Origin of the sequence: Nocardioides sp. PD653-B2 (assembly GCF_002117935.1) — a bacterium.
Taxonomy (GTDB): Bacteria; Actinomycetota; Actinomycetes; order Propionibacteriales; family Nocardioidaceae; genus Nocardioides.
On the sequence record NZ_BDJE01000017.1, the window covers coordinates 113,186 to 222,784 of the forward strand.

The 109,599-nt window shown below is 71.7% G+C and carries 110 protein-coding genes and 1 riboswitch (1 of these 111 running past the window's edge); of the genes, 99 read left to right on the forward strand and 11 right to left on the reverse strand.

The genetic code is table 11. From position 1 onward, the window contains the following. Positions 1-578, reverse strand: the start of a protein-coding gene (gene xylA, locus PD653B2_RS08580) for a xylose isomerase (RefSeq protein ID WP_085871918.1). Its footprint begins 604 nt before the window's first position; only the first 578 of its 1,182 coding nucleotides appear in the window; the start codon lies at positions 576-578; its stop codon lies off the left edge, out of view. A gap of 168 nt (positions 579-746) precedes the next feature. Here xylA and PD653B2_RS08585 point away from each other — a divergent pair, with 168 nt between their 5' ends. The 7 genes from PD653B2_RS08585 (at position 747) to PD653B2_RS08615 (ending at position 8,257) form a co-directional block, all read left to right on the forward strand. Next, positions 747-1,880 carry a sugar ABC transporter substrate-binding protein gene (locus PD653B2_RS08585; RefSeq protein WP_242665203.1) on the forward strand — a complete coding sequence of 378 codons (1,134 nt, stop codon included), beginning with the start codon at positions 747-749 and terminating at the stop codon, positions 1,878-1,880. 92 nt (positions 1,881-1,972) lie between these two features. Further along, complete coding sequence (locus tag PD653B2_RS08590; RefSeq protein WP_085871920.1) at positions 1,973-2,731, forward strand: ATP-binding cassette domain-containing protein; 759 nt, start codon at positions 1,973-1,975, stop codon at positions 2,729-2,731. After that, positions 2,728-3,978 (forward strand): sugar ABC transporter permease, encoded by a 1,251-nt coding sequence (locus PD653B2_RS08595; RefSeq protein WP_085871921.1) that lies wholly within the window; start codon positions 2,728-2,730, stop codon positions 3,976-3,978. The genes PD653B2_RS08590 and PD653B2_RS08595 overlap by 4 nt, the downstream gene beginning before the upstream one ends. Positions 3,979-3,989: 11 nt before the next feature. Next, positions 3,990-5,177 carry an ROK family transcriptional regulator gene (locus PD653B2_RS08600; RefSeq protein WP_085871922.1) on the forward strand — a complete coding sequence of 396 codons (1,188 nt, stop codon included), beginning with the start codon at positions 3,990-3,992 and terminating at the stop codon, positions 5,175-5,177. A gap of 29 nt (positions 5,178-5,206) precedes the next feature. Next, the gene (gene pgsA, locus PD653B2_RS08605) at positions 5,207-5,836 is read left to right on the forward strand and encodes a phosphatidylinositol phosphate synthase (RefSeq protein WP_085871923.1); all 630 of its coding nucleotides are present in this window, start codon (positions 5,207-5,209) and stop codon (positions 5,834-5,836) included. After that, positions 5,829-6,734, forward strand: a complete 906-nt coding sequence (gene pdxS / locus PD653B2_RS08610) for a pyridoxal 5'-phosphate synthase lyase subunit PdxS (RefSeq protein ID WP_085871924.1) — start codon at positions 5,829-5,831, stop codon at positions 6,732-6,734. Before pgsA ends, pdxS begins: the two co-directional genes overlap by 8 nt. Next, the gene (locus tag PD653B2_RS08615; RefSeq protein ID WP_165763393.1) at positions 6,731-8,257 is read left to right on the forward strand and encodes a carboxylesterase/lipase family protein; all 1,527 of its coding nucleotides are present in this window, start codon (positions 6,731-6,733) and stop codon (positions 8,255-8,257) included. The genes pdxS and PD653B2_RS08615 overlap by 4 nt, the downstream gene beginning before the upstream one ends. 28 nt (positions 8,258-8,285) lie before the next feature. Here PD653B2_RS08615 and PD653B2_RS08620 read toward each other — a convergent pair whose 3' ends face one another. After that, entirely contained in the window at positions 8,286-8,753 is a 468-nt protein-coding gene (locus tag PD653B2_RS08620) for a hypothetical protein (RefSeq protein WP_085871926.1), read from the reverse strand. 57 nt (positions 8,754-8,810) lie between these two features. Here PD653B2_RS08620 and pdxT point away from each other — a divergent pair, with 57 nt between their 5' ends. The 11 genes from pdxT to PD653B2_RS08675 all read left to right on the forward strand — a co-directional run bounded on the left by pdxT (position 8,811) and on the right by PD653B2_RS08675 (position 19,920). Then, the gene (pdxT, locus tag PD653B2_RS08625) at positions 8,811-9,407 is read left to right on the forward strand and encodes a pyridoxal 5'-phosphate synthase glutaminase subunit PdxT (RefSeq protein WP_085871927.1); all 597 of its coding nucleotides are present in this window, start codon (positions 8,811-8,813) and stop codon (positions 9,405-9,407) included. 19 nt (positions 9,408-9,426) lie between these two features. Continuing rightward, positions 9,427-10,191: a YebC/PmpR family DNA-binding transcriptional regulator gene (locus PD653B2_RS08630; RefSeq protein ID WP_085871928.1), complete on the forward strand. Its 765-nt coding sequence runs from the start codon at positions 9,427-9,429 to the stop codon at positions 10,189-10,191. Between the two features lie 193 nt (positions 10,192-10,384). Next, positions 10,385-10,900, forward strand: coding sequence for a crossover junction endodeoxyribonuclease RuvC (ruvC, locus tag PD653B2_RS08635; RefSeq protein ID WP_085871929.1), 516 nt, complete (start codon positions 10,385-10,387; stop codon positions 10,898-10,900). Beyond that, entirely contained in the window at positions 10,897-11,493 is a 597-nt protein-coding gene (gene ruvA / locus PD653B2_RS08640; protein WP_085871930.1) for a Holliday junction branch migration protein RuvA, read from the forward strand. Before ruvC ends, ruvA begins: the two co-directional genes overlap by 4 nt. Positions 11,494-11,497: 4 nt before the next feature. Continuing rightward, positions 11,498-12,568, forward strand: coding sequence for a Holliday junction branch migration DNA helicase RuvB (gene ruvB, locus PD653B2_RS08645; protein ID WP_085871931.1), 1,071 nt, complete (start codon positions 11,498-11,500; stop codon positions 12,566-12,568). 123 nt (positions 12,569-12,691) lie between these two features. Continuing rightward, positions 12,692-13,015: a preprotein translocase subunit YajC gene (yajC, locus tag PD653B2_RS08650; protein ID WP_085871932.1), complete on the forward strand. Its 324-nt coding sequence runs from the start codon at positions 12,692-12,694 to the stop codon at positions 13,013-13,015. Position 13,016: 1 nt separating this feature from the next. Next, the gene (gene secD / locus PD653B2_RS08655) at positions 13,017-14,852 is read left to right on the forward strand and encodes a protein translocase subunit SecD (protein WP_085871933.1); all 1,836 of its coding nucleotides are present in this window, start codon (positions 13,017-13,019) and stop codon (positions 14,850-14,852) included. Continuing rightward, positions 14,852-16,087 carry a protein translocase subunit SecF gene (gene secF, locus PD653B2_RS08660; RefSeq protein ID WP_085871934.1) on the forward strand — a complete coding sequence of 412 codons (1,236 nt, stop codon included), beginning with the start codon at positions 14,852-14,854 and terminating at the stop codon, positions 16,085-16,087. The genes secD and secF overlap by 1 nt, the downstream gene beginning before the upstream one ends. After that, on the forward strand, positions 16,084-16,632 hold the full coding sequence (locus tag PD653B2_RS08665; protein ID WP_085871935.1) for an adenine phosphoribosyltransferase: 549 nt from the start codon (positions 16,084-16,086) through the stop codon (positions 16,630-16,632). Before secF ends, PD653B2_RS08665 begins: the two co-directional genes overlap by 4 nt. A 113-nt stretch (positions 16,633-16,745) precedes the next feature. After that, positions 16,746-18,974 carry a RelA/SpoT family protein gene (locus PD653B2_RS08670; protein WP_085872065.1) on the forward strand — a complete coding sequence of 743 codons (2,229 nt, stop codon included), beginning with the start codon at positions 16,746-16,748 and terminating at the stop codon, positions 18,972-18,974. A gap of 70 nt (positions 18,975-19,044) precedes the next feature. After that, a complete protein-coding gene (locus PD653B2_RS08675; protein ID WP_085871936.1) occupies positions 19,045-19,920 on the forward strand; it encodes a collagen-like protein in 876 nt (291 codons plus the stop codon). Positions 19,921-19,945: 25 nt separating this feature from the next. Here PD653B2_RS08675 and PD653B2_RS08680 read toward each other — a convergent pair whose 3' ends face one another. Further along, positions 19,946-21,196, reverse strand: a complete 1,251-nt coding sequence (locus PD653B2_RS08680) for a DUF349 domain-containing protein (RefSeq protein ID WP_207559377.1) — start codon at positions 21,194-21,196, stop codon at positions 19,946-19,948. Between the two features lie 127 nt (positions 21,197-21,323). On the opposite strand from PD653B2_RS08680, the gene PD653B2_RS08685 reads away from it, so the two are divergent. The 20 genes from PD653B2_RS08685 (at position 21,324) to PD653B2_RS08780 (ending at position 43,503) form a co-directional block, all read left to right on the forward strand. Beyond that, positions 21,324-21,995 (forward strand): MBL fold metallo-hydrolase, encoded by a 672-nt coding sequence (locus tag PD653B2_RS08685; RefSeq protein WP_085871938.1) that lies wholly within the window; start codon positions 21,324-21,326, stop codon positions 21,993-21,995. Position 21,996: 1 nt separating this feature from the next. Continuing rightward, positions 21,997-23,346 carry a histidine--tRNA ligase gene (gene hisS / locus PD653B2_RS08690; protein WP_085871939.1) on the forward strand — a complete coding sequence of 450 codons (1,350 nt, stop codon included), beginning with the start codon at positions 21,997-21,999 and terminating at the stop codon, positions 23,344-23,346. After that, positions 23,343-25,115 carry an aspartate--tRNA ligase gene (gene aspS, locus PD653B2_RS08695; RefSeq protein WP_085871940.1) on the forward strand — a complete coding sequence of 591 codons (1,773 nt, stop codon included), beginning with the start codon at positions 23,343-23,345 and terminating at the stop codon, positions 25,113-25,115. Before hisS ends, aspS begins: the two co-directional genes overlap by 4 nt. A 161-nt stretch (positions 25,116-25,276) precedes the next feature. Further along, a complete protein-coding gene (locus tag PD653B2_RS08700; RefSeq protein ID WP_085871941.1) occupies positions 25,277-26,275 on the forward strand; it encodes an ABC transporter permease in 999 nt (332 codons plus the stop codon). Positions 26,276-26,354: 79 nt separating this feature from the next. Further along, positions 26,355-28,124, forward strand: a complete 1,770-nt coding sequence (locus PD653B2_RS08705) for an ABC transporter substrate-binding protein (protein ID WP_085871942.1) — start codon at positions 26,355-26,357, stop codon at positions 28,122-28,124. A gap of 115 nt (positions 28,125-28,239) precedes the next feature. Beyond that, entirely contained in the window at positions 28,240-29,256 is a 1,017-nt protein-coding gene (locus tag PD653B2_RS08710) for an ABC transporter permease (RefSeq protein WP_085871943.1), read from the forward strand. Positions 29,257-29,275: 19 nt separating this feature from the next. Continuing rightward, positions 29,276-30,325 (forward strand): ABC transporter ATP-binding protein, encoded by a 1,050-nt coding sequence (locus PD653B2_RS08715; RefSeq protein WP_085871944.1) that lies wholly within the window; start codon positions 29,276-29,278, stop codon positions 30,323-30,325. Between the two features lie 92 nt (positions 30,326-30,417). Next, positions 30,418-31,590: an ABC transporter ATP-binding protein gene (locus PD653B2_RS08720; RefSeq protein ID WP_165763395.1), complete on the forward strand. Its 1,173-nt coding sequence runs from the start codon at positions 30,418-30,420 to the stop codon at positions 31,588-31,590. Positions 31,591-31,776: 186 nt separating this feature from the next. After that, positions 31,777-33,138 carry a replication-associated recombination protein A gene (locus PD653B2_RS08725; RefSeq protein WP_085871946.1) on the forward strand — a complete coding sequence of 454 codons (1,362 nt, stop codon included), beginning with the start codon at positions 31,777-31,779 and terminating at the stop codon, positions 33,136-33,138. 377 nt (positions 33,139-33,515) lie between these two features. Beyond that, entirely contained in the window at positions 33,516-34,031 is a 516-nt protein-coding gene (locus tag PD653B2_RS08730; protein WP_085894301.1) for a hypothetical protein, read from the forward strand. Beyond that, positions 34,028-34,324: a DUF6167 family protein gene (locus PD653B2_RS08735; protein WP_085871948.1), complete on the forward strand. Its 297-nt coding sequence runs from the start codon at positions 34,028-34,030 to the stop codon at positions 34,322-34,324. Before PD653B2_RS08730 ends, PD653B2_RS08735 begins: the two co-directional genes overlap by 4 nt. Then, positions 34,324-37,023, forward strand: coding sequence for an alanine--tRNA ligase (gene alaS, locus PD653B2_RS08740; protein ID WP_085871949.1), 2,700 nt, complete (start codon positions 34,324-34,326; stop codon positions 37,021-37,023). Before PD653B2_RS08735 ends, alaS begins: the two co-directional genes overlap by 1 nt. 5 nt (positions 37,024-37,028) lie before the next feature. Further along, the gene (gene ruvX, locus PD653B2_RS08745) at positions 37,029-37,496 is read left to right on the forward strand and encodes a Holliday junction resolvase RuvX (RefSeq protein ID WP_085871950.1); all 468 of its coding nucleotides are present in this window, start codon (positions 37,029-37,031) and stop codon (positions 37,494-37,496) included. Next, positions 37,497-38,687: an endolytic transglycosylase MltG gene (mltG, locus tag PD653B2_RS08750; RefSeq protein WP_085871951.1), complete on the forward strand. Its 1,191-nt coding sequence runs from the start codon at positions 37,497-37,499 to the stop codon at positions 38,685-38,687. 5 nt (positions 38,688-38,692) lie between these two features. Beyond that, a complete protein-coding gene (locus tag PD653B2_RS08755; protein ID WP_085871952.1) occupies positions 38,693-39,508 on the forward strand; it encodes a shikimate dehydrogenase in 816 nt (271 codons plus the stop codon). Then, positions 39,505-40,218 carry a prepilin peptidase gene (locus tag PD653B2_RS08760; protein WP_085871953.1) on the forward strand — a complete coding sequence of 238 codons (714 nt, stop codon included), beginning with the start codon at positions 39,505-39,507 and terminating at the stop codon, positions 40,216-40,218. Before PD653B2_RS08755 ends, PD653B2_RS08760 begins: the two co-directional genes overlap by 4 nt. 40 nt (positions 40,219-40,258) lie before the next feature. Then, complete coding sequence (gene aroC, locus PD653B2_RS08765) at positions 40,259-41,437, forward strand: chorismate synthase (RefSeq protein ID WP_085871954.1); 1,179 nt, start codon at positions 40,259-40,261, stop codon at positions 41,435-41,437. Positions 41,438-41,442: 5 nt separating this feature from the next. Further along, positions 41,443-41,949 (forward strand): shikimate kinase, encoded by a 507-nt coding sequence (locus tag PD653B2_RS08770; RefSeq protein WP_123061222.1) that lies wholly within the window; start codon positions 41,443-41,445, stop codon positions 41,947-41,949. A 13-nt stretch (positions 41,950-41,962) separates the two neighbouring features. After that, positions 41,963-43,060: a 3-dehydroquinate synthase gene (gene aroB, locus PD653B2_RS08775; RefSeq protein ID WP_085871955.1), complete on the forward strand. Its 1,098-nt coding sequence runs from the start codon at positions 41,963-41,965 to the stop codon at positions 43,058-43,060. Continuing rightward, complete coding sequence (locus tag PD653B2_RS08780; RefSeq protein WP_085871956.1) at positions 43,057-43,503, forward strand: type II 3-dehydroquinate dehydratase; 447 nt, start codon at positions 43,057-43,059, stop codon at positions 43,501-43,503. The genes aroB and PD653B2_RS08780 overlap by 4 nt, the downstream gene beginning before the upstream one ends. 105 nt (positions 43,504-43,608) lie before the next feature. Here PD653B2_RS08780 and PD653B2_RS25315 read toward each other — a convergent pair whose 3' ends face one another. Beyond that, entirely contained in the window at positions 43,609-44,421 is an 813-nt protein-coding gene (locus tag PD653B2_RS25315) for a hypothetical protein (RefSeq protein ID WP_085871957.1), read from the reverse strand. A gap of 113 nt (positions 44,422-44,534) precedes the next feature. On the opposite strand from PD653B2_RS25315, the gene PD653B2_RS08790 reads away from it, so the two are divergent. From PD653B2_RS08790 to PD653B2_RS08820, 7 genes are all read left to right on the forward strand, one after another. Continuing rightward, the gene (locus PD653B2_RS08790; protein ID WP_133058980.1) at positions 44,535-45,338 is read left to right on the forward strand and encodes an SIMPL domain-containing protein; all 804 of its coding nucleotides are present in this window, start codon (positions 44,535-44,537) and stop codon (positions 45,336-45,338) included. Positions 45,339-45,444: 106 nt separating this feature from the next. Further along, on the forward strand, positions 45,445-46,008 hold the full coding sequence (efp, locus tag PD653B2_RS08795; RefSeq protein ID WP_085871959.1) for an elongation factor P: 564 nt from the start codon (positions 45,445-45,447) through the stop codon (positions 46,006-46,008). 161 nt (positions 46,009-46,169) lie between these two features. Next, a complete protein-coding gene (gene nusB, locus PD653B2_RS08800) occupies positions 46,170-46,577 on the forward strand; it encodes a transcription antitermination factor NusB (protein WP_085871960.1) in 408 nt (135 codons plus the stop codon). Positions 46,578-46,614: 37 nt separating this feature from the next. Continuing rightward, on the forward strand, positions 46,615-47,994 hold the full coding sequence (locus tag PD653B2_RS08805) for a dihydrolipoyl dehydrogenase family protein (protein ID WP_085872067.1): 1,380 nt from the start codon (positions 46,615-46,617) through the stop codon (positions 47,992-47,994). Next, complete coding sequence (locus PD653B2_RS08810) at positions 47,991-48,800, forward strand: DUF1206 domain-containing protein (protein ID WP_085871961.1); 810 nt, start codon at positions 47,991-47,993, stop codon at positions 48,798-48,800. Before PD653B2_RS08805 ends, PD653B2_RS08810 begins: the two co-directional genes overlap by 4 nt. Beyond that, the gene (locus PD653B2_RS08815) at positions 48,797-50,143 is read left to right on the forward strand and encodes a dihydrolipoyl dehydrogenase family protein (RefSeq protein WP_085871962.1); all 1,347 of its coding nucleotides are present in this window, start codon (positions 48,797-48,799) and stop codon (positions 50,141-50,143) included. Before PD653B2_RS08810 ends, PD653B2_RS08815 begins: the two co-directional genes overlap by 4 nt. Positions 50,144-50,245: 102 nt before the next feature. Further along, entirely contained in the window at positions 50,246-51,649 is a 1,404-nt protein-coding gene (locus tag PD653B2_RS08820; protein ID WP_085871963.1) for a MinD/ParA family ATP-binding protein, read from the forward strand. 63 nt (positions 51,650-51,712) lie between these two features. On the opposite strand, the gene PD653B2_RS08825 is transcribed toward PD653B2_RS08820, so the two are convergent. After that, positions 51,713-52,117 carry a PPOX class F420-dependent oxidoreductase gene (locus tag PD653B2_RS08825; protein WP_085871965.1) on the reverse strand — a complete coding sequence of 135 codons (405 nt, stop codon included), beginning with the start codon at positions 52,115-52,117 and terminating at the stop codon, positions 51,713-51,715. 57 nt (positions 52,118-52,174) lie between these two features. Between PD653B2_RS08825 and PD653B2_RS08830 the strand changes: the two genes are divergently transcribed. The 36 genes from PD653B2_RS08830 (at position 52,175) to PD653B2_RS09005 (ending at position 87,205) form a co-directional block, all read left to right on the forward strand. After that, positions 52,175-53,197: an NADPH:quinone reductase gene (locus PD653B2_RS08830; RefSeq protein ID WP_085871966.1), complete on the forward strand. Its 1,023-nt coding sequence runs from the start codon at positions 52,175-52,177 to the stop codon at positions 53,195-53,197. A 24-nt stretch (positions 53,198-53,221) separates the two neighbouring features. Further along, on the forward strand, positions 53,222-53,413 hold the full coding sequence (locus PD653B2_RS08835; RefSeq protein WP_085871967.1) for a hypothetical protein: 192 nt from the start codon (positions 53,222-53,224) through the stop codon (positions 53,411-53,413). Between the two features lie 4 nt (positions 53,414-53,417). Next, positions 53,418-54,116, forward strand: a complete 699-nt coding sequence (locus PD653B2_RS08840) for a molybdopterin-dependent oxidoreductase (protein WP_085871968.1) — start codon at positions 53,418-53,420, stop codon at positions 54,114-54,116. Continuing rightward, positions 54,113-54,751: a cytochrome b/b6 domain-containing protein gene (locus PD653B2_RS08845; protein WP_085871970.1), complete on the forward strand. Its 639-nt coding sequence runs from the start codon at positions 54,113-54,115 to the stop codon at positions 54,749-54,751. The genes PD653B2_RS08840 and PD653B2_RS08845 overlap by 4 nt, the downstream gene beginning before the upstream one ends. Before the next feature lie 103 nt (positions 54,752-54,854). Further along, the gene (gene pyrR, locus PD653B2_RS08850; RefSeq protein ID WP_085871972.1) at positions 54,855-55,445 is read left to right on the forward strand and encodes a bifunctional pyr operon transcriptional regulator/uracil phosphoribosyltransferase PyrR; all 591 of its coding nucleotides are present in this window, start codon (positions 54,855-54,857) and stop codon (positions 55,443-55,445) included. Continuing rightward, on the forward strand, positions 55,442-56,407 hold the full coding sequence (locus tag PD653B2_RS08855) for an aspartate carbamoyltransferase catalytic subunit (RefSeq protein ID WP_085871974.1): 966 nt from the start codon (positions 55,442-55,444) through the stop codon (positions 56,405-56,407). The genes pyrR and PD653B2_RS08855 overlap by 4 nt, the downstream gene beginning before the upstream one ends. After that, positions 56,404-57,708 carry a dihydroorotase gene (locus PD653B2_RS08860; protein WP_085871976.1) on the forward strand — a complete coding sequence of 435 codons (1,305 nt, stop codon included), beginning with the start codon at positions 56,404-56,406 and terminating at the stop codon, positions 57,706-57,708. The genes PD653B2_RS08855 and PD653B2_RS08860 overlap by 4 nt, the downstream gene beginning before the upstream one ends. Continuing rightward, complete coding sequence (carA, locus tag PD653B2_RS08865) at positions 57,708-58,823, forward strand: glutamine-hydrolyzing carbamoyl-phosphate synthase small subunit (protein ID WP_085871978.1); 1,116 nt, start codon at positions 57,708-57,710, stop codon at positions 58,821-58,823. The genes PD653B2_RS08860 and carA overlap by 1 nt, the downstream gene beginning before the upstream one ends. Next, entirely contained in the window at positions 58,823-62,128 is a 3,306-nt protein-coding gene (gene carB / locus PD653B2_RS08870) for a carbamoyl-phosphate synthase large subunit (protein WP_085871980.1), read from the forward strand. Before carA ends, carB begins: the two co-directional genes overlap by 1 nt. Continuing rightward, the gene (locus tag PD653B2_RS08875) at positions 62,128-63,174 is read left to right on the forward strand and encodes a quinone-dependent dihydroorotate dehydrogenase (RefSeq protein WP_085871981.1); all 1,047 of its coding nucleotides are present in this window, start codon (positions 62,128-62,130) and stop codon (positions 63,172-63,174) included. Before carB ends, PD653B2_RS08875 begins: the two co-directional genes overlap by 1 nt. Next, positions 63,171-64,001, forward strand: coding sequence for a hypothetical protein (locus tag PD653B2_RS08880; protein WP_085871982.1), 831 nt, complete (start codon positions 63,171-63,173; stop codon positions 63,999-64,001). Before PD653B2_RS08875 ends, PD653B2_RS08880 begins: the two co-directional genes overlap by 4 nt. Then, positions 63,998-64,825 (forward strand): tRNA-dihydrouridine synthase, encoded by an 828-nt coding sequence (locus tag PD653B2_RS08885; RefSeq protein ID WP_085871984.1) that lies wholly within the window; start codon positions 63,998-64,000, stop codon positions 64,823-64,825. Before PD653B2_RS08880 ends, PD653B2_RS08885 begins: the two co-directional genes overlap by 4 nt. Continuing rightward, entirely contained in the window at positions 64,822-65,631 is an 810-nt protein-coding gene (gene pyrF / locus PD653B2_RS08890; RefSeq protein ID WP_085871985.1) for an orotidine-5'-phosphate decarboxylase, read from the forward strand. The genes PD653B2_RS08885 and pyrF overlap by 4 nt, the downstream gene beginning before the upstream one ends. After that, on the forward strand, positions 65,628-66,062 hold the full coding sequence (locus PD653B2_RS08895; RefSeq protein WP_085871987.1) for a hypothetical protein: 435 nt from the start codon (positions 65,628-65,630) through the stop codon (positions 66,060-66,062). Before pyrF ends, PD653B2_RS08895 begins: the two co-directional genes overlap by 4 nt. A gap of 93 nt (positions 66,063-66,155) precedes the next feature. Further along, positions 66,156-66,476: an integration host factor, actinobacterial type gene (gene mihF, locus PD653B2_RS08900; protein ID WP_085871989.1), complete on the forward strand. Its 321-nt coding sequence runs from the start codon at positions 66,156-66,158 to the stop codon at positions 66,474-66,476. Further along, positions 66,469-67,056 carry a guanylate kinase gene (gmk, locus tag PD653B2_RS08905; protein ID WP_085871992.1) on the forward strand — a complete coding sequence of 196 codons (588 nt, stop codon included), beginning with the start codon at positions 66,469-66,471 and terminating at the stop codon, positions 67,054-67,056. The genes mihF and gmk overlap by 8 nt, the downstream gene beginning before the upstream one ends. A 44-nt stretch (positions 67,057-67,100) precedes the next feature. Beyond that, positions 67,101-67,430, forward strand: a complete 330-nt coding sequence (gene rpoZ, locus PD653B2_RS08910; protein WP_085871993.1) for a DNA-directed RNA polymerase subunit omega — start codon at positions 67,101-67,103, stop codon at positions 67,428-67,430. 4 nt (positions 67,431-67,434) lie between these two features. Further along, positions 67,435-68,691, forward strand: a complete 1,257-nt coding sequence (coaBC, locus tag PD653B2_RS08915) for a bifunctional phosphopantothenoylcysteine decarboxylase/phosphopantothenate--cysteine ligase CoaBC (protein WP_085871994.1) — start codon at positions 67,435-67,437, stop codon at positions 68,689-68,691. 72 nt (positions 68,692-68,763) lie between these two features. After that, positions 68,764-69,954, forward strand: a complete 1,191-nt coding sequence (metK, locus tag PD653B2_RS08920; RefSeq protein WP_085871996.1) for a methionine adenosyltransferase — start codon at positions 68,764-68,766, stop codon at positions 69,952-69,954. An 80-nt stretch (positions 69,955-70,034) separates the two neighbouring features. Next, positions 70,035-72,077: a primosomal protein N' gene (locus PD653B2_RS08925; RefSeq protein ID WP_207559376.1), complete on the forward strand. Its 2,043-nt coding sequence runs from the start codon at positions 70,035-70,037 to the stop codon at positions 72,075-72,077. 158 nt (positions 72,078-72,235) lie between these two features. Next, complete coding sequence (def, locus tag PD653B2_RS08930; protein ID WP_085871997.1) at positions 72,236-72,781, forward strand: peptide deformylase; 546 nt, start codon at positions 72,236-72,238, stop codon at positions 72,779-72,781. 4 nt (positions 72,782-72,785) lie between these two features. Then, positions 72,786-73,724, forward strand: coding sequence for a methionyl-tRNA formyltransferase (gene fmt / locus PD653B2_RS08935; RefSeq protein ID WP_085871998.1), 939 nt, complete (start codon positions 72,786-72,788; stop codon positions 73,722-73,724). A gap of 25 nt (positions 73,725-73,749) precedes the next feature. Further along, positions 73,750-74,154, forward strand: a complete 405-nt coding sequence (locus tag PD653B2_RS08940) for an MmcQ/YjbR family DNA-binding protein (RefSeq protein WP_085872069.1) — start codon at positions 73,750-73,752, stop codon at positions 74,152-74,154. Continuing rightward, positions 74,147-75,541, forward strand: a complete 1,395-nt coding sequence (locus PD653B2_RS08945; protein ID WP_085871999.1) for an RsmB/NOP family class I SAM-dependent RNA methyltransferase — start codon at positions 74,147-74,149, stop codon at positions 75,539-75,541. Before PD653B2_RS08940 ends, PD653B2_RS08945 begins: the two co-directional genes overlap by 8 nt. Before the next feature lie 26 nt (positions 75,542-75,567). Next, positions 75,568-76,545: a non-homologous end-joining DNA ligase gene (gene ligD / locus PD653B2_RS08950; protein ID WP_085872002.1), complete on the forward strand. Its 978-nt coding sequence runs from the start codon at positions 75,568-75,570 to the stop codon at positions 76,543-76,545. 9 nt (positions 76,546-76,554) lie between these two features. Continuing rightward, positions 76,555-77,220 (forward strand): ribulose-phosphate 3-epimerase, encoded by a 666-nt coding sequence (rpe, locus tag PD653B2_RS08955; RefSeq protein WP_085872003.1) that lies wholly within the window; start codon positions 76,555-76,557, stop codon positions 77,218-77,220. Positions 77,221-77,269: 49 nt separating this feature from the next. Beyond that, a complete protein-coding gene (locus tag PD653B2_RS08960; RefSeq protein ID WP_085872004.1) occupies positions 77,270-78,637 on the forward strand; it encodes a 3' terminal RNA ribose 2'-O-methyltransferase Hen1 in 1,368 nt (455 codons plus the stop codon). After that, on the forward strand, positions 78,630-81,161 hold the full coding sequence (locus tag PD653B2_RS08965; protein ID WP_085872006.1) for a polynucleotide kinase-phosphatase: 2,532 nt from the start codon (positions 78,630-78,632) through the stop codon (positions 81,159-81,161). The genes PD653B2_RS08960 and PD653B2_RS08965 overlap by 8 nt, the downstream gene beginning before the upstream one ends. A gap of 149 nt (positions 81,162-81,310) precedes the next feature. Next, a riboswitch (FMN riboswitch) is annotated at positions 81,311-81,463 on the forward strand. A 79-nt stretch (positions 81,464-81,542) separates the two neighbouring features. After that, positions 81,543-82,589 (forward strand): bifunctional diaminohydroxyphosphoribosylaminopyrimidine deaminase/5-amino-6-(5-phosphoribosylamino)uracil reductase RibD, encoded by a 1,047-nt coding sequence (gene ribD / locus PD653B2_RS08970; protein WP_242665204.1) that lies wholly within the window; start codon positions 81,543-81,545, stop codon positions 82,587-82,589. After that, a complete protein-coding gene (locus tag PD653B2_RS08975; protein WP_085872008.1) occupies positions 82,590-83,192 on the forward strand; it encodes a riboflavin synthase in 603 nt (200 codons plus the stop codon). It abuts the gene before it with no gap. Further along, complete coding sequence (locus PD653B2_RS08980) at positions 83,189-83,890, forward strand: nicotinamide mononucleotide transporter family protein (RefSeq protein ID WP_085872009.1); 702 nt, start codon at positions 83,189-83,191, stop codon at positions 83,888-83,890. Before PD653B2_RS08975 ends, PD653B2_RS08980 begins: the two co-directional genes overlap by 4 nt. After that, a complete protein-coding gene (locus tag PD653B2_RS08985) occupies positions 83,887-85,155 on the forward strand; it encodes a bifunctional 3,4-dihydroxy-2-butanone-4-phosphate synthase/GTP cyclohydrolase II (RefSeq protein WP_085872011.1) in 1,269 nt (422 codons plus the stop codon). The genes PD653B2_RS08980 and PD653B2_RS08985 overlap by 4 nt, the downstream gene beginning before the upstream one ends. Before the next feature lies 1 nt (position 85,156). Then, the gene (gene ribH / locus PD653B2_RS08990) at positions 85,157-85,642 is read left to right on the forward strand and encodes a 6,7-dimethyl-8-ribityllumazine synthase (protein WP_085872013.1); all 486 of its coding nucleotides are present in this window, start codon (positions 85,157-85,159) and stop codon (positions 85,640-85,642) included. A gap of 11 nt (positions 85,643-85,653) precedes the next feature. Beyond that, positions 85,654-85,917: a phosphoribosyl-ATP diphosphatase gene (locus PD653B2_RS08995; protein WP_085872014.1), complete on the forward strand. Its 264-nt coding sequence runs from the start codon at positions 85,654-85,656 to the stop codon at positions 85,915-85,917. A 12-nt stretch (positions 85,918-85,929) separates the two neighbouring features. Continuing rightward, on the forward strand, positions 85,930-86,778 hold the full coding sequence (hisG, locus tag PD653B2_RS09000; protein ID WP_085872015.1) for an ATP phosphoribosyltransferase: 849 nt from the start codon (positions 85,930-85,932) through the stop codon (positions 86,776-86,778). Beyond that, positions 86,762-87,205, forward strand: coding sequence for a PH domain-containing protein (locus tag PD653B2_RS09005; protein WP_089503917.1), 444 nt, complete (start codon positions 86,762-86,764; stop codon positions 87,203-87,205). The genes hisG and PD653B2_RS09005 overlap by 17 nt, the downstream gene beginning before the upstream one ends. 21 nt (positions 87,206-87,226) lie before the next feature. Here PD653B2_RS09005 and PD653B2_RS09010 read toward each other — a convergent pair whose 3' ends face one another. From PD653B2_RS09010 to PD653B2_RS09025, 4 genes are read right to left on the reverse strand one after another with little or no spacing between them, the layout of a single operon-like run. Continuing rightward, on the reverse strand, positions 87,227-88,150 hold the full coding sequence (locus PD653B2_RS09010; RefSeq protein WP_085872018.1) for an aldose 1-epimerase family protein: 924 nt from the start codon (positions 88,148-88,150) through the stop codon (positions 87,227-87,229). A gap of 10 nt (positions 88,151-88,160) precedes the next feature. Beyond that, positions 88,161-88,706 carry a uridine kinase family protein gene (locus PD653B2_RS09015; protein WP_242665205.1) on the reverse strand — a complete coding sequence of 182 codons (546 nt, stop codon included), beginning with the start codon at positions 88,704-88,706 and terminating at the stop codon, positions 88,161-88,163. Between the two features lies 1 nt (position 88,707). Continuing rightward, on the reverse strand, positions 88,708-89,937 hold the full coding sequence (locus PD653B2_RS09020; RefSeq protein ID WP_085872019.1) for an amino acid deaminase/aldolase: 1,230 nt from the start codon (positions 89,935-89,937) through the stop codon (positions 88,708-88,710). Then, the gene (locus tag PD653B2_RS09025; RefSeq protein ID WP_085872020.1) at positions 89,937-90,389 is read right to left on the reverse strand and encodes a hypothetical protein; all 453 of its coding nucleotides are present in this window, start codon (positions 90,387-90,389) and stop codon (positions 89,937-89,939) included. The genes PD653B2_RS09020 and PD653B2_RS09025 overlap by 1 nt, the downstream gene beginning before the upstream one ends. 160 nt (positions 90,390-90,549) lie before the next feature. On the opposite strand from PD653B2_RS09025, the gene PD653B2_RS09030 reads away from it, so the two are divergent. The 6 genes from PD653B2_RS09030 (at position 90,550) to PD653B2_RS09055 (ending at position 94,619) form a co-directional block, all read left to right on the forward strand. Then, the gene (locus tag PD653B2_RS09030) at positions 90,550-91,086 is read left to right on the forward strand and encodes an SseB family protein (RefSeq protein ID WP_242665206.1); all 537 of its coding nucleotides are present in this window, start codon (positions 90,550-90,552) and stop codon (positions 91,084-91,086) included. Positions 91,087-91,374: 288 nt separating this feature from the next. Further along, positions 91,375-92,076, forward strand: coding sequence for a translation initiation factor IF-3 (infC, locus tag PD653B2_RS09035; RefSeq protein ID WP_085872022.1), 702 nt, complete (start codon positions 91,375-91,377; stop codon positions 92,074-92,076). A gap of 89 nt (positions 92,077-92,165) precedes the next feature. Further along, positions 92,166-92,360: a 50S ribosomal protein L35 gene (rpmI, locus tag PD653B2_RS09040; RefSeq protein ID WP_085872023.1), complete on the forward strand. Its 195-nt coding sequence runs from the start codon at positions 92,166-92,168 to the stop codon at positions 92,358-92,360. 43 nt (positions 92,361-92,403) lie between these two features. Then, positions 92,404-92,790 (forward strand): 50S ribosomal protein L20, encoded by a 387-nt coding sequence (gene rplT / locus PD653B2_RS09045; RefSeq protein ID WP_085872025.1) that lies wholly within the window; start codon positions 92,404-92,406, stop codon positions 92,788-92,790. Between the two features lie 17 nt (positions 92,791-92,807). After that, complete coding sequence (locus tag PD653B2_RS09050) at positions 92,808-93,581, forward strand: TrmH family RNA methyltransferase (RefSeq protein WP_414689159.1); 774 nt, start codon at positions 92,808-92,810, stop codon at positions 93,579-93,581. A 9-nt stretch (positions 93,582-93,590) separates the two neighbouring features. Next, entirely contained in the window at positions 93,591-94,619 is a 1,029-nt protein-coding gene (locus tag PD653B2_RS09055) for an ATP-binding protein (protein ID WP_123061224.1), read from the forward strand. Between the two features lie 10 nt (positions 94,620-94,629). Here the strand turns inward: PD653B2_RS09055 and PD653B2_RS09060 are convergent, their stop codons facing one another. Beyond that, a complete protein-coding gene (locus tag PD653B2_RS09060) occupies positions 94,630-95,022 on the reverse strand; it encodes an ion channel (RefSeq protein ID WP_085872028.1) in 393 nt (130 codons plus the stop codon). 102 nt (positions 95,023-95,124) lie between these two features. Between PD653B2_RS09060 and pheS the strand changes: the two genes are divergently transcribed. Both pheS and pheT read left to right on the forward strand, forming a co-directional pair. Beyond that, the gene (gene pheS / locus PD653B2_RS09065; protein WP_085872029.1) at positions 95,125-96,231 is read left to right on the forward strand and encodes a phenylalanine--tRNA ligase subunit alpha; all 1,107 of its coding nucleotides are present in this window, start codon (positions 95,125-95,127) and stop codon (positions 96,229-96,231) included. A gap of 4 nt (positions 96,232-96,235) precedes the next feature. After that, positions 96,236-98,719, forward strand: a complete 2,484-nt coding sequence (pheT, locus tag PD653B2_RS09070) for a phenylalanine--tRNA ligase subunit beta (protein ID WP_085872030.1) — start codon at positions 96,236-96,238, stop codon at positions 98,717-98,719. A gap of 63 nt (positions 98,720-98,782) precedes the next feature. On the opposite strand, the gene PD653B2_RS09075 is transcribed toward pheT, so the two are convergent. Then, positions 98,783-99,580: a maleylpyruvate isomerase N-terminal domain-containing protein gene (locus PD653B2_RS09075; protein ID WP_085872032.1), complete on the reverse strand. Its 798-nt coding sequence runs from the start codon at positions 99,578-99,580 to the stop codon at positions 98,783-98,785. A 112-nt stretch (positions 99,581-99,692) separates the two neighbouring features. Between PD653B2_RS09075 and argC the strand changes: the two genes are divergently transcribed. From argC to PD653B2_RS09125, 10 genes are read left to right on the forward strand one after another with little or no spacing between them, the layout of a single operon-like run. Then, positions 99,693-100,736: an N-acetyl-gamma-glutamyl-phosphate reductase gene (argC, locus tag PD653B2_RS09080; protein ID WP_242665207.1), complete on the forward strand. Its 1,044-nt coding sequence runs from the start codon at positions 99,693-99,695 to the stop codon at positions 100,734-100,736. Beyond that, positions 100,733-101,212 carry an ACT domain-containing protein gene (locus PD653B2_RS09085; RefSeq protein WP_085872036.1) on the forward strand — a complete coding sequence of 160 codons (480 nt, stop codon included), beginning with the start codon at positions 100,733-100,735 and terminating at the stop codon, positions 101,210-101,212. Before argC ends, PD653B2_RS09085 begins: the two co-directional genes overlap by 4 nt. Then, positions 101,209-102,360: a bifunctional glutamate N-acetyltransferase/amino-acid acetyltransferase ArgJ gene (argJ, locus tag PD653B2_RS09090; protein ID WP_085872037.1), complete on the forward strand. Its 1,152-nt coding sequence runs from the start codon at positions 101,209-101,211 to the stop codon at positions 102,358-102,360. The genes PD653B2_RS09085 and argJ overlap by 4 nt, the downstream gene beginning before the upstream one ends. After that, positions 102,357-103,295, forward strand: coding sequence for an acetylglutamate kinase (gene argB / locus PD653B2_RS09095; RefSeq protein ID WP_085872039.1), 939 nt, complete (start codon positions 102,357-102,359; stop codon positions 103,293-103,295). The genes argJ and argB overlap by 4 nt, the downstream gene beginning before the upstream one ends. Further along, entirely contained in the window at positions 103,292-104,464 is a 1,173-nt protein-coding gene (locus PD653B2_RS09100) for an acetylornithine transaminase (protein ID WP_278247462.1), read from the forward strand. The genes argB and PD653B2_RS09100 overlap by 4 nt, the downstream gene beginning before the upstream one ends. Beyond that, positions 104,461-105,402 carry an ornithine carbamoyltransferase gene (argF, locus tag PD653B2_RS09105; protein ID WP_085872043.1) on the forward strand — a complete coding sequence of 314 codons (942 nt, stop codon included), beginning with the start codon at positions 104,461-104,463 and terminating at the stop codon, positions 105,400-105,402. The genes PD653B2_RS09100 and argF overlap by 4 nt, the downstream gene beginning before the upstream one ends. Next, positions 105,399-105,938, forward strand: a complete 540-nt coding sequence (locus tag PD653B2_RS09110) for an arginine repressor (RefSeq protein WP_085872045.1) — start codon at positions 105,399-105,401, stop codon at positions 105,936-105,938. Before argF ends, PD653B2_RS09110 begins: the two co-directional genes overlap by 4 nt. Continuing rightward, entirely contained in the window at positions 105,935-107,368 is a 1,434-nt protein-coding gene (gene argG, locus PD653B2_RS09115) for an argininosuccinate synthase (protein WP_085872047.1), read from the forward strand. Before PD653B2_RS09110 ends, argG begins: the two co-directional genes overlap by 4 nt. Beyond that, positions 107,368-108,798 (forward strand): argininosuccinate lyase, encoded by a 1,431-nt coding sequence (argH, locus tag PD653B2_RS09120; protein ID WP_085872049.1) that lies wholly within the window; start codon positions 107,368-107,370, stop codon positions 108,796-108,798. The genes argG and argH overlap by 1 nt, the downstream gene beginning before the upstream one ends. Continuing rightward, positions 108,791-109,375, forward strand: a complete 585-nt coding sequence (locus PD653B2_RS09125; protein ID WP_414689160.1) for a DNA-3-methyladenine glycosylase — start codon at positions 108,791-108,793, stop codon at positions 109,373-109,375. The genes argH and PD653B2_RS09125 overlap by 8 nt, the downstream gene beginning before the upstream one ends. Positions 109,376-109,599 lie beyond the last annotated feature (224 nt).

Sequence of the window (109,599 nt, forward strand, 5' to 3'; positions counted from 1 at the left end):
TTGGGCTTGGGCTCGATCGCGAAGCGGATGTCGTAGCCCTGCTCGAGCACGTAGGCGCCCAGGGTGTTGAAGGCCTCGGCATAGCGGTCGAGGGCGCTCTTGACGTCCTTGGCGGCACCGGACTCGGCGCCCTCACGGCCACCCCAGGCCACGAAGAGCTTGGCGCCCAGCTCGGCAGCCAGGTCGATCTGGTCGGCCGCCTTGCGGATCGCGAACCGGCGTACGTCGCGGTCGTTGTTGGTGAAACCGCCGTCCCGGAAGACCGGGTGGGAGAAGAGGTTGGTCGTCACCATCGGCACCACCAGGCCCGTCTCCTCGAGTGCCTTGCGGAACGGTGCGAGGTGCCTCTCCTTGCTCGCCGCATCGGCGTCGAACGGGAACACGTCGTTGTCGTGGAACGTGATCCCGTAGGCGCCCAGGTCGCTCAGTCGGTGGATCGCCTCTGCCGGGTCGAGTACGGGGCGCACTGCGCCACCGAAGACGTCGACGCCCTGCCAGCCCACGGTCCACAGGCCGAACGAGAACTGGTCCTCGCGGGTCGGGGTGAAGGCTGCCGGATCGGTGTTGCTCTGGCTCATCAGGTCCTCGTCTCCATCACAATTCGGTCACGCTCACGCGTGAACACACTTGGTTTGAACGTGCAACAAAACGCGCTCTCAGATGCTCTTGCCGGGCTCGGGCAACCGTGAGTATGTTGTGCCGCACAACATACCCCGTGATGGTCGTCACATCACGGTGTCCAAGCCATGGAGGTCGAGGAAATGGTCAGGAACAAGGGTGCGCGTCTCGCGTCCCTCGCCGCAGTGGGAGTGCTCGCGTTCGGAGCACTCGCCGCGTGCGGGAGCAGTGACAGCGACGGGGGCAGTGCCACCGGTGGGACAGACAGCAGCAGTGGGGGGGCCTCGGGCAAGGTCGGGGTGATCCTCCCCGACTCGAAGTCGTCGGTGCGTTGGGAGACGCAGGACCGCCCGAACCTGGAGGCCGCGTTCAAGGCCGCGGGCCTGGAGTCGATCATCCAGAACGCCGAGGGTTCGCCCGACGCGTTCGGTCAGCTCTGCGACCAGATGATCACCGAGGGCGTCGACGTCCTCATCGAGACCGACCTCGACCCGGACTCGGGCAAGGCGTGCATCGACAAGGCGAAGAACGCCGGCATCGCCGTCATCGACTACGACCGGCTCACCCTGGGCGGCGGCGCGGACTACTACGTGTCCTTCGACAACGTGAAGGTCGGCGAGCTCCAGGGCCAGGGCCTCATCGACGGCCTCCAGGCCGCCGGCACCAAGTCGGGGAACATCGCCTTCATCAACGGCGCCGCGACCGACAACAACGCGACGCTCTTCAAGCAGGGCTACGAGCAGGTCATCAAGGACGACGGCAGCTACACCGTCGTCGGCGACCAGACCGGCGACTGGGACCCGGACACCGCAGGCAAGGTCTTCGACCAGTTCTACGCTGCCCACCCGGACCTCGTCGGTCTCATCACCGCGAACGACGGCATGGCGGGCGGCGTGATCGCCCGTGAGAAGGCCGCCGGCGTCGAGGGCACGATCCCGGTGACCGGCCAGGACGCGACCGCGGAGGGCCTCGCCAACGTCCTGCAGGGCTACCAGTTCGGCACCGTGTTCAAGGACACCTCGCTCGAGGCGAAGGCTGCCTCGGACCTGGCGATCGCGATCATCAACGGCGACGACCCCTCGTCGATCGCGACCGGCTCGGTCAGCGACACGGAGCTCGGCGTCGACGTCCCGTCGGTGCTCGCCACCCCGGTCTGGATCACCGCCGACACCGTCAAGGACGTCGTCGCTGCCGGCCAGGCGGACGCTGCGGACATCTGCAAGGGCATCGAGGACCTGTGCTCGAAGTACGGAGTCAGCTGACCGCAGAGGTCGCGTGACAGCTTGAAATGCGGGGGCCCGCCCATCTGGGCGGGCCCCCGTTTCACCATCAGCTCCCCCGGAAGGGCAAAGCAATGTCGAGTGAAGAGCCGCTGCTGCAGCTACGCGGTGTTCAGAAGTCCTTCGGCGCCGTCGAGGTCCTGCGCGGCGTCGACCTGACGGTCCGACCGGGCCGCGTGACGGCGCTGGTCGGCGACAACGGCGCCGGCAAGAGCACGTTGATCAAGGGAGTCGCCGGCATCTACCCGTTCGACGAGGGCGACTACACGTTCGAGGGCAACGCCGTCCACGTGAAGAGCCCGCGGGACTCGAACGCGCTGGGCATCGAGGTCGTCTACCAGGACCTCGCGCTGTGCGACAACCTCGACGTCGTCCACAACATGTTCCTCGGCCGTGAGGTCACCAAGCGCGGCATGGTGGACGAGGACTCCATGGAGGCCCGTGCCCGCGAGACGCTCGACGGCCTCTCGGTCCGCACGCTGAAGTCGGTGCGCACCCACGTCGCCGCCCTGTCGGGTGGCCAGCGCCAGACGGTCGCCATCGCGCGCGCCGTGCTGTGGAACTCCAAGGTCGTCATCCTCGACGAGCCGACGGCGGCCCTGGGGGTCGCGCAGACCGAGCAGGTCCTTCTGCTGGTGCGCCGGCTCGCCGAGCGCGGCCTCGGGGTCGTGCTGATCAGCCACAACCTGAACGACGTCTTCGAGGTCGCCGACGACATCGCGGTCCTCTACCTCGGTCAGATGGTCGCCCAGGTCGACGCCGTCGACACCAGCCGGGAGCAGATCATCACGGCGATCACGACCGGCAAGCTGAACGAGGGAGATGCGGCATGAGCGCCGTCACCGAAGAGACCCAGGACGCGCACGGCAGGGACACGCTCGGCAGCCTCGCGCGCGACTACGTCGCCAAGCTCCGCGGGGGCGATGTCGGCTCGATGCCGGCCGTCCTCGGACTGGTCGTGCTCGTCATCGCCTTCTCGGTCCTGCGGCCGGAGACGTTCACCAAGGCGTTCAACTTCGGCAACCTGATCCAGCAGTCGGCCGGCGTCACGATCATCGCGATGGGACTCGTCTTCGTCCTGCTCCTCGGCGAGATCGACCTGTCGGCGGGCTACACCGCCGGCACGGCCGCGGCCGTGACCTCGGTCCTCCTCACCTCCCACGACTGGCCGGTCGCTGCGGCGATCCTGGTCGGGCTGCTGACCGGCACGGTGATCGGCTTCTTCATCGGAAACATGGTCGCCAGGCTCGGCATCCCGTCGTTCGTCGTCACGCTCGCGCTGTTCCTCGCCCTGCAGGGCGTGATGCTGACGATCATCGGCGAGAAGGGGTCGATCGACTCCGGTGAGTTCATCGCGAAGCTCAACAGCGACAACCTCCCGGTCTGGCTGGGATGGGTCGTCGCGGTGGCGCTCGTGGCGACGTACGCCGCGCTCACGTTCGTGAGCAACAGGCGCCGCCGCCGCCACGGCCTGACGAGCGAGCCGAACCTCCTGTGGGCACTCAAGTCGGGCGGTCTCGCCGTGCTGACCTTCTTGGTCGTCTACTACCTGTCGATCGAGCGCAGCCCGAAGCCGAACATCAAGTCGATCACGGGCGTCCCGATCTCCCTCGTCATCATCATCGGCCTCGCGATCGTGCTCACCGTGGTGTTGAGCCGGACCCGGTGGGGCAGTCACGTCTACGCCGTCGGTGGCAACGCCGAGGCGGCGCGCCGTGCGGGCATCAACGTCAAGCTGGTCCGGCTGAGCTGCTTCATGGTCTGCTCCACGGTCGCGGCGGTCGGCGGCCTGATGCTGGCGAGCTACAGCGGTGGCGTGAACAACGTCACCGGCGGCAACCAGACGCTGCTCTACGCCGTCGGTGCGGCGGTCATCGGTGGCACCAGCCTCTTCGGAGGCAAGGGCCGTATCGTCGACGCCATCATCGGTGGCACCGTCGTCGCGACGATCGCCAACGGCATGGGCCTGATGAACCAGCCCGACAGCCGGAAGTACATCGTCACCGGTCTGGTGCTGCTGGTGGCGGCCAGCGTCGACGCGATCAGCCGTCGCCGAGCCGCAGCCACCGGACGAGTCTGACGGAGGAGCACGTGCCCACCCCCACCGGCGTCGGCACCGAGGAGCTTCGGCGCGCGAACCTGCGCGCGATCCTCCAGACGGTGCACACCCGAGGTCCCACGACCCGGGCCGTCCTGACCCGCGAGCTGGGGCTCAACCGGAGCACCATCGGTGCGCTGACGTTCGAGCTGCAGAGCCTGGGCCTGGTGACGGAGCAGACATCGGCGGTGGGTGGGCGCTCCGGGCGCCCGTCCCACCTGGTGGTGCCGTGCCCCGACAACGTCGTGGTGGCCGTCGACGTGGGGGTCGACCGGGTCGCCGTGGCGCTGGTCGGCCTCGGGGGCGACGTCCTGGACCGTCGCGACCGGGGCCACCAGCGCGGCGAGCACGACGTCGCGCACGTGGTCGAGTCCGTGGCCCAGATGATCGAGGACTGCCTCGCTGCCGTGCCGTCCAAGCGGTGCCTCGGCATCGGCGTGGCGGTGCCCGGCGCGGTGCGCACCGGCGACGGCCTGGTGCGCTTCGCGCCCAACCTGGGCTGGGTCGAGGAGCCGTTCACCGAGCTGCTGGCGAACCGCCTCGGGCGTCCGGTCTCGACCGGCAACGACGCCAACCTCGGCGTGCTCGCCGAGCACATCCGCGGCGTCGCGGTCGGTTACTCCGACGTGGCGTACCTGAGTGCCAGCGTCGGCATCGGTGGCGGCTTCCTGGTCGGCGGGGTCCCGTTGACCGGCGCGCGCGGGTACGCCGGCGAGGTCGGTCACATGCAGGTCGACAGCCTCGGCCCGGAGTGCCGCTGCGGGTCGGTCGGCTGCTGGGAGATGAAGGTGGGCGAGAACGTCCTGCTGCGCCGCGCCGGGCGGCTCCCGGGCGGCGGCCCGCCGGCGATCGCCGAGGTGATCGCCTCGGCCCGGGACGGCGAGGCCCGCGCGGCCGCCGCCGTCGACGAGGTGGCGGAGTGGTGTGGCGTCGGCATCCGCGCCATCGTCAACCTCTTCAACCCCGAGATCGTCGTGCTCGGGGGAGTGCTGTCGCAGGTGTGGAGCGCCGCGTCGGACCGCGTCGACGAGGCGCTGAGCCGCAGCACGCTGATCTCGCCGCGCAACGACGTCGAGATCCGCTCGGCCCGCCTCGAGGACGACTCGCCGCTCATCGGGGCGGCCGAGCTCGCGTTCGCGCCCGTCCTCGAGCACCCGCAGATGGTGCCGCAGGCGGTCTGAGGCGGGATCACCGGTAGCCTGCTGCCGCCATGATGGAACGTTTCCGAGCCTTCTGGACGAAGGTCATCTCGCCCGTAGCCCACCTCCTCATCCGGATGGGTGTCAGCGCCGACGTCGTGACCCTCGTCGGCACGGTCGGGGTGAGCGCGGGCGCCCTCGTGTTCTTCCCGCAGGGCAAGCTGCTCACCGGGGTGCTGGTGATCACCGCCTTCGTCTTCAGCGACCTGCTCGACGGCTACATGGCCCGGACCACGGGCAAGACGAGCAAGTTCGGCGCCTTCCTCGACTCCACGCTCGACCGGATCGGCGACGCCGCGATCTTCAGCGGGCTCGCGCTCTACTTCGCCTGGTCGGGCGACAGCCGCCTCTACCTGGTGCTCTGCCTGATCTGCCTCGTGATGGGCGCGGTGACGTCGTACGCCCGGGCCAAGGCCGAGGGGATGGGCTACCAGGCCAAGGTCGGCATCGCCGAGCGCGCCGACCGGCTGGTGGCGATCTTGGTGATGACCGGCCTCGGGGCGATCTTCGACCTCCCGATCCTCATGTACATCGCGCTCTGGGCGCTTGCGATCGCCTCGACGGTCACGGTGGTGCAGCGGGTGTGGGTGGTCCGGAAGCAGGCGTTGGCCGAGGCCGCACTACTCTTTCCCCATGACTGACAGCACCCCCAGCGACACCAGCACCGGCACCACCCGAGTCAAGCGCGGCATGGCCGAGATGCTCAAGGGCGGGGTGATCATGGACGTGGTCACCGCCGAGCAGGCGAAGATCGCGGAGGACGCCGGCGCGGTGGCCGTGATGGCCCTCGAGCGCGTGCCCGCCGACATCCGCGCCCAGGGCGGGGTCTCCCGGATGAGCGACCCCGACATGATCGACTCGATCATCGAGCAGGTGTCGATCCCGGTGATGGCCAAGGCCCGCATCGGCCACTTCGCCGAGGCGCAGGTCCTGCAGTCGCTGGGTGTCGACTACATCGACGAGTCCGAGGTGCTGACCCCGGCCGACTACGAGAACCACATCGACAAGTGGGCGTTCACGGTGCCGTTCGTGTGCGGTGCCACCAACCTGGGCGAGGCGCTGCGCCGGATCACCGAGGGCGCGGCGATGATCCGCTCCAAGGGCGAGGCCGGCACCGGTGACGTGTCCAACGCGGTCACCCACATGCGCACCATCCGCAGGCAGATCCGCCGGCTCGCGTCGCTGGAGGGTGACGAGCTGTTCGTGGCGGCGAAGAAGCTGCAGGCGCCCTACGAGCTGGTCAAGGAGGTCGCCGAGAAGGGCAAGCTCCCCGTGGTGCTCTTCACCGCGGGTGGCATCGCGACCCCGGCCGACGCGGCGATGATGATGCAGCTCGGCGCCGAGGGCGTGTTCGTGGGCTCGGGCATCTTCAAGTCCGGCAACCCGGTCCAGCGGGCCGAGGCGATCGTCAAGGCCACGACGTTCCACGACGACCCCGACGTGGTCGCGAAGGTCTCGCGCGGTCTCGGCGAGGCGATGGTCGGCATCAACGTCGAGGACATCCCGCAGCCGCACCGGCTGGCCGAACGCGGCTGGTGACGCGCGTCCTGGCGCGGTGGGCACCACCGGTCCTCGGATTGGTGCTGGTGCTCTCCTCCTGCCAGGACGACGCTCGACCGGTCGCGAACCCGTTCGTCGTCGAGACGGAGTACGGCGCCCTCCACGGGCTGACCGACGACGGCGCCATGGTCTGGCGGGGCATCCCGTACGCCGTGCCGCCCGTCGGTGGGCTGCGGTGGCGGCCGCCCGAGGCGCCCGCACCGTGGGACGGCGTCCGTGACGCCTCGGCGTACGGCCACTCCTGCCTGCAGGGTCGGTCGTCGGGATTCGTCCGGGCGCTGATCGGACCGATCGACGACGTCTCCGAGGACTGCCTCTACCTCAACGTCTCGCGACCCACCGGTGACGCCACGGGGTTGCCGGTGATGGTCTGGATCCACGGCGGTGGCTTCACCGGCGGGACGAGCAGCCTGTCGGTGTACAACTCGCCCGGCCTGGTGCGACACGGCGTCGTGCTGGTGACCTTGAACTACCGGCTCGGGCGGCTCGGGTTCTTCGCCCACCCGGCGCTCGATGACGGGTCGGGGGAGCGGCTCGCCAACTTCGGCCTGCTCGACCAGGTGCAGGCGCTGCGGTGGGTCCAGGAACATCGCGGCCTTCGGCGGCGACCCGGGGACGTGACGATCTTCGGGGAGTCCGCCGGCGGCATGTCGGTGAACGCGCTGATGGCCTCTCCGCGCGCTGACGGGCTCTTCCAGCGGGCGGTGTCGGAGTCCGGCCTCGGCCGTGAGCCGTCCCAGACGTTCGAGCAGGCGCAGGCCGAGGGTCAGCGCCAGGTCGCGTCGCTGGGGCTCGTCGACCCGGATGCCGCCGCGCTCCGTGCGCTGCCCGCCGACCAGGTCGCCGCCCTGCCGGTCGACCTCCTCGGCGGCGGGGCACCGGTCCTGGACGACGTCCTCCCGTCGTCCGTGTCCGACACGTTCGAGGCAGGGGAAGAGGCGGACGTGCCGTACCTCGTCGGCAGCAACGACCTGGAGTTCCCGGACGCGTTCCTGGCCGGGGGCGCGGACCGTGCCGACGGCGTCCGCGACCGGATCCTCGGCGCCGACAGGGAGGCGGCCGTCGAGGCGTACGGCACCGAGGACGAGCTCGACCGCCACCTGGTGTCCGACGTCGTCTTCACCGAACCGGCGCGCCACCTGGCCGTCCTGCACGCGACCCGGGCGCCGACCTACCTCTACCGGTTCTCCGCCGTGGCTCCCGAGCTGGCGGCGACGGTCGGTGGTGCGCCGCACGCCATGGAGATCCCCTACGTCTTCGACGCGACCTCCGGTCAGCGGTTCATGGTCGACGACGCCGCCGGCCTGGCGGCCACGATCAGCGGGTACTGGGTCGCCTTCGCCGCCACCGGGGACCCCAACCACGACGGCGCGCCGACCTGGACCTCGACCGGGCCTGGGCGGTTGATGGAGCTCACCGGTGACGGTCCGCGGATGGTCGAGGTCGATCCGTGGAGCCCTCGGCTGGACCTCGTCGAGGCCGGCTACGACCGACGCTCCTAGCCCGCGGCCGTGGCGCCTGGCCGGCGGGTCAGGGCTTGCTCGCGGCCACGTTCTGCGACCAGAGCATGATGCACTGCGTGCGTCCGTTGCCGATGCAGTGGTAGAGCGCGTAGGTGCCGTCCTGGTGGACCGAGAACGGCCCGCCGGAGTCCGCCCCACCGGTGCCCCCGGAGGTGTCGGCGCTGCCCTGGTTGAGGTCGACATTGATCGGCTTTCCGGTCGTGCCGCGGCACTGCTTGAAGATCTTGCGCTCGCCGTGGTCGCCGCTCGGACCGGAGATGTAGCGGATCTTGAACACCGTGCACTTGTGGTCGGCCAACCGGTCGGCGAGCTGGAAGTTCACGCCGCCGATGCGGCCTGCGGCCGATCCGAGCGGGAAGTCCCACCAGACCGAGCTGCCGTCGACCACGCTGCCGCCGATCCTGCTGCTTCCGAACTCGCAGTTGCGGTAGGCGCGGTGGTCGTGGTGCCCGGTGGCGGATACCAGCCAAACCACCGCGGCCGGTCCGGTCGTTGACGGCCCCGTCGCGAGGGAGCCATAGGATTCCGGACCGTGACCTCCACCATCGGCGTCTTCGCCCTCCAGGGCGACGTCCGCGAGCACCTGCGGGTGCTCGGTGACCTGGGCGTCGACACGCTCGCCGTACGCCGGGTCTCCGAGCTCGACGCCTGCGACGGGCTGGTGGTCCCGGGCGGCGAGTCGACGACGATGGCCAAGCTGGCCCGCACGTTCGACCTGTTCGAGCCGATCCGGCAGCGGATCAAGGACGGGATGCCGGCGTTCGGCACCTGCGCCGGGATGATCATGCTCGCCGACCACATCGAGGACGGCACGCGTGACCAGGAGACCCTCGGGGGGCTCGACATCACCGTCCGGCGCAACGCCTTCGGCCGCCAGGTCGACTCCTTCGAGGGCGACATCGACTTCGCCGGCCTGGACGCCCCGGTGCACGCGGTCTTCATCCGCGCGCCCTGGGTCGAGTCCGTCGGCCCGGGCGTCGACGTGCTCGCCCGCGTGGAGCAGGGGGAGGCCGCAGGTAGGATCGTCGCGGTCCGACAGGGTCCGCTGATGGCGACGTCGTTCCACCCCGAGGTGGGTGGCGACGCCCGGATCCACGGCCTGTTCGTGGACCTGGTGAAGCAGAGCTGAGCGAGTAGAAGAGGGACTGATGTCTGGCCACTCCAAGTGGGCGACCACGAAGCACAAGAAGGCGATCGTCGACGCCAAGCGCGGCAAGATGTTCGCCAAGCTGATCAAGAACATCGAGGTCGCGGCCCGGATGGGCGGCGGTGACCCGACCGGCAACCCCACCCTCTACGACGCCATCCAGAAGGCCAAGAAGTCGTCGGTCCCCAACGACAACATCGACCGTGCGGTCAAGCGCGGCTCCGGCGCGGAGACGGGTGGCGCCGACTACCAGACGATCATGTACGAGGGCTACGGCCCGGCCGGTGTCGCGATGCTCATCGAGTGCCTCACCGACAACAAGAACCGCGCCGCGATGGAGGTCCGCACCGCCATGAGCCGCAACGGCGGCTCGCTGGCCGACCCCGGCTCGGTGTCGTTCCTCTTCAACCGCAAGGGCGTGGTGCTCGTCCCCGCCGAGCAGGAGGGCAAGACCGTCACCGAGGACGACGTCCTCGAGGCGACGCTCGAGGCCGGCGCCGACGCGGTCAACGACCTGGGCGACTCGTTCGAGGTCATCTCCGAGGCGAGCGACCTGGTCGCCGTGCGCACCGCGCTCCAGGCCGCCGGCATCGACTACGACTCCGCCGACGCGTCGTTCGTCCCCGACATGCAGGTCGAGCTCGACAAGGAGGCGGCGGGCAAGATGTTCCGCCTGGTCGACGTGCTCGAGGACCTCGACGACGTGCAGAACATCTTCGCGAACTTCGACGTCTCCGACGAGATCATGGCCGAGATCGACGCGTAACGCAGCGAAGCTGCGGGCCGCGTCAGGCCGGGGTCGAGCAAGGCGCGCGACCGAGGGACGAGGTCGCGACCGCCGTGTCGAGACCCGGTGCGACGACAGACCGCCTCCATCCGGGCGTGTCGTCCGACCGGCGCAGAAGACATGCGGTTAGCGTTGCCTCCGAACACCTGTTCGGACGAAAGGCACTGACCACATGCGCGTGCTCGGCATCGACCCCGGCCTGACCCGCTGTGGCATGGGCGTGGTCGAGGGCACGGTCGGCCGTCCGCTCACGCTCCTCGACGTCAACGTGCTGCGCACGTCGTCCGACCTCCCGGTGCCGGAGCGGCTGGTGACCATCGAGAAGGGCGTCGACGCCTGGCTCGACGAGTACCGGCCCGACGCCGTGGCGATCGAGCGGGTCTTCGCCCGCTCCGACGTCAGCACCGTGATGGGCACCGCCCAGGCCAGCGGCATCGCCATGGTCTGCGCCGCACGGCGCGGACTGCCGGTCGCTCTGCACACCCCGAGCGAGGTCAAGGCCGCGGTGTCCGGCAACGGGCGCGCCGACAAGGCCCAGGTCGGCGCGATGGTGACCCGGATCCTGCGGCTCGACGCGCCGCCCAAGCCCGCCGACGCCGCCGATGCGCTCGCGCTGGCCATCACCCACATCTGGCGCGGTGGCGCCCAGGCCCGCATCGAGGCGGCCGTGGCAAGGAGCAGACGATGATCGCGTTCGTACGCGGCCGGGTGGCCGCAGTGACCCTGTCCAGCGCCGTCCTCGAGGTCGGCGGCGTGGGCCTCGAGCTCATGTGCACGCCCGGCACCCTCGCCACGCTGCGCACCGGCGAGTCCGCCGTGCTGCCCACCAGCATGGTGGTGCGCGAGGACTCGCTGACGCTCTTCGGCTTCCTCGACGACGACGAGAAGCAGACCTTCGAGCTCGTGCAGACGGCCTCCGGGGTCGGGCCGAAGGTCGCCCAGGCGATGGTCGCCGTGCTCTCGCCCGACGACCTGCGCCGCGCGATCGCCTCCGACGACGTGAAGACGCTGACCCGCGTGCCCGGCATCGGCCAGAAGGGTGCCCAGCGGATCATCCTCGAGCTCAAGGACCGGATCGGCGCCCCCACCGGGGTCCGCAGCCCCGGCGCTCCCGTCGGCGAGGCGCCGTGGCGCGACCAGGTGCACCAGGGCCTGGTCGGCCTGGGCTGGCCGGTCCGTGACGCCGAGAAGGCCGTCGACGCCGTGGTGCCGCAGGCCGGCGACGTCCCCGACGTGGCGGCGCTGCTGCGCGCGGCCCTGCGCACCTTGAGCAGGACCTGAGGCGATGCCGTTCCACGAGGACGACCTCGACGAGGCCGAGACCACCCACTTCCGATCGCTGACCGCGGCCGAGGCCGAGGGCGACGAGCGCGCCGTCGAGGCCGCACTGCGACCGCGCACCCTCGACGAGGTCGTCGGGCAGGTGCGGGTGCGCGACCAGCTCGGGCTGGTGCTCGAGGCAGCCCGTCGGCGCGGTCGCGCCCCCGACCACGTGCTGCTCTCCGGCCCTCCGGGGCTCGGCAAGACCACCCTGGCCATGATCATCGCCAGCGAGATGACGGCGCCGCTGCGGCTCACCAGCGGACCCGCCATCACCCACGCCGGCGACCTCGCGGCGATCCTGTCGGGGATGAACGAGGGGGACGTGCTCTTCGTCGACGAGATCCACCGGATGTCGCGCCCCGCCGAGGAGATGCTCTACATGGCGATGGAGGACTTCCGAGTCGACGTCATCATCGGGAAGGGCCCGGGCGCGACGGCGATCCCGCTGGAGATCCCGCCGTTCACGCTCGTCGGCGCGACCACCCGGGCCGGTCTCCTGCCGGGCCCGCTCCGCGACCGCTTCGGCTTCACCGCCCACCTCGAGTTCTACGAGGCACACGAGCTCGACCTGATCATCCAGCGCTCCGCGCGGCTGCTCGACGTCGAGGTGCACGACCACGGCACCGCCGAGATCGCGTCCCGGTCCCGCGGCACCCCCCGGATCGCCAACCGGTTGCTGCGCCGGGTCCGTGACTTCGCGCAGGTGCGCGCCGAGGGCGTCGTCACCCTCCCGGTGGCGCAGTCGGCGCTCGACCTCTACGAGGTCGACCAGCTCGGCCTCGACCGCCTGGACCGCGCCGTGCTCGACGCGCTCTGCCGGCGCTTCGGTGGCGGACCGGTCGGCATCTCGACCCTCGCGGTGGCCGTGGGGGAGGAGCGGGAGACCGTCGAGGAGGTGGCCGAGCCCTTCCTGGTCCGCAACGGCTTCCTGGCACGCACCCCGCGCGGCCGGGTGGCGACCCCCGCCGCCTGGCGGCACCTCGGGCTGACCCCGCCACCCGCCGAGCGCGAGGCGACCCTCTTCGAGGACTGACAGCCGTCGGGGCGCCTCGCGCACCCGGATTCGTGGCCTACGACACCCCCACGGTTAGACTTGCCCGTCGGTCGGGCCCGGTGAGGCCCCGACGTTCCCTGACCACGCTCGAGAGGTTGTTTCGTGCTGGAGTTGCTGCCGCTTGTCGGCATCGCCCTGCTCTTCTGGCTGTTCATCATTCGGCCGGCCTCGCGGCGGCAGAAGGAACTCGGCCGCATGCAGTCGTCGTTGTCCGTAGGAGACGAGATCGTGCTGACCTCCGGTGTCTTCGGGACCGTGGGTCGGATCGCGGACGACCACGTGCTCGTCGAGGTCGCTCCCGGCGTCAGCATCAAGGTCGCCCGCGGCGCGGTCGGGAGCGTTTCGAGCAAGGTCGACCGGACGGTCGACGAGAACCCTCAGGACGACGAGCCCGGCAGCATCGCCGGCGGCTCGCAGGAGAACTGACATGGCACGTCGGCCCAACCGCCCGGGACGCACCCTTTCGGTGTTCCTCGTCGGCGTCGCGATCCTCTACGGCCTCGTCGCCATCGCCGGCGTCTGGAAGCCGGCTCTGGGGCTCGACCTCCAGGGCGGCACCCGGATCACGCTGATCGCCCAGGGCGACCCGTCCTCCGAGAGTCTCGAAGAGGCCCGCGGCATCATCGACCAGCGCGTCAACGCGCGCGGTGTCACCGAGGCCGAGGTCACCACCCAGGGCAGCCGGTTCATCGTCGTCGAGATCCCCGGTGAGAACCGGCGCGACCTCGTCGAGGTCGTCGAGCGCCAGGCACAGCTGCGGTTCCGCACCGTCGCCTGTGTCGACAGCGGAAGCGGAGCCAGCGGCCCCTGCGCGACGGCTGCCACCCCGACCGTGCCGACGGATCCGAACCCCTCGCTCGCGCCCTCCGCCAGCGCGTCGACCGAGCCGTCGGCGAACCCGTCGGACAAGGCATCGGGCAAGCCGGACGACAAGGCCAGCGCCAGCCCGAAGAACCGGGCACCGTTCGTGCTCGGCGAGAAGGACAAGAAGAACGCCACGGCGAAGCCGTCGAAGTCCCCGAGCGCCACGGACTCTGCGACTCCGTCGGACACCGCCTCGCCGTCCGAGACCGCGTCGCCCACGGACACCGCCTCCCCGACCGAGGCGCCCGTCGACGAGCCTGCGGACTCCGACGACCCGGCCCAGCAGGCACTCGACTTCATCACCAACCCCGGCCAGGCCGCGATCGACGAGTTCAACGCCTTCACCTGCCCCTCGACCAAGCCGATCGTGGACAACCCGGACAAGCCGCTGGTGACCTGTGGCACCGAGGAGGAGGGCACGGCCGGGACCAAGTTCCTGCTCTCGCCGGCCGCCATCGAGGGCACCGACCTGAAGTCGGCCGACGCCGTCGTGCCGGCCCAGCAGGTCCAGTGGATCGTCCAGCTGTCCCTCGGCGGCGAGGGCAAGAAGGTCTTCGCCGACCTCTCGCGCGCCATGATCGACGGCAGCGGCACCCCGACCGCAGGCGCGCAGTTCGCCGTCGTCCTGGACGGCCAGGTGATCTCCAGCCCGGGGTTCGACGGAGTCATCTCCGACGGCAACGCGCAGATCAGCGGCACGTTCACGGAGACGACGGCGAAGTCGCTGGCCACCAGCCTCAAGTTCGGCGCGCTGCCGATCTCGTTCGAGAAGGACGTCAGCTCCGAGGACATCGGTCCCTCGCTCGCCGGCAACCAGCTCCAGGCCGGCATCACCGCCGGCATCCTGGGTCTGCTCCTCGTGATGATCTACTGCCTCATCTACTACCGCGGCCTGGGCCTGGTCGTGCTCGCGTCCCTCGTGGTGGCTGCGGCGATCACCTACGCGATGGTCCTTCTGCTCGGCAAGACAGCCGGCTTCACGCTGACCCTGCCCGGCATCGCCGGACTGATCATCGGCGTCGGTGTCACCGCCGACTCCTTCATCATCTTCTTCGAACGCATCCGAGACGAGATGCGCGAGGGCAGGTCCATGCGGGCTGCCGTCGAGAGCGGCTGGAAGCGGGCCCGCAAGACCCGACTGGCCGCCAACGTGGTCTCGCTCCTGTCGGCCTCGGTCCTCTACCTGTTCGCCACCGGCGTCGTGAAGGGCTTCGGTTTCGCGCTCGGGCTCTCGACGCTCATCGACCTGGCGATCCTGTTCTGGTTCACCAAGCCCCTGGTCTCGTGCCTGGCCAGGCTGAAGTTCTTCAACGGCGGCGGCGAGCTCTCCGGGCTCAGCCGCGGGACGCTGGGCATCGAGCCCGTGGCCCAGCCGGTCTCCCAGGGAGGTAAGGCCTGATGGGCAAGTTCTCGAGGCTCGGCAACGAGCTCTACCAAGGCCGGAAGTCCTTCGACTTCGTCGGCCACCGAGCGCTCTGGTACGCCATCTCGGGCTCCCTGGTCGCCGTCGCGATCGCGATCATCCTGATCAAGGGCCTGAACTTCGGCATCGAGTTCACGGGCGGCACGCAGTACCGCGTCGACAACCTCTCGTCGTCCGAAGCCAGCCAGTCGACCGCCGACGAGCTCCGCGACGCGATCGGCGACTCGAGCGTGGGCAGCGAGGCAGCGCCGAACGTGACGACCTCCGGCGAGAGCTCGATCATCGTGCAGACCGAGGACCTCGACACCGCCGGCGACAAGGAGATCCGGTCGATCATCATCGACGTCACCGGCGCCTCCAACGAGGACATCTCCCAGGACAAGATCGGCGCCAGCTGGGGCCAGGAGGTGGCCAAGCGCGCCATCATCGGCGTCGGTGTCTTCCTGATCCTGGTCATGCTCTTCATCTGGGCCTACTTCCGTGAGTGGAAGATGTCGGTGGCCGCGCTGGTCGCGCTGATCCACGACATCGCGTTGACGATCGGTGTCTACGCCCTGTCCGGCTTCCCGGTCACCCCGGCGGCCGTGACCGGCCTGCTCGCCATCCTCGGCTTCTCCATGTACGACACCGTCGTGGTGTTCGACAAGATCCGGGAGAACACGCACGAGCTCAAGAGCGGCCGGCAGACCTACGCCCAGGCCGCGAACCTGGCCGTCAACCAGACCCTGGTCCGCTCGATCAACACCTCGATCGTGGCGCTCATCCCGATCGGCGCGATCCTCTACGTCAGCGCCGTCCAGCTGGGCGCGAGCTCGCTCAAGGACCTGGCGCTCGCGCAGTTCGTCGGCATGGCGGCCGGCGTGTTCTCGTCGGTCTACATCGCCCCGCGCGTGCTGGTCCACCTCAAGTCGACCGAGACGGAGGTCAAGAACGCCGACAAGCGGGCGCGGACCCGGGTCCGTCACGAGGCCGACCGCTACGCGATGGTCCCGGCGTTCACCGACGACCTGCCGGTCCAGAACGACCCGGACGACCCGGACGACGAGTTCGACGACGGCCCGGTGTCGAGCCCGCCCCGCGAGCCCCGACCGCCCGCGGCGTCCAACCGCGGCCGGATCGCCCCGGCGGCCCGGGGGCCGGTGAAGCAGAGCAACGCCGCCGGCCGGGTCCAGCCGACCCGCCAGCCGAAGTCGAAGCGGGACAAGAAGTGACGGACCCCGGGCCGGGGGTGGCGGACGCGATCGCCCTGATCGCGGACGTGCCCGACTTCCCCGAACCCGGGATCCTCTTCAAGGACATCACCCCGCTCCTCGCCGACCACACGGCGTTCACGGCGGTCATCGCCGCGCTCGCCGCGCCGGGTCGCGACGAGGCCGGACGCCCGGTCATCGACAAGGTGCTCGGGATGGAGTCGCGCGGCTTCATCCTCGGTGCGCCGGTGGCGCTGGCCCTCGACGTGGGGTTCGTGCCCGTCCGCAAGGCCGGCAAGCTGCCGCGCGCGACGTACGCCATCTCCTACGCCCTCGAGTACGGTGAGGCGACGCTCGAGATCCACCAGGACGCGATCGCCCCCGGCGACCGGGTGCTGCTGATCGACGACGTGCTGGCCACCGGCGGCACCGCCAAGGCCACGATCGACCTCGTGGAGAAGTCCGGGGGCGTGGTGCACGGCGTCGCGGTGCTGATGGAGCTCGCCGTCCTGCCCGGCCGCGAGACCATCGGCGACGTGCCGCTCACCACTCTGATGACGGTCTGACCTCACCGGTTCCCCTGCGCGCCTAGACTGACGAAGTGACCGAGGAACGCACCGCACCGGCTGAGCCGGAGCAGCGAGCCTCCGAACCCGTCACGACCTCCTCGACGCGCAGCATGCGGGCCCGGCTGGCCCGGATGGGCACCCGCAACCAGACGGCGAACCCGGTCCTCGAGCCGCTCTTCCGCTCCGTCCGGGCCAACCACCCGAAGGCGGACCTGGCGCTCCTCGAGCGTGCCTACCTGACCGCCGAGAAGATGCACGGCAGCCAGATGCGCAAGAGCGGTGACCCCTACATCACCCACCCGCTCGCCGTCACCACGATCCTCGCCGACATCGGCATGACCGAGTCGACGCTGGCGGCGTCGCTGCTCCACGACACGGTCGAGGACACGCCGTACACGCTCGAGCAGGTGCGCCAGGACTTCGGCGACGAGGTCGCCCAGCTCGTCGACGGCGTGACGAAGCTCGACAAGGTCAAGTACGGCGACTCGGCGCAGGCCGAGACCATCCGCAAGATGATCGTCGCGATGTCGCGCGACATCCGGGTGCTCGTCATCAAGCTCGCCGACCGGCTGCACAACATGCGGACCCTGCGCTACGTCCGCCAGGAGACCCAGGAGCGGGTCGCCCGCGAGACGCTCGACATCTACGCCCCGCTGGCCCACCGGCTCGGCATGAACACGATCAAGTGGGAGCTGGAGGACCTCGCCTTCGCGACCCTGCACCCCAAGATCTACGACGAGATCGTGCGGATGGTCGCCGAGCGCGCGCCGTCGCGCGACCAGTTCCTCGCCGAGGTGATCACCCAGGTCGAGGCCGACCTGCGCGAGGCGAAGGTCAAGGCGACGGTCACCGGGCGGCCGAAGCACTACTACTCGATCTACCAGAAGATGATCGTCGGCGGCCGCGAGTTCTCCGACATCTACGACCTGGTCGGCATCCGGATCCTCGTCGAGGACGACCGCGACTGCTACAGCGTCCTCGGTGTCCTGCACTCGCGGTGGAACCCGGTGCTCGGGCGGTTCAAGGACTACGTCGCGATGCCGAAGTTCAACATGTACCAGTCGCTGCACACCACGGTCATGGGCCCGCAGGGCAAGCCGGTCGAGCTCCAGATCCGCACCTTCGCCATGCACCGCCGCGCCGAGTACGGCGTCGCCGCGCACTGGAAGTACAAGGAGAACAGCCGCACCGGCGTCGACACCGAGCGCGCGGGCGACCTCGACGACATGACATGGGTGCGCCAGCTCCTCGACTGGCAGAACGAGGTCGAGGACCCGGGTGAGTTCCTGGAGTCGCTGCGCTTCGAGATCAACCGGGCCGAGGTCTACGTCTTCACCCCGCGGGGCGACGTGATCGCGCTGCCGACCGGCGCGACGCCGGTCGACTTCGCCTACGCCGTGCACACGGAGGTCGGCCACCACACGATCGGCGCCCGCGTGAACGGCCGCCTGGTGCCGCTCGAGTCGGAGCTCGAGAACGGCGACGTCGTCGAGGTGTTCACCTCGAAGGCCCCGAACGCCGGACCCTCGCGCGACTGGCTCGGGTTCGTGAAGTCGCCCCGGGCCCGCTCTAAGATCCGCCAGTGGTTCACCAAGGAGCGGCGCGAGGAGGCGATCGACCGCGGCAAGGAGCAGATCGCCAAGCTGATGCGCAAGGAGGGGCTGCCGCTCAAGCGGCTGATGTCCCACGAGTCACTGATGCTCGCCGCGGTCTACTTCAAGCTGCCCGACGTCTCCGCCCTCTATGCCGCGGTGGGCGAGAACAACCTCAGCGCCCAGGCCGTCGTCCGGCACGTCATCGACCTGCACGGTGGCGACGACGGCGCGGCCGAGGACCTCGCCGAAGGCGTCACGATCACCGGGCGCCGGGGCCGGAACGTCCAGCCGGGCGGCGACTCCGGCGTCATCGTCAAGGGGGCGCCGGACGTCTGGGTGAAGCTGGCGAAGTGCTGCACGCCCGTCCCTCCCGACCCGATCCTCGGGTTCGTCACCAAGGGTGGGGGCGTGTCGGTGCACCGGCAGACCTGCACCAACGCCGCCAGCCTGCAGGCCCAGCCCGAACGGGTGCTCGAGGTCGAGTGGGCGCCGACCGGCCAGTCCAGCTTCCTGGTCAACATCCAGGTCGAGGCCCTCGACCGGGCGCGACTGCTCTCCGACATCACGATGGCGCTCTCGGACGCGCACGTCGACATCCTCAGCGCCAACCTCTCGACGTCGCGGGACCGCGTCGCCAAGAGCCGGTTCACCTTCGAGATGGCCGAGGCCAAGCACCTCGACACGGTCCTCAAGGCGGTCCGCTCGGTGCCCGGCGTGTTCGACGCCTACCGGGTCACGCAGTAGCGGTCTGGACCGCAGCGGCGGTTGGCCCGAACCGACCGATGGCCCTCCGCATCGGGCCTACGTTGCGAGAATGCATCCTTTCTCGCGGCCCTCGGCCAAGGCCGTCCTCGTCGCCGGCGCCCTCGCCCTGACCCTCGTGGTCGGCGCGACCTCCGGCGCCGTGGCCGGCAAGCTGATCACGTCGCACGACATCAAGGACGGCACCATCAGGGCCAAGGACCTGCGTGACGACAGCGTCACCCACGCCAAGATCGCGCCCGGCGCGGTCGACTGGGACAAGTCCCTGAGCGCTGCGACCAAGGCGCAGATCGAGGACCTCGTCACCCCGGGCCCCGCGGGACCGGCAGGTCCGGCCGGCGAGCAGGGTGCCACCGGTCCGGCGGGACCGGCGGGCGAGCGGGGCTCGCGAGGCCCCGCCGGCCCGGCCGGCGAAGGCAGCCTGATCGCCCGCGAGTACTACGGCGCCGACGGCTACTCGGCGGCCAACGGCGAGGGCCTCAGCGAGCTGTCGAGCGCCAGCGGGGACACGCTGACGCTGAGCGGTCCGGGCAACTACCTCATCAGCACCCAGGCGCTCTTCCTCGACACGAGCGGCCCGTTCCCGATCCTGTTCGTCGGCGACCCCGGCGACCCCGGCGACTCCGACGCCTTCAACCCGGACGCAGTCCTGAAGGCGTGCGTCGCGACGTACGCGCCGCTCTGCTCGACCACGCTGTCGGTCTCCGTGGAGGCGGGCGACGACCTCGAGCTGCCGGTGTTCTACGCGAGTGACGTCGCCACCCCCTGCGACACGGACTGCGAGCCGCTCGCCCTCGCCCGGGTCGAGGTCTACCGGATGGGCGGCGCGGTGATCGCCGACCCCGGCTTCCCGACGATCCCACCCTGCCGGGGCGCGAACACGTCGTTCAGCCGCACGATGCAGAAGCTGGCGGCCCACCGCTGCTGAGCTGCTGAACCCGGAGCGGTGCGGGTCAGCCGGAGAAGTCCGCGCTGGCCCGCTTCGCCATCTCGAGGAACGACTGGCGGGAGGCGAGGTTCTCCTCGAGCTCCTTCACCTTCTTCTCGTTCCCCGCGGCCCGGGCCTTCTCCAGGTCGGCCTGGACGTCGGCGATGGCCGCCTCGAGCTTGGAGACCATGTCGTCGGCGCGGGCGGACTTCTCGGGGTCGGACCGCTTCCACTGGTCCTCCTCGACGCCGCGGATCTCCTGCTCGACCTTGCGGATCCGGCCCTCGAGCTCCTTCATCCGGTCGCGGGGGACCTTGCCGGCGGCGTCCCAGCGGTCGGCGATGTCGCGGAAGGCCCTCTTCGCGGCCTCGAGGTCGGTGACGGGCAGCAGCGCCTCGGCCTCGGCCAGGATCCCCTCCTTGACCTGGGCGTTGGCGGCGAACTCCTGGTCCTGCTCGGCCGCCGCCGCGTCCCGGGCGCCGAAGAACGCGTCCTGGGCCCCGCGGAAGCGCTTCCAGAGCGCCTCGTCGACCTCGCGCGGCGCCGGGCCGGCGGCCTTCCAGTCGCGCATCAGGTCGCGGTAGCGGCCCGCGGTCGGGCCCCAGTCGGTGGACCCGGCGAGCTCCTCGGCCTCGGTGGCCAGCCGCTCCTTGACGGCGCGGGCGGCGTCCCGCTTCTCGTGCTGCTCGGAGAAGTGCGACTTGCGGCGCCGGGTGTAGGCCGTGCGCGCCGTCGAGAACCGGCGCCAGAGGGCGTCGTCCGAGGCGCGGTCGATGCGGGGGAGCGCCTTCCACTCGTCGAGCAGTTCGCGCATCCGGTTGGCGCCGTTGCGCCAGTCGGAGCCCTCGGCGAGCTTCTCGGCCTCGCCGACGATCTTCTCCTTGCTGGCCTTGGACTCCGCCGTGCGCAGCGCCCGCTCGGCCTTGCGCGCCTCGCGCTGGGTCTCGACGACCGGACCGAGCGCCTCCAGCCGGGCGGTGAGCGAGGCCAGGTCGCCGACGGCGTTGGCCTCGGCCACCTGCGTCAGGACGGTGCGGACGGAGGCGGTCGCCTCCTCCGGGGACAGCACGCCGGACTTGATCCGCTGCTCCAGCAGCTCGACCTCGAACGCGAGCGCGGCGTACCGCTCGGTGAAGAACGTCAGCGCCTCCTCGGGCGTGCCCTCCGGGTACTGGCCCACGGGACGTTCGCCGTCGGCGGTCTTCACGTAGACGGTCCCGTCGTCGTCGACTCGACCCCACTGATGACTCGTCACTGGTGCACTCCGCTCGATCATCGGCCTCGACCTCACCCGGTCCCCGTCGGGACGCAGGCCACCATGCTAGTCAAGTCGAGGGACTCCGCTGCGCGCGCGGGCCAGCACCGATGAGACCGCCGCCCGGTCGGCTCGATAGTCTGCCGGGGTGTTGATAGCCGGTTTCCCCGCGGGCCCGTGGGGCACGAACTGCTACGTGGCCGCAACGGGCCCCGGCAGCGAGTGTGTCGTCATCGACCCCGGCAAGGACGCCGCCGACGGCGTCGCCGAGGTCGTCCGCGAGCACCGGCTGAAGCCGGTCGCCGTGCTCGTGACCCACGGCCACATCGACCACATGTGGTGCGTGGCCCCGGTCGCCGGGACCTACGACGCCACCGCGTGGATCCACCCGAGCGACCGGCACCTGCTGGCCGACCCGATGGCCGGCATGTCGCGGGAGACGAGCCAGATGCTGCTCGGCGGCGACTACCAGTTCGCCGAGCCGGACGACGTCCAGGAGCTCGCGGACCTCCAGGAGCTCGAGCTCGCCGGCCTGCGGTTCGTGGTCGACCACACGCCCGGCCACACCCAGGGCTCGGTGACCTTCCGCTCGCCGTACGCTCGCGACGACATCTCCGAGGTGATGTTCTCGGGCGACCTGCTCTTCGCGGGCTCGATCGGGCGCACCGACCTCCCCGGTGGCGACCATCCGACGATGCTGCGCAGCCTCGCCGACAAGGTGCTGCCGCTGCCCGACGACATCGTCGTGCTCCCCGGACACGGGGAGCAGACGTCCATCGGCCGCGAGCGCGCCACCAATCCCTACCTCCAGGATCTGTGACATGGCCAAGCCGACCCCGCTGAGCGGGTTCCCCGAGCTGCTGCCCGAGCAACGCTTCGTCGAGCAGCAGGTGATCGACACGCTGCGTCACACCTTCGAGCTGCACGGCTTCGCCGGGGTCGAGACCCGCGCCGTCGAACCGCTCGACCAGCTGCTCCGCAAGGGCGACACGTCCAAGGAGGTCTACCTCCTGCGCCGCCTGCACGAGGAGTCGGCCGAGGGCCACGCCGGCATCGGGCTGCACTTCGACCTCACCGTGCCCTTCGCGCGCTACGTGCTGGAGAACGCCGGCAAGCTGGAGTTCCCGTTCCGGCGCTACCAGATCCAGAAGGCCTGGCGGGGTGAGCGGCCGCAGGAGGGCCGTTTCCGCGAGTTCACCCAGGCCGACATCGACATCATCGGGCGCGACGAGCTGCCGTTCCACCACGACGTCGAGGTCACCCGCGTCATGGTCGACGCGCTGACCCGCCTCGACTTCCTGCCGGGCTTCCGGGTCCAGGTCAACAACCGCAAGCTGATCCAGGGCTTCTACGCCGGCCTGGGGGTCGACGACACCGACGAGGTGATGCGGGTCGTGGACAAGCTCGACAAGCTCCCCGTCGACAAGGTTCGCGACCTGCTCGTCGCGGAGGCGGGCCTCGAGGAGAAGACCGCCGACCAGGTGCTGTCCCTCGCCACGATCCGCGCGGCCGACGACTCCTTCGTCGAGGAGGTGCGAGCCCTCGGCGTCGAGCACGAGCTGCTCGACGAGGGCCTGACCGAGCTGGCCGAGCTGGTCAGCGCCTGCGCCGACCTGGTCACCGAGCGGGTGCGGGTCGAGGCCGACCTCTCCATCGCGCGCGGTCTCGACTACTACACCGGCACCGTCTTCGAGACCCGGCTCGACGGCTACGAGTCGATGGGGTCGATCTGCTCGGGCGGTCGCTACGACGCCCTGGCGACCGACGGCAGGACGACGTACCCGGGCGTCGGGATCTCGCTCGGCGTGAGCAGGGTCGTCGTACCGCTGCTCGCCCGCACCGGCCTGACCGCGTCGCGCAAAGTCCCGAGCGTCGTGCTCGTGGCCGTCGTCGACGAGGAGTCGCGCGCCGAGAGCAACACGATCGCCAGCGCGCTGCGTGCGCGCGACATCCCCTGCGAGGTCGTGGCCAACGCGCAGAAGTTCGGCAAGCAGATCCGCTACGCCGAGCGGCGGGGCATCCCCTACGTGTGGTTCACCAACGCCGACGGGGGGCACGAGATCAAGGACATCCGATCGGGGGACCAGGTGGCTGCAGACCCGGCCGCGTGGACCCCGCCCGAGCACGACCTGCGACCGCAGGTGATCAGCAACCAGGAGACAACACCGTGATCCGCACCCAGGACGCCGGCGCACTGCGCGCCGAGCACGTCGGCCAGACCGTCACCCTCGCCGGTTGGGTTGCCAACCGGCGCGACCACGGCGGCGTGGCGTTCATCGACCTCCGGGAGGCCAGTGGAGTCGTCCAGGTCGTGATCCGCGACGAGGAGGTGGCGCACGCACTGCGCGCCGAGTACTGCCTCAAGGTCACCGGAGTGGTGACCGCGCGCAAGGAGGGCAACGAGAACCCGAACCTCGAGACCGGTGCGATCGAGGTCGTCGCCAGCGACGTCGAGGTGCTCAGCGCGTCCGCGCCGCTGCCGTTCCCGATCAGTGACCACATCGACGTGGGGGAGGAGGCGCGGCTCAAGCACCGCTACCTCGACCTGCGCCGGACCGGTCCCAACCACGCCCTGCGCCTGCGCAGCAAGGTCAACAAGGCCGCGCGCGACGTCCTCGACAGCCACGACTTCGTCGAGATCGAGACGCCGACGCTGACGCGCTCCACCCCTGAGGGCGCCCGCGACTTCCTGGTGCCCGCGCGGCTCCGGCCGGGCAGCTGGTACGCCCTGCCGCAGAGCCCGCAGCTCTTCAAGCAGCTGCTGATGGTCGCCGGCATGGAGCGCTACTTCCAGATCGCGCGCTGCTACCGCGACGAGGACTTCCGCGCCGACCGCCAGCCCGAGTTCACCCAGCTCGACATCGAGATGAGCTTCGTCGAGCAGGAGGACGTCCTGGCGGTGGCCGAGGAGATCCTGGTCGCGCTGTGGAAGCTCGTCGGGTACGACGTGCCCACGCCGCTCCCGCGGATGACCTACGCCGAGTCGATGGCCCGCTACGGCTCCGACAAGCCGGACCTGCGGATGGGCCTCGAGCTCGTCGAGTGCACCGACTACTTCAAGGACACCCCCTTCCGGGTATTCCAGGCGCCGTACGTCGGTGCCGTGGTCATGCCCGGGGGAGCGAGCCAGCCCCGCAAGCAGCTGGACGCCTGGCAGGAGTGGGCCAAGCAGCGCGGCGCCAAGGGCCTGGCCTACGTGCTGGTCCAGGAGGACGGCGAGCTCGGCGGACCGGTCGCCAAGAACCTCACCGAGGAGGAGAAGGCCGGCCTGGCCGCCCACGTCGGTGCCCAGCCGGGTGACTGCATCTTCTTCGCGGCAGGCCCGGTGAAGTCCAGCCGCGCCCTGCTCGGCGCCGCCCGCCTCGAGATCGGCCGCCGTGGTGGCCTGATCGACGAGAGCGCGTGGAGCTTCCTGTGGATCGTGGACGCTCCCTTGTTCGAGCCGGCGGCCGAGGCCACCGCCTCGGGCGACGTCGCCCTCGGCTCCAGCGCCTGGACGGCCGTGCACCACGCGTTCACGAGCCCGAAGGACCTCGACACCTTCGACCAGGACCCGGGCAACGCCCTGGCCTGGGCCTACGACATCGTCTGCAACGGCAACGAGATCGGCGGTGGGTCGATCCGTATCCACCGCGAGGACATCCAGAAGCGGGTGTTCGCCGTCATGGGCATCGCCGAGGACGAGGCACAGGAGAAGTTCGGCTTCCTCCTGGACGCGTTCAAGTACGGCGCACCACCCCACGGCGGCATCGCCTTCGGCTGGGACCGGATCGTCGCGCTGCTGGCCGGCACCGACTCGATCCGGGAGGTCATCGCGTTCCCGAAGTCGGGAGGTGGTTTCGATCCGCTCACCGCAGCTCCTGCGCCGATCACCCCCGAGCAGCGCAAGGAAGCCGGTGTGGATGCACCGGCGCCGAAGACCGTCCCGCCGGATGCCTGATCCGACGGATGTAACGCTTCGGCGTCGAGATCAGATCGTTACAAGTCGAAGACCCGTTGTTGTGCCGGCGTCACATAGAGTCACTGCGGTTGCCGACCACCGCATTCCGGCGACCCGTGTGAGGTAGCGATGCGGCACAGATCCGACCAGACAGAGGTGCCATGACCGTCACTCCGGCGAACCAGCTCGAGGAACGGACTCCCGACCCGAAGGGTGCGGGACCCACCGCGATCACGAGCAACTCCCCGACGGCCCTGGCGTTCGCGCGGTTCCGCAAGGACAAGAAGTCGTGGGTGGCACTCGTCGTCGTGGTCGTCTACATCTCGGCCGGCATCGCGGCCCCGTTCCTGGTGATGTTCGGCGTCCTCGATCCGCAGACCGCCAACCAGGACCTGCTCAACGCCAACACGCTCCCTGCCGGAGACTTCTGGGGGATCAGCTGGACGCACCCCCTGGGTGTCGAGCCCGGCGTCGGCCGCGACGTGCTGAGCCGGATCTGGCTCGGCATCACCTACTCGCTGGCCGTCTCGCTCGCTGCCGCGTTCATCGCGGTCTTCGTCGGTGTCGCGCTCGGCATCATCGCCGGCTTCGCCGGTGGCTGGACCGACGCGATCATCGGCCGCGTCATCGACCTGGTCCTCGCCTTCCCGCAGACGCTGCTCCTGCTCGCCGCCGCGCCGGTGGGCCTGGCGATTCTCACCGAGCAGCTCCACGTGCCCGACGGAGCGCTCGCCCAGGGCATGTTCGTCGTCCTCGTCCTCGGCCTGTTCGGCTGGACCGGCACCGCTCGCCTGATCCGCGGTCAGGTCCTGTCCCTGCGCGAGCGGGAGTTCGTCGACGCGGCGCGGCTCTTCGGCGCCAGCCGACGCCGGATCTGGTTCAAGGAGCTGCTCCCCAACCTGTGGGCCCCGGTGCTCGTCACCTTCACGCTCTACATGCCGGCCTTCATCTCGGCGGAGGCCGCGCTGGCCTACCTGGGCGTCAGCGTCCGGCCGCCGACACCGACCCTCGGCAATGTCCTGAAGGACTCGATCCAGTACGCCAGCGGAGACTTCCTGTACTTCTTCGCGCCGGCGTTCATGATCGCCCTCATCGTCGTCTCGTTCAACCTGCTCGGTGACGGCCTGCGTGACGCCCTCGACCCCAAGGGTGATCGCTAACCAACCAGTCTTCGGCGGCAACCTCGTCGCCGAAAGTGCCGCCGATTCGGCGCGACACACATTCAAGGAGAAGTAACGAATGGCCAAGATGCGAAAGCGGATGGTCGCCCTCAGTGCGGTCGCAGCCATGACGGCTGCTGTCCTCGCGGCGTGCGGCGGCGGATCTGACAACCCCCCCAGTGGCGGTAGCACCGGCGATGGCGAGGCCAGCGCCAAGGGCGGCACTCTCCAGTACCTGCAGCACTTCCCGTTCGAGAGCACCGACCCCCAGCGGATCTACTACGGCGTCGAGCTGGCGAACTTCCGCCGGACGCTGTACCGCTCGCTCGTGGCGTTCCCCTTCGACAACGACCCCGACGTGGCGAACACCCCGGTCCCCGACCTCGCCACCGACACCGGCACCTCGACCGAGGGCGGCAAGGTCTGGTCCTTCACGCTGAAGGACGGGATCAAGTGGGAGGACGGCTCCGACATCACGTGTGAGGACTTCAAGTACGGCGCTTCGCGTGCGTTCGCCGACGACGTCCTGACCGGCGGCGCCGGCTTCTACATCAAGGGCTACCTCGACATCCCGGCCGACCCCAAGGGCGGCTCGATGTACAAGGGCCCGTACCGCGGCGACGGCCAGGAGCTGTTCGACAAGGCGGTCACGTGTGATGGCAAGACCATCACCTACAACTTCAACAAGCCGTGGCCGGACTTCCCGCTCTCGGTGGCGTCGCTGATGGCGACCGACCCCTACAAGGAGTCGATCGACAAGGGTGACCGCTCCAAGTGGGTCGTCATGTCCAACGGCCCGTACAAGGTCGACGGCGGCACCTGGGACGTCAACAAGGGCGCGACGTTCGTTCGCAACGAGAACTACGACCCCGCGACCGACAGCCCGGACCTGCTCCGCCAGGCCAACCCGGACCAGATCAACTACGAGCTCTACACGGCGCCGGAGCCGATCCTGGACCGCCTCGTGGCCGACGCCGGCGACGACAAGAACGCCGTGACCGCCGCTCGGATCCCCCCGGCGTACTTCAGCCAGATCGAGGGCCCGGTCGCGGACCGCACCGCGACCGTCGAGTCGCCGTACACCAACTACCTGGTGCCGAACCAGAAGACGCTGACGGACCCGAAGGTCCGCCAGGCTCTGGCCATCGCGACCAACGTGGACGGCTACATCAAGGCCGAGGGTGGCGAGAAGGCCGGCGTCCCTGCCGAGTCGATCATCAACCCGGGCCTGCCGGGCTACACCGAGCAGGAGATGTTCTCCGGCTCGAACGAGGGTGACCCCGACGCCGCGAAGGCGCTCCTCGAGGAGGCCGGCGTCGACCTGCCGTACCCGATCAAGTACACCTACGGTCAGTCCGAGACCCAGGACAAGACCGCGGCCATCCTCAAGGAAGGCTGGGAGAAGGCCGGTTTCCAGGTCACCCTGGACCCGCTGGCCGACACGTACTACGACGTCATCAACCAGCCCGACAAGGACAGCGATGTCGTCTGGGCCGGCTGGGGTGCTGACTGGCCGTCGGCGATGACGGTCCTGCCGCCGCTGTTCGACAGCCGCCAGAACTTCGCCACCGACGCCAACGGCAACGTGACGAACCTGGGCCAGGACTACGGCTACTACCAGAGCGATGAATTCGAGAGCCTCGTCGACCAGGCCGCCACGGCGCCCGACATCGACACCCAGAACGACCTGCTCACCCAGGCCGACACGGTGCTCGCGAACGACGTCGCGTACATCCCGCTGGACACCAGCACGTTCTACTGGCTCTACGGCTCGGGCATCACCAACTTCATGACCGATGCCGCCTCGTCGTCGTACCCGGACCTCGGTCCGATCGGCGTCACTCAGTGATCAACTGCTAGACCTGGTTCACCAGACCTAGCAGGGGTGGGAGTCCGGTTCGCCGGGCTCCCACCCCTCCACCGGGCCTCGCGCCCAAACCCCCGACCAGAAGGCAGAACCGGCCTTGCTTGCCTATCTCGTGCGCCGAGCGATCATCGGCATCATCCTGCTGCTCGCTCTGAGTCTCCTGACGTTCGTCCTCTTCTTCTCCTCCGGCGTCGACGTCACCCGGTTCGCGTGCGGCAAGAACTGCACGCCCGAGAAGCGCGCCACCACCGAGAAGGCGCTCGGTTACGACAAGCCGACCGTCGTCCAGTGGACCGACTTCCTCCAGGGTGTCGTGGTCGGCCGCGACTACCCGGACGACCCGGAGCTGCAGCGGGAGTCGCCCGAGATCGTCACGCACTGCCCGGCGCCCTGCTTCGGCTTCTCGCAGGTCAACGCCAAGACCGTCAACTCCCTGATCGCCGAGGCGGCGCCCGTCTCGATCTCGCTGGCGATGGTGGCGGTGTTCCTCTGGGTCCTCTTCGGAGTCTTGTTCGGGCTGATAGCCGCGGTGAGGAAGGGGACCTGGATCGACCGCGGCATCGTCGGTGCCACCCTGGTCGTCTATGCGTTCCCCACGTTCTTCATCGGGATCTTCCTGCTCAAGTACGTCGCCATCAAGTGGCAGCTGCTGCCGTTCCCGCAGTACGTCACGATCGCCGACGGCGGCGTGGGGGAGTGGTTCGTCAACCTGCTCCTCCCCGCGACGACGCTCGCCCTCTTCTACCTGGCCGGCTACGTCCGGATCACGCGAGCCTTCGTGCTCGAGTCACTCTCGGAGGACTACATCCGGACCGCTACGGCCAAGGGCCTGGCGCCACGCAAGGTGCTCTTCAAGCATGCGCTGCGCGCCGCCCTCACCCCGCTGGTCACGATGATCGGTCTCGACCTCGCGAGCCTGCTCGGTGGAGCGATCATCACCGAGACGGTCTTCAGCTACCACGGCCTGGGTGCGTTGGCGCTGCGCGCTAACGTCTCGTACGACCTGCCCGTGCTGATCGGCCTGCTGCTCCTGGCCGGCGCGTTCGTGATCCTGGCCAACATCGTCGTGGATGTGCTCTACGCCTACATCGACCCACGCGTCCGGCTGGACTGAGCGGACTAGGAAGCCCCTGATGACCACACCGTTCCTCTCTGTCCGGGACCTGAAGGTCCACTTCCCGACACCCGACGGCATCGTGAAGGCGACCGACGGGTTGTCCTTCACGCTCGAGAAGGGCAAGACGATCGGGATCGTCGGCGAGTCCGGCTCCGGCAAGTCCGTGTCGAGCTCGGCCATCCTCGGCCTGCACCGGCACACCAACGCAATCGTGAGCGGCGAGATCCTGCTCGACGGCGTCGACCTGCTGAAGATCAGCGACGAGGACATGCGCCGCAAGCGCGGCGCCGACGTCGCGATGATCTTCCAGGACCCGCTCTCGGCGATGCACCCCTACTACACCGTCGGCAGCCAGATCGCTGAGGCCTACCGGGTGCACCACGACGTCTCGAGGAAGAAGGCGAAGGCGCGCGCGGTCGAGATGCTCGACCGGGTCGGCATCCCTCAGCCCGACCACCGGGTCGACGACTACCCGCACCAGTTCTCGGGCGGTATGCGGCAGCGCGCCATGATCGCCATGGCACTGATCAACAACCCGAGCCTGCTCATCGCGGACGAGCCGACGACGGCGCTCGACGTCACCGTCCAGGCACAGATCCTCGACCTGCTCCAGGACCTGCAGCGCGACTTCGACGCCGCCGTCATCATGATCACCCACGACCTCGGCGTCATCGCCGAGATGGCCGACGACGTCCTGGTGATGTACGCCGGCCGCGCCGTCGAGTACGGCGCCGGCAAGGAGATCCTGACGCATCCGGAGATGCCCTACACCTGGGGCCTGCTCTCGAGCGTGCCCGACGTGGCCGGTGACACGAGCGCCAAGCTCATCCCGATCCCGGGCAACCCGCCCAGCCTCCTCACCCCGCCTCCCGGCTGCGCCTTCAACCCGCGCTGCACGCACAAGGACAAGGTGCCGGGCGACCTGTGCACGACCGTGCTGCCCGACCTCGTCCCGGGGGTCCGCTCGGAGACGCACCTCAAGCGGTGCCACCTGGCCAACCCCGACGCCATCTACGAACAAGAAATCCTGCCGGAGATCCTGCCGGAGCTGGTGGAGGAACGATGAGCAACTTCTGGCCGGGCGACGCCGGCATGCCGAGCGAGGAGCCCGTGGGCGAGGACGCCACGGACGAGGTCACCGAGTTCCAGGAGCCGGAGATGGGGCACGCGGCGTCGGTCGCCGACTGGGGCGCGAAGCCGATCCTCGACGTCCGTGACCTCAAGATGTACTTCCCGGTGAAGTCGTCCGGAGTGATCCGCAGGACCATCGGTCACGTCCAGGCCGTCGACGGGGTGTCGTTCCAGGTGCCGGCCGGTGGCTCCCTCGGCCTGGTCGGCGAGTCGGGCTGCGGCAAGTCCACGACCGGTCGCCTGGTCACCCGGCTCTACGAGCCGACCGGCGGGTCGATCGAGTTCGACGGCCGCGACATCACGACGATCTCGGCGCGCTCGCTCAAGCCGCTGCGCCGCGAGATCCAGATGATCTTCCAGGACCCGTACACCTCGCTGAACCCGCGCCACTCCGTCGGCTCGATCATCGGGGCGCCGTTGGCGATCCACCAGGTGGTCCCGAAGGACAAGATCCTGCCCCGGGTCCAGGAGCTGCTGGAGATCGTCGGCCTCAACCCGGAGCACTACAACCGCTACCCGCACGAGTTCTCCGGCGGCCAGCGCCAGCGCATCGGCATTGCCCGGGCGCTGACCCTCCAGCCGAAGCTCCTGGTCGCCGACGAGCCGGTCTCGGCGCTCGACGTGTCGATCCAGGCCCAGGTCATCAACCTGCTCCAGGACCTCCAGCGCGAGTTCGGGATCGCGTTCCTCTTCATCGCCCACGACCTCGCGGTCGTGCGCCACTTCTGCCCCGAGGTCGCGGTGATGTACCTCGGCAAGATCGTGGAGATCGCCGACCGCGAGACTCTCTACAACCGGCCCAACCACCCGTACACGCAGGCCCTGCTGTCGGCGGTGCCCAACGTGAAGCAGGCCGCGATCGGTGGCCGCCGGGAGCGGATCCAGCTGGAGGGCGACGTCCCCAGCCCGATCAACCCGCCGTCCGGCTGCCGGTTCCGCACGCGGTGCTCGCTGGCCCAGGAGATCTGCGCCCGTGTGGAGCCGCCGCTGCTGCAGATCGGCAAGCGGCACAAGGTCGCCTGCCACTTCGCGGGCGAGCTCGGCCACCACCCGGACAGGCCGATCACGGCGTCGCTGCTGGGCGTCGACGACACCGGGACGCCGGACCCCGGCGCCAGCCCGGCGACCGACCTCGGCAACGAGCCCGGCTACTCCGACACGTGGTTCGACCTCGAGCGCAAGACCATGGCCAAGGCCTGAGCTGCCCCGGTCCGAGCGTGCGAGGACCGGGATCCAGCAGCCAGGTCGAGTAGCCGCGCGAGCGACGGGTCTCGATACGCTCGCTAGCGCTCGCTACTCGACCACCGATCACGTGGTAGTCGTTGGTCGAGTAGCCGCCGAGGAACGAGGCGGCGTATCGAGACCTCTCGAGCGACGAAGGTTGGCATGGAAGACGGACTGTTCGAGACCCCCGGCGCCCGCGCCCGGACCGGTGGTGGGGCGCTGACGGGCAACACGCACGCGTCGGCGCCGCTCGCGGTCCGGATGCGCCCGCGGACGCTCGAGGAGCTGGTCGGCCAGGAGCAGCTGCGCGCGCCCGGCTCGCCGCTGCGTCGGCTGGTCGAGGGCGACCAGCCGATGTCGCTGCTCCTGTGGGGCCCGCCCGGCACCGGGAAGACCACGATCGCCGCGATCGTGAGCCAGCAGACCGATCGCCGGTTCGTCGAGGTGTCGGCCGTGTCGGCCGGCGTCAAGGAGGTGCGGGCGGCGATCGACGCGGCCCGCGCCGAGCTGGTCGGCAGCGGCAAGGAGACCGTCCTCTTCGTCGACGAGGTGCACCGCTTCTCCAAGGCGCAGCAGGACGCGCTGCTGCCCGGGGTCGAGAACCGGTGGGTGACCCTGATCGCGGCGACCACCGAGAACCCGTTCTTCAGCGTGATCTCGCCGCTGCTGTCGCGCAGCCTGCTGCTCCGGCTGCAGTCGCTCACCGACGACGACATCCGCGGCGTGCTGGCGCATGCGCTCGCCGACGAGCGTGGGCTCGGCGGCCGGGTCTCGGTCGACGACGACGCGCTCGACCACCTGGTCCGGCTGGCCGGCGGCGACGCGCGCCGTTCGCTGACCTACCTGGAGGCGGCGGCCGCCGCGGCGACGTCGCAGGGCAGCGACACGGTCGACCTCGTCACCGCCGAGACCGCGGTGGACCAGGCCGCGGTCCGCTACGACCGTCAGGGCGACCAGCACTACGACGTCACCAGCGCCTTCATCAAGTCGATCCGCGGCTCCGACGCCGACGCGGCCATGCACTACCTCGCCCGGATGATCGAGGCCGGGGAGGACCCGCGCTTCATCGCCCGGCGGCTGGTGATCCTCGCCAGCGAGGACATCGGCCTCGCCGACCCCACGGCGCTGACGACGGCCGTCGCCGTCGCGCAGGCGGTCCAGCTGATCGGGATGCCCGAGGCGGGTCTCAACCTGGCGCACGCCACGATCGCCCTCGCCGTCGCGCCGAAGTCCAACGCGGTCACCACCGCGCTCGCGGCCGCGTCGGCAGACGTGAAGGCGGGCAAGATCGGCCCGGTGCCGCCCCATCTGCGCGACGCCCACTACGCCGGCGCCAAGAAGCTCGGCCACGGGCAGCGCTACAAGTACAGCCACGACGAGCCCTTCGGCATCGCTGAGCAGCAGTACGCCCCCGACGTCGTCGTGGACGCCGAGTACTACCAGCCGACCGCGCTCGGGGCCGAGGCCGCGATCAAGGAGCGGTGGGAGCGGGTACGCCGGCTGATCCGCGGCGGGGGCGGGTAGCGGACCCGCCACGGGTGGTCGAACCACCGACACGCCGCGGTGTCGGTGGTGGTTTCGAGGCTCGGGCCTGGCGGCCCTCACACCTCAACCACCGACACGCCGCGGTGTCGGTGGTGGTTTCGAGGCTCGGGCCTGGCGGCCCTCGCACCTCAACCACCGACACGCCGCGGTGTCGGTGGTGGTTTCGAGGCTCGGGCCTGGCGGCCCTCGCACCTCAACCACCGACACGCCGCGGTGCGGGTGGTTTCGAGGCGCGGGCCCGGCGGCCCTCGCACCTCAACCACCGACACGCCCTGGTGTCGGTGGTGGTTTCGAGGCCCGGGCCTGGCGGCCCTCGCACCTCAACCACCAAAGCCCCCGCGATAGGGTCGGTCACTGTGCAGGACTGGATCGTGCCCGTGGCTGCGGGGGTGCTGGCGCTCGTGGCGCTCGCCCTCGGCATCGCCCTGCTCGGGGCCCGGTCCCGCACCGACCGCGCGGTGCGCGAGGCCCGGGCCGAGACGGCCGACCTGCGCGCCCAGCTCGACGCGCTGGAGCTGCGGCTGAGCCGCCCGGCGGCTCCGCGGACCCCGGTCGACGCCGAGTTCGTGATCACCCACCTCGGCACCGACGAGGCCGAGGAGCTGGAGCGACCGGCGCCCGAGGTCGGCTCGGCGCTGTTCGCCGACCTCCTGCTCCGCGAGACGGTGGTCAAGGCCGCCGCGCTCGCCCACGGCGTACGTCGCGCCCTCGACCCCGAGACGCGCAACCGGATCCGCTTCGAGATGAAGCGTGAGGTCAAGCGCGCCCGCAAGCAGCGGCGCGCCGAGACCCGGCGGGCGCGGCGCGAGTGGGAGGCCCGCCGGCGCTCCGCCCTCGACCCCACCCTGGGCGAGGAAGGCACCGCCGCATGAGGCGGGGCCTCTGGTTCGTGGCCGGGGCGGGGGCCGGAATCTACGCGATGGTCCGCGGGCGCCGCGCCGCCGAGGCGCTCACCGTCGACGGCCTCAGGGACCGTGCCGGTGCGCTCGGCGTCGGCGCGCGGATGTTCCGTGACGAGGTCGCGCAGGGCCGGAGCGAGAAGGAATCGCAGTTGCGCGAGAGGCTCGGACTCGTGCCTCATGGCAGACCAGAGCTCGAGGGCGGACGGCACAAGGCCGTCGACCCGCCCACACCCCAGGAACACGACGAGGAAGGCAGCACCTGATGGACACCGCGGAGATTCGCCGGCGGTTCCTCGCGCACTTCGAGCGCGACGGCCACACCCCGGTGCCCTCGGCATCACTGCTGCTCGACGATCCGAACCTGCTGTTCGTCAACGCCGGCATGGTGCCGTTCAAGCCGTACTTCCTCGGCCAGGAGACCCCGCCGTACGACCGCGCCACCAGCGTGCAGAAGTGCGTGCGCACGGCCGACATCGAGGACGTCGGCAAGACCACGCGGCACAACACGTTCTTCGAGATGTGCGGCAACTTCTCCTTCGGCGACTACTTCAAGGAGCACGCGATCGAGCTCGCCTGGGAGCTCGTCACCAGGCCCCAGGCCGACGGCGGCTGGGGCCTCGAGGAGAGCAGGCTCTACCCGAGTGTGTACGACGAGGACGCCGAGGCGGTGGAGCTCTGGAAGAAGGTCACCGGCCTGCCCGACGAGCGCATCCTGCGGCTGGGCAAGAAGGAGAACTACTGGTCGATGGGCGTGCCCGGCCCGGGTGGTCCGTGCTCGGAGATCCTCTACGACCGGGGCCCGGCGTACGGCCCGGACTTCGACCCGACGAAGCTCGGCCCGGACATGCCCGTCGAGCTCGAGGACCGGCTCCTGGAGATCTGGAACCTCGTCTTCATGCAGGACGAGCTGAGCGCGGTCCGGTCCAAGGCCGACTTCGACATCTCCGGCTCGCTGCCGAAGAAGAACATCGACACCGGCATGGGCCTCGAGCGGGTGGCGTTCCTCCTGCAGGGCAAGGAGAACAACTACGAGATCGACGTCCTCTACCCTGTCATCACCCGGGCCGAGGAGCTCACCGGTCGCCGCTACGGTGCCGACCACCAGGACGACGTGCGGTTCCGGGTGGTCACCGACCACGTCCGCAGCTCGATGATGCTGATCGCGGACGGCGTGACCCCCGGCAACGAGGCGCGCGGCTACGTGCTGCGCCGGCTGCTGCGGCGGGCGGTCCGCTCGATGCGGCTGCTCGGCTACGACAACCCGGCGCTGCCCGAGCTGCTCCCGATCAGCCGCGACAAGATGGGCGAGACCTACACCGACCTGCACACCGACTGGGACCGGATCTCGCGGGTCGCGTACGCCGAGGAGGAGGCGTTCCGCAAGACGCTCCAGGCGGGCACCCAGATCTTCGACCTCGCGGCGCAGGACGTGAAGAAGTCCGGCAGCACCACGCTGTCGGGCGACCAGGCGTTCTCCCTCCACGACACCTACGGCTTCCCGTTCGACCTGACGCTGGAGATGGCGTCCGAGGCGGGCCTGGCGGTCGACGAGGCGGGCTTCCGGGCGTTGATGTCCGAGCAGCGCGAGCGGGCCAAGGCGGACGCGCGAAGCAAGCGCGGCCAGCACGCCGACACCGGTGTCTACCGGGCCGTCCTCGACGAGCACGGCCCGACCGACTGGCGCGCCTACGAGACTCTCGAGACCGAGTCGAACGCGCTCGCGCTGCTCGTCGGGGGAGCGCCGGTGGCATCGCTCGCCGACGGCGAGGTCGGCGAGCTGATCCTCGACCGGACCCCGTTCTACGCCGAGTCCGGCGGCCAGGCGGCCGACGCGGGCACCATCGAGTTCGACGGCGGCCGGCTCGAGGTGCTCGACGTCCAGCGCCCGGTGCGCGGCCTCGTCGTCCACCAGGTCCGGGTCGTCGACGGCGAGTTCACCCCCGGTCGCGTGCTGCACGCGCGGGTCGACCCCGACTGGCGCACCGGCGCCCGCCAGGCCCACTCCGGCACCCACGTCGTGCACGCCGCGCTGCGCGAGGTGCTCGGCCCCTCCGCCCTGCAGTCCGGCTCCTACAACCGCCCGGGCTACCTGCGTCTCGACTTCGGCTGGACCACCGGCCTGTCGCCGGAGCAGGTGCGCGACATCGAGCAGGTCTCCAACCAGGCGCTGCGGGCCGACCTGCCCGTCGGCTGGCAGTACATGACGCTCCCCGAGGCGCGGGACTGGGGCGCGATCGCGCTGTTCGGCGAGACGTACGACGACCAGAAGGTGCGCGTCGTCGAGATCGGCGGCCCCTGGTCGCGCGAGCTCTGCGGCGGCACCCACGTCGACCACTCCTCCCAGATCGGCACGATCGTGGTGACCGGCGAGGCGTCGGTCGGCTCCGGCAACCGGCGGATCGAGGCCTTCACGGGCGTGGAGGGCTTCGCCTACCTGGCCCACGAGCGGGACGTCGTCGCGCAGCTGACCGGCCTCCTGAAGACCCAGCCCGACGACCTCGTCGGGCGGGTGGGTGACCTGGTCGAGCGGCTTCGTGCGGCGGAGAAGGAGATCGAGAAGGCCCGGGTCGGCCAGGTCCTGGCCGCGGCCGGCCAGCTCGCGTCCGGTGCGACGAAGGTCGGCCCGGTCAACGTGGTCGCGCACCGCGCCGACGGCGCGGGAGGCGGCGACGTCCGCACGCTCGCGCTCGACGTCCGTGGCCGGCTGCCGCAGGGCGAGCCGGGCGTGGTGGTCGTGCTCGGCGCCGCGGACGGCAAGGTCGCGGTCGTCGCGGCCGTCAACGACGAGGCGCGGGCCCGCGGTCTCAGCGCCAACGACCTGGTCCGGGCCGTGGGTCCGCTGGTCGGCGGCAAGGGTGGCGGCAAGGACGACGTCGCCCAGGGTGGCGGCACCGACACCTCGCGGATCGACGAGGCGGTGGCCCTGGTCATCGCCGAGGTCGGCCGGGTGGCGGGGGCCTGAGGCCGTTGAGGCCCGGCGTACGTCTCGGCATCGACCCCGGGGACGCCCGCATCGGCGTCGCGCGCAGCGACCCGTCGGGCTTCCTGGCGACGCCCGTCGAGACGGTACGCCGCGGCAAGGGCGACCTGGCTCGGATCGCCGCGATCCTGGCGGCGGAGGCGGCCGAGGCGACGGTCGTGGAGGTGGTCGTCGGGCTGCCCCGGTCGCTCTCCGGAGGGGAGGGCCCCGCGGCGGTGAAGGTGCGTGACTTCGCCGCCGGCCTGGCCCGTCGGGTGGCCCCGGTGCCGGTGCGGCTGGTCGATGAGCGGATGACCACGGTTTCGGCCGAGGCTATGCTTCGCGACCGAGGCCGCAAGGGGGGCAAGCGGCGTGCCGTGGTCGACCAGGCAGCAGCCGTCCTCATCCTGCAGCACGCACTGGACACCGAACGCGCGACGGGTGCCGCGCCGGGTGAGATCGTCGAGGAGACGTAGATGAGCGACGAGTACGACGACGCCGACCACCCGGTGCTGGGCTCCGACGATCCTGCGGCCGAGCCGAGCTACGAGCCCGGCGGCCGCCGTCGGGCCCGGCGACGCAGCAGCGTGCCCGGCTGCCTGGCCGTCCTCGTCGCGCTCGCCGTCGTCGTCGGCGGCCTCTACTTCGGGGTCACGAAGGGCATCGACGCCATCAAGGACCAGTTCGACTCGGCCGAGGACTACCCGGGCCCCGGGTCCGGCAAGGTGACGTTCGAGGTCCACCGCGGCGACACCGCCGCGATCATGGGCCGCAACCTGAAGGCGGCCGGCGTCGTCGCGTCGGTCGACGCGTTCATCTCGGCCGCGAGCGCCAACCCGGACTCATCGAAGATCCAGGCCGGCTTCTTCGCGCTGAAGAAGGAGATGGCCGCCGCCGACGTTGTCGACATCCTCGTCGACCCCGACAACATCGTGAAGGACACGGTGACCATCCCCGAGGGCCTGCGGGTGGTCGAGATCGTGGCGATCCTCGCCGCCGAGACGGACTTCTCGAAGAGGGCCTTCGAGAAGGTCCTCGACGACCCCGACCAGCTCGGGCTTCCCGACTTCGCGGACGGCAACCCCGAGGGCTACCTCTTCCCCGCGACCTACGACTTCCCTCCGGGCGCCACCCCGAAGGACATGCTCACGGCGATGGTCACCCGGTGGCAGCAGGCCGCCGACGACGCGGACCTCGAGAACGCCGCGGCCGACCTCGGCTACACCCCGGCCGAGCTGATGACGGTCGCGAGCCTGGTCCAGTCGGAGGGTCGCGGCGCAGACATGCCCAAGATCGCCCGGGTCATCTACAACCGCCTCGAGAACCCCGACAACGGGGTCACCAACGGGCTGCTGCAGATCGACGCGACGGTCAACTACGCGCTCAACCGCTCGACGATCGCGCGGCTCACGCAGGACGAGATCGACTCGGTCGCGGACTCGCCGTACAACACCTACACGCAGCCGGGCCTGCCGCCGACGCCGATCGAGGCACCCGGCGACGACGCGATCGCCGCGGCGTCGCACCCCGCCGACGGCGACTGGCTGTTCTACGTGACGGTCAACCTCAAGACCGGCCTCACGAAGTTCACCGCGTCGTACGACGAGTTCCTGGGCTTCAGGCGCGAGCTCGACGAGTACTGCGCGACCCAGTCCGACCGCTGCTGACCGCGATGCGCTGCGCCGTCCTGGGGGACCCGATAGCCCACTCCCTGTCACCGGTCCTGCACCGGGCGGGCTACGCCGCGACCGGTCTGGACTGGGCGTACGACGCCGTGCGCGTCCCCGAGGCGGAGTTCATCGGGTTCGTCCAGGGACTCGACGCGGGCTGGCGGGGCCTGTCGCTGACGATGCCGCTGAAGCGGAAGGCCCTGGAGCTGGGCGGGTCCGTGACGGCCCGCGCCGCCCTGACGGGCGCCGCCAACACCCTCGTGCTCGAGGACGGGGTGGTGGTGGTGGCGGACAACACCGACCTGCCGGGTGCCGCGGCGGCGGTCCGGGAGCGGTACGACGGTCCGGTGCGCGCCGCGACGGTGCTGGGCGGGGGAGCGACCGCCGCCTCGACCGGGTTGGCGATGGTCGAGCTGGGCGCGACGTCGGTCCGGCTGCTGGTGCGCACCCCCGACCGGGCGGCCGAGGCGGCGGCCGCGATCGCCGCACACCCCTCGGGTCCCGCGGTGGAGGTCGGCTCGCTGGTGGACGGCGCGGTGAGCGGGGACGTGGTCGTGTCGACCGTGCCGGCCGAGGCCCAGGACGCCGACCTCGTCGCCCGGTGCGCGGCGGTGCCGGTGGTGTTCGAGGTGATCTACGACCCCTGGCCCACGCCGTTGGCGTCGGGGGCCGCCGGGCGGGTGCTCGTGAGCGGCCTCGACCTGCTCGTGCACCAGGCGGTGCTCCAGTTCGAGCTCTTCACCGGGCTCCCCGGTCCGCTCGACGCCATGCGCGCGGCGGGCGAGGAGGCCCTGGCCGCACGCCGGGCGACTGGATGATCGGGACCCCGATCTGGCTGATCGTGGCCGTGGTCCTCTGCGGCCTCGCCGGCCGGCAGGTGCCGACCCTGGTCGCCCGGATCCCGCAGCCCGAGCTCGACCCCGACCTGCCACCGCGGCCGACGTACGCCGAGGTGGCCGCTCGCCCCGGACTCGCCCGGCGCTGCGGGCTCGCCTCCGCGCTGGCGGGCTGCCTGGTCAGCGCGACCGTCGGGCTCGACTGGCCGCTGCTCTACCTGCTCCCGCTGGTGCCGATCGGCGTGGCGCTCGCCGTCGTCGACTGGCACACCCACCTGCTGCCGACCGTGGTGGTCTGGCCGACGCTCGCGGGCGTGGTCGGGCTCGCGGCGGTGGCGGCGCTGGCCGGCGGCGACCCGGAGGCGTTCGTCCGGGCGCTGCTCGGGATGGTCGCGGTCTTCGTCTTCTTCTACGCGCTGTGGTGGGTGCACCCGGCCGGCATGGGTTTCGGCGACGTCCGGCTCTCGGCGGTGCTGGGCTTCGCGCTGGGCTACCTCGGCTGGCCCGAGCTCGTGCTCGGCATCTACGGCGGCTTCCTGGTGTTCTCGGTGCCCGGGCTGGCGGTGGCCGTCGTCCGCCGGGACCGGGAGCTGCTCCGGGTCGCGTTCCCCTTCGGGCCGTTCCTGCTGGTCGGTGCCCTCGCCGGCCTCGTGCTCGGCGGCCCGCTGTGGAGCGGTCTCGTCGCAGGGTGACCCCATCTGGCCGCCCCGACCCTCGTGAAAGACTGGACCCATGCTGCGTTGGCTCACTGCGGGCGAGTCCCACGGCCCGTCCCTGGTCGCGATCCTCGAGGGGCTGCCGGCCCATGTCCGGGTGACCTCGACCGACATCGCCGAGGCGCTGGCCCGCCGGCGGCTCGGCTACGGCCGGGGCGCCCGGATGAAGTTCGAGCAGGACGAGGTCACGCTGGTCGGCGGCATCCGCCACGGCGAGACCATGGGCGGTCCGGTCGCGATCCAGATCGGCAACTCGGAGTGGCCGAAGTGGGAGAAGGTCATGTCGGCCGACCCGGTCGACCCGGTCGAGCTCGACGCCCTGGCGCGCAACGCCGCCCTGACCCGTCCGCGCCCCGGCCACGCCGACCTCGCGGGCATGCAGAAGTACGACTTCGACGAGGCCCGCCCGATCCTCGAGCGGGCGTCCGCCCGGGAGACCGCCGCCCGGGTCGCACTCGGCCGGGTCGCCACCAACTTCCTCGAGCAGACGATCGGTGCCCGGGTCGTGTCCCACGTGATCGAGCTCGGCGGCGTCCGCGCCCCGGCCGGTCTGTGGCCCGTGCCCGACGACGTCGCCCGGCTCGACGAGAGCCCGGTCCGGTGCCTCGACGCCGATGCCGAGAAGCTGATGGTCGAGGCGATCGACCAGGCCCACAAGGACGGCGACACGCTCGGTGGCGTGGTCGAGGTCGTGGTGCATGGTCTGCCCCCGGGCCTGGGCTCGCACGTCCACTGGGACCGGCGCCTCGACTCGCGGCTCGCCGGCGCGCTGATGGGCATCCAGGCGATCAAGGGTGTCGAGGTCGGCGACGGCTTCGAGCTCGCCGCCACGCCGGGCTCGCTGGCCCACGACGAGATCGTGCCGACGGCCGAGGGCATCCGCCGGCTCAGCGGCCGCTCGGGCGGCACCGAGGGCGGCATGACGACCGGCGAGATCCTGCGGGTGCGCGCCGCGATGAAGCCGATCGCCACCGTGCCCCGCGCCCTGCGCACCGTCGATGTGAGCACCGGTGAGGCAACCGTCGCCCACCACCAGCGCTCCGACGTGTGCGCCGTCCCCGCCGCCGGCATCGTGGCGGAGGCGATGGTCGCGCTCGTGCTCGCCGAGGCGGTGCTCGAGAAGTTCGGCGGCGACTCGGTGCAGGAGACGCGGCGCAACGCCGAGAGCTACCTGGACACGCTGAGGTTCACGTGAGCCCGATGGTCGTGCTGGTCGGCCCCATGGGCGCCGGCAAGACGACCGTCGCGCGCCTGCTGGCCGACGCCTGGGGCACGACCATGCGCGACACCGACCAGGACGTCGTGGCCGCCGAGGGTCGCGAGATCGCCGACATCTTCGTCGACTCCGGCGAGGAGGCCTTCCGCGCGCTGGAGCGGGCCGCGGTCGCCGAGGCGCTCGCCACCCACGACGGCGTGCTCGCCCTGGGCGGCGGCGCGGTCCTGGACCCGTCGACGCGCGAGGAGCTCGCCGGACATGCGGTCGTCTTCCTGCGGGTCGGCCTCGCCGACGCGGTGAAGCGGGTCGGCCTCGGCAGCGGCCGGCCGCTCCTGCTCGGCAACGTGCGCGGCCGGATCAAGACGCTGCTCGACGAGCGCACGCCGGTCTACGAGTCGGTCGCGACCCTCGTCGTGGACACCGACGGCCGCACCCCCGAGGATGTCGCCCAGGAGATCATCGCAAGCCTGGCCAGCCGGGCTGGGTCGTGAGGGGGCGGTCAGCATGCGGGACACCGTGATGCGCGTCGCCGGCGCGTCGCCGTACGACGTCGTGGTCGGCCACGACCTCGCCGAGCGGCTGCCGCAGATGCTGGGAGTCGCCGTCCAACGGGTCGCGGTCGTCTTCTCCGACGAGCTCGCCGAGCTGGTCCGGCCCGTGCTCGACTCGCTGGCCGCGGCGTACGACGTCATGGTGCTGCCCATCCCCGACGGGGAGCGGGCCAAGAAGGCCGCAGTCGCCGTCTCGTGCTGGGAGGCGCTGGGCGAGGCCGGGTTCACCCGCTCCGACGCGGTCGTGACCTTCGGCGGCGGCGCGACGACCGACGTCGGCGGCTTCGTCGCGGCGACGTGGCTGCGCGGCGTCAAGGTCGTGCACGTCCCGACGACGCTGCTCGGCATGGTCGACGCCGCGGTCGGCGGCAAGACCGGCATCAACACCCGGCGGGGCAAGAACCTCGTCGGCGCGTTCCACGAGCCCGCCGGGGTGCTGTGCGACCTGTCCACCCTGCGGAGCCTGCCCCGCAACGAGCTCGTCTCCGGGCTCGGTGAGGTCGTCAAGTGCGGCTTCATCGCCGACCCGGCGATCCTCTCGCTCGTCGAGGCCAACGACCCGTCCCAGCTCAACGCCGACTCGTCGGTGCTGCGCGAGCTGGTCGAGCGTGCCGTCCGGGTCAAGGTCGACGTCGTCACCGCCGACCTCAAGGAGACCGGCGGCGCCGACGGCCACCCGGGCCGCGAGGTCCTCAACTACGGGCACACCATGGCGCACGCCATCGAGCGCACCGAGAACTACCGGATCCGGCACGGCGAGGCCGTGGCGATCGGCTGCGTCTACGTCGCCGAGCTCGCCGCCCGCGCCGGCACCCTCTCGGCCGACATCGTCCGGCGCCACCACGACACGTTCGCCCGGGCGGGCCTGCCGACGTCGTACGCCAAGGCGTCCTTCGACGACCTGCACCGCCTGATGAAGGTCGACAAGAAGTCCCGCGGCTCGCAGCTGCGCTTCGTCGTGCTCTCCGACCTCGCCGTCCCGACCGTGCTCGCCGGGCCGTCCGAGGTCGACCTGCGCGACGCCTACGCCGCGATCGGCGGGCGCGGGTGAGCGCGACGGTCCTGGTCCTCAACGGGCCGAACCTGGGTCGCCTCGGTCGGCGCCAGCCCGAGATCTACGGGAGCACCACCCACGCCGAGCTCGCCGACCGGTGCGTCGCCTGGGGTCGCGACCTCGGTCTGGACGTCGAGGTCCGCCAGACCAACCACGAGGGCCAGCTGCTCGACTGGCTCAACGCCGCCGCGGACGACGGCAACCCGGTCGTCCTCAACGCCGCGGCCTGGACCCACTACTCCTACGCGATCTTCGACGCCTGCGCACAGCTGGTCGCCCCGTTGGTGGAGGTGCACATCTCGGACCCGCACCAGCGCCCCGAGGAGTTCCGGCACACGTCGGTCGTCACGCCGCACGCCACCGAGGTGATCGCCGGGCACGGGATCGACGGGTACCGGATGGCGCTCGAGGTCGTGGCTCGCGGTTCTGCCGGTGGTTGAGGAAGGGCGAAGTCCTGTCTCGAAACCCCGGTACCCGACGTCGGCGGGTGGGCTGCGGGGGTTTCGAGCCGGTTGCTGCGCAACCTCCTCGACCACCGACATGTCCTAGACCAGGCTGCCCAACCAGGTCAGCGACGCCGACTCGAACCCGTTGAAGCCGAGAGCGGCGCCGGAGGTCTGGGTGACCGTGGCGGTGACGAACTCGCCGGCGTTGAGCCGGACCACGCAGGTGGCGTTCACGAACGTCGCGAGGGTCGAGCTCGCCGAGGCTCGCCGGTCGAAGCAGGCCGGGTTGCTGTTGCTGCCGTTGGTCGCGATCGCCACGGTGCGCACCCCGGTGGCGCTGGGGTCGAAGCCGAGGGAGGCGTGCGCGAGGTAGAGACCGCTGACCGGGGCGACCAGCTTGGTGCCCTCGGCGGGGTCGAACATCGACGCGACGGTCTCGTACTGCTGACCGCTGCCCCAGTTGACCGTCGTGACGGTGGAGTCCGGGATGTCCGCCGCCGACCCCGTGATCCGCACGGCCGGGATCACCGCGAGCTCCGGGATGCCGACCGTGGCCGGTCCGATCTGGGGGTTCGGGTAGGTGCCGGCGAGGTCACCGCCCGCCACGGAGCCGTCGACGGTGCCCGCGGGGCCCGGCGGTCCCTCGGGGCCGGCCGGACCGGTGTCGCCCTGCGCACCCGCCTCGCCCCGCGGGCCGGCCGGGCCGGCCGGGCCGGTCTGTCCCTGAAGGCTGGTGCGGGCCGCCTTGCTCAGGTCCTTGGCCTGGACCGTGCCGTCCTTGATCTGCTTGCCGGTGATCTGCTTGACCGCGGCCCTGGCCGACTCCTGGGCGACGGCGGGGCCGCCGAGAGCCACGAAGAGGGCGAGCAGGCCGATCGAGATCCCGATCCACTGACGCTTGAGCGTGTCCATCTGGCGACGCTAGGAGCGGGGTCGGCCCGGCGGTATGGCCCGAAGTGGCCGGTCTGGACCAGTGCCGCCGGGTCACGCGGAACCGGTGCGGTCCCGCGTCCGTCCGAGCCTGCATGCACGGGACCGGGAACGTCACAGTCAGCCTCCGCAGCCTCCTCGTCGCCGCCCTGGTGCTCCTCGCCCTGCTCGTGGCCTACCTCCTCGGCGGCTCCGGTGGCGGCGGGACGCCCGCCCAGGCCGCCGACGGCGCCACCGCCACGCCACCGGCGGAGCGTCGGGTGCTCACGATGACCGGCACCGGCGAGGCGACGGCCGTCCCCGACCAGCTCTCGTTCGCCGTCGGGGTGAACCTGACCCGCCCCGACCTCGACGCCGCGCTCGGCGCGGCGAACGCGTCGATGGCGCGGGTGCTCGACGCGCTCGAGGACCACGGCGTCGCGAAGGCCGACGTCCAGACGACCGGGCTGTCGATGAGCCCGGTGTACGAGTACCACCAGTACAGCCCGCCGACGATCACCGGCTACCGCGTCTCGGAGCGGGCGCGGGTGCTGGTCGAGGAGCTGAAGGAGGGCGGCGCCGCGGTGAGCGCAGCGGTGGCGGCCGGGGGCAACGACGTCCGGGTCAGCGACATCTGGCTGCTGGTGGGCGACCCGGACGCGATGATGGACGAGGCGCGGGACGCCGCCGTGGCCGAGGCGACCGCCAAGGCCACGCAGTACGCCGAGTCCTCGGGTCAGGAGCTCGGCGAGGTGATGACCCTCCGGGAGGTGCGCGCGAAGCCGCTGCCCACCGCGCCGACGGCGTACCTGCACCGGACGAACGCACTCGTCGGTGCCATGGACCTGGCGAAGCTGCCGGTCCGGGCGGGCAAGCAGGAGACGTCGGTGACCGTGCAGATCGTCTGGAGCTTCGCGTAGCGGCAGTTCGGCGGAGCGCGACACTGCCGATAGACTCGGTCGCTGTTGCCCGGGCTCGCTCCGGGTGCCACTCCGAACTCTCGACGCAGAAGGCTGACACGCGCGCATGGCATCGACCAATGACCTGAAGAACGGCATGGTTCTCAACATCGACGGCCAGCTCTGGGCCGTGATCGAGTTCCAGCACGTCAAGCCGGGCAAGGGCCCCGCCTTCGTGCGCACCAAGCTCAAGAACGTCGAGTCGAACAAGACCGTCGACAAGACGTTCAACGCCGGCACGAAGGTCGAGACCGCCACGGTCGACCGCCGCTCGATGTCGTACCTCTACAACGACGGCACGTCCTACGTCTTCATGGACACCTCCAGCTACGAGCAGCTCGAGATCAGCCCCGAGATCGTCGGCAACGCCGCGAACTTCCTGCTGGAGAACCAGGAGGCCGTGGTCGCCACCAACGAGGGCCGCGTGCTGTTCATCGAGCTCCCCGCCTCGGTCGAGCTCCTGGTCTCCTTCACCGAGCCCGGCCTGGCCGGCGACTCCGCCACCGGCCGCACCAAGCCGGCGACCCTGGAGACCGGCCACGAGATCCAGGTGCCGCTCTTCATCAACCAGGGCGAGAAGATCAAGGTCGACACCCGCGACTCGTCCTACATGGGGCGTGTGAAGTCTTAGACCATGACTCCTCTCGCCATGGCCTGCTGCGCGCCGCCCATCACGCACGCTGGCTGCGTTGTCGTCAGTCGCCGGGACTCCGTCCCGTCTCCCTCCTCCGCCTTGCCAGCGCACGCGCTGGACGACGCTCGCGACGGCCGAGCGAGAGGAGGCATGGTCTGATGGCCGCCCGTTCCAAGGCCCGCAAGCGCGCGCTCGACATCCTGTTCGCCGCCGACGTGCGCGGCGAGTCGGCGACCGAGGCCCTGGACGCGGCGATCGCCGACGGCGAGGGCCCCACGAACGACTACACCGCGGTGTTGGTGCGGGGCGTCGTCGAGCACCGCGAGCGCCTCGACGAGCTGCTCTCGTCGTACTCCGAGGGCTGGACCCTCGACCGGATGCCCGCCGTCGACCGCAACGTGCTGCGGCTCGGACTCTGGGAGCTGTTGTACGCCGACGACATCCCGGACGCCGTCGCGGTCACCGAGGCGATGGCCCTGGTGAGCGACCTGTCGACCGACGAGTCGCCGCAGTTCGTCAACGGCATCCTCGGCAACCTCGCCCGCAACAAGGCATCGCTGGCCTGAGCCGTCGGTCCTTGACTGCCCCGCGATGCTGGGGGGCATGAGCGAGGAGCGTGAGGTCGACCTGGTCGTCATCGGCACCGGTCCGGGGGGTGAAGCCCTGGCCACCGGAGCCGCCGAGGCGGGGCTCGAGGTGGTCGCCGTCGACAAGCACCTGGTCGGCGGCGAGTGCCCCTACTACGGCTGCATCCCCACCAAGATGATGGTGCGGGCGGGCGACGCGCTGGCCGAGAGCCGCCGCGCGGCCACGTTGGCCGGCGACGTCTCGGTGACCGCCTCCTGGGCGCCGGTGGCCCGGCGCATCGACGAGGAGGCCACCACCGGCTGGGACGACACCATCGCCGTCGACCGGCTCCGCGACGCCGGAGCGACGGTCCACCACGGGGTCGGCCGCCTGGACGGGACCGGCCGCGTGCGGGTCGAGGAGGCCGGCGGCGAGGCCATCACGTACGTCGCCCGGCGCGGCGTGGTCCTCAACCCGGGCACCCGGCCCGCAGCGCCGCCGATCGACGGCCTCGCGGGCACGCCGTACTGGACCAACCGCGACGCGGTGCGGCTCACGGAGCTCCCCGGGTCGCTGGTCATCGTCGGGGGCGGGCCGATCGGCTGCGAGATGGCCCAGGTGTTCGCCCGCTTCGGCGTGCGCGTCACCGTGGTCCAGCACGGGCCGCGGCTGCTCCCCGCCGACGAGCCGGAGGCCTCCGCGCTGCTGGAGCAGGTGTTCGTCGAGGAGGGCATCCGAGTGTTGACCGGGATCGAGGTCACCCAGGCGGCGTACGCGGACGGCGCGTTCACGCTGCGCCTCGACACGGGGGAGAACCTGACCGCCGACAAGCTCCTGGTCGCCGCCGGGCGCACCCCGAACCTCGACGACCTCGGCCTCGAGACCGTCGGGCTCGATCCCACCGCCCGGACCATCGAGGTCGACGAGTGGCTGCGGGCGGGCGAGAAGCTCTGGGCGATCGGCGACGTCACCGGCAAGGGCGCGTTCACCCACGTGTCGATGTACCAGAACGCCGTCGCGCTCCGCGACATCACCGGCGAGGGTGGCGCCCCCGCTCGCTACCACGCGGTCCCGCACGCCACGTTCACCGACCCCGAGGTCGGCGGCGTCGGGATGACCGAGCAGCGTGCCCGCGACGCGGGGCTGACCGTGCGCACCGGCTCGACCGACCTCGCCTCGTCGTCCCGGGGTTTCACCCACGGCCCGGGCGGGCACGGGCTGGTCAAGGTCGTCGAGGATGCCGACCGCGGCGTCCTGGTCGGTGCGACAGCGATGGGGCCCGCGGGTGGCGAGATCCTCGGCTTCCTGGCCGTCGCGGTCCACGCGGAGGTCCCCGTCGACACCCTCAGGACCATGATCTACGCCTACCCCACCTTCCACCGGGCCATCGAGTCCGCGATCGCCGACCTGTCGTGACCGCGACGGATCAGGCCCGCCAGGCGCAGGACAGCACCTGGATCGAGTGGGTCGCCCGTGCGGGGCTCGTCGCGTACGGCGTCGTCTACGTCCTCATCGGCTGGCTCGCCGTGCAGCTCGCCCTCGGCGACCGCTCGGGCAGCCCGTCCAGCTCGGGCGCTCTGAAGGAGCTCGCCCAGCAGCCGTTCGGCGGCGTGCTGATCTGGGTCGTCTCGCTCGGCATGTTCCTGCTCGCGCTCTGGCAGCTCCTCGAAGCCGGCTTCGGCCACCGCGACGAGGAGGGCAAGAAGCAGGTCCTCAAGCGGCTCGGATCTGCCGGAAAGGCGATCGTCTACATCGTGATCGGCGTCAGCGGCGTCAAGGTCGCGGTCGGCAGCGGCTCGTCGGGCAAGGGCGGCGAGGAGACCTTCACCGCGAAGCTGATGAACCTCCCGGCCGGCCAGGTCCTGGTCGCGATCGTCGGGCTGGCGATCATCGGGTTCGGGGTGTTCCAGCTCTACCGCGCCTGGACCGAGGGCTTCGCCGACAAGCTCGACGGCCAGGGCCGCAGCGGCAAGACGGGCACCGCGTACATCGCGTTCGGCAAAGCGGGCTACACGGCGCGCGGCATCGCGTTCGCCGTCGTCGGCGGCCTGTTCTGCTACGCCGCGGTCACCCACGAGTCGAGCAAGTCCGGTGGCCTCGACCAGGCGCTCTTCGAGATCCTGGACCAGCCCTTCGGCCCGTTCCTGCTCTGCGTCGTCGGCGTCGGTCTGGCCTGCTTCGGGCTCTTCACGTTCGCGCAGGCTCGGCACCTCTCCCGGTGACACCCGTCGACGTCGTCGTCCTGGGCCTCGGGGCGGGTGGGGAGTACGCCGCGCGCAAGCTGGCCGAGGCCGGGCTCGTCGTCGTCGGCGTCGAGCGCGAGCTGGTCGGCGGGGAGTGCCCGTTCTGGGGCTGCACGCCGTCGAAGCTGCTGATCCGCTCCGCCGACGTGCTCGCCGAGGCCCGCCGCGTCGACGGGCTGGCCGGGCACGCCGAGGTGCACCCCGACTGGGGCCGGCCCGCCGCGCGGATCCGCGAGGCCAACCACGACTGGACCGACGGCCAGCACGCGGGACCGCTGGAGCAGGCGGGCGTGCGGATCGTGCGCGGCCACGGCCGCCTCACGGGACCCGGCGTCGTCGAGGTCGACGGCACGACGTACGACGCCCGCCTCGGGGTCGTGCTCAACACCGGCACCGACCCCGCGGTGCCACCCATCCCGGGCCTCGCGGGCACGCCGTACTGGACCAACCGCGAGGTCATGCAGCAGACCGTGCAGCCGGAGTCGTTGCTGGTCGTCGGGGCCGGCGCGATCGGGACGGAGCTGGCGCAGGCGTTCGCCCGCTTCGGGACCCGGGTGACGGTGCTCGAGGCGCAGGACCGGCTCTGCCCGGAGGAGGTCGAGGCGTGCGAGGTGATCTCGGCCGTGCTGCGCGCCGAGGGCGTGGAGCTGCGGGTCGGGGTGCAGATCGACGCGGTGCGGCACGGCGTCGGTGGCTTCGAGGTCGACGTCGACGGCGAGACGCTCAGCGCCGACCGGCTGCTCGTCGCCGCGGGGCGCCGTCCCAACCTGACCGACATCGGCCTGGAGACCGTCGGTCTCGACCCCGACGCGGACCGGGTCGACACCGATGAGCGGATGCGCGCCGCCGACCGGCTGTGGGCCGTCGGCGACATCACCGGCCGCGGCGCCTTCACCCACATCGCGATCTACCAGGCCCAGGTCGCCGTGCGCGACCTGCTCGGTGCGGACGGGCCGTGGGCCGACTACCGCGCGGTCAGCCGGGTCACTTTCACGGACCCCGAGATCGGGGCGGTCGGGATGAGCGAGGAGCAGGCCCGCGCGGCCGGCCTGCGGGTCGCGGTCGGGAACGCCCAGATCGCGCGATCGAGCCGCGGCTGGATCCACGGGGCCGACGGGATCGTGAAGGTGGTCGCCGACGCCGACCGCGGGATCCTGGTGGGGGCGACCGTCGTGGCGCCGTACGGCGGGGAGGTGCTCGGACTGCTGACCGCCGCGGTGCACGCCGAGATCCCGATCGCCACCCTGCGCGGCATGCACTTCGCCTACCCGACCTTCCACCGCGCGGTCGCGGCGGCGCTGGGCGACCTGGACGTCTCCTAGCCACCCCACCCGAGACTTCTGTCGCGGGACGCGTGTGACCCCCGTGAAATCGGGGAAGGACCCAGCACAGCAGGACGCACCTGTCTTTGAGGGAGGACACCGATGTCGCAGGACGCATGGAGCTCGGCCGGCTCGCGAGACGACCACGACGACACCAGCGACCGGATGTACACGCCTGAGGACCTGGCCGAGTACGCCGCCCGGCGCGACGCCCGCGCCGCCGGCGGCGCCGGCTCGCGGGGCCCGGCCGGCTACGGCGACCCGCTGACCGACCCGCTCACCGACCCGATCGCCGACCCGAACGCCGACCCGATCGCCGGGCAGCCCGCCGACCCGGCGCCGTACGTCGCACCCGTGGGGATGCCGACCAGCCCGCCGCCGAGCTCGCCGCCCCCGTCGTACCAGCCGCCGGTCGAGGTCGTGCCGGTCGTGCCGGTCGTCCCGGCCGTCCCGGCCGTCCCGGCCGAGCCGCCGGTCCAGGTGGCACCGCCGACGCTGCCGCCCACGTCGCCGCCGCCCAGCGCGCCGCCGGTCGCCGAGGACCCCGAGGCGGAGGGCGACGTCCGGCGCTTCATGTCGGCCACCGACTTCCTCGACCGCCGCGACGCCGACCAGGAGCACGGCCCCGCGACCTGGGGCTGGCGCGGCAAGGTGCGCAGGTGGAGCGGCGGCATGATCACCCCACGCATGGGTCCCGACGAGCTGGCCCACGAGCTGGACCGGCAGACCATCCAGAAGGACTTCGACGGCCCGCGCACCATCGCTTTCATCAACCCCAAGGGAGGGGCCGCCAAGACGACCGGCGTCCTCGCGGCGGGCTACACGTTCGGCACCGTGCGCGGCGGCGGCGTGGTCGCATGGGACAACAACGAGACCCGCGGCACGCTCGGCATCCGGGGCACCCGCAGCACCCACCGCAACACGACCCGCGAGCTGCTCGAGGACCTCGAGCGCTTCACCGACGTCTACCAGTCGCGCATCGGCGACCTCGGCGCGTTCGTGCGCTCCCAGGGCGACGCCCACTTCGACGTGCTCGCCTCCGACGAGCGGCCCGACGTCACCGGCACCATCCGGGCCCAGGACTTCGACGCGGTCCACAAGCTGCTCGAGCGGTTCTACCGCATCATCCTGATCGACACCGGCAACAACATGCGCGCCGAGAACTGGCTCGCCGCCGCCGGTGCCGCCGACCTGCTGGTCGTCACCAGCACGGTCCGCGAGGACACCGGCTACAGCGGGCTCTGGATGCTCGACGCCCTGCAGGACGCCGGCTACCAGAACCTCAAGTACAAGACCGTGACGATCCTCTCGGACCCGTCGCCCACCGTCGACGCGAAGCTGGCCGCCGACCTGGTCGACGTCTACCAGCAGCGCACCCGCGGGGTCTACCGGGTGCCGTACGACCCGGCGCTGGTCGCCGGCTCGGTGGTGCCGTACTCCCAGCTCTCCGAGAACACCCGGAGGCAGTGGCTCAAGGCGTGCGCCGGCATGGCCGAGGGTCTCTGAACCATCGCCGGCCTGACGCCCCGGTCGCTCGACCCGACCGGTGGCGCCAGGCCGGCCCTGGACTCAGCTCTTGGCGGCGCCCCAGCCGTGCCAGGTCTCGATCGTCATCCACCCGGTCGTGCGCGGGCTCTCGCGATCGGGGTAGGGGCGGCCGTTGTAGTGCCGGCTGAGCCGGTCGATGTCGGCGAGGTCGGTGTCCGCCACTAGCTCCTCGACCCGCCCGATGAGCGACACGTGGGTGTACCAGCTCTGCTCGTCCAGGACCGTGAGGGTGACCCGGGGGTCGCGGCGCAGGTGCTTCACCCGCACCCGGGTGTCGTCCATGTTGAGCATGACGCGGTCGCCGTCGAGCAGGTACCAGGTCGCCACCGACACCGGCTGTCCGTCGGAGCGCAGGGTCGCGACCACAGCCGGGTTCGGCTTGGCCAGCAGGTCACGGACGTCGTCGGGGAACGGCAGCTCGGGCATGGATCCTCCTGATGGCGGGTTTACTGAAGGCTAGGTCCTTCGAGGAGAGGTTCAACCGTGCGAGCAGTCATCTATCGCGAGACCGGTCCGTCGTCGGTGCTGGAGGTTGTCGAGCGCGACCTCCCCGAGCCCGGGCCGGGTGAGGTGCGGGTGCGGGTGGTCCGGTCGGGGGTGAACCCGACCGACTGGAAGTTCCGGACGGGCAACATGGCCGGCCACGACGAGGTGGTGCCCGGCCAGGACGGCGCCGGCGTGATCGACGCGGTCGGGCCGGGCGTCGACCGGTACGCCGTCGGCGACCGGGTCTGGACCGTGCTCGCCCAGCACGGACGGCCCTACGGCACCGCCGCCGACTACACCGTCCAGCCGGTCGAGCGTGTCGCCCCGCTGCCCGAGGGGGCGTCGTACGACCTCGGCGCCAGCCTGGGTGTCCCGGCGGTCACCGCGCACCGGGCGCTGACCGCGGCCCAGGACGGACCCGACCGACTGGCGCCCGGCGCGCTCGACGGCAAGGTCGTGCTGGTGGCCGGGGGAGCAGGCGCGGTCGGCAACGCCGCGATCCAGCTGGCCCGCTGGGCCGGCGCCACCGTCATCACGACGGTGAGCAGCGACGACAAGGCCGCGCTCGCGACGGCCGCCGGCGCCCACCACACGGTGAACTACCGCGACGGCGACACCGCCCGGCAGATCCTCGCCATCGCCCCCGACGGCGTCGACATCGCGGTGGAGGTCGCACCGGCCCAGAACATCGGGATCGACCTCGAGGTCGTGCGCGTGCACGGACTGGTCTCGATCTACGCCAACAACGGCGGCGACGAGATGACCATGCCGCTGCGCGCGGCGTTCGGGAAGAACCTGCGCTTCCAGTTCCTCATCCTCTACACCCTGCACGAGCACCTGGTGCAGGCGGCGGTCGAGGATGTCAACGCCGCGGTCGCCGCCGGGGCGTTGCGGGTCGGCGAGGACGCCGGCATCGCCCTGCACCACTTCCCGCTGGAGTCGACCGCCGCGGCCCAGGACGCCGTCGAGGGCGGCGCGGTCGGCAAGGTGCTGATCGACGTCGATCGAGACGTGCGATGACCGCCCGCGTGGTTCAGTAGAGGCATGGCCAAACCGCTGTGGGTCGTCGCCGGTGTCGTGCTCGCGCTGCTCGGACTGCTCTTCACGCTGCAGGGCGTGGGCGTGATCGAGGACAGCTCGATGAGCAACACCACGACCTGGTCGATCCTCGGGCCGGTGATCCTCCTGGTCGGCGTCGGCCTCCTCTCGGTCGGCATCCGCGGACGACGGCCCTGAGTCGATGGGCGGGGGGCCGAGGGGCGAGCTGGACGGTGCGCCCGTCGGCCGTCGTGTCGTGCTCGGCCTGCTGGGGCTCGGTGCGGTCGGCGTGGTCGCCGGCAGGTCCGTCCAGGAGGAGCTGAGCCACCTGCTTGCCCCGGCCCAGCTCCGCGACCCGACCGGGCTGACGTCGCTGGTGCCGCTCGGCAACACGTGGCGCTACTACTCGGTCACGGGTGCGGTCGCGCCCCGGGCCCCCTCGGCGTACCGGCTGACGGTGTCCGGCGACGTCGCGACGTCGGCGACGTACTCGTACGCCGACCTGGCGGCGCTGCCACAGACGTCGTTCACCGACACGTTCCAGTGCGTGACCGGCTGGCACGTGCCCGACGTCCCCTGGTCCGGGGTGCGGATGGCCGACCTGCTCGACCTCGCCGGGCCGACCGCCGACGCCGTCGGCGTGCGCTTCCGGTCCTTCGACGGCACCTACGCGGTCAACATGACGCTCGAGCAGGCGCGCGCGGACGACGTGATCGTCGCGCTCTCGATGTACGGCGAGCCGGTCACCCACGACCACGGGGGACCGGTGCGGATCTACTCGGGCTCGATGTACGGCTACAAGAGCACGAAGTGGCTCGACGAGATCGAGGTGACCACGAACAACCTGCCGGGCTACTGGGAGGACCGCGGCTACCCGCTGGACGGGATCATCGGCGAGTGAGTGACCTCGTGAGCGTCGCCCGCTTCACCCCGGCCGAGCGGTTCGTGCACCGCTCGGTGGCGGTGCTGATGGGCGTGTGCCTGGTCACCGCCGCCATCCTCTACAACGGCTCGATCATGCTCGCGATCGGCCACCGACACCTCGTGGAGCTGATCCACGTCTGGTGCGGCCTCGCGCTGCCGGTGCCGATGCTGGCCGGCGCGCTGACGGCGGCGTACCGGACCGACGTGCGCCGGCTCAACCGGTTCACGCCGTCGGACTGGCGCTGGCTGCGCAGTCTCCATCGGCGCGACGGCACCCTCCCGGTCGGCAAGTTCAACGCCGGCCAGAAGCTGAACGCGCAGCTCGTCGCCGGGTCGACCCTGGTCCTGCTCGGCACCGGTGTCGTCATGTACTGGACCGGCCTGGTGCGGCTCTCGTGGCGGTCGGGCGCGACCTTCGTGCACGACTGGTTCGCGGTGGGCCTCGGCCTGCTCGTGATCGGCCACATCGTCTACGCCCTCAAGGACCCCGAAGCCCGCCGGGGCATGCGCGAGGGCCGGGTCTCGACCCGGTGGGCGCGGGCCGAGCACGGGGCCTGGGTGGACGAGCTGCACGACGACACCACGACGACCGGTCCAGCCGCTGAGAAGTAGGTGTGCCGGTTGGCCGACCGGGACGCAGCGGAGGTAGGGTCGGACTCGATCGACATCCTTTAACGAGCCGTCCCGTGAGGCGGAGAAGGAGGTCTGCGGTCTGATGCCATCGCGCGACACCGCAACCACAGACGTTGGGCGCGTCGTTCTGGACGACCTCGACATCACCCGGGCTCTGACCCGGATCTCCCACGAGATCCTCGAACGCAACAAGGGCGCGGGCGACCTCGTCCTCCTCGGGATCCCCAGCCGGGGCGTCCCCCTCGCGCAGCGGATCGCCGCGCGGATGGCCGCGGTGGAGGGGTACGACGTCCCCGTCGGCTCGATCGACGTGACCATGTACCGCGACGACCTGCGGATGAAGCCGGCCCGGGCGCTGCTGCACACGCAGATCCCCGCGGGGGGCATCGACGGCAAGGTCGTCGTCCTGGTCGACGACGTGCTCTTCTCCGGTCGCACCATCCGGGCCGCGCTCGACGCGCTCAACGACATCGGCCGCCCCAAGGCGGTGCGCCTCGCGGTCCTGGTCGACCGCGGGCACCGCGAGCTGCCGATCCGCGCCGACTTCGTGGGCAAGAACCTCCCGACCTCGCTGGTCGAGCGGGTCAAGGTCACCCTCGCCGGGGTCGACGACGTCGACGCGGTGACCATCCAGGGCACGCTGGCGAACACCGACGGGGAGGGGGAGGCGTGAAGCGGCACCTGCTGAGCGCGGCCGACCTGACCCGCGACGACGCCGAGCTGGTCCTCGCGACCGCCGACGAGATGCGCTCGCTCGCGGACCGGCCGATCAAGAAGCTGCCCGCGCTGCGCGGCCGCACCGTGGTCAACCTCTTCTTCGAGGACTCCACCCGCACCCGAATCTCCTTCGAGGCCGCCGCCAAGCGGCTCAGCGCGGACGTCATCAACTTCGCGGCCAAAGGGTCGAGCCTCTCCAAGGGCGAGAGCCTCAAGGACACCGCGCTGACCCTCGAGGCGATGGGCGCGGACGCGGTCGTCGTGCGCCACGGCTCCAGCGGCGCCCCGCACCGGCTCGCCCACTCGGGCTGGGTCCGGTCCAGCGTCGTCAACGCCGGCGACGGCACCCACGAGCACCCGACCCAGGCGCTGCTCGACGCGTTCACGATGTGGAAGCACCTCGGCGGCTCCAGGCCCGGCGGCCTCGAGGGTCGCAAGATCGCGATCGTCGGCGACGTCCTGCACAGCCGGGTCGCCCGCTCCAACGCGCTCCTGCTGCGCACGCTCGGCGCGGAGGTCACGCTGGTCGCGCCGCCGACGCTGCTCCCGGTGGGGATCGAGGGCTGGCCGGTCGAGACGTCGTACGACCTCGACAGCGTGCTGCCCAAGGCCGACGCCGTGATGATGCTGCGGGTCCAGCGGGAGCGGATGCACGGCGGATTCTTCCCGACCGCGCGCGAGTACTCCCGCCGCTACGGCCTGGACGGCAAGCGGATGGCGACGCTCCAGGACCACACGATCGTGATGCACCCCGGCCCGATGGTCCGCGGCATGGAGATCACGGCCGACGTGGCCGACTCCGACCGGTCCGTGATCGTCGAGCAGGTCACCAACGGCGTCGCCGTGCGGATGGCCGTTCTGTACCTGCTGCTGAGTGGCAACGAGCCGGCCGGCTCGATGGTTGAGGGAGAAGAGTGAGCACCACCTACCTGATCAAGAACGTCGCGGTCCTCGGCGGTGCGCCGACGGACCTGCTGCTGCAGGACGGCGTCATCGCCGACATCGGCCCCGAGGCCGGTGATCGAGGAGCGAGCGCCGGCGAGCGCGTCGAGATCGACGCGAGCGGCCTGGTCGCGCTGCCCGGCCTGGTCGACCTGCACACCCACCTGCGCGAGCCGGGGCGTGAGGACGCCGAGACCGTCGAGTCCGGCACCCGGGCGGCCGCGCTGGGCGGCTTCACGGCCGTGCACGCGATGGCCAACACGGAGCCGGTGGCCGACACGGCCGGCGTCGTCGAGCAGGTCTGGCGGCTCGGCCGCGAGGCGGGCCACTGCGACGTCTACCCGGTCGGCGCGGTGACCGTCGGCCTGGCCGGCGAGCGGCTCGCGGAGCTCGGCGCGATGGCCGACTCGGCCGCCCGGGTCCGGGTCTTCTCCGACGACGGCCAGTGCGTCAGCGACGCGGTGCTGATGCGCCGGGCGCTGGAGTACGTCAAGGCGTTCGACGGCGTGATCGCCCAGCACGCCCAGGAGCCGCGGCTCACCGAGGGCGCCCAGATGAACGAGGGCGAGCTCTCCGGGCGGCTCGGCCTGACCGGCTGGCCCGCGGTCGCGGAGGAGGCGATCATCGCCCGCGACTGCCTGCTCACGGCCCACGTGGGCTCGCGCCTGCACGTCTGCCACGTCTCCACCGCCGGCTCCGTCGACATCGTCCGCGACGCGAAGCGCAAGGGCTGGAACGTCACCGCCGAGGCCTGCCCCCACCACCTGCTGCTGACCGACGAGCTGGCCGCGACCTACGACCCGATCTACAAGGTCAACCCGCCGCTGCGCTCGCAGACCGACGTCGACGCGCTCCGCGCGGGGCTCGCCGACGGCACCATCGACATCGTCGCCACCGACCACGCGCCGCACCCGCACGAGGACAAGGACTGCGAGTGGGCGGCTGCCGCCAACGGCATGCTGGGCCTCGAGACCGCGCTGTCGATCGTCCAGCAGACGATGGTCGACACCGGCCTGCTCGACTGGGCCGGCGTCGCCGAGCGGATGTCCTACGCCCCGGCACGGATCGGCCGGGTCGCCGAGCACGGCCGCCCGATCGAGCAGGGCGAGCCCGCCAACGTCGTGCTCTACGACCCCGCCGCCCGGCGCACCATCGAGGCGTCCGAGTCGGCGTCGCTGAGCCGCAACACGCCGTACGCCGGCCGGGAGCTGCCCGGGCGGGTCGTGGCGACGTTCCTGCGCGGCAAGGCCACCGTCCTCGACGGGAAGCTCGCCTGATGGGCGCCGCGATCCTGGTGCTCGAGGACGGGCGCACCTTCACCGGAGAGACGTACGGCGCCGAGGGCGAGACGTTCGGCGAGGCCGTCTTCAACACCGGTATGACCGGCTACCAGGAGACGCTCACCGACCCGTCCTACCACCGTCAGGTGGTGGTGATGACCGCTCCCCACATCGGCAACACCGGCGTCAACGACGAGGACCTCGAGTCCTCGAGGATCTGGGTCGCCGGCTACGTCGTGCGCGACCCCGCCCGCCGGGCGTCCAACTGGCGCTCGCGGCGCAGCCTCGACGACGAGCTCCGCGCCCAGGGGGTCGTCGGCATCTCCGGCATCGACACCCGCGCGCTCACCCGGCACCTGCGCGAGCGGGGCGCGATGCGGGTCGGCATCTCCTCGACCGAGACCGACCCGGGCGCGCTGCTCGAGCGGGTCCGGTCGTCGGCGGAGATGTCGGGCGCCGAGCTGTCCAGCGAGGTGTCGACGGGGGAGACCTACGTGGTCCCCGCCATCGGCGAGAAGCGGTTCACGGTGGCTGCCCTCGACCTGGGCATCAAGACGATGACGCCCCACCAGATGGCCCAGCGCGGCATCGAGGTGCACGTGCTCCCGGCGACCGCGACGCTCGACGAGGTCAAGGCGATTCGCCCCGACGGGCTCTTCTACTCGAACGGCCCGGGCGACCCGGCCGCCACCACGCACCAGATCGAGCTGCTCCAGGGGGCGCTGGCCGAGGAGATCCCGTACTTCGGCATCTGCTTCGGCAATCAGCTCTTCGGTCGCGCCCTCGGCTTCGGCACCTACAAGCTGAAGTACGGCCACCGCGGCATCAACCAGCCCGTCATGGACCGCACCACCGGCAAGACCGAGGTCACCGCGCACAACCACGGCTTCGCGGTCGACGCCCCGCTGGACGGCACCACCGCGACGCCGTACGGCGAGGCGAGCGTCAGCCACGTCTGCCTCAACGACGACGTGGTCGAGGGCCTCGAGCTCCGCGAGAGCGGCAGGCTCAAGGGCTTCTCGGTCCAGTACCACCCCGAGGCCGCCGCCGGCCCGCACGACGCGGCGTACCTCTTCGACCGCTTCACCCAGCTCATGGAAGGCAAGGCCTGATGCCCAAGCGCGAGGACATCAAGTCGGTCATGGTGATCGGCTCCGGGCCGATCATCATCGGCCAGGCCTGCGAGTTCGACTACTCCGGCACCCAGGCCTGCCGCGTGCTCAAGGCCGAGGGGATCCGGGTCATCCTGGTCAACTCCAACCCGGCCACGATCATGACGGACCCCGAGTTCGCCGACGCGACGTACGTCGAGCCGATCACGCCCGACTTCGTCGAGAAGGTGATCGCCCAGGAGCGCCCCGACGCGCTGCTCCCGACGCTCGGCGGCCAGACCGCCCTCAACGCGGCCATCGCCCTGCACGAGAACGGCGTGCTGGAGAAGTACGGCGTCGAGATGATCGGCGCCAGCTTCGACGCGATCCACCGGGGCGAGAACCGCGAGCTCTTCAACGCGATCGTCGAGAAGGTCGGCGGCGAGACCGCCCGCAGCTTCGTGTGCCACACGCTCGACGACTGCGAGAAGGCCGTTGCCGAGCTCGGCTACCCGGTCGTGGTGCGGCCGTCGTTCACCATGGGCGGCACCGGCTCCGGCATCGCCTACAGCGTCGACGACCTGGCCCGGATCGCGGGTGCCGGCCTGGCCGCCAGCCCGACCACCGAGGTCCTCATCGAGGAGTCGATCATCGGCTGGAAGGAGTACGAGCTGGAGGTGATGCGCGACAAGGCCGACAACGTCGTCATCATCTGCTCGATCGAGAACCTCGACCCGATGGGCGTCCACACCGGCGACTCCATCACCGTCGCGCCGGCCATGACGCTCACCGACCGGGAGTACCAGCACCTGCGCGACCTCGCCATCGGCATCATCCGCGAGGTCGGGGTCGACACGGGCGGCTGCAACATCCAGTACGCCGTGAACCCCGCCGACGGCCGGGTGATCGTCATCGAGATGAACCCACGCGTGTCCCGCTCGAGCGCCCTGGCCTCCAAGGCGACCGGCTTCCCGATCGCGAAGATCGCGGCCAAGGTCGCGATCGGCTACACGCTCGACGAGATCCCCAACGACATCACGGTCCGCGCCGACGGCTCCAGCACCCCGGCCGCTTTCGAGCCGACGCTCGACTACGTCGTGGTCAAGGTCCCGCGCTTCGCGTTCGAGAAGTTCCCCGGCGCCGACCCGCGGCTGACGACCCACATGAAGTCGGTCGGCGAGGCGATGGCGATCGGCCGCAACTTCACCGAGGCACTGCAGAAGGCGCTGCGCTCCCTGGAGTCCAAGGACGCCGTCTTCGACTGGCACCAGGAGTGGGTCGAGCTCGACAAGGACGCGCTGCTCGCCGAGATCGAGGTGCCGCACGACGGCCGGCTGAAGAAGGTCATGGACGCGCTCCGGGCCGGCGCCACCGCCGAGGAGGTCTTCGAGCACACCAAGATCGACCCGTGGTTCGTCGACCAGCTGCTGCTGATCAACGAGATCGCCGAGGAGGTCACCGCGGCCCCCGAGCTGACGCCGGAGCTGCTGCGCAAGGCCAAGCGGCACGGCTTCTCCGACGTGCAGATCGGCAAGATCCGCGGCATGACCGCCGACGTCGTCCGCGGGGTGCGGCACGCGCTGGGCATCCGCCCGGTCTACAAGACCGTCGACACCTGCGCGGCCGAGTTCGCCGCGGCCACCCCCTACCACTACTCGTCGTACGACGAGGAGACCGAGGTCCGCCCGCGCGAGAAGGAGGCGGTGATCATCCTCGGCTCCGGCCCGAACCGGATCGGTCAGGGGATCGAGTTCGACTACTCGTGCGTGCACGCGTCGCTGACCCTCAGCGAGGCCGGCTACGAGACCGTGATGGTCAACTGCAACCCGGAGACCGTGTCGACCGACTACGACACCTCCGACCGGCTCTACTTCGAGCCGCTCACCCTCGAGGACGTCCTCGAGATCGTGCACGCCGAGGAGCAGGCCGGGCCGGTCGCGGGCGTGATCTGCCAGCTCGGCGGCCAGACGCCGCTGGGCCTCGCGCAGGGCCTCAAGGACAACGGCGTCACCATCCTCGGCACCTCGCCCGAGGCGATCCACCTGGCCGAGGAGCGCGGCGCCTTCGGGCGGGTGCTCGCCGACGCCGGGCTGCCCGCGCCGAAGTACGGCATGGCCACCAGCTTCGCCGACGCCGACCGGATCGCCGCCGAGATCGGCTACCCGGTGATGGTCCGCCCGTCGTACGTCCTCGGCGGGCGCGGCATGGAGATCGTGTACGACGAGGCGGCGCTCGAGGGCTACATCGCGCGCTCGACCGAGATCGGCCCGGCCCACCCGGTGCTGGTCGACCGGTTCATCGACGACGCGGTCGAGATCGACGTGGACGCGCTCTTCGACGGCGAGGAGCTCTTCCTCGGCGGCGTGATGGAGCACATCGAGGAGGCCGGCATCCACTCCGGCGACTCGTCGTGCGCGCTGCCGCCGATCACCCTCGGCGAGGCCGAGATCGGGCGGATCCGGACGGCGACCGAGTCGATCGCCCGCGGGGTCGGCGTCCGCGGCCTGCTCAACATCCAGTTCGCGCTCGGCTCCGACGTGCTCTACGTGCTCGAGGCCAACCCGCGGGCCAGCCGGACGGTCCCCTTCGTCTCCAAGGCCACCGCCACCCCGCTCGCCAAGGCGGCGGCCCGGGTGATGCTCGGCGAGTCCATCGCCTCGTTGCGCGGGTCCGGGATGCTGCCGGCCACCGGCGACGGCGGCACGCTCCCGGCCGACCAGCCGATCGCGGTCAAGGAGGCGGTGATGCCGTTCAACCGGTTCCGCACCCCCGACGGCCGCCAGGTCGACACCGTGCTCGGTCCGGAGATGAAGTCCACCGGCGAGGTGATGGGTCTCGACGCCGACTTCGGCACCGCCTTCGCGAAGGCGCAGGCCGGCGCGTTCGGCCCGCTGCCGACGAGCGGCAAGGTGTTCGTGAGCATGGCCAACCGCGACAAGCGGCACATGATCTTCCCGATCAAGGTGCTGGCCGACCACGGCTTCGAGATCATGGCGACCCAGGGCACCGCCGAGGTGCTGCGCCGCAACGGCGTGGGCGCCACGGTCGTGCGCAAGCACTTCGAGGGCGAGGGCCCGAACGGCGAGAAGACCACGGTCCAGCTGATCCTCGACGGCGAGATCCAGCTGGTCATCAACACGCCCAACGGCGCGACCAGCGGCGGCTCGGCACGGCTCGACGGCTACGAGATCCGCACCGCCGCGATCATGGCCAACATCCCGTGCATCACGACCGTCCAGGGCCTCGGCGCCGCCGTGCAGGGCATCGAGGCGCTCGAGCGGGGCGAGATCGGGGTCCGGTCGCTGCAGGACTGGGCACGCCGCTGATGTACCGCACCTTCTTCGACCGCGTCCTGGCCCGCACCGATCCGGAGAAGGCGCACCACACGGCGTTCCGGGCGATCCGGGCGGCTCGGCCGGTCACCGGTGTCCGCCGTACGCCCGGCACCCCGGTCTCGGCGCTGGGGCTGACCTTCCCCAACGTGCTCGGGCTCGCTGCCGGCTTCGACAAGAACGCCGTCGGCATCGACGCGCTGGCCGCGCTCGGCTTCGGGCACGTCGAGATCGGCACCGTCACCGGCGAGGGCCAGCCCGGCAACCCGAAGCCCCGGCTCTTCCGGCTCCCCGACGACCGGGCGGTCGTCAACCGGATGGGCTTCAACAACGACGGCGCCGAGGCGGTCGCCGCCCGTCTCGCGGCCCGCACGGAGTCTCTCGGTGGTCGAGTGGGCCGTCGTGAGGGACGAGCGACGGACGTATCGAGACCCGGGCCGGTCCTGGGCGTCAACATCGGCAAGAGCAAGGTCGTCCCCGAGGACGAGGCCGTGCGCGACTACGAGAAGTCCGCGCGCCTGCTCGTGCCCCACGCCGACTACCTCGTGGTCAACGTCAGCTCGCCGAACACGCCGGGCCTGCGCAACCTGCAGGCCGTCGAGAAGCTCGAGCCGATCCTGACGGCGGTGCAGTCCATCGCGGACGGTGTGCCCCTCCTGGTGAAGATCGCTCCCGACCTCTCCGACGACGACGTGCTGGCGGTCGCCGAGCTGGCGCTCGCGGTCGGACTCGACGGGATCATCGCCACCAACACGACGATCTCCCGAGACGGGCTCCGCACCCCGGCCGCGAAGGTCGAGGAGATCGGGGCCGGCGGGCTGTCGGGCCGCCCGCTCACCGCGCGCTCGCTCGAGGTGCTGCGGCTGCTCCGCGGCCGGGTCGGGCCCGACCTGACGCTGATCGGGGTCGGCGGCATCACGACCGTCGAGGACGCGCGCGCCCGGCTCGACGCCGGCGCCACCCTGCTCCAGGGCTACACGGCGTTCATCTACGAGGGCCCGCTGTGGCCGCGGCGGATCGTGAAGGGCCTGGCGTCGTGACCGTCGCGACCGGGGAGCGGGCCGGCGCCGTCCACGTCTCCGGCGAGCTGCTGGACACCAAGCGGATCGGCGCCTTCCGGCACCTCACCGTCGTGGCGCCCGGCGTCCCGGAGCGGTTCCGCCCGGGCAACTTCGTGGCGATCTCGCTGGGTGACTCGTCGTTCCTGGCCCGACGCTCCTACTGGGTCCACCGGGTCCGGCCGGTGGGCGGCTACGGCGCCGCCATCCAGCTGGTCGTCGACCCGAACGGCGTCGGGGGTGCGTGGCTCGCGGGCCTGCCCGCCGGGAGCCGGATCAAGGTCACCGGGCCGCTCGGGCGGCCGTTCGCGCTGCCCAAGGAGCCGGTCAGCTGCCTGCTGGTCGGCGAGGGCTACTCGGCGGCGCCGCTGTTCCCGCTCGCCGAGCGGCTGCGTGAGCGCGGCTGCGCGGTGACGATGGTCGTCGCCGGCGCCGACGAGGCCCACCTGCTCTCCTCGCTCGAGGCGCGCCGTTCGGTCCGCGCGGTCACGGTCGTCACCGCCGACGGCTCGGTCGGCCAGAAGGGCCGGGTCGCCGGCGTCATCGAGGAGGCGCTGGCCCGCTCGCAGGCGGAGGTCGTCTACGCCGCCGGGCCCCACGACACGCTCCACGCCGTCGCGGCCGCCGCCGAGGCGCACGGCGCCTGGAGCCAGACCGCCGTCGAGGTGCCGCAGCCTTGCGCCACCGGCCTCTGCCACGGCTGCCCGGTCCCCGTCGTCGGCGAGGACGGCGTCGCGCGGGTGGCGCGCGCCTGCAGCGACGGCCCGGTGCTCCGCGGCGACCGGGTCCGCTGGGGTGACCTCGGATGACGGTCGAGCTCGCCGGTCTCACACTGGCCAACCCCCTGCTGGTCGCCTCCGGCTGCGGCGGCACCGGCCGCGAGCTCGTGCCCTGTCTCGGTGAGCAGGGCCTGGCCGCGCTGGGCGGCTTCGTGACCCGCTCGATCACCCTCGACGCGCGCGCCGGAGGCCCGGCCCCGCGGGTCGTGGAGACGCCGTCCGGCCTGCTGCACGCGACCGGGCTGCCCAACCCCGGCATCGACCTGTTCCTCGCCACCGAGCTGCCGTGGCTGGCCCGGCAGGACACCCGGGTCGTCGTCTCCGTCGCCGGCCGGACGATCGGTGAGTACGCCGAGCTCGCGCGGCGGCTCGGGCGCTCACCCGGTCTCGCGGCCATCGAGGTGAACGTCGACGCGCTCGAGACCGGCAGCGGCGAGCCCTTCCAGGCGGCCAGCGTCGTCGCCGCGGTGAAGCGCGACCTGCCCCGGGGGCTGCCGGTGCTCGTCAAGATCCGGCCCGACCTGGTCCGCGTGGTCGAGACGGTCCGGGTGGTGCTCGAGGCGGGCGCCGACGCGGTCGTCGTCGGCACCGCCCAGCCCGCTGCGCTGCCCGACGGACGCCCGGCCGGGCTGTCCGGGCCCGCCGTACGCCCGCTCGCGCTGCGCTGCGTCACCGAGGTGTGCGCCGCGTTCCCGGCCGCCCAGGTCGTCGGCGGCGGCGGGATCGCCACGGCCGCCGACGCCCGCAGCTTCCTCGCCGCCGGGGCCGTCGCGGTCCAGGTCGGCGCCGCCCTGCTGCACGACCCCACCACGGCCGCGCGCCTGGCGGCCGACCTGACCCAGGAGCTCGTATGACGTTCGGTGCCCGACTCCACGCCGCGATCGCCGACCGGGGCCCGTTCTGCGTGGGCATCGACCCGCACGCCGCGTTGCTGGCCGACTGGGGCCTGGCCGACGACGTGGGCGGCCTCGAGACGTTCGCCCTCACGGTGGTCGAGGCGGTCGCCCCCCACGTCTCGGTGGTGAAGCCGCAGTCGGCGTTCTACGAGCGGTTCGGCAGCCGCGGCATCGCCGTGCTCGAGCGGGTGATCGCGGACTCCCGCGCGGCCGGTGCGCTGGTGCTGCTGGACGTGAAGCGCGGTGACATCGGCTCGACGTCGCAGGCGTACGCCGACGCCTACCTCGACCCGTCCTCGCCCCTGGCGGCCGACGCGATCACCGCCAGCCCGTTCCTCGGGTTCGGCTCGCTCGACCCGATGATCGACACCGCCCGCCGCCACGACGCCGGCGTCTTCGTGCTCGCCCTGACGTCCAACAAGGAGGGGCCGGAGGTGCAGCACGCGCGCATCGACGGCGACGGCACCGTCGCCGGGCGGGTGTTCGACCACCTGCGCCGGCTCAACGACGGTGCTGCACCGCTCGGCTCGTTCGGTGCGGTCGTCGGCGCCACGATCGGCTCGACCGACGAGGACCTCGCCTTCAACGGCCCGATCCTCGCGCCGGGCTTCGGGGCGCAGGGCGGCACCGTGGCCGACGTCCGCCGGATCTTCGGGGCGGCAACCGTGCTGCCCAGCTCGTCGCGCGAGGTGCTGCGGCTCGGGCCCGACCGCGACGCCATGCGCGACTGCGTGCGCCGCACGAACGACGAGCTCCGCTCGTGAGGCGGCTGCTCGTGGCCGCGCTCCTGGTCCCGCTGCTGTCCGGCTGCGGCGGGGACCCGAAGGACGACTACTGCGACGCGGTCAAGGACCACCAGACCGAGCTCAGCGACATCGTGTCGACCGGCAAGCCGGACGCCCTGATCAACGCGCTCGACATCTTCCACGACCTCCAGGACAAGGCGCCCGGCGACATCACCGACGAGTGGCAGCAGGTCGTCGGCCGGATCGAGGCGCTGCGCGACGCGCTGGACGACGCGGACGTCGACCCGGCGACGTACGACCGCGACAACCCGCCGGAAGGGGTCACCGCCGAGCAGCAGGCCCGCATCGACGCCGCTGCGAAGGAGCTGGGCAGCGGGACGACGCTGCGCGCCCTGCAGGACCTGGGCCAGCAGGCCCGCGACGTCTGCAAGACTCCCCTGACCCTCTGATCGTCCGGCGCGACTTCGATTGCTGCCCGATGAGGGTTCTGACTAGTGTGACCTCTCACCGGTTCCACCCGACCACCAGAAGGACCTGCGCACGTGGCTCTGCCCCCGCTCACCCCCGAACAGCGCCAGGCGGCTCTCGACAAGGCCGCCGCCTCCCGTCGGGAGAGGGCCGAGGTGAAGAACCGGCTGAAGAACTCCGGTGCGTCCATCGTCGACGTCCTCCAGGAGGGCCAGCGCAACGAGGTCATCGGCAAGATGCGGGTGGTCGACCTGCTGCAGTCGATGCCGGGTCTCGGGAAGGTCCGGGCCCGTCAGGTCATGGAGCGGCTCGGCATCGCCGAGAGCCGCCGGGTGCGGGGCCTCGGCACCAAGCAGGTGGCGGCCCTCGAGAAGGAGTTCGCCGCGCGTGACTGACGCGCAGCCCGCCTCCACTCCTGAGCGGCGCTCGCGTCTCGTCGTCCTGGCCGGGCCCACCGCGGTCGGCAAGGGCACCGTGGCCGACGACGTACGCCGCCACCACCCCGAGGTCTGGATCTCGGTGTCCGCGACCACCCGCCCGCCGCGGCCGGGGGAGGAGAACGGCGTCCACTACTGGTTCGTCTCCGACGAGGAGTTCGACCGGATGATCGCCGAGGACGACCTGCTCGAGTGGGCGGTGGTCCACAAGGCGGCTCGCTACGGCACCCCCCGACAGCCCGTCGACCTGGCGCTGGCGTCCGGTCGTCCGGCGATGCTCGAGATCGACCTCCAGGGCGCGCGCCAGGTGCGCACGACGATGCCGGACGCCCTGTTCGTGTTCCTCAAGCCCCCGTCGTGGGACGAGCTGGTCCGCCGCCTGGTCGGCCGGGGCACCGAGACCGAGGAGGAACGCACCCGCCGGCTCGCCACCGCGCGCGAGGAGCTGGCGGCCGAGCCGGAGTTCGACGTCACCATCGTCAACCACGAAGTTCACGCTGCAGCCGACCAGTTGGTATCGTTGATGATGCTCGACTAGAGCCATCCGCTCGATCCAGTCCCAACACCTTGTGAGGCTTACGCGTGTCTGCCCCCAACATCGCCGCCGAGGGCGTCACCAACCCCTCGATCGACGACCTGCTCACCAAGACGGACAGCAAGTACAAGCTCGTCCTCTACAGCGCCAAGCGCGCCCGGCAGATCAACGCCTACTACTCCCAGCTCGGCGAGGGCCTGCTGGAGTACGTCGGCCCGCTGGTCGACACCCACGTCCAGGAGAAGCCCCTCTCGATCGCGCTGCGCGAGATCAACGAGGACCTGCTGACCTGCGAGGACATCGACCCGGCCGAGATCGCTGCCGAGGAGGCCGCGGCCAAGGCCGCCACCGCCGACGGCTTCGCCGCGAACGAGTGATCCGCTGACCACCAGCACCTTCCACGAGGCCGTTTCCCCGTCGGGGAAGCGGCCCCGTGTCGTTCTCGGGGTCTCCGGGGGGATCGCGGCCTACAAGGCCTGCGAGCTGCTCCGGCTGTTCACCGAGTCCGGCCACGACGTCACCGTCGTCCCCACCGCCGCGGCGCTCGAGTTCGTGGGCGCACCGACCTGGGCGGCGCTGTCCGGCAAGCCGGTCTCGACCGAGGTCTGGAGCGACGTCCACGAGGTCCCGCACGTCCGGATCGGCCAGGCGGCCGACCTGGTGGTCGTGGCCCCCGCGACCGCCGACCTGATGGCGAAGGCGACCCACGGCATCGCCGACGACCTGCTCACCAACACCCTGCTGACCGCCCGCTGTCCCGTCGTCTTCGCGCCGGCCATGCACACCGAGATGTGGGAGCACGCCGCCACCAGGTCCAACGTGGCCACCCTGCGCGAGCGCGGGGTGCTGGTGATCGAGCCGGCCGAGGGCCGGCTCACCGGCAAGGACACCGGCAAGGGCCGGCTGCCCGAGCCGACCGAGATCCTCGACCTGTGCCGCGAGGTCCTCGCCCGCGGCGCGGTGGCGCCCGATCTCGCCGGCCGGCACGTCGTGGTCTCCGCGGGCGGGACCCGCGAGTACCTCGACCCGGTCCGCTTCCTCGGCAACCGCTCGTCCGGGCTCCAGGGCTACGCCCTCGCCCGTGCTGCGGCCGCCCGCGGCGCCGAGGTGACCCTGATCGCCGCCAACGTCTCCCTGCCCGACCCGGCGGGCGTCAAGGTCGTCCGGGTCGAGACGACCGCCCAGCTGCGCCAGGAGGTCGTCGCCTCCGCGGCCTCCGCCGACGCCGTCGTGATGGCCGCGGCCCCCGCCGACTTCCGGCCCGTCAGCGTGAGCGACGCCAAGATCAAGAAGGCTGCCGATGGGTCGGCGCCGTCGATCGTGCTGACCCAGAACCCCGACATCCTCCACGAGATCAGCACCGACCGGGCCCGCCCGGGCACCGTGATCGTGGGGTTCGCCGCCGAGACCGGCGACGACACCGGGTCGGTGCTCGACCTGGCCCGCACCAAGCTCGCCCGCAAGGGGTGCGACCTGCTCGTGGTCAACGACGTGAGCGGGGGAGCGGTGTTCGGGAGCCCCGACAACGAGGCCGTGATCCTGGGTGCCGACGGCGCCGCTGTGGAGGTGCCGCGCGGCTCCAAGGGCGCGCTCGCCCACGTCATCTGGGACGAAGTCATCTCCAGGCTGCAGGATTGAGACCAACGTCCCGCGATTCGGGACGGCAGATATCGTGAGCGCCACACCCCTACACGAACGGGAGCAACAGCTGTGACGGGACGTCTCTTCACGTCGGAGTCGGTGACCGAAGGTCACCCGGACAAGATCGCCGACCAGATCAGCGACTCGGTCCTCGACGCCATGCTCGAGCAGGACCCGCACAGCCGGGTCGCGGTCGAGACGCTCCTGACTACCGGCCTGGTGGTCGTCGCCGGTGAGGTCACCACCACCGGCTACGTGGACATCAAGCAGAAGGTCCGCGACCGGATCCTCGCGATCGGCTACGACTCGTCCCTCAAGGGCTTCGACGGTGCGTCCTGCGGCGTGATGGTCGCGATCGGCGGCCAGTCCGGCGACATCGCCCAGGGCGTCGACACCGGCCACGAGAGCCGCACCGGCTCCGTGGACGCGATGGACAAGCAGGGCGCCGGCGACCAGGGCCTGATGTTCGGCTACGCCTGCGACGACACCGACGTCCTGATGCCGCTGCCGATCGTGATCGCCCAGCGCCTCGCCGAGAAGCTCTCCGAGGTCCGCAAGGACGGCACGCTCGACTACCTGCGGCCCGACGGCAAGACCCAGGTGACCATCGAGTACGACGCCGACAACCGCCCCGTGCGCGTCGACACCGTCGTGCTGTCCACGCAGCACGCCGAGGAGACCGAGCTCGACACCCTCGAGGCCGACGTCAAGAAGCACGTCATCGACCCGGTGCTCGACACGTTCTCGATCCCCTCCGACGGCTACCGGTTGCTGGTCAACCCGACCGGACGCTTCGTCGTCGGCGGCCCGATGGGCGACGCCGGCCTGACCGGCCGCAAGATCATCGTCGACACCTACGGCGGCATGGCCCGCCACGGCGGTGGCGCCTTCTCCGGCAAGGACCCGTCCAAGGTCGACCGCTCGGCCGCCTACGCGATGCGCTGGGTCGCCAAGAACGTCGTCGCCGCGGGCCTGGCCCGTCGGTGCGAGGCACAGGTCGCCTACGCCATCGGCAAGGCCCAGCCGGTCGGTGTCTTCATCGAGACGTTCGGCACCGGCACGGTCCCCGACGAGAAGATCCAGGAGGCCGTGCTCGAGGTCTTCGACCTGCGCCCGGCCGCGATCATCCGCGACCTCGACCTGCTGCGGCCGATCTACGCCAAGACCGCGGCGTACGGCCACTTCGGTCGCGAGCTGCCCGAGTTCACCTGGGAGCGCACCGACCGCGCCGACGCGCTCAAGGCCGCCGCCGGCCTCTGACCGCACGGCGGTCGAGGAAGGCTGCGCAACCTCCTCGACCACCGGGAGCACCGTCGACGCTCGCTGGTAGACATCTGCCCATGACCCCACCCCCCGAGGAGCAGCCCGAGCTGCTCCCGGGCATGGTGCGGGCGACGGTCAAGGCGTCCCAGGCGAAGGCGAAGGCCACCCGCGCGAAGAAAGCCGCGGAGGCCGAGCCGGCGGCCGTCGACCCGGTCGCCCGGGTGCTGGTCGACGTGCCCCTCGCGCACCTCGACCGGCCCTTCGACTACACGGTCCCGGCGGCGATGGCCGACGACGCCGTGCCGGGTGCGCGGGTCAAGGTGCGCTTCGCCGGCCAGGACGTCGACGGCTACGTCGTCGAGCGCGCGGCCGGGTCCGACCACGCCGGCCGGCTGGCGCCGCTGCGCCGGGTGGTCAGCGCCGAGCCGGTGCTCGCGCCCCAGGTGGCCGCGCTCAGCGCCGACCTCGCCGAGCGCTACGCCGGCACCCGCTCCGACGTGCTCCGCCTCGCGATCCCGGCCCGGCACGCGACCACCGAGAAGCAGCCCTCGGCCCCGGCGCCCGGCTTCACCCGCGACGTGGCGGCCGGCGAGACCGCCTGGGCCGGCCACGAACCGGGTGTGGCGTTCCTCCGTCACCTCGCCGACGGCGGCGAGCCGCGGGCGGTCTGGGCGGCCGCGCCGGCCACCGACTGGCCGGCGCTCGTGGCCCACGCCGTTGCCGCGGCGTACGCCGCCGGGCGCGGCGCGCTGGTCTGTGTCCCCGACGGGAAGGACGTGGCGCGCGTCGACGCTGCGCTGACGGCGGTCCTGGGGCCGGGTCACCACGTCGCGCTCACCGCCGACTCCGGGCCGGCGCGCCGCTACCGCGACTTCCTCGCGATCAGCCGCGGCGCCCGGCGGGTCGTGGTCGGCACCCGCGCGGCGAGCTTCGCCCCGGTGCGCGACCTGGGCCTGGTGGTGATCTGGGACGACGGCGACGACCTCCACGCCGAGCCGCGCGCGCCCTACCCCCACACCCGCGAGACGCTGCTGCTGCGCGCCGAGCGCGAGCGCACCGCGACCCTGGTGGGCGGCTTCGCCCGCACGGTGGAGGGGGAGTACCTCCTCCGCACCGGCTGGGCCCGCGAGCTGAGCCCGTCGCGCGACGAGGTGCGCCGGCGTGTCACCGTGAGCATCGCGGGGGGCTCCGACGCCGACCTGCGCCGCGACGTGCACGCCCGGGCGTCCCGGATCCCGAAGCAGGTCCACGACGCCGTCCGCGACGCGTTGACCGCCGGATCGGTGCTCGTGCAGACGCCGCGGCTGGGCTACGTCACCTCGCTCGCGTGCGAGCGGTGCCGGACGCCGGCCCGTTGCTCGGCCTGCCAGGGCCCGCTGGCGCTGCGCGGGCCGACCACCCCGCCCGCGTGCCGCTGGTGCGGCACGGTCGCCGAGGCGTGGGCGTGCGCCGAGTGCGGCCACCGCGGGCTGCGCGCACCCGTGCTCGGCGATGCGCGGACCGCCGAGGAGCTGGGCCGGGCCTTCCCGAACACCCCGGTGCGCACCAGCTCCGGCGACTCGGTCGTGGCGACCGTCGACGCGTCGCGCCAGATCGTGGTGGCGACGCCGGGCGCCGAGCCGGTGGCGGCCGAGGGCTACGCCGCCGTCGTGCTGCTCGACGCGTGGCTGCTGCTCTCCCGGATCGACCTGCGCGCGGGCGAGGAGGCGCTGCGGCGCTGGCTGAACGCCGCCGCCCTGGTGCGCCCCGGTGGCCGGGTCGTCGCGGTCGGCGACCCCGCCCACCCGGCGCTCCAGGCACTCGTGCGCTGGGACCCGGCCGGCTTCGCGGCCCGCGAGACCAGCGAGCGCGTGGAGGCCCACCTGCCACCCGCGAGCCGGCTCGCGACCATCACCGGCGAGCCGGGTGCCGTCGACGACGCGCTCACCCTGCTGTCGGCGCCCGCCAGCGCGGAGCTGCTCGGGCCGGTGCCGCTCGCCGACGAGGAGTGCCGGGTGGTGGTCCGGGTGCCGCGCGCGCAGGGCCCGGAGCTGTCGCGGGCGCTCGGGGAGCTGCAGCGGCTGCGGTCGGCCCGCAAGCTCGACGCCGTACGGATCCAGGTCGACCCGCAGTCGCTCTAGTGCCGCGTGCCACGAGCAGGTGCCTCGGCGTCGTGCTCCTCGCCCGCCCGGAACGGAGGCGACTCGGTCCACGCTCGACGGACCTGTGACGACCTCCGCCCGCGGTTCCCTAGACTGGCGTCTCGCCCTCCAGGGCCACCACCAGCGCAAGGAGTCCCGTGCCCATCCAGCCGATCCGCCTGTTCGGAGACCCGGTGCTGCGCAAGCCGGCGCTGGAGGTGGTGGACTTCGACAAGGAGCTGCGCCGACTGGTCGAGGACCTCACGGACACGATGCTCGACGCGCCGGGCGCGGGCCTCGCGGCGCCGCAGATCGGGGTCGGCCTGCGCGCGTTCACCTGGCACGTCGACGGCGAGGTCGGCCACCTGATCAACCCCCAGCTCGACCTCTCCGACGAGATCCAGGACGGACCCGAGGGGTGTCTCTCGCTCCCCGAGCTGACCTACGACTGCCGACGCGCGCTGTCGGTCGTCGCGCGCGGGTTCGACATGTACGGCGAGCCGGTCACCGTCTCCGGCTCCGACCTGCTGGCCCGCGCGATCCAGCACGAGACCGACCACCTCGACGGCGTGCTCTTCATCGACCGGCTCGACACCGCGGCCCGCAAGCTGGCGATGCGCGAGATCCGGGAGTCGGACTGGTTCGGCCTCGAGCAGCCGCAGGTGCGGGTCAGCCCCCACGCGACCAACGGTCTCGGTCTCTAGGGTCATGCGCGTCGTCTTCGCCGGCACCCCCGAGGTCGCCGTACCGGCCCTGGACGCCGTCGCGGCGTCCTCCCACGAGCTGGTCGGCGTGGTCACCCGCCCGGACGCGCCGTCGGGACGTGGCCGCAAGCTGGTCGCGAGCCCGGTCGCGCAGCGCGCCGAGGAGCTGGGCGTCCCCGTGCTCAAGCCGGACCACCCGCGCGACCCCGACTTCCAGGCGGCGCTGCGTGCGCTCGAGCCGGACTGCTGCCCCGTCGTCGCCTACGGCGCGCTGCTCCCGCAGTCGGCCCTCGACATCCCGCGGCACGGCTGGGTGAACCTGCACTTCTCGGCGCTGCCCCACTGGCGCGGGGCCGCGCCCGTCCAGCACGCGATCTGGAACGGCGACGAGGTCACCGGTGCGACGACCTTCCGGATCGTGAAGGAGCTCGACGCCGGCCCGACCTTCGGGCTGATGACGGAGCGGATCCGCCCGACCGACACCGCGGGCGACCTGCTCGAGCGGCTCGCCGAAGGTGGCGCCGGCCTGCTCGTGCTGACCCTCGACGGTATCGAGGACGGCTCGCTCGAGGCCCGCCCCCAGCAGGTCGACGGAGTCTCGTTCGCACCGAAGATCCAGGTCGAGGACGCCCGGGTCGACTGGCGCCGCCCAGCGATCGTGATCGACCACCAGGTCCGCGCCTGCACGCCGGCGCCGGGCGCGTGGACGACGCTCGACGGCGAGCGGTTCAAGGTGGGGCCGGTGACCGTGACCGACCAGCGGCTCGAGCCGGGGGTGCTCGAGGTGGGCAGGGACCAGGTGCTCGTCGGCACCGGCACCCAGGCGGTGCGGCTCGGTGACGTCCAGGCGTTCGGGAAGAAACGGATGCCGGCCGCCGACTGGGCCCGGGGAGTTCGGCTTGCGACGGGTGTGACTTTTGATGCGGGTTCCGGTGAAAGCTGACTTCCGGATCGATACCGTCATGACCATGAGCCGCCCGGCGCGTGCAGACGACATCGACGAGATCTGCATGGCGTTGCCCGAGGTCGAGCTCGGGACGTCGTGGGGTGACCGACCGACGTACAAGGTGCGGGGCAAGGGCTTCCTGCTCTACCGGATGCCGCACCGGACCGCCGTCGACCCGGTGACGGGGGAGATGTACGACGACCTGCTCGTCATCACCACCCCGGACGCCGCGGAGAAGCAGGCCCTCGTCGACGACGAAGGCTCACCGTTCTTCACCATCGACCACTTCCGCGGCTACAACGCGGTCCTGGTCCAGCAGTCCCGTCTCGGAGAGATCGAGCGCGAGGAGCTGGCCGAAATCATCACCGACGCCTGGGCCACCAAGGCCCCCAAGACCCTCGTGAGGAAGTTCTTCGAGGATGGCTGACCCCCGGCCACGGGGGCCTCAGCAGGGCAGGCGGGCTGCTGCGTCCCGTCCGTCCGTCGACCCCGCTCGTCTGGCAGCTCTCGACGTCCTCAAGGCGGTGCGGGTCGACGGCGCCTACACCAACCTGGTGCTGCCCGCCGTGATCCGTCACCACGGGCTCACCGGGCGCGACGCGGCGTTCGTGACCGAGCTGGCGTCCGGCACGATCCGGCGCCGCGGCACCTACGACGCGATCATCGCCGCCTGCGCGGACCGCCCCCTGAACAAGATCGAGGCCAAGGTGCTCGACGCGCTGCGCCTCGGCACGCACCAGCTGCTGTCGATGCGGGTGCCCTCGCACGCCGCCATCAGCACCACGGTCGACCTGGTGCGGGCGAAGGTGAGCTCGGGCGCCGGTGGCTTCGCCAACGCCGTGCTCCGCCGCGTGGACGAGCAGGGGCTCGCGGAGTGGATCGGCCGGGTCGCGCCGGATCCCCGGGTCGCTCCGACCCGCTTCGCCTCGATCGCCTACAGCCACCCGCGCTGGGTGGTCGACGAGCTGCGCAGCGCCGTCGGCGCCGACGAACTCTACGACCTGCTCGCCGCCGACAACGAGCCCCCGCTGGTCACCCTGGTCGCCCGGCCGGGCCGCTCGACCCGCGAGGAGCTCCCGGGCGAGCCGACGCCCTACTCGCCGTACGGCGTGATCCTCCAGGGTGGTGACCCGGGTGAGGTCGCCGCCGTCTCCGAGGGTCGTGCCGGTGTCCAGGACGAGGGGTCCCAGCTGGTGGCCGTCGCGCTGGCGGCAGCCGAGGTCGAGGGCCGCGACGAGCTGTGGCTGGACCTCTGCGCCGGGCCGGGTGGCAAGGCCGCGCTCCTGGCCGGGCTCGCTGCGCAGCAGGGGGCGGGCCTGGTGGCCGCCGAGCGGCAGCCGCACCGCGCCAAGCTGGTCCAGCGCTCGTTGAAGGGCGCGGCCGGGGTGGCCGGCCTGGTCGCCTCCGACGGGACCGCCCCGCCCTTCCTGCCCGGCACCTTCGACCGGGTCCTGGTCGATGCGCCGTGCACCGGGTTGGGTGCCCTGCGTCGACGGCCGGAGGCGCGCTGGCGACGTCGTCCCGACGACCTGCTCAGCCTGGTCCTCCTCCAGCGGCGGCTGCTGTCCGCGGCGCTCGACCTCACGCGGCCCGGCGGCGTGGTGCTCTACGCGACCTGCTCGCCGGTGATCTCGGAGACGAAGGGGGTCGTCGCCTCGGTGCTCGACACCCGGCGCGACGTCCGGCTCGAGGATCTCGGTCCGCTGCTGCCCGGCGTGCCCGACTGCGCGGGTCCGGTCCCCGGCACCGTGCAGCTCTGGCCGCACCGGCACGGCACGGACGCGATGTTCATGGCGCTGCTGCGCAGGGTCTGAGGATCGCCACCCCCTAGATTGGGCGCATGCCCTCGAAGCCGCCGTCGGTCGAGATCGAGGTGGACGACCGGGTGGTCCGGGTCAGCAACCCCGACCGGGTCTACTTCCCTCCCACGAGATCAGGGGAGTCGGGTGCCACGAAGCTCGACCTGGTCGAGTACTACCTCGCCGTCGGTCCGGGCATCGTCAACGCGCTCTTCGAGCGGCCGTGCATGCTGCACCGATTCCCCAAGGGGCTGGCCGGCGACAAGGTGCACCAGAAGCGGCTGCCGGCCGGCGCGCCGCCGTGGGTGGAGACCGTGCAGCTGCACTTCCCGCGATGGAACCGGACCGCCGACGAGCTGTGCGTGACCGAGCTCGGCAGCGTGATCTGGGCGGTGCAGATGTCGACGGTCGAGTTCCACCCGTGGAACAGCCGCCGCGAGGACACCGAGAAGCCCGACGAGTGGCGGATCGACCTCGACCCCGGCCCGCTGTGCGACTTCGACACCGTACGGCGCGTGGCGCACGTCGCCCACGAGGTGCTCGACGAGCTCGGCGCGGTCGGCTACCCGAAGACCAGCGGCGGGTCCGGGATGCACGTCTACGTCCGGATCCCGCCCGACCACGGCTTCCAGGACGTACGCCGGGCCGCGCTCGCGTTCGCGCGTGAGGTCGAGCGGCGCGCCCCCGACGACGTCACCACCACCTGGTGGCGCAAGGACCGCGACCCCCACCACCTCTTCGTCGACTACAACCAGAACGCCCGCGACCACACCATCGCGGCGGCCTACTCCGTGCGCGGCGTCCCGGACGCCCGGGTGTCGACCCCGATCCGCTGGGACGAGGTCGACGACGTCGACCCGCACGACTTCACGCTCTTCACCGTGCCCGACCGCTTCGCCGAGCTCGGCGACCTGCACGCCGACATCGACGACCACCCGTTCGACATCGCTCCACTCCTGGAGTGGGCCGATCGGGACGAGGCGGCCGGTGCCGGACCGCCCGTCGAGCCCGACGAATAGGCTGCTCCCGTGGGCATCCAGATCACTCCGAGCATCCTCAACGCCGACTTCGCCGACCTCGGCGCGGAGGTCGCGCGGATCGGCAGCGCCGACTGGGTCCACGTGGACGTGATGGACAACCACTTCGTCCCGAACCTGACGTTCGGCCCGGCGATGGTCGAGGCGCTCGCCCGCGCGACCGACGTACCCCTCGACGCGCACCTGATGATCGAGGACGCCGACCGCAACGCGCTGGCCTATGTCGAGGCCGGCTGCGGGTCGGTGACCTTCCACGTCGAGGCCGCAGCCGCGCCGGTGCGCCTGGCCCGCGAGATCCGCGCGCACGGCGCCCGGGCGAGCATGGCCCTGAAGCCGGCCACGCCGATCGAGCCCTACGAGGACCTGCTGTCCGAGCTCGACATGCTGCTGATCATGACCGTCGAGCCGGGCTTCGGCGGCCAGAAGTTCCTCGACCTGTGCCTGCCGAAGATCCGGCGCGCCCGCCAGCTGATGGACAAGCACGGCGTGGAGACCTGGCTCCAGGTCGACGGCGGCGTCTCGCTCGACACGATCGAGCGCTGTGTCGAGGCCGGCGCGGACGTGTTCGTCGCGGGATCCGCCGTCTACTCCGCCGACGACCCGGACCGGATGGTGGCCGAGCTGCGCGCCGCGGCCGAGGCGGCCGTCTCCGCCTGACCGCGGATATCCCGGCGACGGGTGGCCGGCCGGCAGGCAGACTGTCCCGGTGCTCCTGACCATCTCCACGACGCTCGCGCCCGCGCGCGACCTGGGGTACCTGCTGCACAAGCACCCCGACCGGGTGCAGGAGTTCAGCCAGTCCTTCGGTGCCGCCACCGTGCTGTTCCCCGTGGCCACCGACGAGCGCACCACGGCGGCGCTGGTGCTCGACGTCGACCCGGTCCGGCTGGCCCGGTCGCGACCGCGCAACGCCCCCGACTTCAGCCTGGCGCAGTGCGTCAACGACCGGTCGTACGCCGCGTCCTCGCTGCTGGCGGTCGCCCTCGGCGACGTGTTCACCACGGCCCGCAGCGGCCGCTGCAACGCCCGCCAGGAGCTCGCCGACTCCGCGATCCCGCTGGAGCTGGAGCTCCCGGTCCTGCCCTGCCGGGGCGGCGTCGAGGTCGCTCACCGGCTGTTCGAGCCGCTCGGGTGGGTCGTCGAGGCCGACCCGCTGCCGCTCGACGAGCGGTTCCCGGAGTGGGGCGACTCCCGCTACGTCCGGCTCCGGCTGACCGGCACGGTCCGGCTCGCCGACGCTCTCAACCAGCTCTACGTGCTGCTGCCGGTGCTCGACGAGTCCAAGCACTACTGGCAGGCCGCGGACGAGGTCGACAAGCTGATCCGCTCGGGCGGCGAGTGGCTGGCCACCCACCCCGAACGCGAGCTGATCACGCGGCGCTACCTGGCCCGCACCGGCCTGGCCCGGGCCGCGCTCGCACGCCTCGCGGAGCTCGACGACGAGTCGCCCGACGAGGCCGAGCGCGCGGACCGACCCGCGCCGCTCAACACCCGACGCCGCGACGCCGTCCTGGCGACCCTCGCCGAGCTGAAGGCCGGCACGGTGATCGACCTCGGCTGCGGCGAGGGGCAGCTCGTTGCCGCGCTGCTGGACGACCCGTCGTACTCCAAGGTCGCGGGCATGGAGGTCTCCAGCCAGGCGCTGCGCCGGGCCGCACGGTCGCTGCGGGTCGACGACATGGGCGAGCGGCGGGCCGAACGGTTGGAGCTCTTCCAGGGCTCGTTGACCTACGAGGACCCCCGCCTGGCCGGCTACGACGCCGCCGTCCTCATGGAGGTCGTCGAGCACGTCGACCCGTCGCGGCTCGGCGCCCTGGAGCACGTGGTCTTCGCCGCCGCCCGCCCGGGTGCGGTGCTCGTGACGACCCCCAACGCCGACTTCAACCCGCGCTACGAGCACCTGGTCGGCATGCGGCACCCCGACCATCGCTTCGAGTGGACCCGCGCCGAGCTGGCGGCCTGGGCCGGAGGCGTGGCCGAGCGGCACGGGTACTCGGTCGAGCTGCGCGGCATCGGCGAGGCCGACCCCGAGCTCGGCGCGCCGACCCAGCTGGCGGTGTTCCGCCGTGGCTGAGATCCGGGTCCCCGACCGGGGGCTGGTGCTCCTGGTCGGCGTGTCCGGCAGCGGGAAGTCGACCTTCGCCGCGCGGCACTTCCTGCCGACGCAGGTCGTCTCCAGCGACTTCTGCCGCGGCCTGGTCGCCGACGACGAGAACGACCAGGACGCCACCCGGGACGCCTTCGACGTCCTGCACTACATCGTCGGTACCCGGCTGCGCCGCGGCCTGCTGACCGTCGTCGACGCCACCAACGTCCAACAGGCCGCGCGCGCCGCCCTGATCGAGCTCGCCAGGGACCACGACGTGCTGGTCGATGCGATCGTCCTGGACGTGCCCGAGGCCGTCGCCCAGGAGCGCAACCGGCACCGGCCCGACCGCGCCTTCGGCGGCCACGTCGTCGCCCGTCAGCACCGTGACCTCCACCAGGGCCTGTCCCGGATGGGGCGGCGGATGCGCCGGGTGCACGTCCTGCGCGGCGAGGAGGAGATCGCGGCCGCGACCGTGGTCACCGAGCGGTCCTGGAACGACCGCCGTGACCTGACCGGTCCGTTCGACATCGTCGGCGACGTGCACGGCTGCGCGTCCGAGCTGCGCACGCTGCTCACCGACCTGGGCTGGTCCGTCGAGGCCGACGAGCGGGGACGGCCGAACGGTGCGACCCACCCGGAGGGACGTACGGCGGTCTTCGTCGGCGATCTGGTCGACCGCGGGCCGGACACGCCCGGCGTGCTCCGTCTGGTGATGGGCATGGTCGCCGCCGGCACCGCTCTCTGCGTCAGCGGCAACCACGAGGCCAAGCTGGTGCGCGCCCTGGAGGGCAACGACGTCACCGTCTCCCACGGTCTCGCCGAGTCGCTGGCGCAGCTCGCCGAGGGGCCGGACGACTTCCGTACCGCGGCGCTGGCCTTCATGAGGGGGCTGATCAGCCACTACGTGCTCGACGACGGACGGCTGGTCGTCGCCCACGCCGGGCTGAAGGAGGCCTACCACGGCCGGTCGTCGGGGCGGGTCCGCTCGTTCGCGCTCTACGGCGACACCACGGGCGAGACCGACGAGTTCGGGCTGCCCGTCCGCTACCCCTGGGCGCGCGAGTACCGCGGCCGGGCGATGGTCGCCTACGGCCACACGCCCGTGCCGGAGACCGAGTGGGTCAACAACACCATCTGCCTCGACACCGGCGTCGTGTTCGGCGGCGCGCTGACGGCGCTGCGCTACCCGACGAAGGAGATCGTGTCGGTCCCGGCAGAGCAGCAGTGGTTCGAGCCGGTCCGCCCCCTGGCGAAGCCGACCGCGGGCCGCGAGCCCGGCACCCTGCGCCTGGACGACGTGCTGACCCTCGGGGGCCCGACCTGGCTCACCACCACCCGGGCCGGCAAGGTGAAGGTCCCTGAAGAGAACGCCGCGGCCGCCCTGGAGATCATGAGCCGATTCGCCGTCGACCCGCGCTGGCTGGTGCACCTGCCCGCGACGATGGCGCCGGCGCCGGCCACTCAGGAGGGCGGCCCCCTCGAGCACCAGGTCCTCGAGCACCCCGAGCGCGCGTTCGACGCCTACGCCAGGGCCGGCGTGACCCGGGTCGTGTGCGAGGAGAAGCACATGGGCTCGCGCGCGATCGCCGTCCTCACCCGCGACCCGGACGTGGCCGAGCGTCGCTTCGGGATCACGGACGGCACGTCGGGCACCGTGCACACCCGGACCGGCCGCCCGTTCTTCGACGCCGGCCTCACCGCGACGCTGGTCGACCGGCTGCGCCGCGCGTGCGGTCCGCTCCTCGACGCGCTCGACAGCGACTGGCTCGTCCTCGATGCCGAGCTGCTCCCGTGGTCGGCGAAGGCACTCGGCCTGGTCCGCGAGCAGTACGCCTCGGTCGGCGCGGCCGCGCACCACGCCCTGCCCGCGGTCCAGGCCGTCCTCGCGACCGCCGCGGCCCGAGGGCTCGACGTCGCCGACCTGGCCGAGCGCACGACCCGGCGTACGGCGTCGGCGGAGGCGTTCCGTGACGTCTACGCGGCCTACTGCACGCCGACCGACGGGCTCGACGGCGTCACGCTCGCGCCGTTCCAGGTGCTCGCCGCCGAAGGCCGCACGCTCGCGCTCACCGAGCCGCACCCGTGGCACCTCGAGCAGCTCGCCCGCATCGACGACCCGCTGGTGCGACCCACCCGGCACCGGTTCGTCGAGCTGTCGTCGACCGCCGAGCGGGACGCCGCGACCCGGTGGTGGCTCGAGCTGACCGAGTCCGGGGGAGAGGGCATGGTCGTGAAGCCGGCGCACCTCGTCGGCCGCGGTGTGCAGCCCGGCCTCAAGGTGCGCGGCCGCGACTATCTCCGGCTCGTCTACGGTCCCGACTACCTCGACTCCCTGCACCTGCTGCGTGGCCGCAACACCGGCAAGAAGGGCAGCCTCGCGCTGCGCGAGCACGGCCTCGGGCTGGAGTCGCTGAGCCTGTTCGTCGACCGCGAGCCGCTGTGGCGGGTGCACCAGGCGGTCTTCGCGGTGCTCGCCCTCGAGTCGGAGCCCGTCGACCCGCGCCTCTAGCAGCGGCGCGCGGCAGCCGGCGACGATGCCGCTCGTCGCTGCGCCGACGGTGTACCCGGCCCGAGTGTCCGGGCGTCTCACGCTGTGGCCCGCGTCACGGCTCCCGGCGCTGGTCGCTGTGGCAGACTCGACCTGACGAGTTTTCGAGCTCGCGTGCTCTGGGGTCGGTGTAATTCCGAGCCGGCGGTGACTGGACGAAGCTTCTTCATCCAGAAGTCCGCGACCCGGTCACAGCCAGTGACCGGTTGACCAGGTGAGATTCCTGGACCGACGGTCAAAGTCCGGATGGGAAGCGCACGCACGGCGACCATGAGCCCTCCGGGGTCCCCGGTGTCGCCCGTCGCCCCGGAGTCCGTGACACGACCGGACCGGAGGGGTGAGATGACGTTCACCGCTGCAGAGCAGGCCGCCATGCGGCGCGCGCTCGAGCTCGCGGCGACGCCCGGCGTCCCGCTCGGGCCCAACCCGCGGGTCGGCTGCGTGCTGCTCGACGAGGACGGCCGCACGGTCGCCGAGGGCTTCCACCGCGGTGCCGGCACCGCCCACGCGGAGGCCGACGCGCTCTCCCATGCAGGAGACCGGGCCCGGGGCACCACCGCCGTCGTCACCCTCGAGCCCTGCAACCACACCGGCCGCACCGGTCCGTGCGCCGAGGCGCTGGTCGCCGCCGGCGTACGCCGGGTCGTCTTCGCCCAGCCCGACCCCAACCCGGCGGCGGCCGGGGGGGCCGACACCCTGCGCGCCGCCGGCGTCGAGGTCGAGTCGGGACTTCTGGCCGTCGAGTCCGGACTTCTGAACGAGGTCTGGACCTTCGCCGTCGAGCACGGCCGCCCCTTCGTCACCTGGAAGTTCGCGACCAGCCTCGACGGCCGCAGCGCCGCCGCCGACGGCACCAGCCGCTGGGTCAGCTCCCGGGCTGCGCGCCTCGACACCCACCGGCTCCGTGCGCTCTGCGACGTGATGCTGGTCGGCAGCAACACCGTCGCGGTCGACGACCCGCTCCTGACCGTGCGCGACGAGCGAGACCAGCCGCTGGGCCGCCAGCCGCTGCGCGCGGTGATGGGGGAGCGCGACCTCGACCCCGGCAGCCGGATCTTCGCTCAGTCCACCGCTGGGGACGCCGAGAGCCTCCAGCTCCGCACGCGTGACCCCGAGAAGGCGCTCGCCGAGCTCTACGCCCGTGGCCGCCAGCACGTCTTCCTCGAGGGCGGGCCGACCCTGGCCGCGGCCTTCCTGCGCGCCGGGCTGGTCGACGAGATCGTCGCGTACGTCGCGCCGATGCTGCTCGGCGCCGGCCGCTCCTCGGTCGCCGACCTCGGAATCACCACCATCGCCGACGCGTTGCGTCCCCGGGTCATCGACGTCACCGTGCTCGAGCACGACCCCGAGCACAACGTCCGGCTCACGCTCGCACCAGAGAGGACCTGAATGTTCACCGGAATCGTCGAGGAGCTCGGCACCGTCGCGGCCATCGAGGACCAGGGCGACGCCATCCGCCTCACCATCCGTGCGAGCACCGTGCTCGAGGACGCCGGCCTCGGCGACTCGATCTCGGTCAACGGTTGCTGCCTCACCGTCACCGAGCACGACGGCGTGACGTGGACCGCCGATGTCATGCAGGAGACCCTCGACAAGACCAGCCTGTACGGCGTGCAGCCCGGCGACCGGGTGAACCTCGAGCGTGCGGTGACCGCCCACACGCGGCTGGGCGGCCACATCGTCCAGGGCCACGTCGACGGCGTCGGCACCATCGTGAGCCGGACGCCCAGCGAGCACTGGGAGGTCGTCGAGATCTCGCTGCCGACCGCGCTGAGCCGCTACCTCGTCGACAAGGGCTCGATCACCGTCGACGGCGTCAGCCTGACCGTGGTCGAGGCGAAGGACGAGAGCTTCACGGTCAGCCTGATCCCCGAGACGCTGGCCCGCACGACGCTGGGCTCCCGCCGGCCCGGGGACCGGGTCAACCTCGAGGTCGACGTGATCGCCAAGTACGTCGAGAAGCTCCTGCCGTACGGCAAGGAGACGGCATGAGCACCCTGTCGTCGTTCTACGACGCGCATCTGACCATCTCCGGCCACCAGATCACCTGGCGCGAGATCGTCGGCAACACGTTCGGCTTCGCCTCCGCTGTCGGTGGGCTGCGCCGGCGGGTGTGGGCGTGGCCGGTCGGCATCGTCGGCAACGTGCTCCTGTTCACCGTGTTCGTCGCGGCGACCTTCGACGCCCAGGCCCAGCAGCCGCTCTTCGGCCAGGCGGGCCGCCAGGTCTTCTTCATCATCACGAGCATCTACGGCTGGCAGCGCTGGCAGGAGGCCAAGCGGGCCCACGGTGGGGGAGACGTCCCGGCGATCGACCCGCGCTGGGCCACCGCCCGCGAGCGGGTCGGGTACCTCCTGACCGCCGCGGCCGGGATCCTGGTCTGCCAGTGGGTGTTCACGGTCGTCGGCGCCGGCTGGCCCGCGCCGCGCTGGTACTACTGGTGCGACGCCTGGATCTTCGTGGGCTCGATGCTCGCGACCTACGCGATGGCCCGCGGCTGGAACGACTTCTGGCTCGCCTGGATCGCCGTCGACCTGGTCGGCGTGCCGCTCCTGTGGCACTCGGGCTACTACCCCTCGGCGATCCTCTACGTCTTCTACGGCGCGCTCTGCGTGGCCGGCTTCATCACCTGGTGGCGCGCCACCGCGGCCGCACCCGGCCAGTCACTCCGAGAGAAGGTCCCCGCATGAGCCAGGACGCTCAGCACGACGGCGTACGCCTCGACAGCATCGAGCGCGCGATCGCCGACATCGCGGACGGCAAGGCCGTCATCGTCGTCGACGACGAGACCCGCGAGAACGAGGGCGACATCATCTTCGCCGCGAGCAAGGCGACCCCCGAGCTGATGGCCTTCACGATCCGGCACAGCAGCGGCGTCATCTGCGTGCCGATGCCCGCCGGCATGCTCGACCGTCTCGAGATCCCGCTGATGACGCCCCACAACAAGGACAAGCTGCGTACGGCGTACACGATCTCCGTCGACGCCCGCGACGGCGTCACCACCGGGATCTCCGCCGCCGACCGGGCCCACACCGCACGCGTGCTCGCGGACTCGGCCACCGAGCCGTGGGAGATCACCCGGCCGGGCCACGTCTTCCCGCTGCGCTACCGCGAGGGCGGCGTGCTCGTGCGCCGCGGCCACACCGAGGCGGCCGTCGACCTGGCCAGGCTCGCCGGGCTCACCCCGGCCGGGGTGCTCGTCGAGGTCGTCAACGACGACGGCACCATGAAGCGCGCCCCCGAGCTGCGCGAGTTCGCCGACGAGCACGGCCTCGCGATGATCTCGATCGACGACCTGGTCCGCTACCGGCGCCGCCACGAGAACCTGGTCGAGCGGGCCGCCGAGACCCGGCTGCCCACCCGGCACGGCGACTTCACGGCCTACGGCTACCGGATCACCGTCGACGGCTCCGAGCACATCGCCCTGGTGTACGGCGACGTGTCCGGCCCCGAGCCGGTGCTGACCCGCGTGCACTCGGAGTGCCTGACCGGCGACGTCTTCGGCAGTGCCCGCTGCGACTGCGGACCGCAGCTCGACGAGGCGCTCCAGCGGATCGTCGAGGAGGGCCGGGGTGTCGTCGTCTACCTGCGCGGCCACGAGGGGCGGGGGATCGGCCTGGTCGCCAAGCTGCAGGCCTACCAGCTGCAGGACGGCGGCCGCGACACGGTCGACGCCAACCTCGACCTCGGCCTGCCCGCCGACGCGCGCCACTACGGCACCGCCACGCAGGTGCTCCGCGACCTCGGCGTCACGAACGTCCGGCTGATGACCAACAACCCCGACAAGGTCGACAACCTCGAGGACTTCGGGGTGCACGTCGCCGAGCGGGTCGCCCTGACGCCGCACCCCAACGACCACAACATCGCCTACCTGCTGACCAAGCGCGACCGGATGGGCCACGACCTGCCCAACCTGGCCGCCGACGCAGCCGACCTCGCGCAGAACGGAGCCTGACATGGCTGGACACGGAGCCCCCGACCAGGAGCCCTTCGACGGCAGCGACCTGCGGGTGGCGGTCGTCGCAGCGAGCTGGCACACCCAGGTGATGGACGGCCTGCTCGCCGGCGCCGAGCGCGCCCTCGACGACTTCCGGGTCGCCGACCGCAAGATCGTCCGGGTGCCCGGCACGTTCGAGCTGCCGGTCGTCGCGAGCGCGCTGGCGGCCCAGGGGTACGACGCCGTGATCGCGCTCGGCGTGGTGATCCGGGGTGGCACTCCGCACTTCGACTACGTCTGCAACGCCGCCACCGACGGGCTGACCCGGGTCGCGCTCGACCACACCACCGCGGTCGGCTTCGGCGTGCTCACCTGCGACGACGACCAGCAGGCCCTCGATCGCGCCGGCCTCGAGGGTTCCCAGGAGGACAAGGGCTACGAGGCCACGTCGGCCGCCCTGCTCACCGCCCGGACCCTGGGCGAGGTCGCCAGGTCCACGCCGTAGGCTGGTCGATCGTGAAGACGTTCGACGAGCTCTGGTCCGAGCTGAGCGACAAGGCCCGGACCCGCCCCGAGGGATCCGGCACCGTGCGCGAGCTCGACGCCGGCGTCCATTTCATCGGGAAGAAGCTGGTCGAGGAGGCCGCCGAGTCCTGGATGGCCGCGGAGCACGAGGGCAAGGACCGCGCGGCCGAGGAGATCAGCCAGCTGCTCTACCACGCCCAGGTGCTCATGCTCGCGACCGGCATCGAGCTCGACGACGTCTACGCCCACCTCTGAAAGCGCGTTCCCATGTCTCTCCTGAGAATCGCGATCCCCAACAAGGGGTCGCTGTCCCAGTCCGCGTCCGAGATCTTGCGCGAGGCCGGCTACCGCCAGCGCGACGACGCCAAGCAGCTGACCCTGATCGACGCCGAGAACGGCGTCGAGTTCTTCTACCTGCGCCCTCGCGACATCGCGCTCTACGTCGGCGAGGGCACCCTCGACGTCGGCATCACCGGCCGCGACCTGCTCCTCGACTCGGGCGCGAAGGCCGAGGAGATCACCGGCCTCGGCTTCGGCCGCAGCCGGTTCCGCTTCGCCGGTCCGCAGGGCTCGTTCACCGACCTGTCCCAGCTGGCCGGCACCCGCATCGCCACGTCGTACGTCGGCGTCGTCCAGTCGTTCCTGGAGGAGCGCGGGATCGAGGCCTCGGTCGTCCGTCTCGACGGGGCCGTGGAGACCAGCATCCAACTCGGCGTGGCTGACGTGATCGCCGATGTCGTCGAGACCGGCGGCACCCTGCGCCAGGCGGGCCTGGAGACGTTCGGCGAGACGATCCTGGAGTCCGAGGCGGTGCTGATCACCCGTTCCGGTGCGGTGCCCGGCGGTTTCGAGGTCTTCAAGCGCCGGGTCGACGGCGTCCTGGTCGCCCGCAGCTACGTGATGATGGACTACGACATCGAGTCCGAGCACGTCACCGCCGCGGTCGCCCTGACCCCCGGCATCGAGGGCCCGACCATCGCGCCGCTCCATCGCGAGGGCTGGGTGGCGGTGCGGGCGATGGTCCCGCGCGCCGGTGCCCAGCGACTCATGGACGAGCTCTACGACCTCGGTGCCCGCGGCATCCTGCTCACGGACATCCATGCCTGCCGCCTCTGAGCCGGTGCCGGTCCCGCACACCTGGCGCCCCTTCGGGGTCCGGATGGCCGGAGCGGTGCTGGGTGGCGGCCTGCTGATGGTCTGTGCGCTGGCCTGGATCGGCTTCGACGCCGAGACGCAGGCGCGGTTCTCCTGGCTCCAGCGCGGCACGCTCGCCGTCCTCGGCCTGCTCGCGTTCGCCGCGTGGTTCGCGCTGGTCCGGTCGCGGGTGGTCGCCGAGCAGGGCCGGCTGGTCGTGGTGAACGGCTACCGCCGCCGCGACCTCGCGTGGGCCGAGGTGATCGCCGTGCACCTGCCGCCCGGCGCTCCCTGGGCGACGCTCGACCTCGCGGACGGCACCACCGTCGCCGCCATGGGCATCCAGGGCTCCGACGGTGACCGTGCCCGGCGCGCCGTGCGCGAGCTGCGGGCGCTGGTCAACCGCTGACCAGGCGGGGTCGCTGAACGCTCAGTCCTGGGAGCGGATGCCCCAGCAGACCGACAGCTCGTCGCCGTCCGCGCCGGTCGGCGCCAGCGTCACCAGGTCCTCGCCGCTGCGGAAGGCGTCGGCCTGGGCCGTCATCGGCTCGACGGCCAGCGAGCGACGCGCCGTGCCCGGCACGTCGTCGGCGCTGAACACCTGCAGCCACGCGTGCGCCGAGTCGACCCACAGCACCACGCCGTGGCCCGACACCGGGTCGGTGAGCAGGGTCGTCGCCACCCCCTGCGCGTCGCGGTCGAGGTCGGTGAACGCGTCGTTGAAGGCGACGTCGCGGATGGGGCGCGCCATCCGGAAGTCGTACGGCGTGCCGGCGACGTCCGCGCGGCCGACCGGCAGCAGCCGGTCGTCGACGAGCGAGCGGGTCGACGCGGGCAGGGTCAGCTCCCAGCCGTCGACCGGGCCGGGACCGACCGTGAGGTAGGGGTGCGCACCGCTCGCGTACGGCGCGGGCTTGTCGCTCATGTTGGTCGCGGTCTGGGTGACCGTGAGCCCGTCGGCCGAGAGGTCGAAGACGATGTGCAGGTCGAGCGTCCACGGATAGCCGGTCTGGGCCATCAGCCGGTAGGTGAGCGACACCGAGTGGGCGGTGTGCTCCTCGAGCGACCAGGCCACCCAGCGCACCAGGCCGTGCGACGCGTTCCGGTGGGACGGCTCGGTCAGCGCGAGCTGGTGGTCGTGCCCGTCGAACGAGTAGGCGCCGTCGCGGATCCGGTTCGGCCACGGCATCAGCAGCTGGCCGCGGCCACCGGATGACATCTCGTCGGCGCCGAACCCGTCGACCAGCGGGCGACCGGCGTACTCCAGCACGCGCAGCGCGGCGCCGCTCTCGGTGACGACGGCCCGGTAGCCGCCGCCGCTGATCTCGTACTGGTCACCACTGGGAGCGAGCATGGTCGGCAGCCTAGGCGCTGGTGTCGACGATCAGGTCGGCCCGGCCGCGGGTGTCCTCGTGCTCGAAGAGTGCCGCCTCGTCGACCTGCCACTGCTCCCACTCGGGGCGCATCGCCTCGCCGTCGCGCTCCAGCCCGCGCCGAAGCCGCTCCGACCACGGCGCCTCGACCCACGCGAGCGCCGTGACGAGGCCCGCCACCGCGCGCGCACCGCTGCCGACGCCCTCGATCACCAGCAGCGGGACCGGCTCGACGTCGACCGTCTCGACGAAGCGACCGGCGTGCCAGTCGAAGCGGCGGTAGCTCCCCGGACCTCCGCCGGCCAGCGGGCGGAGGAGGTCATCGAGCTGGGCGGCGACCTTCGACAGGCCGTGCCAGCCGTCGTACAGGTCGTCCATGTGGATCACCCGGGCGCCCGGCTCGAGCGCGGCGACGGCGGCGGCCAGCGTCGTCTTGCCCGAGCCGGCGGGACCGTCGATGCACACCAGGCGGCCGGCGCCCAGCGTGGGTGGGCGCGAGCGGGCCAGGTCGAGCAGCGCGGCGGCGGCGTCGACCACGTCAGAAGGCCTGGCCGCACCCGCGGTAGCTCGGCACGGCGTCCACGAACTCGCTGCCGGAGAGCAGGTGCACGGAGAGGGCGTGCTCGAAGAGCTCGCCGGACTTCGCGTGGCGGAACCACACGAGGTCACCGATCTCCAGCAGCGCGGCGGCACGGCCGGTGAGCGGCGTCTGCACCTCGCCGGCGCCCTCGAGAGCGGTCAGGTGCAGGCCGGCCGGCGCCCACGGGGTCGGGAGCCGGTCTGCGCCGACCGGTCCGGAGGCGACCAGGCCGCCGCCGTGCACGGTCGCCATCTCGGGCGACGGCTTGCGGGTGACCGGCAGCCCGTAGAACGAGGCGGGCCTCGGCGCGAACGAGCGGTAGTGGTCGAAAAGGGTCGGCACCAGGAGCCCGGAGCCGGCCGCGACCTCGGTGACCGCCGGGTCGGCGGCGGACTCCTCGACCGAGCCGGAGCCGCCGGCGTTCCAGAACTCCAGCTCGGCCAGCGGACGGATCGCGTCGGCGATCTCGCGACGGCGTACGGCGAGCTGGGTCAGCGAGAGCGCCTTCAGCCGGCGCACGATCATCGACCGGGTGCGGGCCGTGGGCACGGCGTCGGCCAGCCCGGCGACCTGTCCCTCGTAGGTCATCGCGCCGACCAGGCGGAAGCCGCTGCGCTCGGTGATCGTCCGGGCCAGCGCCACCACGTCCGCCGTGTCGTGCAGGGGTGACCGCTTCGGGCCGACGTGGCTGCCCGCCACGAGCAGGCCCGCGTCCACGTCGATCGCGACCCGGACCGGGACGGTGGGGGAGAAGCGGACCGAGTCGACGACCTCGAGCTGGGCGACGTTGTCGACCATGATCGTGATGGCGGCCGCGGCCGACGGGGAGGCGACCAGGTCGGCCAGCGCGCCCCGGTCGACGGTCGGGTAGGCGACGACGATGTCGTCGCAGAGGTCGTGCTCGTGCAGCCAGAGCGCCTCGCGCAGCGTGTAGGCGAGGACGCCGTGCATGCCGTCGTGCTCGAGGGCGCGGCTGATCAGGGCCGGGACCCGCAGCGACTTCGACGCGACCCGGACCGGCTTGCCGCCGGCTCGTCGGACCAGGTCGGTCGCATTCGCGTCGAAGGCGTCGAGGTCGACGACGAACACCGGAGTGGGGAGCGGGGCGCCCTGCTTGGCGACGGCGTCGTTCAGCCGTGCCCAGAGCTGGTTGCGGTCGACGAAGCCCTGCGACACCCGCGCGGCCATCAGCTGATGCCACGCTTGCGCAAGATGGCCTCGATCTCGGCCATGTCGTCGTCGCCGGCCAGGGCGGGCTGCCCGGTCTCGGCCGTCCGCGTGGCTGTCCGCCTGGCGGGCAGCTCACCGGGACCGGCGGCCGGCGGCCCCACCGACCTCGCGACCTGGCGGCTGCGGAGCGCGCCGGACATCACGATCAGGCCGATGCCGACCGCCCCCACGACGATCCCGCTCCACACCATCGGGTTCCACACCAGGTTGCCGGCCCAGGCGCCGATCTCGCCGGCGATGCCGGTGAACATCTGGAGCGTCTTGGTCAGGTAGGCCGCCGGGGGCAGCAGCGTGAAGCCGAGCGCCCGCAGGCCGGAGGCCAGACCCCGTCGCCGGAAGGCGAGCCAGGTCCAGATCCCTCCAGCCACGGTGAGGGTCAGCGTCAGCGCCGCCCACGAAGCATCGTCCACGATTCAAGCGTCCCACACGCCCCATGCGCGACCGGCCTCAGGCCGGAGCGGCCACCCCGGGTTCCTCGACCGGCTCGCCGAGGACGCCCCTTCCACCCGGCGAGCGGCCCTGCGGCGCCCGAGTTTCGGATCTCGGACTCGTTCGGGGGAGGATGCCGAGGTGATCCAGCCCGACGAGACGCGCACGATCCCGGACCCCGGGTTCGCCGGTGACGACGGAGCCGCGCCGGCCGCGCTGGCCGCCGCGTTGGCCGCCTGGGACGCCGACCCGGGCGCCTATCCGGAGGCCCTCGCCGCGCTCCAGCAGGCGCGGCTCCTGGTGCCGGTCGTGGCCGTCCTGGGCGAGGTCGAGGTCGACGAGGCCGGGCTGGCCCACGACAAGACCAGCGACATGGCCGCGGTGCTGATGCGCGGTGGTGACGGCCGGCTCGCGCTGCTGTCCTTCACCGCGACGGCGACGCTCGCCGCCTGGGACCCGGCCGCCCGTCCGGTGCCGGTCTCGGCACAGGTCGCGGCCCGGTCGGCGCTCCAGGACGGCGCCGAGGCGCTGCTCGTGGACGTCGCCGGCCCGGTCCCGCTCGTCGTCGAGGGCGACGACCTCGAGGGCCTCGCCCGGGGCTGGACCCTGGCCCGGGTCGGGTCCGGCACCGCCTGGATTCGGCCTGACACGGAATCTTCGGTTAGCATTCAGCGTTGACCGATCAGTTCCGCCGTACCCACGGTGGAGTCGATCTACAAGCGGAGGCTCTCCACTCGTCTCCCACCCGCACCGACCGCCGCGCGAGCACAGGTCGTCGGGTCCGGTCCCGAAGGCCCCGGCCTTCGCGAGTACGAACGTCGTACGTCGCGAGAGCTGGACACTTCGGAGGCGTTCCCCGCAGGTTGGGGGGCGGCGTGACTGGCTTCCGCTTGGACAAGCGGAAGCCTTTGTCGATTTCGGACCGCCCTCTCGGGGGGAGCCGAGCCGCAAGGACCTCCGGCCACATTGCCATCAGGAGGACACATCAGCACCGAGCTGCGAATCAACGACCGGATCCGGGTTCCCGAGGTCCGTCTCGTTGGACCCAACGGGGAGACCGTGGGCATCGTCCCCACGGACCAGGCCCTGAAGCTTGCCCAGGAGGCTGACCTCGACCTCGTCGAGATCGCGCCGCAGGGGAAGCCGCCAGTCTGCAAGCTCATGGACTACGGCAAGTTCAAGTACGAGAACGCCCAGAAGGCTCGCGAGGCCCGCCGGAACCAGACGAACGTGATCATCAAGGAGATGAAGCTTCGTCCGAAGATCGACGCGCACGACTACGAGACCAAGAAGGGTCACGTCGTGCGGTTCCTGCGCGCCGGCGACAAGGTCAAGATCACGATCATGTTCCGCGGTCGCGAGCAGCACCGTCCCGAGCTCGGGTTCCGGCTGCTGCAGCGCCTGGCCGAGGACGTGACGGAGCTGGGCTTCGTCGAGTCGTCGCCCAAGCAGGACGGCCGCAACATGATCATGGTGCTCGGCCCGCACAAGAAGAAGGCCGACGCCAAGGTCGACCTCAAGGCCGAGAAGGACGCCAAGGCCGCCGAGCGCGCCGCCCTGGTCGCCGACGAGCAGGCAGAGCGCGACGCCGCGCATGCCGCCGGACCGGTGGCGCAGAAGAAGGAGCGTGGCCGCTCCGAGAACCTCGATCCCGAGATCGAGGCCTGAGACCCGCGGTCGGCACGCCGACCGTTGCACCAACTCGCTGGTCGAGCCTGGTGAGACCACGACCAGTAGGACGAGAAGAGAGAGCTGAGATGCCGAAGAACAAGACGCACTCCGGTGCGAGCAAGCGCTTCCGGGTGACCGGGTCGGGCAAGATCCTTCGCGAGAAGGCCGGCAAGCGCCACAACCTCGAGAAGAAGGCCTCCAAGGTGACCCGTCGCCTCACGGGCACCGTCGAGGTCGCCAAGGCCGATGTCCCGCGCGCGAAGAAGATGCTCGGTCTCTGACCGGCGTCCGCACCCCGTCTTTACAAGCAACAAGGAGTAAACAGTGGCACGCGTCAAGCGGGCAGTGAATGCCCAGAAGAAGCGCCGGGTCGTCCTCGAGCGGGCCAGCGGCTACCGCGGTCAGCGCTCGCGGCTCTACCGCAAGGCCAAGGAGCAGGTCACCCACTCGCTGGTCTACAGCTACAACGACCGGCGCAAGAACAAGGGCAACTTCCGCAAGCTCTGGATCCAGCGGATCAACGCTGCGTCCCGCGCCCAGGGGATGACCTACAACCGGTTCATCCAGGGCCTCAACCTCGCCGGTGTCGAGGTCGACCGCAAGATCCTGGCCGACCTGGCCGTCAACGACGTCGCGGCGTTCAACTCGCTCGTCGAGACCGCCAAGGCCGCGCTGCCCGAGGACGTCAACGCGCCCAAGGTCTCGGCCTGACGCACGACACTCCTCTGGTGGCGGGCAACGCCCGCCTCAAGGAGACCCGGAAGCTCAGCCGCCGCTCGGAACGCTCCGAGCGGCGGCTCTTCCTTGCCGACGGCCCGAAGGCCGTCCAGGGCGCCCTCGGTGTCGACGGTTGTGTGGTCGAGGTCTTCGCGACCCCCGCCGCCACCGAGCAGTACGCCGCCCTCGCAGCCGCCGCCCCGCGGTGGACCCTCGTCGACGACCGGGCGCTCGCGTCGTTGAGCGACAGCGTGAGCCCGGCCGGCGTGGTCGCCCTCTGCCGCTTCCTCGACCGGCCCGTCGAGCACGTTCTCGACGGCACCCGCCTGGTCGCGATCTGCGCCGACGTCCGCGACCCCGGCAACGCCGGCACGGTGATCCGCTGCGCCGACGCCGCGGGCGCCGACGGCCTGGTGCTCGCCGGTCACTCCGTGGATGCCTACAACCCCAAGACGGTGCGGGCCAGCGTCGGCAGCCTCTTCCACCTGCCGCTCGCGGTCGAGCCCGACCCGGCCGCCGCGGTCCGCGCCGCCCACGCCGCCGGCCTGGTGGTGCTCGCTGCCGACGGCGCCGGGGAGGTCGACCTCGACGAGGCCGACGAACTGCTGGCCGGCCCGACCGCCTGGCTGTTCGGCAACGAGGCCTGGGGCCTGCCCGACGAGCTGGCCGCGCTCGCCGACCACCGGGTGCGGATCCCGATCCACGGCCGCGCCGAGAGCCTCAACCTGTCGACCGCCGCCGCGCTCTGTCTCTACGCGTCCGCGCGCGCCCACCGGGCCCACTAGGCTGCGCGCGTGAGCCAGGCCGACCTCGACGCGCTCGCCGACGGTGTGGTCCTGGTCGGCGCCGACGGCCGGGTCCTCGCGATCAACGAGGTCGCCGTCCGGTTCCTCGGGGAGGCCGCCGTCGACGCGGTGGGACGACCGCTCGAGGACGTCCTCGCGCTGCAGGACCAGGACGGCAACGACTGGTGCTCGACCAACAAGCCGTACGACGGGCTGACCACCCGCACCGGCGTACCCGAGCAGCCGTGGCTGCTGCCCGACGGCACCGAGGTGCTCGTCGTCGCGCGGATCCACCGGCCGGCGCTCGACCAGCCCGTCGACCGCGTCGCCGTGAGCCTGCGGTCGGGCCGTGGTCGCGCCCGCCTTGATCGCGAGCGCTCTGACCTGGTCGCCACGGTCGCCCACGAGCTGCGGTCACCGCTGACCGGGGTGAAGGGTTTCGTCCAGGCGCTGCTCAACCGCTGGGACAAGCTCTCCGACGAGCAGAAGAAGCTCATGCTGACGACGGTCAGCGCCGACTCCGACCGGCTCAGCCGCCTGATCGCCGAGCTCCTCGACGTCGCCCGCATCGACACCGGGCGTCTCCAGCTCTACCCGCGGCCGTCCGACGCCGGTGTCCTGGTGCGCCGCGTCGTCGACTCGGTGGCCGCAGGCACCAGCCGCCCGATCGACCTGGACGTCGCCGACGACCTGCCGACGATCACGGTCGACCCCGACAAGTTCACCCAGGTGGTCACGAACCTGGTCGAGAACGCCGTGCGCCACGGGTCCGGCAGCGTCCGGATCGCCCTGGAGACGTCCGGGTCCGAGCCCCGCGGCGTCCTGCTCTCGGTGGAGGACGAGGGGGACGGGATCGCGCCGGAGCTGCGGGCCCGCGTCTTCACGAAGTTCTGGACCGGCGGCGGGAGCGGCGGCTCCGGCCTGGGCCTCTACCTGGTCAACGGCCTGGTCAAGGCGCACGGCGGGAGCGTGACCATCGGCGACGCGGACGGTGGCGGCGCCCGGATCGTCATCGCGCTGCCGAGCAGCCCGGCCTAGCGCACCAGGGTCAGGGGAGGCGCTTCTCCAGTGCCTCGACGCGCCGGGAGATCTCCTCGAGGCGGGTCAGGATCTCCCGCTCGAGGTCGGTGCTGAGCCTCTCGGCGGGCTCCTCGTCCGTGCGGATGAACACCGCCGCGAGCGTCGCGCTGAGCAGCGACAGCAGCACGAAGCCGACCACGATGAGGACGGCCGAGACGACCGTCGCCGTGGCGGTGTCGGGCGGCCCGTACACGTAGCCGACGGTGGTCATCAGGCACAGCGCCCACCACAGACCGCCCCAGAAGCTGCCGACGGTGTCGGACTCGAAGGCGGCGGCGGCACCGGCACCCCCGAGGAGACATGCCAGGGCGACGATGATCGCGGGCGGGGCGACGGTCCGCTCCAGACGAGGTGACTTCACGCTGCGATTGTGGCCCGCGGTGTCCGCGCGGGGAACCGGTTCGCGCCCGACGTGGCGACCTTCCTAGACTTGCCGGGTTGCACGCGCGCTGGAGAGGCAGACATGTCGGGCCCGAACACCGATTACGACCCCGTGGAGGTCACCCCGTTGAAGTCCGAGGAGGTCGACGCGTCCCGCGACGCGGCGCTCGCGGCGATCGCGGCCGCGACGGATCTCGCCGAGCTCAAGCAGGTGCGGATCGACCACACGGGTGACCGGTCGCCGCTGGCGCTCGCCAACCGCGAGATCGGCGCACTGCCGCCCCAGGCACGCAAGGAGGCCGGCCAGCGGATCGGCCAGGCGCGCGGCGCGGTCAACCAGGCCCTCGCCGCCCGGCAGGCGGTGCTCGAGGTGGAGCACGAGGAGCGGATGCTCGTCGAGGAGACCGTCGACGTCACGCTGCCGACCGACCGGGTGCCCGCCGGCGCCCGGCACCCCGTCACCACCGGCTCCGAGCTGATCGCCGACATCTTCGTCGCGATGGGCTGGGAGGTCGCCGAGGGTCCGGTCATCGAGGCCGAGTGGCTCAACTTCGACGCGCTCAACCTCGGCCCCGACCACCCGGCGCGCACCATGCAGGACACGTTCTGGACCGACCCGCCCGAGGACCACCTCGTGCTGCGCACGCACACCTCGCCGGTGCAGGCGCGCACCATGCTGACCCGCACGCCGCCGATCTACGTCGTCTGCCCGGGGCGGGTCTTCCGCACCGACGAGTACGACGCCACGCACAGCCCGGTCTTCCACCAGGTCGAGGGCCTCGCGATCGACGAGGGCATCACCATGGCCCACCTCAAGGGCACGCTCGACCACTTCGCCGCCTCGATGTTCGGCGAGGGCATCAACACCCGCTTCCGCCCGTCGTACTTCCCGTTCACCGAGCCGAGCGCCGAGGTCGACCTGGTCTGCTTCGTCTGTCGTGGAGCCGGCGTGCTCGACGGCGCACCGTGCCGCACCTGCCGCGGCGAGGGCTGGATCGAGTGGGGTGGCTGCGGTGTCGTGAACCCGCGCGTCCTCACCGCCTGCGGCGTCGACGCCGAGCGCTACACCGGTTTCGCCTTCGGCATGGGCATCGACCGCACGCTCATGTTCCGCCAGGGCATCGAGGACCTGCGCGAGCTCTTCGAGGGCGACATCCGCTTCACCACCGCATTCGGAACGGAACTCTGACGACATGAAGGCCCCTGTCTCCTGGATCCGGGAGTACGTCGACCTGCCCGACGGCGTCACCACCGAGGACCTCGCCGCGCGGCTCACTGCGCTCGGCCTGAAGCTCGAGGCGATCGAGAAGCCCGGCGACCAGATCACCGGTCCCCTCGTCGTCGGGCGGGTGCTCACCATGGAGCCCGAGCCGCAGAAGAACGGCAAGACGATCAACTGGTGCACCGTCGACGTCGGCGAGGCCAACGGGACGGGGGAGCCGCAGGGCATCGTCTGCGGCGCCCACAACTTCGCGCCCGGCGACCTCGTCGTCGTGATCCTGCCCGGCGGCATCCTGCCCGGGAACTTCGAGATCTCCGCGCGCAAGACCTACGGCCACCTGTCCGCCGGCATGATCTGCTCCGCCCGTGAGCTCGGGCTGGGCGACGACCACGACGGCATCATCGTGCTGCCGGCCGACGCCGGCGAGCCCGGGCAGGACGCGTTCGAGGTCCTCGGCCTGCGCGACGAGGTCATCGAGTTCGAGATCAACCCCGACCGCGCCTACGCGCTCTCGCTGCGCGGCGTGGCCCGCGAGGCCGCGCTGGCCTACGGTGCGCCGTACCGCGACCCGGCCGAGCGTGCCGTGCCGGCCGCCAACGACCAGGGCTACCCGGTCGTCGTCGACGACCCGGTCGGCTGCCCGGTCTTCGTGGCCCGCAAGGTCACCGGCTTCGACCCGGCGGCGCCGACCCCCGACTGGATGGTCCGCCGGATCACCCAGGCCGGGATGCGCCCGATCTCGCTCGCCGTCGACGTCACCAACTACGTGATGCTCGAGATCGGCCGGCCGATCCACGGCTACGACGCCGACAAGCTCACCGGCCCGATCCGGGTGCGCCGCGCTCGCGAGGGTGAGCGGCTGACGACGCTGGACGGTGTCGACCGCGCGCTGTCGGTCGAGGACCTCGTCGTGACCGACGACTCCGGCATCATCGGTCTCGGCGGCGTGATGGGCGGCGAGACCACCGAGATGTCCGCCACGACCACCTCGGTGCTGGTCGAGGCCGCCCACTGGGACGCCACGTCGATGTTCCGCACCGGCAAGCGCCACAAGCTCACCTCCGAGGCCGGCAAGCGCAACGAGCGCGGAGCCGACCCGACGGTGACCGAGGCCGCGGCCGACCGCGTCGTCGAGCTGCTCACGACCCACGGCGGCGGCACGGTCGACCCCGGCGTCACGGTGGTCGGCACCCCGCCCCGCCAGCCCTCGATCGCGATGGCCTACGACCTGCCCGCCCGCGTCACCGGCATGCCGATCGACGCGGCCGTCACCGTCACCAACCTCGAGGCCGTCGGGTGCACCCTCGACAAGGGCGACACCGGCGTCACCGCGACCCCGCCGCCGTGGCGGCCCGACCTCACCGACCCGTTCGACCTGGTCGAGGAGGTCGCCCGGATCGTCGGCTACGACCAGGTGCCGTCCGTGCTGCCGCGCGAGGCCGCCGGCCGCGGGCTGACCCGTGAGCAGCGCCTGCGCCGCCGGGTCGGCCGCACCCTGGCCGGTGCCGGATGCGTCGAGGTGATCAGCTTCCCGTTCGTCGGCGACGCCGCGTTCGACGCCCTCGGCCTGCCCGCCGACGACGTGCTGCGGCGCACCGTGCGGCTGGCGAACCCGCTGTCCAGCGAGGAGCCGTCGTACACCACGACGCTGCTGCCGGGCCTGCTCAAGGCCGCCGCCCGCAACATCGGCCGCGGCGCGGGCGGGGTGTCGCTCTTCGAGACCGGCACCGTCGCGTTCCCCGTCGACCGCGGCCCGGCGCCGATCTACGGCGTCGACCGGCGACCCAGCGACAGCGAGCTCGCCAAGCTCTTCGAGGCGATCCCGGAGCAGCCCCTGCACCTCGGCGTCGTGCTGGCCGGTGAGCGCGAGCGCGCCGGCTGGTGGGGTGCGGGACGCGAGGCCGGCTGGGCCGACGCGATCGGCCTGGTCCGGCGTCTCGGCACCGAGCTCGGCGTCGACGTGGAGGTCGTGTCGGCCGCGCGGATGCCGTGGCACCCGGGCCGTTGCGCCCAGGTCCGCGTCGGCGGGGTCGAGCTCGGCCACGCGGGCGAGCTGCACCCGAAGGTCTGCCAGGCGTTCGGCCTGCCGCCGCGCAGCGCCGCCGTGGAGATCGACCTCGACCTCCTGATGCAGCACGCCCGCGACGTCACGCCGGGCCCGGACTTCTCGACGTACCCGCTGGCGAAGGAGGACGTCGCCCTCGTGGTCGACGCCGCCGTCGCGACGGCCGATGTCGAGGCCGCGCTCCGCGCGGGCGCGGGCGACCTGCTGGAGTCGATCCGGCTCTTCGACCTCTACACCGGCGACCAGGTCGGAGCGGGGCGCAAGTCGCTCGCGTTCGCGCTCCGGTTCCGAGCCACCGATCGCACCCTCACCGAGGAGGAGACGGCGGCCGCGCGCGATGCGGCCGTCGCGCTCGCCGCCGAGCGGACCGGTGCCGTCCGACGGAGCTGACGAACCGGCAGCAGGTCTCGACCAGCCCGGAGGCCGCAACGGCCTGCCCGCCGCCCGCGCCACTCAGTCGATCGGGTGGTTCACGGCCTCCCGGAACCGGTCGTAGATGCCCCGGTCACCCGTGACGGCGATCTCTGCGTCGTCGCCGCGGCGCCACAGCCAGGCGTCGAGCACGCCGGCCGCGCCGGAGACCACGGCGTCGGGCTCGGTGCCCGGGTCGACGACGACGTCGATGTCCGGCTCGTCGGCGTAGCTCTGCTCGCTCTCCGGGTCGGTGCCGCTGAAGGTGCCGAGCTGCACCCAGACCGACTCACCCGTGTCGGCGATGTCGACCCGCACGTGGTGGGGGAGTCCGGAGAAGGAGCCCCACGCCGGCTTGCCGCCGAACATCACCGCGAGCGCCTCGTCGACACCGTCGGCGGCCAGCTCCGGGTCGAGCGCCGTGACCTGCCCGGCGGTCTGCTCGGCGTCGAGGCGGTGGATCAGCGCCTCGTGGGCCTGCCTGCGGAACGTGAATCCCACGGTCTGCTCCGGCGCCCACGACCAGGCGACCTCGGCCGGGTCTGCCGCCTCGAGCTCGGCGACCAGCGCCGCGGAGTGGTCGTCGTACGCCGTGAGCATCTCCTCGTACGTCGCCGGCCGCGCGAGCTCGTCGTGCTCGCCCGGGCCCGCCGGACGGGTGCCGATGATCGTGGCCCAGAAGCGCTGCACCCCGGCGAGGTGCCACAGCAGGTCGGCGGCGGTCCACTCGGGACAGCCGGGGACCCGGGCCTCGGGGTCGCAGTCGGTCAGCACCGCCCGGAAGCGTGCGGACTCGTCGCGCAGGTGGGTCAGGTAGCCGTCGAACGCCAGTCTTGCCATGATGGGGAACCTAGACCGGGCCACCGGCGGACGACATCTGGTTATCCGGCCCCTGGGAACCGCCGGAGTCGGGAGACCCAGTGCACATGAACATGCAAGACTCTGTATAGTCATGCATATGACGACGAAACGGGTCGCGGTCGCCGGCGCCAGCGGGTACGCCGGGGGCGAGCTGCTGCGCCTGCTCCTGGCCCACCCCGGGGTCGAGATCGGCGCCCTGACCGGTGCCTCCAACGCGGGCCAGGCGCTCGGCGCCCTCCAGCCGCACCTCGTGCCGCTGGCCGACCGGGTGCTCGAGGAGACGACGATCGACACCCTCGCGGGTCACGACGTCGTCTTCCTCGCGCTGCCCCACGGCCAGTCCGGCGCGATCGCCGCCCAGCTGGGCGAGCGTGACCCAGCTGTGGTGGTGGTCGACTGCGGCGCCGACTTCCGGCTCGCCGACCCGGCCGCTTGGGAGCGGTTCTACGGCGGTGACCATGCGGGCACCTGGCCCTACGGCCTGCCCGAGCTGCCCGGCCAGCGCGCGGTCCTCACCGGCGCGACCCGGATCGCCGTACCCGGCTGCTACCCGACGGTCTCCACGCTGACCCTCGCGCCGGCGATCGCCGCCGGGCTCGTCGAGCCCGATGTCGTGGTCGTCGCCGCCTCGGGCACCAGTGGCGCCGGCAAGGCCGCGAAGCCGCACCTGCTCGGCAGCGAGGTGATGGGCAACGCCAGCGCGTACGGCGTCGCCACCCACCGGCACACGCCCGAGATCACCCAGAACCTCTCCGGCCTCGTCGACGGCACCGTGAAGGTCAGCTTCACGCCGCTGCTGGTGCCGATGCCGCGCGGGATCCTGGCCACCTGCTCGGCCCCTCTGCGGGGAGAGGTGACGGCCGACGAAGCGTACGACGTCTACGTGAAGGCGTACGCCGACGAGCCGTTCGTGCACGTGCTGCCGCAGGGCCAGTGGCCCCAGACCAAGTCCGTGACCGGCTCCAACGCCGTGCACCTCCAGGTGACGGTCGACCAGGACGCCGGCCGACTCGTCGCCGTCGGCGCCGTCGACAACCTGGCGAAGGGCACCGCCGGCGCCGCCGTGCAGTGCATGAACCTCGCGCTCGGCCTCGACGAAGGCCTGGGCCTCAGCTCCGTAGGGATCGCACCATGACCGACAGCACCGACACCCCCGACGGGCCCACCGAGGTCCTGGGTCTGCCCGACCTGCCCTCGTACACGCTCCAGCAGTTCCCCGAGAAGCTCGCGGTCATCAAGCTGCCGCCCGGCGCCGAGATCCCGACCTGGGCCGAGTCGTCGTCGCTCTTCTCGATCACCGCCACCGCGACCGAGACCTCGCTGGTGTGCGCCGGCAGGAGCGTGCCGACCAAGGTGGTCGGGGCCAAGGGACTGACGGCGTTCGCCGTGATGGGGGAGCTGGACAACAACGTCGCCGGCGTCCTGGCCGAACTGCTCGCACCCCTGGCCGAGGAGGGGATCAGCGTCTTCACGATCTCCACCCACGACACGAACTGGTTCCTGGTGCCGGTCACCGCCGCCGAGACGGCGGCCGAGGCCTGGCGACGACGAGGGCACAGCGTCGCCCTCGCCATCCCCGTCAAGCCACCCAGGAAGACCAAGAAGAAATGACCGTCACCTCACCCCGGGGTTTCCGGGCCGCCGGCGTCGCCGCCGGACTCAAGTCCACCGGAGCCAAGGACGTCGCGCTCGTCGTCAACGACGGCCCGACCCACGACTCCGCCACCGTCTTCACCTCGAACCGCTGCAAGGCCAACCCGGTCCTCTGGAGCCAGGAGGTCGTCAAGGACGGCACCGTCCGCGCGGTGTTCCTCAACTCCGGTGGCGCCAACTGCTACACCGGCCCGGAGGGCTTCCAGACCACCCACGCGGTCGCCGAGAAGGTCGCCGAGCGGCTCGGCATCGGCGCCATCGACGTGGTCGTCTGCTCCACCGGCCTGATCGGGCTGACCAACCCCCGTCAGCAGGTGCTCGACGGGGCGGACGCGGCGTACGACGCGCTCGCGGCCGACGGCGGGCAGCAGGCTGCCGAGGCGATCATGACGACCGACTCGGTGAGCAAGCAGGTCGTCGTCGAGGGCGCGGGCTGGTCGATCGGCGGGATGGCCAAGGGCGCCGGCATGCTCGCTCCCCAGCTCGCCACGATGCTGGTCGTCCTCACGACCGACGCCGTGGTGCCGGCCGCCGACCTCGACGTCGCACTGCGTGCGGCGACGTCGGTGAGCTTCGACCGGCTCGACTCCGACGGCTGCATGTCCACCAACGACACGGTGACGGTGATGGCGAGCGGCGCCAGCGGGATCACCCCCTCGCTCCCGGACTTCACCGACGCGCTCACCCAGGCCTGCACCGACCTCGCCATGCAGCTGCTCCGCGACGCCGAGGGCGCCGACCACGAGATCGCGATCACCGTCCTCAACGCCGCGACCGAGGCCGAGGCCGTCGAGGTCGGCCGCAGCGTCGCGCGCAGCAACCTCTTCAAGGCCGCGGTCTTCGGCAACGACCCCAACTGGGGCCGGGTGCTGGCCAGCATCGGCACCACCGAGGCGGCCTTCGACCCGGCCGACCTCGACGTCGCCATGAACGGCGTCTGGGTGTGCAAGCAGTCGACGCCGCACGCCGACCCCGACACCGTCGACCTCAAGCCGCGCGAGGTCAGCGTGACCATCGACCTCAAGGCCGGGTCCGAGCGGGCGACCGTCTGGACCAACGACCTGACCCACGCCTACGTCCACGAGAACAGCGCGTACTCCTCATGAACGACTCCAGCTCCGGCCAGTTCGACACCAGCAAGCCGGACCAGGCGAAGGCTCGCACGCTCGCGGCGGCGCTGCCCTGGCTCAAGCGCTACCACGGCAAGATCGTGGTGGTGAAGTACGGCGGCAACGCGATGACCGACGACACGCTCAAGCGGGCCTTCGCCGAGGACATCGCCTTCCTCCGCTTCGCCGGCTTCCGCCCGGTCGTCGTGCACGGCGGCGGTCCCCAGATCTCGACGATGCTCGACCGGCTCGGCATCGAGTCGGAGTTCCGCGGCGGCCTGCGGGTCACCACGCCCGAGGCCATGGACGTCGTCCGGATGGTCCTCGTCGGCCAGGTGCAGCGCGAGCTCGTCGGGCTGATCAACGAGCACGGCCCGCTGGCGGTGGGCTGCTCCGGCGAGGACGCCGGGCTCTTCACGGCCGAGCCCGCGAGCACCATCGTCGACGGCGAGGAGGTCGACCTCGGCCTGGTCGGCGAGGTCGCCCACGTCCGCCCCGAGTCCGTGCTCGACCTGATCGAGGCCGGCCGGATCCCGGTCGTCTCGAGCGTCGCGCCCGACGTCCACGGCGTGATCCACAACGTGAACGCCGACTCGGCCGCCGCGTCCCTCGCGGTCGCTCTGGAGGCCGAGAAGCTGCTCGTCCTCACCGACGTCGAGGGCCTCTTCCTCGACTGGCCGAACTCCGAGGACGTCATCGGCGAGATCAGCCCCGAGGCGCTGGAGGAGATCATCCCGACGCTCGCAAGCGGCATGGTGCCGAAGATGCGCGCCTGCCTCCAGGCCGTGCGCAACGGCGTGCCGCGGGCCACCGTGGTCGACGGCCGCGAGCCGCACGCCGTACTCCTCGAGCTCTTCACCAACGAGGGCGTCGGCACCCAGGTGCTGCCCGGGGTGGAGACCAAGACCCGGAAGGCGAGGGACTCGCAGTGAACTATCAAGACCGGTACGCCGCGTCTCTCATGAACACCTTCGGCCCGCCGAAGCTGGTCCTCACCCGCGGTGCGGGCGCCCACGTCTGGGACGCCGACGGCAAGGAGTACGTCGACTTCCTCGGCGGCATCGCCGTCAACGCCCTCGGCCATGCTCACCCGGCGCTGGTCGAGGCCGTGACCGCCCAGCTCGGCACGCTCGGCCACATCTCGAACTTCTTCACCAGCGAGCCGCAGGTCGAGCTCGCCGAGAAGCTGCTCGAGCTCCTCGGCGTCGGCCCCGGCGGCGGCAAGGTGTTCTTCACCAACTCCGGCACCGAGGCCAACGAGGCCGCCTTCAAGCTGACCCGCCGCACCGGCCGCACCCACGTCGTGGTCGCCGAGGGCGGCTTCCACGGGCGCACCATGGGCGCGCTCGCCCTGACGTCCAAGGAGGCGTACCGCGCACCGTTCGAGCCCCTGCCCGGCGACGTCACGTTCGTGCCGTACGGCGACGTCGACGCGCTTGCTGCCGCGGTGACCGACGAGACGGCGGCGATCCTGCTCGAGCCGATCCAGGGCGAGGCCGGCGTCGTCGTGCCTCCCGAGGGCTACCTGGCGGCTGCCCGCGCGGTGGCCGACGACCACGGCGCACTGCTCTGGCTCGACGAGGTGCAGTCGGGCATGGGGAGGGTTGGTCGGTGGTTCAGCTTTGCGACGTCCGGGTTGGGGACACCGGACATCGTCACGGTCGCCAAGGGGCTCGGCGGCGGCTTCCCGATCGGTGCCTGCATCGGCCTCGGCGACGCCGGCACGCTCCTCGAGCCCGGCAACCACGGCACGACGTTCGGCGGCAACCCGGTGGCCTGCGCCGCCGCGCTCGCCGTGATCCGCACGATCGAGGACGAGGACCTGCTCGAGCACGTCACCGTGCTCGGCCAGAAGCTCCGCGACGGCCTGGCCGCCGACCCGCGCGTCACCGAGGTCAGGGGAGAGGGCCTGCTGATCGGGCTCGACCTCTCCACCGACGCGTCGGCCGCTGTCGTCGCTGCCGCACAACGAGCCGGCTTCATCGTCAACAACCCGACGCCGAAGCGGATCCGGCTGGCCCCTCCGCTGGTGCTCACGGTCGACGACGCCAACGCGTTCCTGGCGGCCTGGCCGGGCATCCTGGACGAGGCGATGGCATGAGTGCCCCCCACATCAGGCACTTCCTCGCCGACGACGACCTGACCCCGGCCGAGCAGGCCCGGGTCCTCGACCTGGCCGCCGAGCTCAAGCACGCGCCGTACGACGCCAAGCCGCTCGCCGGCCCGAGGACCGTGGCGATGATCTTCGACAAGCAGACGCTGCGCACGCAGTCGTCGTTCGCGGCCGGGATCGCCGAGCTCGGCGGCTTCCCGATGCTCGTCGACGGCGCCCTCGCCGGCATCGGTGTGCGCGAGTCGGTCCACGACGTCGCCCGGGTCCTCGGCCGCCAGGCCTCGATGATCGTGTGGCGCACCTACGCCCAGGCCCGCCTGGAGGAGATGGCCGAGCACTCCGGCGTGCCGGTGATCAACGCGCTCACCGACGACTTCCACCCCTGCCAGCTGCTCGCCGACCTGCTCACCATCCGAGAGCACAAGCAGTCGCTGGCCGGGCTGACCGCGACGTTCGTCGGCGACGGTGCCTGCAACATGGGCAACTCCTGGCTGATCGCCGGGGCCACCGCCGGGATGCACGTCCGGATCAGCTCGCCCGAGGGCTACGCGCCGTCGGCGGAGATGGTCGAGCGGGCCGCCGCCATCGGCGCCACGACGGGCGGCTCGGCCGTCCTCGAGCCCGACCCGGTCGCCGCCGTCACGGGCGCCGACGTGGTCGTGACCGACACCTGGATCTCGATGGGCAAGGAGGACGAGGCCGCGGCCCGCGCCGAGGTCTTCGCGCCGTACTCCCTGACGACCGCCCTCTTCGAGCGGGCCAACCCGGACGCCATCGCGCTGCACTGTCTCCCGGCCTACCGCGGCAAGGAGATCGACGCCGAGGTCCTCGACGGCCCCCAGAGCGTCGTGTGGGACGAGGCCGAGAACCGCCGCCACGCACAGAAGGCGATCATCGCCTTCCTCCTGGAGCAGGCGCACCCGTGAACGACTCCGCGTTGCGCCCGCCGACCAAGAACGCCCGCCACCAGCGGATCGTCGAGCTGGTGACCCACCACGAGGTGAGGTCCCAGGCCGAGCTGGCGTCACTGCTGGCCGAGGGCGGCGTCCGGGTCACCCAGGCGACGCTCTCGCGGGACCTCGTCGAGCTCGACGCGATCAAGGTGCGGGCCCCCTCGGGGTCGCTCGTGTACGCCGTACCGGCCGAGGGCGGCGACCGCCGCCCCGCCGCGCCCGGCGAGACCGTCGCCGCGGCCAACCGGCTCTCGCGGCTCTGCGGCGAGCTGCTCGTCAGCGCCGAGGCCAGCGCGAACCTGGTCGTCCTGCGCACGCCGCCCGGCGCCGCCCAGTTCCTCGCGTCGGCCTTCGACAAGGCCGAGTTCCCCGACGTCCTCGGCTGCATCGCCGGCGACGACACCGTTCTCGTCATCGGCCGTGACCCGGAGGGTGGCGACGAGCTCGCCCGCCGGTTCCTCGCCCTGGCCGGTACCCATCATCAGCAGCAGAAGGAAGGCACCACGTGAGCAAGGTCCTGACGTCACTCCCCGTCGGCGAGCGGGTGGGCATCGCGTTCTCGGGGGGTCTCGACACCTCGGTTGCGGTGGCTTGGATGCGCGCCAAGGGTGCGGTGCCGTGCACCTACACCGCCGACATCGGGCAGTACGACGAGCCCGACATCAGCGGCGTACCCGCCCGGGCCATGCAGTACGGCGCCGAGATCGCCCGCGCCGTCGACTGCCGGACCCCGCTCGTCGAGGAGGGCCTGGCCGCGATGGCGTGCGGCGCCTTCCACATCCGCTCCGGCGGCCGCACCTACTTCAACACCACGCCGCTCGGCCGCGCCGTCACCGGGACGATGCTGGTCCGCGCCATGCACGAGGACGGCGTCGACATCTGGGGCGACGGCTCGACGTTCAAGGGCAACGACATCGAGCGGTTCTACCGCTACGGGCTGCTCGCCAACCCGGAGCTGCGCATCTACAAGCCGTGGCTCGACGCGGCGTTCGTCGCCGAGCTGGGCGGCCGCACGGAGATGAGCCAGTGGCTGATCGAGCGCAACCTGCCCTACCGCGACAGCAAGGAGAAGGCGTACTCCACCGACGCGAACATCTGGGGCGCCACCCACGAGGCCAAGACCCTCGAGCACCTCGACGTCTCGCTCGAGACCGTCGAGCCGATCATGGGCGTGAAGTTCTGGGACCCGTCCGTCGAGATCGCGTCCGAGGACGTCACCATCCGCTTCGAGGCCGGCCGGCCGGTGGCGATCAACGGCACGACGTACACCGACCCGGTCGCGCTGGTCCACGAGGCGAACACGATCGGCGGCCGGCACGGGCTGGGCATGTCCGACCAGATCGAGAACCGGATCATCGAGGCCAAGTCGCGCGGCATCTACGAGGCGCCGGGCATGGCGCTGCTGTGGATCGCCTACGAGCGGCTGGTCAACGCGGTCCACAACGAGGACACGATCGCCAACTACACCGCTCAGGGCCGTCAGCTCGGCCGGCTCCTCTACGAGGGCCGCTGGCTGGACCCGCAGGCGCTGATGCTGCGCGAGTCCATCCAGCGCTGGATCGCCTCACTGGTCAACGGCGAGGTCACGCTCCGGCTGCGGCGCGGCGAGGACTACACGATCCTGCGCACCGCGGGCCCGGCCTTCTCCTACCACCCCGACAAGCTCTCGATGGAGCGCACCGACAACGCCGCCTTCGGTCCGGTCGACCGGATCGGACAGCTCACGATGCGCAACCTCGACATCGCCGACTCCCGCTCCAAGCTCGAGCTGTACGCGGCGCAGCCGCTCGACCAGGGCCAGGTCCTCGTCGAGAACGGCACCCTCTTCGGCGAGATCGAGGCCGGGGGAGCCGACCGGATCACCCGCAACCCGGCCGCGGAGCGCGACGCCGGGGACGTGGCCCTCGACAACGCGGCCATGGAGTTCGGGACCGACTGATGGCGGAGCACACAGCGGGGGAGACCAACACCGGCAAGCTCTGGGGCGGTCGCTTCGCGGGCGGACCGTCGCCCGAGCTCGACGCGCTCTCGAGATCCACCCACTTCGACTGGCGGCTCACGCCGTACGACCTCGCGGGCTCGCGCGCCCACGCCAACGCCCTGCACCGGGCGGGTCTGCTCACCGACGCCGACCACGCGGAGCTCCTGCGCGGGCTCACGGTGCTGGGGGAGCGGTACGACGCCGGCACGCTCCTGCCGGACCCCTCGGACGAGGACGTGCACGGCGCCCTGGAGCGGCTGCTGGTTGACGAGGTGGGCGCCGACGTCGGTGGCCGGCTGCGCGCCGGGCGGAGCCGCAACGACCAGATCGCGACGCTCTTCAAGGTCTTCCTGCGCGACCACGCCGCCGTGATCGCCGGCCAGGTGCTCGCGCTCGTCGAGGTGCTCAGCGTGCAGGCGCGCGACCACCTCGACGTCGTGATGCCCGGGCGCACCCACCTGCAGCATGCCCAGCCGGTGCTGCTGTCCCACCACCTGCTCGCCCACGCCTGGCCCCTGCTGCGCGACGTCGACCGGCTCCGTGACTGGGACGCCCGCGTGGCCGCCGACTCGCCGTACGGTTCCGGTGCACTGGCCGGCTCCAGCCTCGACCTCGACCCGGAGGGCGTCGCGGCCGAGCTCGGCTTCACCGGCTCGAGCGCGAACTCGATCGACGGCACCGCCTCGCGCGACTTCGTCGCGGAGTTCGCCTACGTCACCGCCCAGATCGGCATCGACGTCAGCCGCTTCGCCGAGGAGGTCATCCTCTGGTCGACCCGCGAGTTCGGGTTCGTCACGCTCCACGACTCCTGGTCGACGGGGTCGAGCATCATGCCGCAGAAGAAGAACCCCGACATCGCCGAGCTCGCCCGTGGCAAGGCCGGCCGCCTGATCGGCAACCTCGCCGGGCTGCTGGCCACGCTCAAGGCGCTGCCGCTCGCCTACAACCGCGATCTCCAGGAGGACAAGGAGCCGGTCTTCGACTCGGTCGACACCCTCGAGGTGCTGCTGCCGGCGTTCACGGGCATGGTCGCCACCCTGACCTTCGACGGCGCCCGGATGGCCGAGCTCGCACCCCAGGGCTTCTCCCTCGCGACCGACATCGCCGAGTGGCTGGTCCGCGAAGGAGTGCCCTTCCGGGTTGCCCACGAGGTGGCCGGCGCCTGTGTGCGCCGCTGCGAGGAGCTCGGTATCGAGCTCGACGAGCTCACGGACGACCAGTTCGCCGAGATCTCGCCGGCCCTCACGCCCGAGGTGCGCCAGGTCCTCACCGCCGAGGGCTCGGTCGCCTCGCGCGACGGCCGCGGCGGCACCGCTCCGGCCCGGGTCCGTGAGCAGCTGGGCGAGCTCACCGCCATCGTCGACGCCCACCGTGCCCGGCTTGGCTGAGCTGTCCGAGGTCCTCTCCGGCCCGGTCCTCGAGGTCGCGCCGCTGCTGCTGAACGCCGTGCTCCGACACGGCGACGTCGCCGTCCGGCTGACCGAGGTCGAGGCGTACGCCGGTCCCGAGGACCCCGGCTCCCACGCCTACCGCGGCCGCACCCCGCGTACCGAGGTGATGTTCGGCCCGCCCGGTCACCTCTACTGCTACTTCACCTACGGCATGCACGTCTGCTGCAACGTCGTCTGCGGACCGGAGGGGACGCCGAGCGCTGTGCTGGTCCGGGCGGGGGAGATCGTCGACGGCGTCGAGCTGGCCCGCGAACGCCGCCCGCGCAGCAAGGACCGGGACCTGGCGCGCGGGCCCGCCCGGCTCTGCCGGGCCCTCGGCATCGAACTCACCCACGACGGTGCTGACCTCGTCGGCGGCGCCGTCACCCTGTCGTTGGGGGAGCCTCCCGACGACGTGTCCACGGGGCCGCGCGTGGGTCTGCGGCAGGCGGCGGACCGCCCGTGGCGGTACTGGTCCACGGGTGATCCCACGGTCTCCACCTACCGGCCCGCGGCGCCCCTGCGGCGTCGTTGACGCCCCGGTTTGGTCCTCCTGCGGGGAGGCTGCTAACGTACTTCTTGTCGCGCCGATGCGGCCCCCCACCTGGTCGAAAGACCTGACGTCGGGGCCAGGGCGTGACCGACACCAGCGAAGATCGGCCCCGAAGTTGACGGGCCGGATCAGACCCGGTAAGTTTTTGCAGGTTGCCCCGCCGCAGGTTCTCGCAAGAGTCCTGGACGGTGTGCGTCTGATTTTTG

Excerpts from the sequence above, each read along its gene's own strand:
- PD653B2_RS08585 (WP_242665203.1), top strand. The coding sequence starts at position 747 with ATGGAGGTCGAGGAAATGGTCAGGAACAAGGGTGCGCGTCTCGCGTCC.
- PD653B2_RS08590 (WP_085871920.1), top strand. The coding sequence starts at position 1,973 with ATGTCGAGTGAAGAGCCGCTGCTGCAGCTACGCGGTGTTCAGAAGTCC.
- PD653B2_RS08595 (WP_085871921.1), top strand. The coding sequence starts at position 2,728 with ATGAGCGCCGTCACCGAAGAGACCCAGGACGCGCACGGCAGGGACACG.
- pgsA (WP_085871923.1), top strand. The coding sequence starts at position 5,207 with ATGATGGAACGTTTCCGAGCCTTCTGGACGAAGGTCATCTCGCCCGTA.
- pdxS (WP_085871924.1), top strand. The coding sequence starts at position 5,829 with ATGACTGACAGCACCCCCAGCGACACCAGCACCGGCACCACCCGAGTC.
- PD653B2_RS08630 (WP_085871928.1), top strand. The coding sequence starts at position 9,427 with ATGTCTGGCCACTCCAAGTGGGCGACCACGAAGCACAAGAAGGCGATC.
- ruvC (WP_085871929.1), top strand. The coding sequence starts at position 10,385 with ATGCGCGTGCTCGGCATCGACCCCGGCCTGACCCGCTGTGGCATGGGC.
- ruvA (WP_085871930.1), top strand. The coding sequence starts at position 10,897 with ATGATCGCGTTCGTACGCGGCCGGGTGGCCGCAGTGACCCTGTCCAGC.
- ruvB (WP_085871931.1), top strand. The coding sequence starts at position 11,498 with ATGCCGTTCCACGAGGACGACCTCGACGAGGCCGAGACCACCCACTTC.
- secD (WP_085871933.1), top strand. The coding sequence starts at position 13,017 with ATGGCACGTCGGCCCAACCGCCCGGGACGCACCCTTTCGGTGTTCCTC.
- secF (WP_085871934.1), top strand. The coding sequence starts at position 14,852 with ATGGGCAAGTTCTCGAGGCTCGGCAACGAGCTCTACCAAGGCCGGAAG.
- PD653B2_RS08670 (WP_085872065.1), top strand. The coding sequence starts at position 16,746 with ATGCGGGCCCGGCTGGCCCGGATGGGCACCCGCAACCAGACGGCGAAC.
- PD653B2_RS08675 (WP_085871936.1), top strand. The coding sequence starts at position 19,045 with ATGCATCCTTTCTCGCGGCCCTCGGCCAAGGCCGTCCTCGTCGCCGGC.
- PD653B2_RS08680 (WP_207559377.1), bottom strand. The coding sequence starts at position 21,196 with ATGATCGAGCGGAGTGCACCAGTGACGAGTCATCAGTGGGGTCGAGTC.
- hisS (WP_085871939.1), top strand. The coding sequence starts at position 21,997 with ATGGCCAAGCCGACCCCGCTGAGCGGGTTCCCCGAGCTGCTGCCCGAG.
- PD653B2_RS08700 (WP_085871941.1), top strand. The coding sequence starts at position 25,277 with ATGACCGTCACTCCGGCGAACCAGCTCGAGGAACGGACTCCCGACCCG.
- PD653B2_RS08705 (WP_085871942.1), top strand. The coding sequence starts at position 26,355 with ATGGCCAAGATGCGAAAGCGGATGGTCGCCCTCAGTGCGGTCGCAGCC.
- PD653B2_RS08715 (WP_085871944.1), top strand. The coding sequence starts at position 29,276 with ATGACCACACCGTTCCTCTCTGTCCGGGACCTGAAGGTCCACTTCCCG.
- PD653B2_RS08720 (WP_165763395.1), top strand. The coding sequence starts at position 30,418 with ATGGGGCACGCGGCGTCGGTCGCCGACTGGGGCGCGAAGCCGATCCTC.
- PD653B2_RS08725 (WP_085871946.1), top strand. The coding sequence starts at position 31,777 with ATGGAAGACGGACTGTTCGAGACCCCCGGCGCCCGCGCCCGGACCGGT.
- PD653B2_RS08735 (WP_085871948.1), top strand. The coding sequence starts at position 34,028 with ATGAGGCGGGGCCTCTGGTTCGTGGCCGGGGCGGGGGCCGGAATCTAC.
- alaS (WP_085871949.1), top strand. The coding sequence starts at position 34,324 with ATGGACACCGCGGAGATTCGCCGGCGGTTCCTCGCGCACTTCGAGCGC.
- mltG (WP_085871951.1), top strand. The coding sequence starts at position 37,497 with ATGAGCGACGAGTACGACGACGCCGACCACCCGGTGCTGGGCTCCGAC.
- PD653B2_RS08755 (WP_085871952.1), top strand. The coding sequence starts at position 38,693 with ATGCGCTGCGCCGTCCTGGGGGACCCGATAGCCCACTCCCTGTCACCG.
- PD653B2_RS08760 (WP_085871953.1), top strand. The coding sequence starts at position 39,505 with ATGATCGGGACCCCGATCTGGCTGATCGTGGCCGTGGTCCTCTGCGGC.
- aroC (WP_085871954.1), top strand. The coding sequence starts at position 40,259 with ATGCTGCGTTGGCTCACTGCGGGCGAGTCCCACGGCCCGTCCCTGGTC.
- PD653B2_RS08770 (WP_123061222.1), top strand. The coding sequence starts at position 41,443 with ATGGTCGTGCTGGTCGGCCCCATGGGCGCCGGCAAGACGACCGTCGCG.
- aroB (WP_085871955.1), top strand. The coding sequence starts at position 41,963 with ATGCGGGACACCGTGATGCGCGTCGCCGGCGCGTCGCCGTACGACGTC.
- PD653B2_RS25315 (WP_085871957.1), bottom strand. The coding sequence starts at position 44,421 with ATGGACACGCTCAAGCGTCAGTGGATCGGGATCTCGATCGGCCTGCTC.
- PD653B2_RS08790 (WP_133058980.1), top strand. The coding sequence starts at position 44,535 with ATGCACGGGACCGGGAACGTCACAGTCAGCCTCCGCAGCCTCCTCGTC.
- efp (WP_085871959.1), top strand. The coding sequence starts at position 45,445 with ATGGCATCGACCAATGACCTGAAGAACGGCATGGTTCTCAACATCGAC.
- nusB (WP_085871960.1), top strand. The coding sequence starts at position 46,170 with ATGGCCGCCCGTTCCAAGGCCCGCAAGCGCGCGCTCGACATCCTGTTC.
- PD653B2_RS08805 (WP_085872067.1), top strand. The coding sequence starts at position 46,615 with ATGAGCGAGGAGCGTGAGGTCGACCTGGTCGTCATCGGCACCGGTCCG.
- PD653B2_RS08820 (WP_085871963.1), top strand. The coding sequence starts at position 50,246 with ATGTCGCAGGACGCATGGAGCTCGGCCGGCTCGCGAGACGACCACGAC.
- PD653B2_RS08825 (WP_085871965.1), bottom strand. The coding sequence starts at position 52,117 with ATGCCCGAGCTGCCGTTCCCCGACGACGTCCGTGACCTGCTGGCCAAG.
- PD653B2_RS08835 (WP_085871967.1), top strand. The coding sequence starts at position 53,222 with ATGGCCAAACCGCTGTGGGTCGTCGCCGGTGTCGTGCTCGCGCTGCTC.
- PD653B2_RS08840 (WP_085871968.1), top strand. The coding sequence starts at position 53,418 with ATGGGCGGGGGGCCGAGGGGCGAGCTGGACGGTGCGCCCGTCGGCCGT.
- pyrR (WP_085871972.1), top strand. The coding sequence starts at position 54,855 with ATGCCATCGCGCGACACCGCAACCACAGACGTTGGGCGCGTCGTTCTG.
- carA (WP_085871978.1), top strand. The coding sequence starts at position 57,708 with ATGGGCGCCGCGATCCTGGTGCTCGAGGACGGGCGCACCTTCACCGGA.
- carB (WP_085871980.1), top strand. The coding sequence starts at position 58,823 with ATGCCCAAGCGCGAGGACATCAAGTCGGTCATGGTGATCGGCTCCGGG.
- PD653B2_RS08875 (WP_085871981.1), top strand. The coding sequence starts at position 62,128 with ATGTACCGCACCTTCTTCGACCGCGTCCTGGCCCGCACCGATCCGGAG.
- PD653B2_RS08885 (WP_085871984.1), top strand. The coding sequence starts at position 63,998 with ATGACGGTCGAGCTCGCCGGTCTCACACTGGCCAACCCCCTGCTGGTC.
- pyrF (WP_085871985.1), top strand. The coding sequence starts at position 64,822 with ATGACGTTCGGTGCCCGACTCCACGCCGCGATCGCCGACCGGGGCCCG.
- PD653B2_RS08925 (WP_207559376.1), top strand. The coding sequence starts at position 70,035 with ATGACCCCACCCCCCGAGGAGCAGCCCGAGCTGCTCCCGGGCATGGTG.
- fmt (WP_085871998.1), top strand. The coding sequence starts at position 72,786 with ATGCGCGTCGTCTTCGCCGGCACCCCCGAGGTCGCCGTACCGGCCCTG.
- PD653B2_RS08940 (WP_085872069.1), top strand. The coding sequence starts at position 73,750 with ATGAGCCGCCCGGCGCGTGCAGACGACATCGACGAGATCTGCATGGCG.
- PD653B2_RS08945 (WP_085871999.1), top strand. The coding sequence starts at position 74,147 with ATGGCTGACCCCCGGCCACGGGGGCCTCAGCAGGGCAGGCGGGCTGCT.
- ligD (WP_085872002.1), top strand. The coding sequence starts at position 75,568 with ATGCCCTCGAAGCCGCCGTCGGTCGAGATCGAGGTGGACGACCGGGTG.
- ribD (WP_242665204.1), top strand. The coding sequence starts at position 81,543 with ATGACGTTCACCGCTGCAGAGCAGGCCGCCATGCGGCGCGCGCTCGAG.
- PD653B2_RS08975 (WP_085872008.1), top strand. The coding sequence starts at position 82,590 with ATGTTCACCGGAATCGTCGAGGAGCTCGGCACCGTCGCGGCCATCGAG.
- PD653B2_RS08980 (WP_085872009.1), top strand. The coding sequence starts at position 83,189 with ATGAGCACCCTGTCGTCGTTCTACGACGCGCATCTGACCATCTCCGGC.
- PD653B2_RS08985 (WP_085872011.1), top strand. The coding sequence starts at position 83,887 with ATGAGCCAGGACGCTCAGCACGACGGCGTACGCCTCGACAGCATCGAG.
- ribH (WP_085872013.1), top strand. The coding sequence starts at position 85,157 with ATGGCTGGACACGGAGCCCCCGACCAGGAGCCCTTCGACGGCAGCGAC.
- hisG (WP_085872015.1), top strand. The coding sequence starts at position 85,930 with ATGTCTCTCCTGAGAATCGCGATCCCCAACAAGGGGTCGCTGTCCCAG.
- PD653B2_RS09005 (WP_089503917.1), top strand. The coding sequence starts at position 86,762 with ATGCCTGCCGCCTCTGAGCCGGTGCCGGTCCCGCACACCTGGCGCCCC.
- PD653B2_RS09010 (WP_085872018.1), bottom strand. The coding sequence starts at position 88,150 with ATGCTCGCTCCCAGTGGTGACCAGTACGAGATCAGCGGCGGCGGCTAC.
- PD653B2_RS09020 (WP_085872019.1), bottom strand. The coding sequence starts at position 89,937 with ATGGCCGCGCGGGTGTCGCAGGGCTTCGTCGACCGCAACCAGCTCTGG.
- rpmI (WP_085872023.1), top strand. The coding sequence starts at position 92,166 with ATGCCGAAGAACAAGACGCACTCCGGTGCGAGCAAGCGCTTCCGGGTG.
- pheS (WP_085872029.1), top strand. The coding sequence starts at position 95,125 with ATGTCGGGCCCGAACACCGATTACGACCCCGTGGAGGTCACCCCGTTG.
- pheT (WP_085872030.1), top strand. The coding sequence starts at position 96,236 with ATGAAGGCCCCTGTCTCCTGGATCCGGGAGTACGTCGACCTGCCCGAC.
- PD653B2_RS09075 (WP_085872032.1), bottom strand. The coding sequence starts at position 99,580 with ATGGCAAGACTGGCGTTCGACGGCTACCTGACCCACCTGCGCGACGAG.
- argC (WP_242665207.1), top strand. The coding sequence starts at position 99,693 with ATGCATATGACGACGAAACGGGTCGCGGTCGCCGGCGCCAGCGGGTAC.
- PD653B2_RS09085 (WP_085872036.1), top strand. The coding sequence starts at position 100,733 with ATGACCGACAGCACCGACACCCCCGACGGGCCCACCGAGGTCCTGGGT.
- argJ (WP_085872037.1), top strand. The coding sequence starts at position 101,209 with ATGACCGTCACCTCACCCCGGGGTTTCCGGGCCGCCGGCGTCGCCGCC.
- argB (WP_085872039.1), top strand. The coding sequence starts at position 102,357 with ATGAACGACTCCAGCTCCGGCCAGTTCGACACCAGCAAGCCGGACCAG.
- argF (WP_085872043.1), top strand. The coding sequence starts at position 104,461 with ATGAGTGCCCCCCACATCAGGCACTTCCTCGCCGACGACGACCTGACC.
- argH (WP_085872049.1), top strand. The coding sequence starts at position 107,368 with ATGGCGGAGCACACAGCGGGGGAGACCAACACCGGCAAGCTCTGGGGC.